This window comes from Vitreimonas flagellata, from assembly GCF_004634425.1.
Taxonomy (GTDB): domain Bacteria; phylum Pseudomonadota; class Alphaproteobacteria; order Caulobacterales; family Aquidulcibacteraceae; genus Vitreimonas; species Vitreimonas flagellata.
In genome coordinates this window covers 491,734-585,979 of sequence record NZ_SBJL01000003.1, presented here as the reverse complement: position 1 = coordinate 585,979, position 94,246 = coordinate 491,734, and the positions used below count along the sequence as shown (strand labels likewise).

Sequence of the window (94,246 nt, the reverse complement as noted above, 5' to 3'; positions counted from 1 at the left end):
ACACGATTATCGAAGGCTTCAGCCAGTTCGTTACCTCCCTGTCTGCTCCGATCGCTTCCGGCTGGAGCATCTGCCGGGTGGGGCTTGCACCCACTGGAAAGCGCCGCCTTTGCACGGCGCACGCCGACAACGGTCGTTACTGGTCATTCTTTTGAATTGATACTCCTACGTCATGCGCCTTCGTGATGCTTTTCGTTAGACATTGCGCATCATGGCTCGAGCACAATCTCAGCATGAAACAATTTTCCCACACGCAGCGTCGCGGCCCCGCCGTCATGCTCAACTGACACCTTATCGAGAGCTTCGGATACCAGAGGATGAACGTCTTGGATGAAACCAGGAGTGACGGGCTCGGCCGCTAGTTCCTCCAGCGCCTGCACGCTGACGCCCTGCCTGATGTAGGCCCTCCTCGCTTCAAGGCTCTTCGCATTGACGGCGGCTGACAGATCAAGCCGGACCGACCTTCCCCTGAATTGTTCACCGGCGTGCGCGAACGCTTCGCGCGCGCCTCGGTTACGCAATTCGTCCTCCGCAAATCTCGTCTTCCGATCGATTGTTTCAACGCGCACTCTCTCTACCCTCGCGTTCGACGTGTAAGTTGAAAACGGATCTTTGCCGGTGGGTGCGGAGACCGCGTTGGCGGTTGCTTCAAATCCGGACAATCTAAGGGCCCGAGCGGTCATGGCACGGGTGGCCGCGTCTTTCGCTGCAGAGAGATTCTCAACACGCAATATTCCTGCCTGATTTGGCTCTGGATCAATCACCTTCAGATCAGAAGACGCAACGCCCTCCACACCAATCGATAGCCCCGCCACGAGATTTTGACTGGCGGGCGTATTAGCAAATTGGATGGTTCGCTTTTGTTGAAGGCCGGTCTCGAACTGGGTCTCCCGATACTTGGGCCCGCTTTGAGTGCCCTTGCATTCGAGAACGTGCCAAATTCCGTTGAGGTCCTGAAAGACAAAGTCCGGCGACTTACTCAATCCACGCTTGCCGGCGACGTTTATTGTGGCGCCGGTCGACGCAGCGTGGCGCTCGATGAAGTATCGACCATCACAGATCGCGCTAAACGGAATGACATCTAGCAGCCAGTGCAGAGGCGCACCCATACCGAAGTCGTCGCTTAGGATCGTCTTCTGATGACTGTCCAAATCTGCAAACGATGTCGTTATGCGAAGGTCCGGGTCGTCGGAAATCGCATGCAGGTATCTCACCCATGCCCAATAAGAGCTCAGCGAAATTCCGAAAGCGTGTGCGGGCGTCGTAATATACCCGATGATCAAGAGCATCGCCGGGATATTGACGCTGTGCATCTGCGGCGAGGTCGGAAACGTGGCGGGGAACGGCGCACCTCCGGCCGGCCAGGTTGCAGCATCTACGTTGACACTCAAGTCCCGGTTCACCAGCCTTCAAGCCCCCAGCAGCGCCAGGAACGGAATACGCAATTTCGTACCTGTCGCCAAGGTTGTGTGCGGGGCTCTTGCGAAAGAATCGCTGCGAGCGCGCGAGACCGCTAAATCTTGTATCAAGATCGTCGTCGGAGGAGCGCCGTCACAAGTGGAACGCTGATCGGCGCGCACGGTCTGAAGAACGACGCGAACATCGCGGGGCTACACCATACATCCCATTTGCGACCTGCAGCGTTTGCTTCACGTCGGTAGGCATTCCGCCAACGGCAAGAGCGAGACGCCATCTCAGAAGTTGCACAAGCGCCGATGCGTCGATGAATCCCAGAAGCGGAAGTCCGCCCTCGACCTTCTCATAACGGACACCAAAAGACTTCGATATCCAGCGCAGCCGAGCCCACTGAATGGCGCGGCATCACTTCTCCGATGGGTGCCAAAAATATGAGCGGTGGCGGCGGTCAAGTTGAGCGACTGCAGCGCCCGCGTGCTCTCCAGCAGCTTAAGCCACGCCGCGATGAACCAGTCGCGACTACCCTAACCGGGCTTCGCCATTTCCCGCACCCTTTCGCCAACGATGACTGAACGCGCGCGCCGTGGCGTCGAGCGCCGGAAATATCCAATGAATCCGTGCTCTCGCGTGACAGGATTCGCTTCGTCCGATCCAGCGGTCGCCGTTGGAGGGGGCCGACGCCGGGCGCTTCCGCATCCTTGAAACCGCGCTAAGATGAACGCGCGAAAGGAGGCCGGAGTAATGGCCGACGACCAGTTCGACGCTGGCGAAGACCGGATGAAGGTCTTCATCTCCTATTCGCGCGCCGATCGCGGCTTTGCTGAAGACTTGTACCGCGCGCTCGAGGCCGCCGGCTTCCATCCGCTGATCGACCGTAGTGACATTGTCGCCGCCGAAGTGTGGAAAGAACGGCTGGGCGAACTTATCCTGCAATCGGACACGGTGGTTTTCGTGCTGACGGCGTCGTCAGCAGCGTCCGAAATGTGCCAGTGGGAAGTCGACGAAGCTAACAGCCGCGGCAAGCGCATCATTCCGGTGGTGCCGCAAGACCTCGAAGGTGCTGCACCGCCCGCCGGCCTCTCTGTGCTAAACTACATCTACTTCTACTCCAATCCGGCCATTTCGGAATCCGGCTGGTTTGACGGCAATGAGCGGCTGAAGAAGGCGCTTCGGGTCGACGAGTTCTGGCTACGCTTTCAAACCGGTCTAGCCGAACAGGTTCACGATTGGGTGCGCCGTGGTAAACCCGATTATCTCTTGCTTCGCGGCGGGCTGTTGGAAGACGCGCAAAGCTGGATGTCGCGAACGCCGCCGGGGGCCAGCGTACAGCCAGCCGAGCAAGAATTCATCGACGCCTCCGAGGCTGCCGCGCAGAAGATCGTGGAAGATGATCAGGCGCGGCTCGCGCTCTCCGATCGCCTACGACGGGCCGAAGCTAAGATCAGATATCAGAACAAGGAGCTGAGGGAGAAAGAGCGGCGCACCAGCCAACGCGGCGGCGCGACGACAACAGAACGGCCGCGCCCGCCGTCACGCCCGCCGACGCCTCCAGCACCCACACCACCACCACAAAAGGCGGCGCCGACGCCGGCAAGCGAAGCGCGCGCACCACCGCGGCACGAATTCCGCCGCCAAGACGCCTTGCCACGAGAGGAACCGCCTCCACCTCCACCTTCATCGCCGCCGACACCGCCGCCGCCACGGCGCGATGACGGATTTGAGCGCCGCGCCCGCGACTATCGGGAAAGCTTGGCGCGTGAAGCCCGCGCTAAAGGGGCGACAAGCTGGCGTCGGCTGTTGGGGCGTATCGCCATCTTTGCGACTCTCATTGTCCTAGTGATGCTCGCGTTCACGCCGCCGGTCAGAGGCTTCGCCGGTTCTCTTTGGGGCCGCGGCACTGCGTTCATCGAAAGGCTGCAAAGCGACCAAGCGAAGGAAGATTCCCGCGCAGGAGCGCAGGCAGCCGTCGTTGAACCGTACCGGCCGCCCCAGCCGTTGGCCGCGGGCAGTCAAGGCGCAAACGTCCGCGCAGCCGCGAGCCTACAAGCCGAGGCGCTGATCCGTCTCGCCCCGAACACCAGTTTGAACGTGACAGGACGCATAGAGGGTGAGGATCATATTTGGTATCGCGTCGTCATCGACGACGACCGCGTCGGCTTCGTGCGCGACGATGTGACCGTGTTGCGTCAGCAGCGCCCCGTTCAGCGCCGCACACCATCGCCTTCGGCCGACCGCGCAGCACAAAGCACCGCGCCGGACTACGAGGTTGAACCCTACGCAGCGAGCACACCGATCGTCGCCGGCCCGGGCGGCGCAATCGTGCACGGAGAGCCGGACGCACGCTCAGATGTGATAGGCCAGGCGCGCCCGGGGCAGACACTGATCGTTATTGGCCGCGTGACGCTGCCGGGCGCGACCTGGTTTCAGGTGTCGTCCACTGAGGGGCGCCAAGGCTTCGTCCGCGACGACGGTCTAGTCGTGCAGCAAACGGAGTCGCCGACGAGCGTGGAGCTGGTCATCGAAACCTATGCGCCCTCGCCGCAGCTGCTCACCGGCGACGACGGCGCGAATGTGCGCGCGACGCCTGCTCGCGCTGGACAGCCGCTGGTGTGGCTGCCACCGGGCGTACGGCTCAACGTCACTGGCCGCACCACATCGTTTGGGCGAATTTGGTATCGTGTGGTGCTCCCAGATGGCCGCATCGGCTTTGTCCGCGACGATGTCGCGACGCCAGAGACGCCCGTCCAGGCGGCTGTAATCCAAGGCGACGCGATCAGCTGGGCACGCCGGCCAAGCAGCCAATCGTTGGCGCGCTATTATCCTCCGCGCGCGCAGCGCAGCCAACAAGGCGGACGGGTGACTTTGCGCTGTTTGGTCGGGGCCGATGGACGCTTGAGCGCCTGCAGTGTAGTCACGCCCGATCCGCGGTCGATAGAGTTTTCCCAAGCCGCGCTCAATCTCGTCCGCGAGTTTCAAATGCGGCCGGTGCTCGAGGACGGCACACCCTCGGCTGGCCGATGGGTTGTATTCCCCGTCTCGTTCAGGCCAGGTGATGGCGGTCGCTAAATGCGGCGTCGCCAATTTGGGCTCATGCAAAGCTAGAGGCGACGCGACTGCACCGCAGAAAGAAGCGAGGTGAATGTTTCATCAAGGGGCACTTCAAGGCGGACCTTTGGCAAGCCCTTCAAATCAACGTCTATCCAGCGCCTTGAAGTATTTCGTCTGTCCGTCACTCGGGTCGGTCCACGTGAAGCAAGCCGCTAGGTCATCCACGCTCTGCAAAACACCAAGTAGCGCATAGGCATTGAACGGCGTTCCTGCGCCAGATTCATAGTGGCTCACGTAGTTGGACATGATTGCCGTGGCATGGCGATTTTGAAGATCCGAAATCTGTTGCGGCGTCAGTACGCAACGCCCCGCCGCCTGATATAGCGCGACGGTATTGGTGATTGCGTCCATATAGGTCGACAGCGTCCGCTTGTCGCCGCGCGTGGCGTAGTCCGGCGGCACCAAGACGCCCAGCCGCGTGATGACCTGCCCCAGCTTGTATTCAAGATACTGGCGGACAAACGGCTCACCGATCTCGACCTGTCCGGCGTTCAAGTATTGCTGGGCTTGCGCCTTTAAGCGGTCAGCCTGTTGCGCAGACACCATGACGCGCCCGCGCGGCGGCATCCCCTGCAGCTTTTGGTGATGCCACTCGGTCGTATTGCCCAGCCTGTCGAAATATTTCTCAAGGCTCGTGTCGTGACTAAGGATGATGAATTGCAGGCCATCCGGTACGCCACCTGTCGCCCCGTGCCGCAAGTGACTGCGTATCGTGTCCATCAAGCTGAACTGGTGCCCAGCGTCGAAGCTGGAAGTTACGTCATCTAGCACCATAAAGCGCGGAACGCCGCTGTGGCGCGTGGCTGAAGCCAGAAAGATCGACGCGGCGACGGCGTTGCGATAGCTTTCCGATAGAAGCGCTCGGGCGCTCTGATCCTGAAGGCCGAAGAAATCGGCGAGCTTCAGGTCCACATTCTCGCTGTTCGCCGCACGACTCAACGTAGGTCGGACATCCGGGCCGCCGCGCACAAGACGGCCAAAGAGGTCTTGGCAGCTTGTCTGAATATCGGTGATGCGCGCATTTGCGATCGCTGTTTCGGCGGTGGCGAAAGTTTGCGCGGCATTCGTAATAAAGGTCTTCCAACGATTGAGCTTGTCGAGCTTGACCTTCTTTGCGGCAAGCGTTGGTAAGTCCGCCTCATATTCGCGCATGGCGTCGCGGAACAACTTTGCCTGACCAAGAGTGCGGGTCACCTGCACGAGCGAAGGCGGAAGAGCCGCTTGGATTTTTGCGACCTCTTCACTGGCCGTATTGAGCGCCTCGGCACGTTTGATTTCGAGGGCGGCGAGCTGCGCCTTACCGCGGTCTAAATCAGCCGTTGTGACGCCGGATTGGCGCGTCGCCAGTGTGAGTGTGGGCGAAACACGGTCAGCGACGGCAATCCCCATCACCGCGAACTCTTCAAGCCGTTGTAGCTTGGCAAGGCAGGCTGATGCCGCGGTCTTTCGCGCCAGCTCGGCGTCCATTCGCTCGGCTTCGTCATAGAGGCCGATCTTTGCTTCCAACCGGCCCTGTAGCGGCGTTTCCGATGTGGCTTCACACACGGGACATTGGCACGGGTCATGCCAGTCGCCACCATTGACGACTGCCAGAGCGTCTTTGAGAAGCGCGTGGATGGCTGTTGCGCCGACCTTGCGCATGGCCTCATCCCGCGCTAGCGCAAGCTCCAGTAGCGTGTCGAACTCTTCCGTCTCCGTTTGGCTGACGGCAAGCGCCATCAAAGACGCAATGCTTGTGTTTAGCGCGTCCAGATTCTTCCGCGCTTCGCCGCCTTCTTCCCGGTCGATGACCTCTTCGGCTGCATCAAAGTCCAAATCCATCACGCTCGCAGTGGCGAGCGTCGGAGCGAGAAGCGGGATGGCCGCAAGCGCTCCGGTCACGTCCGCCTTGCAACGGGGAATGTCGTCAAGGTTTGCGAGTGACGCTCCCGTCACCTCCTCAAATGCCGTCTTGATGCGTCCCTCCACCGCGATGAGTGCGCGGATGCCATTGGTTACTTCCGTATCGAGGCTGGAAAGGCCCAAATCGGTGTTGATGTTGCGTGTGTTGCGCGCGCCATCCAACGCCTGACGCAAACGCGAATAGCGGCTCAGGCCAATCAGAGACGAAAATGTGCGACCGCGATCGAGCGCGGAGCTATCGACGAACGATGCAAAGCGCGGATAATCGACCAGCACGAAGTCTTCGCGCAGTGCGGCCAAAAATTCCTCGGGGTTTGGGTGGCCGGAGGGCGAGGACACGGTGCGGTTGCCCGCACCTTGGCGCGTGACCGTGATCGCAACATCGGGCGTACCGTCATCAGTGGAAAAAACGAGCGCGACGGTTGCGGTCTGTTGCGGGTGGAATTTGTTGACGACGTAGGTCTGGCCACGCTCGGCGTCCTGCAATGCCTGAAGTCTTGGCACGGTGCCATGAATGGCAAAGTGCAAAGCCTCAAAGATGGATGTCTTTCCTACACCGTTGGGTGCGTGAACCGAATTGACCCTGTCCTTGCTGAATCGCAGGATCAAGGGATCGCCATCGTTGTTGATGCCCCTGAAGCCTTCAATCGTCACGGAGGCGAGAAAATAGCGCGTCATGGCAAGGCCGAGAGCGCGGTCAGAACCGCCTGATTGAATTCCTGCACCGCTTGGCGTGTGCGATCCGTGTCGCCCTCTGGCATGAGGGTCGCCAGATTGTCGAACAAGATTTTTGCGCACTCGGGGTCAAGGGCTTCGCACTCCGCCCTGAACCGCGCGAGATTATCGTCAAACGAGACGGCGGGGTCGAATTCCATCAGAGCCCTCCCTTGAACGCCTTGTCGAGAATCGCTGGGAGCATAGCATCAAACTGGGTCGTGCTTTGGGACTGGAAGACGTGCTACCGCGGAGGAAGCCTGTGCTGACCGGAGTGACAGGACCGTCCGTGATCGTACGCTGTTCGGCGCTGGAATGCGGTTCGCTATCCCATCCTGCCGCTGTGAGTTTGGGCACGACGCCGGCCGCGCTGGCAGCTAAAGATTCAGGTTCGGTGTTAGTAGCGGGAGTGATCCGAACCGATAAGCCTCTAGACCTCGGGCTGCCGGCCCACTCCGACCGTCGAGCCGCGAGGGTCGGCTTTGAACACCTCACGCAACTTTCCCACCGTCTCTTCATGCCCCGGAAGAGAACATCGATTGTGCTCTAAATTCCCGCTGAACTAGCCGGAACGGGTCATAGACATCTCACGCCGCCTTGGTGTGATGAGCATCAAATGATCGTTGCGCTCCCGCTCATCCTATTCGTCGCCTTTGCGATGGGATACGTCGCGTACAAATACGCGGTCTACACTGTTCCTTGCCTCATCGGGATCGTGGCGGGTCAATTCGCATTCGAGACCAATGCTGGATGGCTTGGCTCGATCATCATAACGCTGACAATTGCCGTCGCTTCATTCTACGGACTGCGACGGCTCTATGAGAATTGCTCAACGCCAGCACGTTGGCTGCTGGGATCGCTCTACGCCGGCTGCTCAACGATCGTCACGTATCTCCTACTCGACGACCTGAGCGTCGGGGAAATTCCCTCAGAAATCTGGCGGCAAGCGCTGTGTCTCGGAGGTGCCGCCGTTGCCGGCACTCTTGCCTTCAGCAAGCTCCGCGACGATTGCTGAGTTTAACGACAAAAATTCTTACTGCGCCCTTTTCAGAAGAACCCAGGTCTCGACCCCCAAGGCATGGGCCAGCCGCTCAATGTTATCGATCGAGACGTTCCGCGCCTGGCGCTCAAGATCGCCAATATAGGTCCGATGAATTCCGGCCTCGTGAGCCAGCACTTCCTGCGTCCAACCTAATTTCCCCCTCAACCTTATAAGATTGAGGGCCAAAGTCTCACGCGCGCTGGTCGAAGGCTTCGGCACGCCATGTGCCTATTTCCTAAGATGACTATAGGTCGACCGACTATGAGTGACAATCCATATCTAGTCTTCGGAAAGCAATTGCGCGCAAGACACCTCGAACGCGGCCGCAATCCTCTCAAGCGTGTCTAGCGTAATGTTGGACTCTCCGCCTTCTACCTTTGAAACAGAGCCGCGAGCCATCTGCGCCGCGTCGGCCAACTCATCCTGCTTCCAACCGCGCTCATTTCTGAGCCGGATCACCTGCCGAGATAGCAAGCGCTTGGGGTGCGGGCGTCTCTTGACCACACACGTCAGAGATATGCATGATGACTATCAGTCGACCTGATATAAGTGACATTCGTAGTGACGAGTGCTAGACGCCATACATCAAACGGCCCCGGCTCCCTACTTTCACTGTATTCGTCCGAGGCGTCGCGACTAAGAAATTTCCTTAGAAATTTCACCACCACGCAAATGGCGGAGGATCTCACACAGGAGACGTTCTTTCGCGCGGTAGAATTCAGACACTTGCCATTGATGCATCGCGGATACCTTTTCCGCATCGCGCGCAATCTCGCCATCGACGAGGCCCGCCGCCGCAAGCGCGCACCCTTCGCAATGTCTGCCGACGCCTATCGCATCGAGGTCGCCCTCGACGCCCCCTCTCCAGAGGAAGCGTTGATCGCCAAGGAGAACGCCGCCCGCGCTGCAGCCGCGATCGCTTCTCTCCCTGAGCACAAGCGCCGCGCCCTGCTCCTCTTCAAGATCGAGGGGCTATCCTATAGGGAGATCGGCAAGCTGATGGGCAAATCCCATCGCACCGTGCAGGAATATGTCTCCGACGCCATTGCGCAATGTCACCGCATGGTGATGGCCGAAGAAGACGATGTCTGATCTCTTTTCTGGGCCTTCGACATGCCGCGCCGCACCGCCAAGGAGAAAGCCGAGCGGGAAGCGGCCCGGTGGATCGCGCTGCTTGAGGGCGAAGACGTTACGCTCAAAGACCATCAACGCTTCCGAATCTGGCTTGCCAAATCCGAACTCAATCGACGCGCCCATGAATCGGTCAGTCGGACCTGGGACACGCTCGATCTTGCGCGCGGTAGAGTTCCGATCCCGGCAAACGATATCCCGCCCTCGCCCGACCGGCGCCGTCTCCTCGTTGGCCTGAGCGTCGGCGGCGCGGTGCTCGCGGCGGGCATCGCCGTGCCGCTCCTTCTGCCTGATGGCGAGGTCTATGCCAGCACAATCGCGGAGCATCGCGTGGTTGATCTGCCCGATGGCGGCAAGGTCACGCTCAGCGCCGACACCCGCGTGCGCATCACGTATTCAGACGAGCTGCGATTGGCGCACCTTGAACGCGGCGAGGCGCTGTTCGAGATCGCCCCCGACCCCGCGCGCCCCTTCGTGATGAAGACCAAGTTCGGTGAAGTCCGCACCCTCGGAACGTCCTTCGTCACGCGCCTGAGCCCCGACAATGCGCGCACCACAGTGCTGAGTGGCGTGATCGAAGCGAGTAACCGCGGCTCCAGCACTCCTCAGCGCGTGATCGCCAATGAGGAGATCATTCTCGGCCGCAATCAGGTGGAGCGCGTTGTGTTGGACGCCGACGCCGCTGCGCGCCGCATAGCTTGGCGCGATGGCATGCTGTCCTTTGATGGCGAGACGCTGGTTGAGGCTGCACGCGAGATCGAGCGGCAGACCGGGCAATCCTTTGTCATCGTGGGCGATGAGCTTCGAGACCTGCGGGTCGGCGGCTACATTCGCGCCGATGCGGATGCGTTCGTGGAGATGCTCACTGAGACCTTCCAAGTAGAGGCGCGCCCTAGCCAGAACCAAACGATCGAGCTGCGTCGAAATTAGTCCAACCCAATCGTGGGTCCTCCCGCCTGCCGCGGAGATAAGGCGCGCCATCATGGACGCGTTAGGTGGGCGGCCAGTTTAGCTGGCTGGTGTTGAACGACATTCGCTGAGCGCCCGCTTGATAGAAGTTTGCTTCGATGATGACGCGAGAGGATCGCCTGAGGTTGGCGACAAAGCGGGCGTCGTTCACGATGAAGATGGTTTCCGTGGAATTGTCTGCGGGTTGCCGCGCCGAATAAGCCGCGGCCTCGCCATCGTCGAAGCGAACGCGCACCGTGCAATCCCGATAAGAGGTGCAGAGAAACTGTCCGCGGCTCTCCAGACGCACGATCACATCTTGGCCCCAACGCGGATGCTGACGCACACAGAGGCTGACCCGTTGGGTTTCGTACGGCCAACCAAGATTGACGACATTCGTGGATCGCGTGCAGGCGTGCGATGTCCGCCCGTCGCTCATCTCATCGACGTCTGTTTGGTAAGCCCAAGGACTTGGAGGAGGCGGAGGTGGCGGCGGCGCTTCACCCGGCGTTGCGATGAGAGATGCTGACGCCTGGCCGATCGGCGGGCAAAGGCTCGCTGCGGCCGCGCTCACCGCAGCTTGGCCCTGCCGCATCTGATCAACGGGTAAATCCGAATTCAATATCGGCGCGATCTCCGGATAGGCGCCTGAAGCGCCCTCACCCAGGGCAAACTCCCGACCATCTTCTGTGGTCGCCGTCACCACGAAAGCGCCAGGCGATGTCGACGCGCGGCAATTGAGCGTGAGCGAAGCGACGGCGTAGGGCCATGGATAAAAGCGGCGATGCCGCGGGGCCGGTGGGCGTGCGCTTGCTGTTTGCGGCTGGTCGGTTTGCGCCCGATCGGGCGGCGTGCTGGCCGCAGGCTCCGCCCGCGGCGCCCAAAAGACCAAGGCAAGGCAGAGCGCGCCTATGCCTGAATAGATGAGTGCGCCGGCGCGCACCGGCCCGATCGGCGCCCATGATTGCGGCTTGCTGAGGAGCCATACTCCACCGATAGCGGCGCAAAGCGCGAACACCACAACAGAGCGCTGCCACGGCGCGCCAAGCACGAGCGCGATAGCCACCGCCGCCGTCAGCAACAGCAATGGCGAGGCGACCCACAACAGAATTTCCAAGACGCGCCGTTCGCGCGGCGTCATTTCGCGCCGCTCGGGCTCAGGCGCCCCCTCTTCTTCTGTCATTCCCCACCCCGTCCTTTGTGGTTTTGTCGCTCTCCCCATAATTGCAGTCAACGGCGACCGACCGAGGCGGCTCGCATAAGTTCGTCAAAAAAAGACAACGGCGGCGCTTCGTGCTCGTCAGCGAGTAGCTTGAGGGCATGAGTGGGGACATCCGCGCCGACTAGATGCTCACCGACACCTTCCAAGCAGAGGCGCGCTGGCCAAAACCAAACGATCGAGCTGCGCCAGTCTTAGTTCAGCGCGCGCCGTGGATGCCGTTGGGTTTCCATTTGCGCCGTCATCCTACGTTTTGAGAGCGCTGCGTCTCGTGCCATGCTCAACGTCGCAGGGACTGGGCGCCACTCGGGCCTTCATGCGTGGCGGCCATGGGTGCGAATTAGGAGTTATCTTCGTGGCGCAAGATCGCGATCAAAAGTCGGAGCTTGTCCCGGTGGTGCGCAGCATCACGCGCAAGCTCGAAGGTTTTCTCAATGTCGACGAAGCGGTCGTTACATATCCCGACTTTGAGGGCTCGCTTCGCACCATCACACGCATGAGTCTTGAACGCGGCGACAGCGTCGCTGTGTTAGCGGTCGACCCCACGCGGAAAATCGTCTGGCTCGTAGAGCAATTTCGCTATCCAACGCTGGCTGGCGGATCAGGCGTGATGACCGAACTGCCCGCAGGCGTCATCGACGCCTTGGAGACGCCTCAAGACGCAGCCCGGCGCGAGACTGAAGAAGAGATCGGCGCACGCCCAGATGCGCTTGAACACATTGCGACTTTTTACGTTTCACCAGGCGCCAGCTCAGAGCGCATCTACCTCTATTACGCAGCCCTTGTTGGTGTGTCGCCTGACGAGGCGGTGTCAAAGCGATTGCGCGACGCAGAAGAAGACATCCGCCTTGTCGAGCGGAGCGTGGAGGACTTCATCGCCGATGCCCAGGGCGGGCGCCTCGCCGACGCGAAAACCCTGATCGGCGCGCTTTGGCTGGACAAACACCGCGTTCGGTTGCAACTATAAAGTGCAAGCAAGGTTGGGGGACCCGGCGTGGCGCGCAAAAAGGGCCTGTGCTTTGTGGTCATGCCATTCGGCGTCAAGCCGGTCGGACGCGCGCGCGTCAACTTCGACGTGGTGTTCAAGAAGCTGATTGAGCCCGCCGCGATTGGCGCCGACTTCGACGTCGAGCGCGCTGACACGCGCGAGGCGCCGGGCTCGATCACGGGTGATTTTCTCAATCAGATCTTCAAGGCCGATGTGGTCGTGGCCGACATCACCTATCCAAACGCAAATGTGTTTTATGAATTGGGCGTGCGACACGGCCTCAGCCAATTTGGAACCGTGTTGGTGCGACTTGTCGGCGGCGATCTTGCCGTTGAGCGCAACGGACTCTTAAGACCAACACTCACGCCGCTTGCCGCGCCTTTCGATGTCAAAGACATTCCAATCCTTGACGTCACGCTCGCGAAGAAGACGGTGACGGACGCCGTGGACACGCTGAAGGGGCGCATCCTCGACGCGGCCAATCAATCCACCATCGACAGCCCGGTTCACTACCACGTCAAGGGCTTGCGGGTGGAGCGCGTGGTGAGCCCCGCGGCGGGACGCCAGGATCGCACGTTCGAATTGGTGAATGCGCCAGGGCGCTTCATTGGCTTTCGCTCTGGAGACATCTGCAATCTGAAAGGCGGCGAAGCGATCGATTATTGGGTCAATTCCGAGAACACCCAAATGCTGATGGCGCGCACGGTGGAGCGTTCGGTGTCATCGACCGTGCGCTATCACGGCGCGGCCGACCCAGATCCGCTAAGCCCCACCTTTGAAGACACGATCGCGATCGCGCTCAAGGCTGAGATGGGCAATAGGCATCATATCGACGAAGGCGATGTCTTGGTGACGACGAGCGGCCGCCTTCAGTCCACCCATGGCGTGAAGGCGCTGCTGCATGCGGCCTCCGTCCGGGGCGTGCACGGGCGCGGTTTTGAAAGCATTTCCGACCCACGTTTGTCAGAGTGCGTCGCCAAGATATTGCTGAAGGCGCGCGATCTCACGATGAACGGCCAAACGCACCCGCCCGGGCGTTCGGTGGCGATCCCGCTCCTGGGTGCAGGGCAAGCGCGCCGAGAGCCAACCCAGATCGCGGGCTTGTTGGTCAGTTCGGCCATCGACGCACTTGAGGATTTCGGCCCGCTGGTCGCGCCGAACGACATCGATTTGGTTGTGTTCTGCGCCTATTCCCAATCGGACGTGGATCTCATGCGCCGTATCTTCGCCAGCCTGGAAAAGAGCGGACGCGTTCGAGCGACGCCGAAGAGTTCACTTCCTGGGCGCGCGCCATGACGCCCCTTCGCTTTCCTGAAGCGGGGTGGACCGCATGAGCCTTGACCCCGTGATCGCGCAACGCAACCTCGACCTGCTCAAGGCCGATCCCCACGGGAGCGTGTTGTTGCGCAATCTGCATTGGTCATTGGATTCGCATTTCGCCGCCTCGGCGCCTGGCCTGCGACAGAACATATTGGATGCGCTCGCCTCCGCGCTTGCGATCGACGAGCCGAGTTGGAGCAAGGCGCAATTGGCGCAAGCGGCTGCGGCTCGCATCGCTGCGTACGCGGGATCGTGCTGTGGTCCCGATTGCTATCAAGTGGGCGCGCGGGAGAACGACGGCTTCGCTCACGCCATGCACTTGTCGGGCGCGCTGCAACAGCCCGCCTCCCTCATCGATGATCTCGATGGCGCGATTCCCATGGACGAGGATGCCGACCTGCCCAGCCCGCGCCTGCGCGCGGGCGCCATCTTGGGCCATCATCACGGCATGTGGTGGTTTACCCATTACAGCGAGATCTTGGACGCAAGCCACACCAAGCGCACTGGCGAGGATCTATTGGCCTTGCTTGGTTTCCCCGCCGATCGGCGCAGCGGTCATTTCATTTTGGTGAGCACGCCTGCTCGATGCGCGCAATTGACCACAAGCGCGCGACGCCCCACCGCGCTCGACGGTCCAGAACATTCGCGCCTGAAGGTGGGTCATCTGGACGCGACACGGCCTCCGCACTTTGGCGCCACGGCCGATCTCACCAGCTTGCCGCCGGCGATCACGGACGGCGTCATGGAAGCGGTCGCACCTCCACTGGCGCTAGACGGCATCATCACCGACCTGGACGTCTTCTGCGCGCGCAGCGCGAGCGTTGTCCACGACGAGGATCTGCACTTTCAAAGCGCGCTTGAGAGCTTCCGCACGATCGACGTGGTCGTGGCCGATCTCAAGAGACACTTGGGGCTGCCATGAAGGATTGGAACGCCCAAGTTTGGGGCCAATGGCTCTTGATCGGCGCGTCACGAGCGAGTGACGAAGCCTCGGCGATCCGACGCACGGCGTTCTCGCCCATTCTACTTAGTCCGCGCGAATCGATCGCGCGTTCCGTGGCTAGGTATGTGAACGCCCAATTGGGCGTCGAGTTCGCCGCCCGCGACGCCGGCATCGTTCTCGCTCTCAACCATTGGACACCTGAGCGTGGCGGATTGCCCATCCTGCTTGAGCTAACCCGACGTTGGCGTCCGATCGGCGCGGCGGACGCGATCGTTCATGTCGTGCGCTCAGGCGCGTTGGACTTTTTATCAGCAGGCCAGCTCGACACGATCGTGGCCTCGGGATTTCACACCCTCGCCAAACTCAATGACGCCAGCGCGGTCGCGGCTTTCGAGGCCCAATTGCGTGTTCATGAGGTATGGGCGCGTGATCGTCATACGGCCGCCTGTCTGGTGGCCAGCGCCCAGACTTCTCCTGCGACATGGGCGTTTCACGTCAACCGCTTCGCCCGCGAACTCGCCCGCCTAAGCCCGTTGGCACGCGCCGAGATCGCGCGTGCACTCGCAGCGCTCATTGGCTTGGAGACGTTCATCGCAGCAATCGAGTATAGCGGGACGCTCTCGGACGATGTCCGCGCTCTTTTCTCGGATAGCTTGCGCCGCGAGTTCAACCATGCGCTTTATTTCAAAATAAGGTTAGACCCATCGCGCGCCACAAGGTCCGAACGCGCCAATCGCCACAGCAGCGATCTGCAGCAACTCATCCGCGTGAACTCGATTAATCGCTCCCACCCTTGGGTTCAGGTCCCTGTCGGAGGCCTGCTCCAGGACGTCTTCCAATTGTGGAATGAAGAGCAGCTCGCGGCGGGAGGCAACGGTGAGTGAAACATCCCGCGTGCTTGATACCTCAGTCTATGTGCGCCACACGGTGCTGATGCGCCGGTTGGTGCGCGCAAATGAATTCGACGGCCGCCGCAAGAAGAAGGCCGAAATATTCTATTTCTGCGACGCGAACGTGCTCATCGAACTCGGCACGATCATGAATCTGGCCCACGCTACGAATTTGTTCGGTGTTGCGCGCCCTGAGACACTGGACGATTTCTTCGACTACAAACTTGAAAACGAATTGGGTCCAGAGGCGACGGGCGTGATTGTCGGCGCCTTCGAGACGGCGAGCTACATTGCGAGCGGTCGTCTGCCGGGGCAAGCGCGCAATTTTCTCTTCGTTACGCAGGAACACTACGATGAATTCACCACTTTCCGCAATTATCTGCAGAGCCAAATCAAAGAGAGCACCCGCGAAACGCAGGTCGCTTATGGATCCGAGAACGCTGAGATAAACTTCTCTCCGAGCGGGAGCCCCATTCAGATCGTCAAGGAATTGCTGACGCAGATCGATGACAAGGCCCTCCTGGGGCTCATGCGCGACACGAGCGTGCTCCACCGTCTAACCAAGATCGTTCGCTCTGGTCGTATCATGACAGAGAATGTCGTGACCGGTGCAGCGCTCGACTACGACGAAGATCTCGCGACCACGTTATATCGAGCCATCGCCGAAACGCGCACAAAGAGCGACACCAACGCCAAACGCGATGGCGTCAGTTTGGCGAAATTGACGGCTCTCAACGAAAAATGGCGCGTGGAAGGATCGCAGAGACGATGCGTGCTGCTGACACGAGATGCGGCGATGCATAGCGTCTATCGCAGCCAGTATTTTTCCAGCCCGCTCGGACAGACCGGCGACGCCGACGATTGGTATTTGCTGCGCGAACCGGCGCAGTACGCTCCAGTGCTTAATATTCGCGACTTGCGCGGCGCCGAGCGCGCCGGCCCCTCCCCCGGGGCCACCGCGAGGCAAAGCTTCGAGAATCTGGGCGCCGCGGCGCTGGGTGTGCTGAGCGCCCTGCGGGTGTTGACGTATGACAGTGGCGCCAACAATCAGGTCGTGGAGGAATATCACGAGGAGGGCGCCTTCCTCGATAACGTGCGTAGCACCGAAATGCTGATGGTGTCGCGCACGCCGGAGAACCAAGCCAATATCGAAGCGCTGACATCTCAATGGCGCGAAGCCACCTTGGCCTCGGTGGCCATGAAAGCGAACATCGCAGACATTCCCGAGATCGTGCGGGACCTAACCTCTTGGCTGAAGCAGCCGAGGAATTTGCAGAACCTGCTCCGCGACGTCGAGTCCGTGACAGACCAGGCCGCGCACGATCACGCGGCCTTCGCGCTTCACACAGTGCGCGAGGCCAACAGTACGCGCCACGCTGTCCACCAAAGATCTTCGATCATACTGTTTCGCGAGGAAGAGCGGCAGATTGAGTTGGCCTGGGACTTCAAAGGCGCTTTCGAAGATTACAGGCGCGCCGCGATTGAGTGCCTGGAGCGCGATGCGTGGATGGCGGCCGTTTTTTTTGCGCGCCGCGGCCGACGCCTCTGCGTCGACGCGGAGGGCCGAACTTCCTTAGTCGACAAGCTTGAGTCAGAATACTTGGTCAGCGTTTCGTGCCGACTCGCGCTTCGGCGTATGGCCGATTTGGACGAGGCGCTGACAGCATGCAAGAAGGCGCTATCGGGCGCAACACGGCACGCCTTGGCTGATCACGCACTACGCGCGCGCTCCGAGATGATCTCGGTTCAAATGACCCAGTGGATCTACGCGCACACCTTTGGCGCGCCTTGGGCCATTTCGATCCGTCCTCCGCATTTGGACCGAGCCCGATTCTTTCTCGAGCATAAGAAAGAGAATGAGGTAGGCGACCTCAAAAAGCTTGTTGGCGTCCTTGAGCGCGAATTAGTGGGCGCAAGACAACACCCAAATGTCTTTCTCCGCACGCAAGTTGAGCGTCAGTTGAGCTTCAATCTCTTCATCGCGCGCTGGCTTTTGTGCGCAGTCGAGGCCGACGGGCGGCCCATCAGTCACGAGCAGATAGAGAATGCCTATGTCGCCCTGACGGCGCATCTTTCGCGCGTCGCCAATGGCAATCTGCCGCTTCTCATCTTGGCGCTTCGCGATCTGGCGCTCTTCCTGATCGAGGACGACGACGATCGCCTCATGCTCTTCAGGGGGCATCTCGCGGAGCTGCGTCGTCCCCCAGACAGCAAACTTCCTTCCGTAGCGACCGACCGTTTGGCGGTAGAATATTTGCTTCGCGCATCTGGGCTTGATCCTTGAAGCCCGCCACTCGACGCCGCACGGCGGGCCTGAACGACACATTCCCACAATTACGACGCCTTACCGGCATTGAAGCGCTTGCGCGCGGTGGGCAATGCTAGCGTCGGCATGGGGTCGCTTTGGGGAAGCGACCATTGGGCGTGAAGACTTGGACGCCAGAACCGGCGCCAAAGCGGTTTGGACAAATCCCGCCGATGCGCGGGATCGTCTTCATATGTGAGCATTGCACCCGCGCGACGGCGACAAGTCGAGACGCAGTGTTGCGCGCGTGGGGAGAGCGGGGCGTGATCGCCGAGGCGGCGCGCAGATTGCGCTGCAAATGGTGTGGCAAGCGCGGCATGCGCGCGGCCCTCACCCCACTCTGGGTCAAGGATTATGGCTCCAAATCCGCTCTGGAAAAATTCGTCGAAGATCTCCGCAAACTAAACCCAAGCGGATCGGTAGAATAGCATGGCCGATCAATGCTAAGTTGCGGCTCTGACGCCTTCTGCTTATGCTCGTTTTAATTGACGCTCGGATTAGCGCATTGGCGCCCAAATCAAATCCAAGCGGCGGTCGACCGGGGCGTTTGACGATTAGACATGCCAGATCGCCTGGTTTTTCTCTCCTATCACAAGCCCAACAGAGTGTTGGCTGCAGAACTCGCGCGTCGCTTCGCAGAGCGCCGGGCGCGATCTGGCCTAGATGTCGAATTCTGGTTCGACGAGCGACTGGAGGGCGGCGACCACTGGGACGAAGTGGTCCAGAACAAGCTGCACGAAGCCGACATCATATTGTTCTTAGTGACGACCGCGTCGCTCAATGCCCGTTACATGTGGGGCAGCGAACTCATGGTGGCGATCGATCGGGCTGCGGAGGGCGCCCGTCTCATCCCGTTGCGACACGCCAACGTGCATTCGCAAATCTACGAGAATATTAAAACGAAAACGCTGCATCGCCTGCCACACAAACCCGCCGATGAGCTTGGCGAGAACGCGTGGTTCGAGGCTGTGCTCGATGGTTTGTTCAAAACATTGGACGCTAGCCTGCAGCAGCGCCCGAGTGTTGCTCGCACTTTTTCTCTCGCCCTTACCGAAGCCAGGCGCCTCACTATCGCCCTGGCCGCCAAGCTCAAGGGCATGGAGAACGCCACATTTGGCCCCGTTGAGGGTCTTGAGATCATCTCGTGCCTCACCGGATGTCGTCTTGCGCTCGCGGGCGCAGATCCGCTTCAGATTGCAGTGGATCTTGAGGGGTGGCGTAGGCGGTTAGCGCCCGCGCGCGTGAAGATCCTCCCATCAATCCATGCACTAGGACACGAATTGGGCGAACTCGTCCAAGCGATCGAGGCTGTGCAAACGTGGGCGAGCGAGGAGCAGCCAGCGCCTGCCCTGGACTCGCTTGCGCCGCGGCAATTGCTCGATTCGAAAATCCACGCCGATATGGTGTCCAAGACACGCGCCAGCGTGGATGACGCGGGCGCCGCCTTGGATGAAGTCTATGCGAGCAACACCTCTCTAACGCGCCAGCTCTCCGATCAGGCCAAACCGTTGCTTGAACAAGCGCGCCTGCATTTGGATCTAGAGCATGTTGATGTAACAGCGCTGCAAGTGAATGTGGACGGCTTTCGCCGCGAGGAGCGCGCTTATAGCAATTCGGCCGCCGCTCAAGGCGTGCCCCCCTCCGACGCAGACCTTGCCTTGGCCTCCTCCGCCGATTTGCTCCGCCGCGACGCCATGGAGCTGGTGAAGCGCGCCAACAACGCCAACGACAATACGGTAATTGAGGCGCCGCCCCATGACCTCGGTGCAGAGGAAGCCCTTTTGGGCGCGCTTCTCTTCGACAACGAAATCCTCAATCGCATCACGTCACGGCTGCACGCACAGCACTTTTTCCTGCCATTACATGGACGCATTTTCGAGGAATGCGGGACCATGATCGCTTCTGGAATGCTCGCGGATGGGGTGACCTTGAAGGAGAGGTTTGCCGGCGACGAAGCTCTGCGCGCTGCCGGTGGCGCGGTATTTTTGATGCGCTTGATGGAACGTGCAGCCACAACCAGCGCGGACGCCGCATACTACGCTGAGTGGATCGTTGACCTTGCACTACGGCGACAGCTTCTCAACGCGGCGCGCGAGATGTTGGATCTCGCACAACAGCCGCCCGACTCGATGAACGCGACCGACATCATTGAGCAGACCGAAAGATCGCTCTTCGGCATAAGCGAACCCGTCTACTCCGATAGGGGTTTTTTTGGTTTTCGTCGGGCGCTCACATCATCGATAGAGACCGCCACGCTCGCACGTAACGACGTAGCGCCCGATCCTTGCTTGCGCACCCACTTTAGCCAAGTGGATGAAGTCTTGGGAGGACTGCACGCGTCGGATCTCTTGCTTCTGTGCAGCGAGAGCGAGACGGATTTAACCGCAATCGCGGCCCATCTTGCGCTCAATGTAGCCGGCGCTCGTATGGACGCCCAGACCCGCGACAATTGGCGCGATCTGGCCGACTCCGGCGGTGTGGTTGGCTATGTCTCCGTTCGCGCGTCAGCTGAACTCATCGCCACGCAAATCCTCTCCAGCGCGACCGGAATCAGCATCACTGATTTACGCGCGGGCCGCTTGAACGCTTCCACGTATGGGCGGATTACGGATAAAGCCCTCGAACTAGAGAATCTACCGCTTCACTTCGACGAAACGCCAACAATTACGCTGGCGCAAATTACTACACGGGCGCGGCGTCTCAAGCGCACGGCGGGCCTCGATCTTCTCATCGTCGACAACATCTCTGAAATTGTACCAATAGATCGCTTCGCCGACCGTGTTCGCGAGCTCGAGATCATCGCCCATACACTGAAGGTGCTCGCGAAAGATTTGGCGATTCCAGTCCTCGCCGCCTGGAACGGCGCGCAATCTAACGAGGGCGCCTTCGAGCGCGTCGCCCTATACGCGGATGTCATTTTGGATGTCGCGCGCAGTCAAGCGGGCGACACGGAATATAAGGCGACCATCGCTAAGAACCAGCACGGCGCCTTGGGCCAGACTTCCATTAAGCTCAACCAAGCTCGCCGCCTCAACTTCGCGCCCGATTGAGCGCAGGCGCGGGCGACCATGCAGGGCGGCCTATCACGCCCCCTAATCGCCAAGCTCCAGGAACTTTGGCCCTTTTGATGAAAACATCAATTGGATGCCGCCCGTTTTATGCTCGGGGTGCTTGACCGCGACCAACTCAGCTCGATTTGCGGCTTCCTCGAGTTTCTTCTGCCAGAAGTAGTGCTTTTCAGTCCCGGGTGCGGGTTCACGCCGCAGGTGATAATATTCTTCACGGTACAACATCAGGGCCATACCTGTGTGGCGCAAGATGCGCCCCGACAGGTCACGCAACACCGGTCTCTTGTCGCGGCGCCGTTCGACCGATGGCGACAAGGTTGCAATCGCAAGAACAGGCGTATCGAGTGCGCGCGCCATCTGCGCCAAAGCGGCCAAATTCTCGCTAACGTTTCCCTCGTTCAATCTGTCAACCGGGTCCACGACGATGAGATCAAGCCCTTCGGCTCCAGAGGCGATTGCTTGCGCGCGCTCCCACAACTGATCGAGCGACATGTCGGGGTCGGCCTCAAACTGCAACGGCAAGCCTTGGGAGGCTAGCGCCGCATCCCGCAAACCTGCGTATTCGTCTTCGCTGATCTCGCCACGGCGGATCCGATGGGGTTCAATTTCGACCTCCGCAGCGAGCGCTCTCGTCGCTATCTGCTCTGCATCTAGATCGAGCGTGACGTAGAGCACCGGGGCTTGCTTGGCGATCGCGCGCGCCCAGCCCAGAGCAAGCGACGTGGAGCCCATGGCGGGACGCGCCGCCAACAAGGTAACGGCCCCCCGCGGCAGTCCGCCGAAGCAAACGTCAAAGTCCGAACAGCCCGTCTCCACATAGCCCAGAGAGGCTTCACGCACATCCCCGCCAGGCGCCGCATTGCCGAGGACACGTGCGTAGAGTGCTGAAGCACTGCTTGCAGCGTCGCCTACGGCTTCGGCCAGATCACGCCTACGCTCGCGAGCGATATCGCTCGCATTCGCACCCAGCTCACTGACAACGGCGTCATAAGCCACGTGCTCGCGCGAGAGCGCGTCTACCTCCTCCAACACGGCGCCAGCATCGGGGGCTTTTTCTTCCAGAAGCAACTGGGCCAGTTCCACATGCTTGCCGCCTTGGATCACAAAATGCTGGCGGGCGTCGGCCTCCAATGGCGTCGGTGGTCGGGCCGCTAGGGCGAGCGTCTCCAGGCTGGTGTCTGCCGCCCGTAAGCGCGCGCGCGTGTCGCCAATCTCCTGGTTTACCCGCGACGCCTCGGCCACGGCTGATCGCCTGGCCTGTTCCGTATCGCGCGCATTCTCTTCGCCGGCCCAGGCTTGCACAGCCTCCACCGCATGGACGAGATCGGCCAAAGCGCGCGCGTGCTCTGGAAGCGTTAGACTAAGCTTCACCCGATAGACTGAGGCGCGCTCGCGCCAATATTCGATACTCCGCGCCAATTGCCGTGGGTCGGTGACGATGAACGCCCCCTCCAATCCTCCCAGGCAACGGTGGATGTCTGACGCAAGCACCGCGCCAAACTGAATCGTGGACGCGCCCTCGAAAAGGCCTTGCGTGTTTGTCAGCGCCTCGCGCGCCGCCTCAAGCGCCTTCGCCAATTCGCCGCTAGGAGCAGGCCGTTGCAACAGAGCATTCTGAACAGCAATCTTTACCGCGGCGACCACCTGGTTGATCCATTTGCGTTCGCCAATTCGATCGGCGCGTTCAGACGGCACTCGATGGCAACCCCGCGTGGCTGCATGGGTTAGTATCGGGGCGTCTACTCCGCCATGGTGCAGCGCAATGACGCGCGCGCCTTCCCGCTGTCTTTCAATCGCCGCCGGCAATTCCTCTGACCACATATAAGTGGCCCCCAAAGAACTCTCGGTCACCAGAAAGAGAATGATGTCAGCTTGCCCAATCTTGCGTTGGATCAACGGATCCCAGCGATCACCGCCTTCAACATGCGCGTCATACCAGACTTCAATAACGGGCTGAGGCGCGTCGTCGTGCATCAAGTGTTCTTTGTCGAGCGGGCTTTTAAGCGCGCGCTTGAGTGCACGCGCCAGCGCGTCCGCGACGGCGCGGTTGCGTTTATGATAGGACAAGAACACAAGCTTGTCGGGCTGGGGCTCAACCATTTGATTGCCCTAGGTTCGGTTCCAGCCGCGCCATGGGTTAGACAGCGGCGTCTGCGGGTGGCGCCTGAGGTTGCGCAATTCCCCAATCGTGCAGGAGCGCATGGACCAAGCGTTCTTGGCGCGTCTCGATCGCGTCCTCTGTCCACGCTTCGATCCCCTCAAGATCTCTTGTCAGGGCAAGCGCGGGCCAGCGTCGGTCAAAAAGAACTTTCAGTTTCTCTGCATAAGGCTTGGTCTCGGTTTGCTGCGCTTGCTGGGTGGAGACAAGCGTGAGATTTCCCAGAAGATCACACAATTCAGCGCGTTTCGCGGCGTCCGGAAACGATCTTGCCCAGACGAAGGAGGCGCTCTTGGGCAAAATGTGCTCCACCGAAATATCGTCCGCGAGGGATAAGAGCGCCCCGCCGGGGAGTGCTGCTTCCACGCGCAGCAACATGAGACGCCGTTGGCGATCACGCTTACGCGAGCGGTTCAATGTCGCCGCCAGTTTCATAATCTCTTCGGGTCGCAGGCGGATCTCGGCCAACGCTGCATCGGCATTAGCGACTGCCAATTGACGCAAGGCGCGACGATAGCGCTCAGCCAAAGTGCGGAAATCTATGGCCATGAGTTCTCCGGCAAATGCGAAGAGTTCCAGCGCGCAGAAGAAGTCTCGCACCTTCTGGGGGTCCGGGCGCTCAGCCAAAAATGCAACTGCGCTCGGAAACCAATCCCAAGTTTCCAATTGATGCATCAAAAACAGGCGGCGTCGGACTTCGTCTGTGTGTTCCTTCGCGTCCACGCCGAGAGACATGAGTTCACCTGCCGCCTCCGCGAACCGCGGCAATCGATCAAACAGAAACTCCCTTATTCCGCATGCCTGCTCAACGGCTCGTCGGAAGCCATGCGTGTCATGGGGCGTGGAAAGTGCGTTCGCTCCCATCAGCGTTGGGCTCAAGAACAACAACTTGGCGAAGTCTTCGCGGCTCAACCTTGTCTCAGCGATCGCCCATAGCTTCGCGGCGAGGTTGGCGTCGTCTTGGGAGAATTCAGAATTCTCAATGAGGTCGCTCTTGATAATGTCGGCTGCCGAGAGGCGCGCGCCCCGTTGGTTCAAATTCTCGAACACCGACAACATCAATTTGTTGTCGGTCGCATAGACCAAATTTACCTGACACCGCTGAGAGATGAAGTTTGCGAGTTCGGCGTACTCAGCTTGACTGAGAGGCGCCAAAGCATCGTCGATTGCACGTGCAGCCTCGATCATTGCGTCCAATGACGCCACACCTGTGGAGCGATGCGCGACGAGCGCATGAAAATGACCGGGCTCCAGGACAAATGCGCGAAAGAACGCGGCGTCTCCGTCGCGCAAGTGCAGCCGCGGCCTCCCCTCCTCTCCTATGAGAAAGCTCTGAACATGGTCACCCCCCTCCAGCATTCGGTCGCGGATAGCGGCAAAGAGCATGCTCAAAGTAACAAGCCGTTGCTGCCCGTCTGTAAGCTCCGGCGCGCCAGATGATTGTTCGACCAGCATCATCTGGCCCAGAAAATACAAGAGCCGGTCTTCACGCATCGTGCGCCGCATATCTTCTATAAGCTGCACGACCTCCCGTTCGCTCCAGGTGAAGGGGCGCTGGTAGCGGGGCACTTTGAGGCCCAAATTGCGTTTGAGCAGATCGGCGATGGTAACAATTTTGCTTTGTAACCCCGCCGGGTCTCCACTCTCGTCTCCTTGAGCAAGCTTGCGCAAACGCGCGATATCGCCACTCAGCGCACGCGTGTTTCGGTCAAGATCGTCATCGAGCGCAGCATTATCGTTCACGCCTGCGAGGCTTTTGGTGGCGGCGTAGCTCTGCTGGCTGACCTGAAAGCCCGCGATGTTCTCTTCGATCGCGGAGACATCGACACTGGGCATGGTGAGATGGAGGCTTGCCTCTTGCAGAAATGGTCGAGCGTGATCGGCAAGATCCTCGATCAGCGCGCGCACGGGCGTGTCCGCATTGGCGCGCAGCGCATTGAGGGTTTGGTCCGTGGAGGCGATCCGCGCCTGGGTCTGGGCCAGCAATAAGGGTTCGGCTTCGGCGGAGACAAAGGCGGGCGCCTGCACTCCCTGCAACGGCGATTGGGGCTGTTCTTCGCTAGCCCAAGTCTGCAACTCCTCTACGGCGTGTATGAAGTCGCGTACCTGATTGGAGAGCGCTGGAAGCGCCCGCGAGAGCTTGACCCGCGCTGGCGCCAAACGTCTGCGCCAAGCCTCAAGGTCTCGCGCCATGTGACGAGGATCGGAAAGGCGCAACGCCAAAGACGAGCCAGTCACGCAAGCCGCCAACTCCCCACCGCTCAAATTGCCAAAGGTCGCGTGCTCAACACCGCTAACGCTCAGCGCGAGTTCATCCGCGAGCTGGCGCGCATGTGCGATCGCTTCTACGAGCATGCCCGAGGGGGCGGGATGCTGGCGCAAGCTGGCGATGATCGAGTTGAAGACTCCATCTAGAACAGCTTCTATCCATGCCGCCTCACCCAATTCGCCTACGGTCTTATCGGGGAGCCGATGGAGGTGACGGGTCTCGGCATCCCGATAGATGGGGACGCTTACGTTGCTGAAGCGCAAGGGGATAACACGGACACCTTGGCGCATGCGCTCGCGCGCGATGGCAAGTTCGTCATGCCACATATAAGTGGCGTTAACGGAAGCGTCCGTGACCAAGAATAGAATGATGTCTGCGGCACGCAGCCTCGACTCAACGATCGATGGCCATCGATCGCCGCCCGCCAGGTCTGCGTCGAACCAGAGCGCGACATCGAGCCCCTCTTCCGCGCGACGACGATCGAACGCTTCGGCCAGTGCGGCCGCAATGGCGTGATTGGGCTTGTGATAGGAAAGAAAGACAAGGCGCTCGGCTTCTGTCGCGCCGCGCTCCCCTGAGGGGGCGCGTCCTGGAGATGGATTTAAGGATGACCCGCTCACGCAGCCATTATAACCTGCGGTAGTGGAGGCGGGAATGGGCAAGGAAGTCGACCGGCATCTTTTCTCGGAAGGACGCAAGCGCGTGCTGTGCCTCGACGGCGGGGGCATACGCGGGCTCTTGAGCGTGGCCGTGCTTGAGCGGGTCGAAGCGATCCTGCGCGCGCGTCAACCTGCCGAGAAACAGCCAACCTTCGTGCTCTCCGACTATTTCGACCTCATCGCGGGGACATCGACAGGTTCAATAATCGCCGCGCTGCTGGCGCTTGGGAAAACCATGAAAGAGGTGCGCGCAGCCTATGAGGAGCTGGGCCCCCTCATCTTCTCCAAGCCGCGGGCGGGCGCCCCTGTGCTCCAGGCCAAATATGAAGCGGGCCCATTCGACGCGGAATTGAAGGACGCCCTACACGAGACGACGCTCGGCGGTCACGGCCTGCGCACGGGCTTGTTGATCACGTGCCATCGCATGGACAATGGCTCGGCGTGGATCTTGTGCAACAATAAGGAGGGCAAATATTGGAGGCACGATTCCACCCGCCCCATCAGGCATTTGGTGCGGGCGAGTGCGGCCGCCCCCACCTATTTTGATCCGATCATTCTACCGATTGGCAACGCTCAGACCGGGCTCTTTCTCGACGGCGCAATGAGCGGGCTCAACAATCCGTCCTTAGCCACGCTCATCTACGTACTTGGCGCAGAATATAAGCTCGGTTGGAAAGCCGGCGTTGATGAGCTTTTCATGTTAAGCGTCGGCACCGGCTACAAACGCTATTTGAGGGATCAAGCGGACTTCGCGGGCAAGATCGTTGGGTTTCAGGCGAGCGATGCGCTAACGGGTTTGATCCACCAATCGTCCTTCCAAGCTTTGATGACGATGCAGGCGCTGTCTTATTCAACCGAGCCCTTCATCCTCAACGGCGAAGTGTCCGGTTTGGCCGACACCAATATTGCTGGGAAGCCGCTCTTGCATTTCGAGCGCGTGGACGCGCCGCTCGACGGCGAAACGCAACAAAAAGACCTTGGCCTCTTCCTCAACGAGGCGGAGCTTGAAGATCTTGAGCGTATGGACAATTGCAAGAAGCCAAATCTTGGCAATCTGCACCTCATCGGCCAGCGCTACGCTGCGCGATTGAAGGAAACGCGTTTGCCTTCGACGTTCGATATTGGCGCTGCGCCATAAAAGACATCTCTCGCGCACCGTACTTTGCACATTTGGTTCGTCTTACCTCTAGCGATCCCACTCAACGAAGATCGCTGGAGGGGAATCTATGCCATCTGCGCCATTACGCTCTTCGTTTCGCGCACGCCTCATCGCTGCACTTTTGACCTCAACGAGCGCGCTTCCCATGGCGGCGCATGCTGACGCCCAAACGTCGAATACATCCGAGCGGCCTGTCAGCTATAACATTCCCGCCCAACCGCTGCCGGCCGCCCTTCTGGCCTTCGCGCAACAATCCGGCGTCGAAGTCTTGTTTGCCTATGATGAAGTTTCAGGCGTACGCGCGCCGGCGCTTGTCGGCGCGCACACGCGCGCGGATGCGCTGCGCATTCTCCTCTCTGGCGCCGATATCAGCGCCAACGTGGGCGCCGACGGCGTCGTGCGCCTGGAATATCCTTCCCGCCCCCAGGGCGAGGCCCGGCTGATCCCAACCGACGCGCCGGCGTCGACGACGGCGCCGAACCGTCCCGCGCCCGCCGCATTGGATCCAATCGACGGCGATGACCTTGTCGTCACTGGCACTCGCATCCGCGGCGCCGGCCCCATTGGCTCCCATGTGGTGACGCTGGACCACGTCGCCATCGAAGAGAGCGGGCTTGCGACCAGCGAAGAGTTGATGCGCACGCTGCCGCAGAATTTCGGCGGCGGCTTTGCCCAACACGTCTCGTTTCAGAATGGCAATATCGGCGGCGGCTCTGGCGTCAATCTGCGCGGCTTGGGCGCTGACGCCACGCTCACGCTCGTCAACGGCCGGCGCCAGCCCGTGATGGGTTTACGCGGCAATTTCACCGACATCAGCTCCATTCCCGCGAGTGCGATTGAGCGCATTGAAGTGCTGCCGGACAGCGCCTCGGCCATTTATGGCAGCGAGCTGGATCGAAGCCACACATGGCGCAGATGCGCGCACCAATCAGAGTTTCACCGGGCTTTTCACCATCCGCTTTGACCAGCCACGTAATGCCGATGCGCTCATGCACAATCCGCTGGGTCTCTTCATCACGGAATTCTCGATCTCACCGGAGACGCCGGCGGCGACTTATCCGCGGGGCACGCCATGAGACGCTGCGCGCTCACGACCTCAGCTATTGCCTTTGTCCTCGCGTTTGTGTTCGCGCCCGGAACACGTGCGCAGACCAATCGGGCGACGTCGCCGCTAAACTCACTCGCCGAAGCCAATGCAGAAGCGCGACGCCGTCCAGATCCCGCCAACTTCATCGACGCCACGCAAATCTACGACTTCGCCGACGGCGCGCTCTATGAGATTTATGCCGCACCCGGCTTCATCTCGGCTGTGCTGCTAGAGCCCGGTGAAACCATCACTTCGATCGCCGCAGGCGATACGACGCGCTGGATGGTCGAAGAAGCCTCTAGCGGCCATGAGGGCGAGACCCGTCCGCTCATCCTGGTGAAGCCGCTTCGCGGGGGCGTGCGCACCAACATTCTCGTTGTGACAGACAGACGAGTCTATTCGCTGGAAGCGATCGCGGTCGCTGGCCAAACCTATTCGGCGCGCACCGCTTGGCGCTACGCTGCCGCTGATCCAGCGAGCCTTGCCGAGGGATATGCTGATCCCACTGCGATCAACACAGGCTATCGCATTCGCGTGGCGCGTGGACCAAGCCCGCGCTGGCTGCCGCGCAGCGTCTATGACGACGGACAGCGCACCTACATCGAGTTTCCGCCCGAACTGGCAACAACTGAAGCACCGCCTCTCTTCGTGCTCGATGGCGGCGAGCCTGCTTTGGTCAATTACCGGACGATCTCCAATCGCTACGTGATTGATCGCTTGTTCGATGCTGCTGAACTTCGGCTTGGCGGCGAGCGCCCCACCATCGTGCGCATCACCCGCAACGGCGCGTCAACACATCCGCCGACCACGCCCCGGAGACGTCGATGACCAATTCAACAACGGGCGCGTCGGACGACGAAGTCCCGATCCGTCCGAAGCCCCACATTCCGCCGACGATCTCAATCCGCGCTTCGGCGCCTAAGCCGCGCCGTCTCTCGCGCAAATTGCTGATGGGTGGCGCGCTTCTACTTGGAAGCGCCATAGCGTTGGCGCTGCTCCAAGGCCTCTCGCGCCCCGAACGCGAACGGCGCGCCGAGACTGAAAGCCAGCAAAGCCAAGCCAACATCTCGCCGCCTGAAGCCATACGCGAGGCGCCTGACACCTATGACGCCAACACTTTGGCGCCGCCGATTGATCCAGAGCGCGATTATTTCTGGGGCGATCAAGGACCGCCGGGCGGCGCTTCAGAAGCAAATGAAAATGCGCCGGCCCCAGGCGCTGGGAACGCCGCATCTGCGCCGGCCCAATCGCAGTCGCCAGACCTTGCCGACGCAGAAAGCGCGCGCATCTCCGGACTTCTCTTTTCGCGCACACGGTCAAACACACGCTCAGTTTCGACCGAAGATAGCGCCGTGCTGCAAAGCGGGTACAGGCCGCCGCAATCGAGGTTCACACTTCAAGCTGGCTCCACTATCTCGGCGGCCCTGCTCACGGCTTTGAATTCAGATCAACCCGGCCGCGTCATCGCGCAAGTGAGCGAGAACGTTTTCGACAGCGTCACCGGCAATCATTTGCTCATTCCGCAGGGCGCACGTCTGATCGGCGCCTATGATGCCGACACGCGCTATGGCGACCAACGTCTTCGCGTCACGTGGCGCAGGCTCATCATGCCCAACGGCTGGAGCATCTCGCTTGAAGACATGCCCGGCACGGATGCCGCCGGGACCGCAGGCTTAAGCGGCCAGGCCGACGCACATCTTGGTCGCATCGCCTTTGCCTCGATCTTATCTGGCGTCTTGAGCGTCGCCGCCAATGAGGCCGAAAGCGATGACGAGGATCGCGTCAGCGCAAGCGTCGGCGACGCGTCCGCACAAGAAGCTGCACGCGTGGGCGGGCGTCTAGTTGATCGCGAACTTGATGTGCGCCCCACTCTGCGCATTCGCGCTGGCGCACGCGTTCGTGTGCTCGTGAGCCAAGACATCATCTTGGGTCCTTATCGGCCGTGAATTCCAAGCCCGACCGTTCCTTGCCTCAATTGGAGCTGTTTGGTTCGAATCCAAACTCAGGCCGAAAGGCGAAAAGGAAAGCGCGATCGTCCAAGACGGTCGCCAAAGAGACCCCAGCAATTCCCGCTCTTTCGGCGCCCATTGCGCCACCGCCGAACGCACTTCTGGATGTACGGCGCGCTGCAGCGCGCCTTGGATTATCAAAATCGACGCTCGACAAGATGCGCATGAAGGGCAAGGGGCCGCCATTCGTGAAATCTACCGACCGTTCTGTGCGCTATGATCCGATTGACCTCGACAAGTGGATTGATGAGCGAAGGCGCCAATCATCGTAACCGCGCAACAGACACAAAGCCCAGGTGGGGTCGCTTAGATCATGTCGATCGTCACGCGCTCTACGGGTCGCAGCTCCACCGCTAAGGATAGCGTGTCGAATTCAGCGCACCGGTGCGTGTGAGCGCGCCCATCTCAGCGAGCGCCGCAAGATCGCGCGTCGCCGTGGCCGTCGCCGCGTCGGTGATGGTCATATAATTCTTCGCGCTTAGGCCGCCCACAAAGCCTTCAGGTCCGGCACCGAGCATGCGAAGGAGCGCACGTTCCTGTCGTGAATTGAACGCAGCGCGACGCGCGTCATAACAGCGGCCGCAAACCAGAGGGTCTGGTTTGAATATGCCGGACCGCTCGATGACAGCGATCCAGACGCCACCGCCAAGGCCGAGATCAGGTTTCAGGGATTCTTGGACATACTTGGCGACGGTGGGCCGAGCTAGGCTCTGCCATGGCTAAACTTTCGAACAATCCGGCCGATTAAGCTCATGTGGATTGGTCGCTGGCCTTGGGTTTTGTGTTGGGTTGGGTCGCCTGCTGGTGCTCACCGCGACGGCTGATCGCCTGGCACGACGCGCTCTATCGCGCCTGGTGGCGCATGATATCAGAGCGCCGCGGCGGACGCCCGCGGATCAGTCCTGAACTGATCGCCCTCATCCGCCGTATGGCGCGGGAGAACCCGCTCTGGGGCTCCCCGCGCATCCATGGCGAATTGCTGAAGCTTGGCTTCACGCTCGCCCAATCCACCGTGTCCAAATATATGCCGCCCCGGGCTAGGCACCCGTCGCAAAGCTGGCGCACGTTTCTCACAACCCACGCCAAGCACATTGTCGGCATCGATATGCTGACTGTGCGCACCCTCGGTTTCGATACGCTCTACGCCTTCGTCGTGCTTGGACACGAGCGCCGACGCATCTTGCACGTCGAAGTGACGCCCCGGGCGAACGCGTACTGGCTGGCTTGTGAGATCGCGTGCGCGCTAGGCAATGCCTCGATTGAAGCCCCGATCCTGGTGCGTGACAATGACCGCCTCTATGGCGCTGTCTTCCGCCGTCAGCTCCGCGCCATCGGCGTACGCGATCACCCAACCCAACCGCGTTCCCCCTGGCAGAACGGCCATGTCGAGCGGCTAATCGGCTCGATCCGGCGCGAGTGCCTCGATCACCACATCATCCTCAATGCGGCGCATCTGCGCCGCGTGCTGCGCGACTATGCCGATTATTACAATTTCGACCGCACCCACCTTACTTTAGGCAAGGATTCGCCGCTGACGCGGCCCGTCGAGCCCCGCGGAGGCATCGTTTCACGCCGCGTCCTGGGCGGTTTGCATCGGCGCTACAGCCGCGGCCCGCCGAAATGAGGTTTTCGGAAGGGACAGGTGCTAGTATTGCACCTGCGGGCGCGCTTTGAAGCCCAGGGAAAACTTGCTGCAAAGAGGTCGGGCCCATCGGGGGACCGCCGTTATGGCCAATCCCAGGTCGGCCGCCGGGACGATTTCCCCCGCCCTGGATCAGCAAGAGCGATGCATCGCCCGGCGCGCTCTCGCCATATATCCAGCCTTCGCCGTAGAGCGCGGTTATCGTGTCAGCTATAGGCCCGGGCACCGGCGCTTGTTGGCGGACGCCGAGCACATCCTCAAAGGCGTCGCCCAATCCCGCGAGCGAGAGGTTCCGTCCGTTTCCGTCCGGGCCGCCGACGCCGTCGTAACCGAAGTCGCCGTCGAAGCCGAGCCAACCACCAGCCGCTCGCAGCCCATCGCCGATCTTGCCGAAGATCGATCTTCCGCCGCCGTTCCCCGCGATCTGACCCGCAACAGCTTCCCCGATGGTTTGCCCGATTACATCAGCGCGAAATGAATCATTCCGCGATCAATCGACGACGCGGAATATTCTCAACCTATCGGCGACAGCACGCACCAACCTCTCAGCTTCCGGCAAGTCAAAATCTTCCCCCGCTTGTCGAAAGAACTCGAACGCCATCGCGTTTGCGCCATGCAGCGTATCAACAACATACTGCCGCGGATCGTTGCTTCCCGCCACTTCGGACGGAACAGCAATTCGCACGACAAGCCCTTTGCTCGTTGGGCTAAATTCTCCGAACTCCAGTCCTCGAAATCCGGTTGCTCCAAGCGAGCCTGGAACAACAAATACCGCGTTCAACCACGGAGCCTCAGCTTCCTGCAGAGGACCGCGAAGGCCCTTGATCGCTGCACTGACATCCATAAGCACCCTGTTGATCGGTGCTCCCTTTAGCTCGGGGCCACGGTAGACTGCTCCAATAGAGATCATTGCCGCCCTCTAGCGCCGGCCCAAGGCTCAAAGTTCAATGGACCAGGTTGCGTTTCGACCAAGCTTCGCTCCAGACGTAACATGTCGGCACGACTCCCAGACGCGTATTCGAAGATTTGCTTATCAGCCATGAAACCTGAACTGTATCGACTGCCGGGATTCTGACTAATACCCCACTTTAGAAACCCTCCCTCGTCGCTGTATAGTTGATAAAGATACGCGGGCCGATTGGACAGCGCGGAGTTTCCATGTGTCGACTCAAGACTTGTAATCCAGTCGGCGTATCCACTTCTGGCGCCTGTTCCCCAAGACACACCCTGAGTCTGCTTTACCCACCCTCGAAGGTCCAGTGAACCTCCTCGAGCTTGATAAGCTCGCCACGCCTCTAGCCTCTGCGTCAGGCGAGGATTGATTCCTCCCAACGCATTTGCTTCTGCAATTGCTAGCGCAGGGCCCGCATTTGGTGTGGTGATATCTACAAGTTCCTGCCGAACCGGCACTCCTCCACGGCCAGTGACCATTCCCTTCATGCCGAAGACGCCCGCAAGACCAAAGGCGCCCTCGACAACACCAAGTCCGGGATCTCCTGACGCAAAGGCCCTAGCGCTACGCCGGATACTGGGAAGGCCAGTCATCTCCAAAAGCCCCTGCCCCGCCGCTTCAATCTGACTGGGGCCGGTTGGATCCATCGGCCCGAGTTGCAGATCGATTGCCTCTTGCGCCATTTGTTGGCGGCGCATCTCCTGCTCGTAATTGGGTCGTTGAGTTGGAGGGCAGTAACCACCACTGGAAGCGTTCGCTAACTCTTCGTAGGTAGGCAAACGATCCGGTCTAGCGGTCTCCAAGTAGGTCCAAATCGCAGATCGCGGCGCTTGGTAAGTATAGAACTCAGACCCTCGCTTAATCGGCGCGGTTACAACGATCTCGGGCTCCTCCTTGATCGGATAGTCATCTGGAATTGGAGCGACGGTCTTCGACGCCTTAGCAAGGCCGTATGTCGCGACGGCTTTCACCTGCTCAGCTGTCTGAGGTGTTTTGTTTGTGTTGGGTGCGCCAGTCCTACTGGCGCCTCGTCCCGTCATACTGCCAGCTATCGCCTCGCCGATGGTTTGACCGATCACATCCGGCAACGCGGCCATGACGTTGTCGCCGAAATTAGACCCCTCGATCAGTGACCGCACCGCGCCTGAAGCTATCGCCGACGCCGTTCCAGATGCTGCGTTGTTGTACCAAGTCGCGCGATTTCCGCCGACCGCCGCGCCTGGCAGCGAACGTCCCACCGCGTGCCCGACGCCAGCCGCCACGCCGGCGGCGGCGACCCCGGCCCACGAGAACTCCTTCTGCAGACCGAGCGCCGTTCCGATGAGTTGGGTGCTGACGTTCGTGGAGACCGCCTTTGCCGCGGCTTGCACCCAATTTTGAGACTGAGCGCCGCCAGCTCCAAAGCCGCCAGATAGAGCTGCAAGCGCCACTGCATTCCAAGAAAACTTTTCCTGAATGCCCGTGGCCACACCAATGCCCTGCGTAACGATAGAACCGCCCGCTCCACCAATGGCGCCGGCGATAAAAGTTCCGGTTGCGGTGAGTGTGGTCCCCGCCCCGCCGCCGGCTATAACCGCGGTACCGAGTCCGCCTGTAAACGCGGCTGCACCGCCATTCATGGCGCCCGCTAATATTGACGTGCCGTTAGCCGCCGCGCCCATGGCTCCCGCCGCCGCTCCGGCAGTCCAAATCGCCACGACCACCGCGATCGCAACAAGAATGATTTGCCCAACGCCCCCGCATTTTCCCTTTTTGGCGGGATGCGGCGTGGTCGGCGAAGTGTTGCCGCGAATGTCGGCGGGATCGTATGGCGTGAAGGTCTTTGCGTTATGCGTCGACTTCATCACCCCAGCTGGAATGACAAGCGTCTGCCCGTCCGTCAGCGCCGTTGAACCCGCCAGCCCATTGGCCTCGGCCAAATGATACCAGAGCGAAGAATCGCCCCAGACACTGGCGGCGATGCTTTCGAGCGTGTCGCCTTGGCGCACGGTGTAGACACTGGCGCCGCCCGCATAGAACGAGTTGATGGGCGCGAGCGACTGGTCGAAGTCTGAATGCACTGTGTGCGTGGTCGCGCCATTGCGGAACGCGCCCGACCCTTGCGTCGCCGTGCGATCAGCGATCGAGGCCGCATAATCCTTGTCGTTGGTGCCGTTATTACCGGTGTAGCCCATGAGCTTGCCGGCAAAGCGATGCCAATGCTCATGGGGATCGCCTTGATTGGAGAGCTGGTCGCTCTCGCGACGCCAGTTTACTTGACCATGCAAATCGTTGCGGAACGCCACGGTACGCGGCCGTCCATCTGCGATGGAGACGGATTCCAACCGCGCGGCTTGGCCGCCATAATTGGTATAGGTGTGGCTCGCCGTATTTGTCGTCGACCCTGTCGAGATGGGCTTGTAGCTCGACAGCTTGAGCACAGCCCCGTCCCAATATTCATAGGTGTTCGTCGTCGTGGACGTGTTTTGATAAGAACTATTTTGATAATTCGCCGTCGACACAGTCAGCGGCGAGCCCAAAGCGTAGGCCGTTCCCACGCCATAGGTGTAGGTCGTGACGGCGCCATAAACCGTTGAGCCGCGCTTTGTGTTTGTCGTGTCAGTGGTGACCTGGTTGCTGGCGTTGTAGGTGACGCTGCGACTATAGGCGACCGTCGTACCGTTGGCCTCATAATCGATCTGGCCGGTCACACGTCCCATCAAGTCGTAGCTGAAGACGCCGCGTCGCACGCCCCCGACATTGGTCTGCTCCAAACGCCCGCCGAGATCATAGGTATAAGTCTCGGTACCGGCGCTGTTGATCACCTGCACGCGCTGACCGGCATAGTCGTAAGAGAGATCGACGCCTCCGGTCCCGCGCACGATAGCGCCCCCGGACAATGTCCCCTTCTGAAGTACGACGCGATTGAGCGCGTCATAGCGATACCAATAATTCTGATTGGTCGTGCCGCTCGAGGCCACGCCATTCTGGTCGACGGTTTTGAAGGTCGCGTTGGAATTGCGGATATTGCTATTGGCGTCATAGAGATAAGAGATGGTGGCGTAAGGCTTGTACGGTGTGCCCGCCTCCGTCCAGCTCGTCATGCGACCCATCAAATCATAGCTCGCCGACGCGTTCATCCAATCGATGGTGACATCCGTGACGATGTGCTCGGGATCATGCCAGATCGGCTCCCAAGGATCGCTGTAATCGACCCAGGCCTCTGTCCAATAATCTTCCAGCACATGGTCATAGTGCTTCTCGGTCGTCACATTGCCGGAGACGTCGTAGGTATAGTCCTGCGCACGACGCGTCGATTGCTGGGCATTGCCATTGAACCAGAACAGCGAACGCATCCGCCCAGTGTTGTAATAGAGCGTTTCGATGTCCTGATAGATGCCCGTGACGCCCGAGGGATGCGTCGCATCCCGTTTCGTCACGCGCCCCGCCTTGTCGTAAATGAAATCAGTCTGGCGCAACGACATGTCGAACTTCTGGACATCGCGCCCGAACATATCGGACGTCTCCGTCACGGTCTTGCTGTTGGCGTAGGTTGTCGTGCGTGTCCAACCGCCGAACGCGCCCATACCTTGCGTGACCGCAGCGCTATTCCAACCATGGACGATGCTGGTGACATAGCCGCCAGCGTCTGTCGTTTGAATGACGCGCCCTTGTTGGTCGAAAACAAATGCCTCCGCATTGCCGACGCCCAATTGGTTATTCCAGCGCTTGATCCGCTGACCCAGGCCGTCATAAGCGAAGGATTCTGTCAGCCCCTCGGGCCGCGCGATCTGCAGGACGCGTCCCGCACGATCGAAAGTCTGCGTCGTCACGCGACTGATCTGATCGGTGATTATCCGCGCATCGCCATGGATGTCGTACTCGGTCGTGACGGTTGCGCCGTCAGCCGTCGTGGTGACGCGCACCAATGCTTGGGCGCCGCTATGGCCCGTACCTGCAAGCAAGGTCAGACGCGTGAGTTTGCCGTTGCCGTCGCGCGATGCGACCAAGCGCCCTGAGAGATCGTAATAGCGGTGCTCCTCGGGACGGAAAGTCGTGGCCGTTGCTGAAGTTGCAAGCGGCGCATAGGTGCTGGGATCATACCCCGTGATCCATTGTCCGTTTTCGCCGACACCGGCGACAAGCGGGCTCTGAATTTTGATGACGCGGCCCATCGTATTGTAAGTGTAGTCAACCCGCGCGCCCGCGGCGTTGATCTCATAGGCGGTTTCGCCGAACGCATTGAACGCACGTTGCGTGACGAGATCCGCCTTTGTCGTGGTGCTGAGTTCGCGCTGTGGCTCACGCACTTCAATCGCGTGATTGCGGGCATCGTACTTTGTAATCGTTGCGACAACACCGTCCACGTAATTGGTGGCGATGTTGGCGCGATTGGCGCCCCAAAGATCGAGCACTGCGTCGAGCGTCACCAGCGCTCCCTCGCCGATCGCTGTTCCTTCGCTGGCAATCATCAAAGTCTGATTGCCGGCCGCGTCGTACATGAAGTATTTCCAGACGCCATCGCCGGCATTGGTGCGCAGCAATCTGCCGGCGGCGTCATACTCAAATTTCTCGGCGTAAACGCCGTTGATGCCGCGCTCTGAGACTTCGCCATAGGCGTTGTAACGCGAGACCGAAGTATCGATGGTCTCAAGGCCCGATACCGTGATGCTGCGCGTGTAGACGCCGCTCACCTTGACCATAGCGCCTTGAGCAATGATGCGCCCGGCCAGGTCGTAATCGTAGCCGATGGCTTCGTCTGCGCTGCCGCTGGGCTTTACGCGTGTGTATTGCTCACGCACCACCCGGCTTGCCGCGTCATACACGTACGAACGCACGAAACCTTCAGCGTCGGTCTTTGATACAAGGACGCCGCCCGCGGCGTACGCATAGCTTGTCACCCGGCTCTGCGCCGTTGTGGTCGGCGTGCCGCTGATCACTTTGGTCGAGCCCGCGACCGTGACTGTGGCGAGATCATTCAGCGCGTTATAGGCATAATCTACAGTGGGCGTGACGTTCACGCCAAACGCGTCGGCGTAGAGATGGGTTTGACCGCTGAGCGTGCGCTTCTCGCGCACCAGACGGCCGATACGATCATATTCATAAATGATCTTTTCGCCGATCGCCTCAGTCTTAGAGGTGACCGCGCCCAGTCCATTATAAGTGTAAGTGACAACCGAAGAACTCGAGGTCTGACCGCCCGTGCCATTGTGCACGAGCACGGCCGCGCGCGTTTCTGACAGACGTTGGCCCAATTTGTCATAGGTGAAGCTCGTCACCCGGTCGTTGGCGGTGTCCGCGGTCGGCGCTAATGGGGGCGCGCCCCCGGGCGTGCTGGGCGCTGAAGATTGGGCATTGGCGTAGCGGTGCTCGGAGAGCACGTTGCCATTGGCGTCGTAGCTCCACTTCGTCCGATAGAGGCCAGCATCGATCTGATCTGTCTTGCGGCCAAGCTTGTCGTAGAACGAATAGGTTTTCGTCAAATCTGGCGCCGTCACCAAAATGACATTGCCGTTGGCGTCGTAATCATAGGTCGTGGTCAGATTGACATTGGACGCATCGACGCTCAGCGCCCCACCCACATAGACCGCATTGCGCACGCCGACGACGACGCTGGTCTTAACGCGATTCATATTGTCATAAGTGTAGGTGGTGGCGCGATAGGCGCCGGGTTCAGTGGGCTCGGTCCCCCCCGGACTGGCAGGCAGCGTCACAAGAGCGCCAAAGCGGCGTGTCTCGGTTACATTGCCATTGGCGTCGTAATAGTATCGTGTGAGCGCGCCCTTCTTGTTGGCGCCGTCGATCTCAGTGGCGGTGAGTTCATATTTCACCTGCCCCCGCGCATCGTGCCAATAAAGCGTGCGCGCGCCTGAGGTGTCGCCCTTCTCGATCAGATTGCCGGCAAGATCATAGACAAAGCTTTCCACCCGCGTCAGCGTCGATCCGGTCGAGGATTGCGCGGCGGCGAGCGCATCGTGGGTGATGGTCTTCACCCGATCAGCGTCGTCGTAGGTGTAGAGGGTCGTGCGCTTTTCGGCCGCGACCGCGCTGCCCGCATTTTCGACCTTCTGGGTGATATTGCCACGCTTGTCGTAAGTGTACGAGGTGACAACGCCCAAGGCATTGGTCTCGCTCGTCACGCGGCCTGCGCCGTCATAGGCATAGGTCGTTGTTGCATCGAGCGGGTCGGCGGTGACGATCGGTTCGACACTTTCGCTATAGGCATTGCTCGCTTTGAGCGCCCGGCGCGTCACAGTGTAGACAAGGCCTTGGGCGTTATAGGTCGTCTCGGTGACATAGCCTTCCGCGTCGACCGAGAGCCGCACCCGTCCCAACGCATCATAATAGACGTAAGACGCATAAGTCAGCGGATCAGTCGTCTTCACCAGCTGGCCGAACGCGTTCAAAGTAAACGTCTTCACGCCCGCCAAGGCGTCGGTCGCCGTCTGCGCGCGACCAAGTTTGTCGTAGGTGAAGATGGTGGTCGCATCCTCGGACGCATTGGCGGTGATGGTGGGCGGCGTCGTGGTCGAAGCGCCACTTGTCACATTGGCGCGCGCGATGATTTTCCATACTTCGCCAAAGCCATTGTATTGGGTCTCGACCGCGTAGCCCGCCGCATCGACGGCCAAGACGATCCGCCCCAATTTATCGAAATAGCTGAAGCTCTCCTTATCGCGCGCATCGATCGTCTTCACCGTGCGTCCGAGCGCGTCATAAACATAATCGGTTTCGGCCGATGATGGATCGGTAATCTTGATGACCCGACCGGCCTTGTCATAGGCGTAGGTCGTCACGTTGCCGCGCGGATCGGTGACGGTGGCCAGATTGCCGATCCCATCATAGGCATAGAGCGTGGTCGCCGCCTCCGCCTGGCCATAGGCGTCGACACGTTTGATCAACTTGCCGGCTTGATCGTACTCAAAATAGGTTTGGGCCTCATCGCCATGGCCATAAGCGCGGATCTCATGGGATTTGGCGCCGTTGTTGAAATAATTGGTGCGCGTTGTCGAAGTCGCGTCCGTCACTTCAGAGATGCGGCCCAGATTGTCATAGGCAAAGCTCGTGGTGAAAGCCGTTCCCTTCGCGTACGCATCGATACTCGACAAGGTGGCGCCCGAGGGCGAGAGCGTGTTGGTGTAACGCGTCTGCGTCAGCAACCGGCCTTCGGCATCATAGGTGAAGCCGTTGATGAAGTTCAGCGCATCGATCGTGTACCGCAGCTCGTTGCGCTCATTGTAATAGGAATGGGTGACCCGCATCCCCGCTTGGTTGCCTGTGATTGCAGCCCAGCTATTGAGATTGCCGAGCCAAGCGGAATCATTGCCGATCGAGGCTGTATTATAGGCGACAGCATAGGCATTGGTGCGGATGACCCGCCCACCCGCGTCATAGGTAAAGCCGGTGACCGCGCCCAAGGCGTTGATCGAATAGGCGAGCTGGCCACGCTCATTATAGACATTGAAGCTGACGCGATTGTCGGCGTCCGAGCGCAGCGACGTCACCGCCGCGTCAAGCGCGGCATAGGTGAAGCTCGAGAGCGACGGCGTGTCGTCAAACACAATGACCTTGCGCACGACGCCGTTGGCGTAATGATCGCTGCCAGAGCGATAGATATATTCCGTGACGCGCCCCAGCGGATCGACAGCAAAGCGCAACAGGCCCTGACCGTCATAGACAAAGCGCGTCGTCACGTCGGTCGCGGGATAATCGTCGACGCCGTTCAGCAGGGTTGCGAAAGTGCCGCTGGCGCGATCGGCGCCGTTGGTCAAAGTGGCGTACGCTGTCTCGGCGATCTTGCGGCCGGCATGATCGTAGATGATGCGGCTTAAGCCACCCTCGGCGTTGAGCACGCCGATCAAACGACCATCGCCATCATAGAAATTGCGGATCACAACATCACGGCCATTGGTGTCCGCAGTCACTGACGGCGCAGTGCTTGGCGGCGTCGTCATATAGGCGCTGACCGAGATCTTGTTGTAATAGCCCAGTGTCTTGATGAGACGCCCGGCCGCGTCATACTCATACTTAGTAACCGAGCCATCGCCTTGGATGGTGGCCGTCACTTGCCCCAACGCATTGTACGTGGTCCAGCTCCACATATCGGCGCCGCCGACAAGCGTGCTGTCTTGGCTTGGACGCGTGAGCCCCCTTCCAAACGACACATCCTTGGCATTGGTGAGATCAAGATCGACCAGCGAGCTCAGCGCCACATTGTAACGCGCCGTCTCAATGAGACGCCCCATCGCATCATATTTGTAAGCGACGACCTGGCCGTCCTGAGCGATGTCGGCGACGCGCTGCCCGCGATCATTGTAAATATAGAAGGTCTTGCGTCCCGTTGCGTCGACGGTGCGGCGCAGGAGCCCGTTCTTGTCATAATAATGATAGGCGGCGGCGCCAGTTGTGAAGGTCCCCGCTTCAGCTTGCGAGATCAACTCGCCAGCCTTGTTGTAGATTGAGGTCGTGACCAGACTGTCGCTGCTTGCCTGCCAACTCGATGTGCCGGCATTGTAGCTGGCGCGTGTGGTGACCACGGTCGTCGTGGAGGCGTCATTGAAGACGATGCTGGTCGTGCCGCCCGCAAGATCGGTCGAGAAAATGACCCGACCTAGCCCGTCATAGACAAAGGTCTGGGCATAGGCATCGGGCGCCAAGCGCGACGAGAGCAATCGCCCCGAGCGATCATAGCTGAGATATTGCTGCGAATAGCCGTCCGTCGTCGCACTCGTGGCGCTTGATGTGGCCACGCTATATTGCAGCTTGGCGGTCACATTGCCGCGCGCATCATAGGTGAAGCGTGTGATCGATGCGCTTTCGCGCCCACTCAACCCATTGCGCCAAGTATCCATGTCCGTGTCGCTCGGCATGGTCGGAGCGGACGTGGCCGTGTATTTATGCTCAGGGTAGGTGACGATTTCCTCGATCTCGCCAGGCGCCGTATAGCGATATTCGGTGACGCGACCTTCGCTACTGATCACATAGCGCAGATGATTTTCACTGGTATAGATGTAACGGGTATAAAGCGTCGTCGCAGACGAGCTTCCGGTGGACGCCGTATAGGCCTCAAGAGTGAGCGCATTTTCGCTATTGTAGGTGCGCGTGGTGACGTTGCCCAACGCATCTTCGATGGTCGCGACATTGCCGCGCGCATCATAAGTATAGTCAGTCTCCGCCCCCAACGCATCGGTGACCTTGGTGAGATTACCAAGACCGTCATAGGAATAGAGGATCTCGGAGGCCGAAGACGTTTCGGTCGCTGGCATCACCACTTTGGTGAGTTGGCCATTGGCATCGTGATAGAGACTGGTCGTCACCGTCCGCGGCGTGGGCGTGGGCGGCGATGAAGGATCGTACTGGCCCTGATAGACAATGATATTAGTGTAGCCGCTCTGATACTCGATCTTCGTCGTGCGAACGTCGGTCGTGCCGTCGACCTTGAGCAAAAGCCATTCGACCCGATTGCTCGCATCATAGCGGATCTCAAGCAACGACCCGTCGGTCTGACCAATCGTGGCGACGCGATTTGTGGCGCCAACATAGGTGTAGGTGGTCGTGTAGGTCGATGAATCGCCCGTGTTGTCCGGCGTCATATCGACGGTGACGCTGGTCAGACGATCATAGGCGTCATAGGCGTACGTCGTCAGCGTGCGAACAAGCTGGGCTGTGCCGGTATCGAGATCGTGGTCGTATTTGGTGACGATGGCCGAGATGCGATCATCCGCATCGCTCACCCCCCATTGATATTCGATGCTTTCAGAAACGCCATTCGTAGAGGTGACGATGCTTTTGGTTTTGTCAGAGCCCGAAACATAGGTGAACGTAACGCTGTTGAGATCGGGATCTGACTGACTGGCGATGCGCCAAGTGTCGGCGGCGACCGCGTCTTCATAGGTTTCCTTGATCTGGGTTGCGCCATCGGTCCAGGTCCAGACGTTGGAAGCATAGTGGAGCTTGTCATAAGCGCCTGAGCCGTCAGTGGCGCGATAATAGGAGCCGTCGCTCCACGCGCCGTAGGTGTAGAGGATGGCAGAGCCATCAGCCGAGATGCGCGTGACTTGGTGGCCGCCGACATTGAATGCGCCCGTCGCGATGACGCGACGATCAGAACTCTGTCGCCATTGATCGCCATTGTCGTCATGGGCGGTAGCGCCAAGGCTATTATAGGTGCGCGTGACGCCAATGTCGGGACCGCGGCCGGCCAGGAATTCGTCCTGACGTTGGAGCACAAGATTGCCGGTCGCGGCATTGAGGAAAGCGGTCTCGCCGCCCCGCCCTAGCGCCGCGCCGCCCAAAAGGCCGCCCGCGCCAAGCGTCGCCGCTGAGCCGCGCTCAAACCCTGCGCCTAACCCCGTGAAGATCGAAACCATAGCTCACCCCGCCTCACGACGGAGCAGCGCTCACACGCACCCCGTCTGAAGCTGAGTCAGGAGATTTTCGACAGAGTTTAGCGAAGTGGCGAAATTATTTTCGAGGTTCGTCTCGTGCTCTTCACCAAGACCGAAGCAATGCACGCCTCGGGTGCAGACTTCGCGTAATTAAAGAACGCTTCAATCTCCAAAGGGGCGTGTCGATATACCCAACAACCCCAGACACGAAGCAAATTGACCCAGCTTTTCTCCAGCGATCCACTTCGCGCCACGGTTGTCGGGGGATGCGAGGATGAGCGCCGATCAGGCTCTCTTTTTCCTGCATGAAATGGTGTGGACGGCGCTCATTGTGGGCGCGCCGCTCTTGGGCGCGACTATGATCGTTGGGCTCTTGATTAGCGTCGTGCAGGTGGCGACGCAGATTCAGGAAATCACGTTAAGCTACGTGCCGAAACTGCTGGCGGCCGCCCTCATTCTCCTGGTGTTGGGCGGCTGGATGCTGGGCAAGCTCAACCAATTCGCCATCTCGCTTTACAACACCATCCCCTCGCTCGGCGGATGACGATGCTCGAGGCGCTTCCAAACCAGCTGATCGCCGCACTGCTCGTCAGCCTGCGCATCATCCCGGTGCTGGCGTTCGCCCCGCCCTTCACCTTGTTGCGCACGCCGGCCACCATTCGCGTGCTTTTGGCGGTCAGCCTTGGCTGGCTTCTCGTCGCCACAGCATCGCCGATCCCATCCTTCGACATGTCGACACTCGCGGGGGCCGCGGCCGCGGAAGTGTTGCTGGGCATCACCATCGCGCTGCCGCTCCAGCTTGGGTTTGCGGCGCTGCAGACGGCTGGGCGCGCCATTGACGTGCAAGTGGGCTTTGGCTTGGCGCAAATCGCTGACCCCACGCTTCGCGCGCAGATGCCGCTCGTGGGGGCGCTCTTTTCCTACGCGGCGGCGGCGATCTTCTTCACCACTGGGGGGCCGACCGATCTCTTGGCGATCTGGGCCCGTTCGATCGATTCTGTGCCCATTGGCGGGTTCGTGCTGGGAGCAAGCCTCGATCCCCTGCTCACTTATCTTCGCGCGGTCTTCCTCTTGGCGATGGGGATTGGCGGGGCGGTGTTCATGACGCTCTTCATGCTCGATGTGGCGATCGCGCTCATGTCGCGCACCCTGCCGCAAATGAACGTTTTGGTGCTGGGCTTCCAGGTCAAGACCTTGGCGCTTCTTATGACCCTGCCCATGGTCTTTTCGCTCTCAGGCGCGCTCTTCCTGCGCATTGTGCGCATGGCGCTCGACGCATCCTTGGGATTTGCCTGATGCAGGACGGCGGTTCTGAGCAAAACAAGACCGAAGAAGCGACGCCCTTCAAATTGAAGCGCGCGCGCCAGAAGGGTGCGGTGGCGCGCGGCATTGATCTTGGCTTCTTCTCAAGTCTTGGCGCCTTCATCGCCTTCGCCGCCTTCTGCGGGGTCTCTTTTCTACGCCAAACCACACTCGATGCGCACCGTCTCTATGGCGACATCGCCGACATCGCGACAGCGCCCCAGGCTCTGGCGATGGCCGCCTCTCCCTTCTGGAATGCGTTCCAGAATGTGGCGCTGATGGGCGCCGTCATCATGGCGGTGGTGGCCACCTTTGAGATCGTGCAGGTGGGCGGCATCGTCGTCTCGACCCAGCCGCTGAAGCCAGATTTCAACCGCCTCAATCCAGCCAAGGGGCTCAAACGCATCTTCTCGATGCGCATGCTGAAGGAGACCGGCAAGAATGTCCTAAAGCTTGTCTTCTATGGCGCGGCGGCCTTCCTCATCATCCGCGAGGCGTTGGCGTTGCGCGCAGCTTCCATCGTCGACACGGCCAGTCTGATCGATGCGCTTCATGAACGCGCAGGACAGCTTGGCTTTGCCTTCCTCATGATCGCGCTCATCTTCGCCGCACTCGACCAAGTGGTGTCGCGCGGCGAGTTCTCCAAGCAGATGCGCATGAGCCGCTCCGAGCTTACCCGCGAACATAAGGAGCGCGAAGGCGAACCGCGTCTGAAACAAAAGCGGCGTCAATTGCACGCCGAGTTCGCCAAACAGACCAAAGGCTTTGGCGCCTTAGGCGGGGCCGACATGGTGATCGTCAACCCAGAGCATTACGCCGTGGCGCTCGCCTATGACGCAAAGACGATGTCAGCGCCCATCGTGCTGGCCAAGGGCCGCAATCATTTTGCCCTGGAGCTGAAGCGGCGCGCTAATCTGTTGGCTGTGCCCATCATCTCAGCGCCGCCTCTGGCGCGCGCGCTCTTCAAGGCGTGCGCCCCGGGCGAAGAGGCGCCTAGCGCACTCTACCGCGAGATCGCCCACCTCTATCTGGCGCTCGCGCGCGCCAAGACGCCGGAGGCCGCGCATGGACGCGCTTAAATCCATGCTGCGCGACGGCCGTGAATTGAGCCTCATCGCAGGCGTCGTGCTTATTCTTTTCGTGCTCTTCTCGCCGATCCCGCCGGTGGCGCTGGATCTGGCCCTGCTGATCAATTTTGCACTGTCGCTCACTATCCTTCTCTTGACGCTGCATGTGCAAAAGCCCGTCGAGTTCTCGACCTTCCCGTCCCTCTTGCTGATCTCCACACTCTTTCGTCTGGCGCTCAATATCGCCGCAACGCGTCTTATCCTCAGCAACGCCGAGGCGGGCGAGGTCATCGGCTCCATCGGCGCTTACGCCGTCGGGGGCAATTTCGTCGTTGGTCTCGTCGTCTTCTTCATTCTCGTCGTCGTTCAATATGTGGTCGTGACCGCGGGCGCCCAGCGCGTCTCGGAGGTCGCGGCGCGCTTTACGCTAGACAGCATGCCCGGTCAGCAGATGAGCATCGACGCTGACCTCAATATGGGACTCATCGATCAGAAGGAAGCCATCCGACGCCGCGCAGCGCTTGAGAAAGAGGCCTCTTTTTATGGGGCGATGGACGGCGCCAGCAAATTCGTCAAGGGCGACGCGATCGCGGGCGTCATCATCTTGCTCATCGATATCATCGCCGGTTGGATCATTGGCGTGGCCCAAATGGGCATGAGCTGGGACGACGCGCTCGCCCACTTTACACTGCTGACCATCGGCGACGGCATCGCCACCCAATTGCCCGCGCTCATCATATCCACAGCGACGGGCATCATCGTTACCCGTTCCTCGGCGGACCGGCGCTTGAGCACCGAAGTCTTCCAGCAATTGTCCTCGGCGCCGCGCGTGCCGCTCATTGTCGGCGGCCTTCTCATCTTGCTCATGCTACTGCCCGGCATGCCGAAATGGCCAATCCTTCTGGTGCTCGCAGGACTCTATTTCGCTTGGCGACGCATCGCGCGCGACGCACGCGAGAAGCCCGACACGGATGTGAAAGACGAGACAGCGACAAGCACCAACGATACGGCCCAAACGCCCGCGCTTTCCATCGCGATCGGCAAAGCGCTCGCCGAGAGCTGGCGGCCCATCGAGCCGCTCGTTCTGGATCGCATCGCCGCTCTTCGTGACAGCCAAATGCGCGCGCTGGGTTTTGGCTTTCCGCCTCTCTCGTTCGTAGATGACGCAAGACTGGCGCCCGACGAATACGAGATCCGTCTTTTCGGCTCACGGCATGCGCAGGGTGAGATCCGCCGCGATTGCGTGCTGGCCATTCGCGGCGAAGGCGAGCGCGCCCGGCTTTCAGGTGTAGAAACCGTCGATCCAGCGTTCGGGCTGCCGGCGATCTGGATCGAGACCGCGCGCAGCGAAGAGGCGCGCGCGGAAAACTACACGATCGTCGATCCGTTGACAGTGTTCATTACCCATTTGGGCGAGGTGCTTGGCGCTGAGGCGCCGACGCTTCTCAATCGCTCCGCTGTCGTCAAGCTTATCGAAGATGTCCGCGCCCGCGAACCGGGTCTCGTGGAAGAACTCATTCCGCAATTACTGTCTTTGTCTGATCTACAGAAGATTTTGCAGAACCTGCTCTCGGAATCGATCTCGATCGGCGCAACTGATCTTATCATCGAACATCTGGTCGATCTGGCCCGCAGCGAACGTGACCCGGGCGCCCTGACCGAAGCTTTACGCCAAAGATTGGGGCACGCCATTTGCAGTCGTTTGCGTGATCGCCACCGAGATCTTGCCGTGATGAGCTTTGATCCGCGCCTCGAAAACCAGATCAGCGGCGCCATCAACACGAGCGCGCGCCGCGACGCGTTGGCCATCGATCCGCGTTTGGCGGAAAAAGTGCTCCGTAAACTGGGCGCCGGCGTCAATGACATGATGCGCCAGGGGCGAGCACCCGTACTCCTTTGCGGCGGCGACATTCGCCGTCAGCTGCGCGCGCTGACCAAAAGGTCGCTGCCCAAGCTTTCGGTGATATCCGTTAATGAGATTCCGGCGAGCATCGATCTAAGATCGCATCTGATCGTGCGCCTGGATGAAGATGAGGCCAAGCGCGAGCCCGCACCCGCGCGCCGGCCCATGGTTGAGACAAGGATGAGTGATGGCGTCCAGCTCCAATGAGGCCGAGGCGCGCCTCGCGCGCCTTCTGACCTACCTCGATCACGATCCAAAGAATGCGAGCCTGCTGCGTGACGCGGCGCAAGCCGCTATGAGCGCGCGCGCTCTCGATCAGGCCGAGGCGCTGCTTGCGCGCCTCTGCGAATTGGGGAGCCTTGCCCCTTCCGATCAGGATCTCGCTGCGCGCCTTGCCATCGCCCAGGGGAATTCGGGCAAGGCCATCTCTATTCTCTCACCGCTCATGGAGACGCACGGGCAAGATCCATCGCTGCGCTTCAATCTAGCTTGGGCGTTCGGCATGGAAGAGCGCTTCGATGAAGCGCTGGCGCTCTTGGACGAGGCCACGATCGCTGCATCCGCGCCAGCGGCGATGCTCGAAGTCCAATTGTTGCACGCGAGTGGGCGATATGAGGACGCGCTCAAAGCCGCCAAAGCCAATGTGGAGCGATACCCCGAGCATCCTGGATTGCTGGCCGCGGCCTCCACCATCGCCATCGACGCCGAGGATATGAATTTCGCGCGCGCGTGCGCGTCGGGCGCAGCGGGTCACCCTGATGCAGAGACGAGCTTGGGGACGCTGGCGCTCGCCGACGATTCACCAGATGCCGCGCGCGCCCATTTCGAAGCAGCGCTCGCGCGCGCCCCGAATTCCCCGCGCGCGCTGGTCGGCCGGGGTCTCACTGCCCTGCTCACCGGAGATCATAAAGGCGCCTCACGCGACATCGAGCGCGGCGCAGAACTCTTTAAGGATCACATCGGCAGTTGGATCGCGGCGGGTTGGGCGCGTCTCATTGCGGGCGAGCCCCAAGCGGCGCGCCAGCATTTCGAACACGCGCTCGCCATCGATCCAAGCTTCTCGGAAAGCCAAGGGTCGCTTGCGGTGATCGCTGCAATGGAAGGCAATGTATTAGAGGCGCGAAAGCTTGGCGCGATCGCACTTCGACTGGACCGAAACTCATTCTCCGGCGCGTTCGCTAACGCGCTCATCATCGCGAGTGAAGGCGACAGCCAACGAGCACAATCGATAATTGATCGTGCGCTCCACACGCCTATCGAACCAGGCGGAAAAACCATCGCACACTCGCTTGCGCGGTACGGACTCTTCGCATGAGAAAAGAAACTTACGCTTCACGCCGAAAGAGAAAACCTTAGCGTGTGCAATTAAGTTCCCTTTTAGTGTTAACAACAAGGGGACAAACGATGACGCAAGGTTTGTTGGAGCTCGGTGAAGTTCTTCTGGCGTCATCACGACGACGATTGGAAACCGTCTCGCGCAATGTCGCGAACGCGACAACGACCGGATACAAATCCGAAATCGATTTTGAACAATTGCAGAGCGCCGAAGCGTCAACAGACGCGCGCAGCAATCTCGACATCGGCCCCTTGCGCCAGACAGATGGGCGTTTTGACTTCGCCATCGCCGGCGACGGCTTCTTTCAAGTGCGTGCGGGCGAACAATTGCTCTACACGCGCGCCGGCGCTTTTCATCGCGACACAGAGGGCCGTCTTGCCGACGCCGCCGGCGCCCTTCTCCAAGCCATTGATGGCGGCGATCTCTTCGTGGCCGCCGACGCGGAGGTCTCCGCAGACGGCGTGGTGAGCGAACGCGGGGTCCCAATCGCCCGTATTGGCGTCTTCACGCCGCACGAGGATGCAACGCTCGCGCGCGTCAGCGGAATCTATTTCCAAACCGACGCCGCACTACCCGTGGAGAACGCGCAAATCCGCCCAGGCATGTTGGAAGGCGCCAATGTGGCGCTCGCCAGCGAGATGCTGGACATGATGACCGCGATCCGCGGCGCCGAGATCGGCGCGCGCGTGGTGCAAACCTACGACACTTTGATCGGACAGACGATTTCGACCTTCACGCGGAGACAAGGATGAACGGCGCCCTCGAAATCTCCGGTGTCGGCCTCGTCACCCAGCAGCAGGCGCTTGACGCCATCGCCGGCAACATCGCCAACATCAACACGCCGGGCTTCAAGCGCGCCGAAGTGAGCTTTTCAGATGTGATGGCGCGCCAAGCCGATCCCATGAACCCGCGCACGGATCTGGCGCGCGCGCCGCTCTTCTCGAGTGTCAACGCGCATGTTTCGATCGCGCTCGACGACCAGGGCATCATTGAATCCACCGGTCATCAATTGGACCTCGCCATTGAGGGACGCGGCTTCATCGAATTGCTGGGGCCGCGCGGTGAGATCCTGCTCTGGCGCGGTGGGCGGCTCTCCATCCAAGAGGACGGCACGCTGGCCAGCGCCGACGGCATGGCGTTGCGCGCAATGATCAATGTGCCGACCGACGCGCGCGAAATCGCCGTCGGCGCCGACGGCAGTGTGCGCGCCATCCGCGCGGACGCCGATGCGCCTGTCGATCTTGGGCGCATCGGGCTCGTCGCCATTGGCTCGGCCGATGATGTGGAGCGTCTGGACGGTGGGCTTTATCGCGTGCGCGAGGACGCGCGGGTTCAAGACTTGACGCCCGATCAGGACGGCGCAGGCGCCTTTGTGCATGGCGCGATCGAGCGCTCCAATGTCGATCTGAACGCCGAGATGGTGCGGCTCATGATCGTGCAGCGGGCTTATTCCGCCAACGCGCAGATTGTGCAAGCCGCTGATCAATTGATGGCGATTGCCAACGGATTGCGCCGGTGACGCCCTCGCCCATCCTCGCGGCCCTGCTCGGGGCGGTCCCGATGTGCACGGTGACGCCGCATGACGACATCGCCTTGGATACTCCTGCGGTGCGGCTTTCCGATGTGGTCGCTCTCGAATGCGTCGAAGAAAGCGCGCGTGATGATATGGGCGCCCACGCCTTGCTCGACCTTTCCGAGCGATCCGAGATCCGTCTGTCGCGCGGCGCGATCGCCGCTCTAGCACGCCGGCGCGTGCCTCTGCTGCGCTTTGACCAACATCAGCAAGGCGATGTGCGCCTGCGCTTTAACGATCAACGGCTGGCAGATGCCGCGCCGGCTTCATGCCTACGCGTGCTCAGCCCCCTCGACGCCGACACCATCCTTGCCTCCCACATGGTGGCGCCCGCTGCGTGCGACGATGTCATGGCGGAGGCGCCAATCGTACGCGATGCGGCAAGCGGGTTCGCGCGTACGAGAGAAGCACTCCAAAGCGGCGCCATCATCCCTCACACTTTGGTCGCGCCAACGGCACGGACGCGCAAGGGCGATCGCCTGACGCTCGTGATCGGCGCCGGCCCCGTGACCATCACCCGCCCGGTCGAAGCGTTGCAGGACGCGAGTCCAGGCGAGAGCCTTTTTGTGCGCGACGCCGATGGCGAGATCTTTTCCATGCCGCTTGGGGAGAGCGCGCCATGATGCGCCCGGCGCTCATCTCGTTGGTCGCGCTCTGTCTGGCCACACCGGCCGGCGCCGACGATCTCTACGACGAACAAGCCTTCGCTGCGATCGCGGGCGATCAACGCGCGCGCGCGGTGGGCGATGTTTTGACCATCGTCGTCTATCAGAGCGCAGAAGCACGCAACGCCGCCCAGAATGCATCGCGCACGCGGCGCGATTTCGAGGGATCGATCAGAAGCGGCAATATCGACGAGAGCGGGTCGCTTTCGCTCAATGGCGGTTATACCGGCCAAGGCGAAGTCAGACGCTCGGAGAGCTTCGTCACCCAGATCAGCGTCAGTGTGCGAGAGGTTCTGGACAATGGCGATCTGCTTGTCGCGGGCGAGCAGAGCATGCGCATCAATGGTGAGACCACCTTGGTCCAGATCCAAGGCCGCGTGCGTCCAAGCGACATCATGCATGGCAACCAGGTCTTATCGCCGCGTCTGGCTGACGCGCGCATCTCCTATGATGGCCGAGGTTTTGTCTCGCGCAATGCGCGCCCCAACATCGTCCACCGCATCTTCTCTCTTCTGGGGCTCGGCGGATGATGCACGCGCTTTTTCGTTTCATCTTCTGCTGGGCGCTGGCAATCGCTGCGATCACACCCGCGCACGCTCAGGAAACTCAGATCAAAGGCCTTGGCCGCTTCGAGGGTTGGCGTGAGAACGCGCTCATTGGCTACGGCATTGTCGTTGGTCTCGCGGGCTCTGGCGATTCTCCGCGCAGCGTCGTCACACGTCAGGCGCTTTCCAACGTCTATGCGCGCTTGGGCGCGGTGATCAGCGAAGCCGATGTCGCCAGCCGCAACGTCGCCGTCGTCGTTGTTATCGCCTCGCTGCCCGCCTCCGCCAATGTCGGCGACCGCATTTCGGTGACGGTGAGTTCGACAGCGGATGCGCGCAGTCTTGCTGGCGGGACGCTGTTGATGACCCCGCTCGTCGGCCCTGATGGGCGCCCCTATGCGTTGGCGCAGGGCGCCATCATCACCGGCGGCGACAGTTTCGAAAGCCAGCTCAATCTGTCTCAGCGCAATTATCCAACGACGGGCCGCGTCGATGGGGGCGCGACGGTTGAACGCGAAGTCAACGCCAACCTCATCGGCGCAGATGGGCGCTTAGGCTTTTTACTCAACGACCCCAATTTCACCACCGCATCGCGTATCGCTGCGGCCATCAATGATCGTCATGGTCGGATCGCCGAAGTGATCGGCGCCGACGAGATCCGCATTGCTTTCCAACCCGGCGATCAAGACCTCGCGTATTTTGTCTCTTCGCTTGAAAACCTCGCCATCGCGCCTGATCGCACGCCGCGCGTGGTCATCAATGAGCGCACCGGCACGATCGTCGCGGGCGGCGATGTGATGATCTCAAGCGTGGTCGTCTCCCAAGGCGACATTCGCGTGACGGTAACGGCCGAAACCCAGGCCTCTCAGCCCTCCTTCATTGACGGCTTTGCCGGCGGCATCCGCTCTCTCGTCATCACCAACACCGATCTTGATGTTGAACGCGGCGGCAATGACGTGGTTGCGCGTTTTCCCAACACCAGCGTCGCCGATCTTGTGCAAGGCCTATCGCGGGCGCGTGTCGACACACGACGTATCATTTCCATCCTCCAGGCTGTGCGCGCCGCTGGCGCGCTCCATGCCGAAATTATCGTCCAATAGGAGCGCGCGTATGGATCCGATATCGGCCGCATTGATCGACAAGGCGCTTGAGGGGCTCAATCAGCGTTATCTCTTCATCGCTCAGAACATCGCCAACGCGAACACGCCAGATTATCGCCCGGTACGCGTCGAATTCGAAGGCGCGCTGCGGGCCGCGGCGGCGCGCGGCGTCGACGCCATCGATGCGGTTGAACCGCGTGTCGTCGCCGAAGCCGAGGATGCGGGCCCCATGCGTCTGGATCTCGAGCTCGCGGCCGCCGCCCAGACCGCGTCACGCTATCGAACGCTTGTTGATTTGATGGGCCGTCAGATGGCGCTTCATCGCTCCGTTGTCAGTGGAGGCCGCTCATGAACGCCGTTGAAATCAGCCGCAGTGCGCTCGACGTCGAATGGCGGCGTTTGGAAGTGAGCGCTCAGAACCTCGCCAACATCAACACGACTCGCACCGCCGATGGCGGGACTTATCGGCCGATGCGGCTCTTGACCGGCCCTGGCGTCAGCTTTGACGCCATGCTTGGAACGCGCGAATTCGGCATCACCCCGCAAGGCGTGACCGTGCTGGGCGTCGAGCCGATCGCGGACGCGGCGCGGCGCGCCTACGAGCCCACTCATCCTCACGCTGACGCGGACGGCTTCGTGACCTACCCCAATGTCGATCATGCAGCCGAGATGACGCTCATGATCCGCGCCTCGCGCGCTTACGAAGCCAATCTCGCCGCTCTCTCCATGGCGCAGGACATGTACGCCCGCGCGCTCGACATCGGACGTCAATCATGAACGATCTTGATCCCATCGCAGCGATCGGCGCCTCCGCCGCCTCAGGCGCGGCGGCCCCAGACATCGCCGCGCCGCCAGCGGCTTCGCATGCCGCAGCTTCAGCCACGCAAATCGACTTCTCGCGCATCTTGTCGGACGCGACCCAAGCACTCGAGGCGCGTGTTGAACACGCCGACGCCATGGTGCGCCGCTTCGTGGTCGACGACACAACGCCTCTCCACGAAGTCACCATAGCCATCGAGGAAGCGCGAATCGCGGTCGAATTGGCGCTCCAGGTGCGCACGCGCGTGGTCGAGACCTATCGCGACATCGCCAACATGCAGCTTTGATCCATGGACCACGAAACCACCGCCTCGAACCAAGCTCCATCTGCGCGCCGCGCGCAGATCATGATCGGCGTCTTCGTCTTGATCGTGGGCGCGCTGATCGCTTGGTATTGGTTCGTGCTGCGCCAGGATTACGCGCCGCTCTATAGCGATCTGCGTCCCACGCAGGCCGCCTCAATCGTGGCCGCACTCGAGGCCGAGGGGGTGGACTATCGCGTCGCCGGCGGCGGCAGCGAGATTCTAGCGCCCGCTGAAAGCATCGATCAATTGCGCGTCGAATTGGCGGGCGCTGGTGCGCCCATGGCCGGGGTCGACGGGTTTGAACTCTTCAATGAATCGGACATGGGGCTCACCGATTTTGCCCAAAAGATCCGCTATCAGCGCGCGATTCAGGGTGAACTTGCGCGCACCATCATGATGATGCAGGGCGTGGCCGAGGCGCGCGTGCACGTCTCTATCCCCGAACGCACCCTCTTTCGCGGCGAACGCCGCTCGGCCGAGGCCGCCGTCAGTCTCTTGATGCGCCCGGGCGAGGACGCCACGCCTGAACGGATCGAAGGCATTCAGCGCCTGGTCGCAGCGTCTGTCCAAGACCTCGCCGCAAGCGATGTCGTCGTCTTGAACGCACGCGGTGAAGTCATCTCCTCGCGCGTCGCGCACACGATGACGAGTGGCGACAATTATGCTGCGGCGTCTGCGGGCCCCTCGCTCGATTTCATCGCCGAGATCATGCGCCTTGCCATTCCCAATCGGCGCTTTGACGTGCGGGTCGAAGACAGCCCGGCGCCTCTCGCCGGCGCAGACGTTGAAGATGGCGAGACGCCGACGCGCCGTCTCATCGTCGTTTCGACCGAGACGTCGCTTACGCCAGATGAGCGCGCGCGCGTGCGCGAGCGCTTGGAGGCGGCCGAATTGCTCAACGGCTCATCGCTCCAATTGCTATCATTCCGCGTCGAACCCTTGACGCCTGGCGCTTTCGCGCCGGACACGGGCGCATCTCGCCTGGAAGATCCGGCACCCGATATCGCGAGCGACCGCGAAACGAACACGTCCGATCTCCTCCAAACGATCCTTGCGCTTCTCGCAGCTTTGGCGCTGGCGCTGGGAGGCTTTTTCGCGTGGCGTAAATGGCGCACGCCAAACCTCTCGTTCGAGGAGCAACGTCTCTTGGCCGAGCGTCTCGACCAGCGCCTGGGCGCGCACGTCGGAGCGGGTGATGCCTGATCCGATCGCTGAATATCTGACGCTTGCGCCAGCCGACCAGCGCGCCATCGAAAAACGCTTGGCCCCGGCCGCGCGGCAAGCGCTGCGCGAGGCTCTGCGCGAACGCCAGATCGTGGCGCGGCCCGCCAAAGCCACGCCGCCAGATCTCACACCCTATTCGCCATGGCTGCGCACACGTCTCGCCGAAGCGCTCGGCGGCAAGCACGTCACGGCGACCACGCGTGACGCGCTCAAAAGCTTGCTGGAGCGCGCCCCATGAGTTCGCTCATCCGGAACGAATTGGGCTCGACAAACTTCGCACGATGGAGCCCCAGCCCCGCATCCGTCCCTGCACCCCAGCCCATCGATCCAGAGATCGCTGCGCGCGATCACGCAATTAAGACGCTTGAGCGGCGCATAAGCGACATGGAGCGCGCGCATGCCGAGGCGATAAAGCGCGCGCGTACCGAAGCGCGAGACGCAGCATTAAAGGAGGCCGCGCGCGACGAAGCCCAAGCCCTGGCTTTGCTTGAGGCCAATGCGAAAGCGGCGAATGCACTTTTTTCCAAGTCCCTGGCCGATCTGGAGCGTCTGGCGCCGCTCTTGTGTGAAACCGCACTGGCGTCTGTGTTCGAGGCTCCCGACCAATATCGCGCCCTCGTTGAGGCCGCGCTCGAGTTGCAATTCAAGCGGCTGACGCGCGAGAGCGTGGTGAAGGTTACTGTCAGCGCCGTCGACTTCAGCGACGAAGCGCATTTAAAGGCGCTCGCCGATCGCCATCCTCAGGTCGCGATCGGCGCTGACCCAGCACTTGGCTCAGGCGTCTGTCACATCACGCTGAATATGGGCGGCGTCGAACTGGACATCCCCGCGCATTGGGCAGCCTTGAAAGAAACCCTTCACGCCATGGCGGACGCGCCATGAGCGATCACGCCTTTGTGGCCACGCTCGCGCAGGTGTCGCCCGCGCGCCGGGTCGGGCAAGTGCGGGCGGTCGCCTCAAGTCATGTCGAATCGCGTGGTCCGATGGTGAGTGTCGGCGACATGTGCGAGATCGAAACCGCCAACGGGGCGGTGCTCGCCGAAGTGGCGGCAGTGGGCGAAGCGCGCGTCGTCCTCGTGCCTCTCGATCAGAACGCCATCATCGCCCCGCACGCACGCGTGATCGCCCGAGGCGCGCGCGCGCGCGCCGCAGTGGGCGATGGCTTCGCTGGTCGCGCGGTCAACGCATTGGGCGAGCCCATTGATGATGGCGGCGCCATCCTCGCCAACGCCTATCTGCCGCTGCAGGGCCGTGTGTTGGCGCCGCTTGAGCGCCGCGGCGCCGCGCGCGTGGTCGAGACCGGCATTCGCGCCATCGACGGTTTGCTGACCTTGGGCGAAGGCCAGCGCATTGGTCTTTTCGCGGCGGCTGGCGTCGGCAAGACGACGCTTGTGTCCGAACTCGCCCAAGGGGTCGCCGCCGACCGATGCGTCATGTGCTTGGTCGGCGAGCGCGGGCGTGAAGTTGAGGCGCTTTGGCGTGCGATCGCGGCGCGGCCCGATCTGAGGCGCTTCACGTGCGTCGCCGCCACCTCCGATCAGAGCGCACCGATGCGCGCGCGCGCTGTTTTTCAGGCGCTGGCGCTCGCCGAACATTGGCGCGGTCAGGGCGAACACGTGTTGCTCATCGTCGATTCCGTCACGCGCTTTGCCATGGCCCAGCGCGAGATCGGTCTGGCCGCGGGCGCGCCGCCCACCTTGCGCGCCTATACGCCCAACGTCTTTTCGGCCCTGCCCCGCATCGTCGAACGCTGCGGCGCCGCGCGCGACGGTGGCGCCATCACGGCGGTGATGACCGTGCTCGCTGAAACCGACGATGTCGACGATCCGATCGCGGAGACCATGAAATCGCTGCTTGATGGCCATATCCTGCTCTCGCGCCAATTGGCTGAGCAGGCGCATTATCCGGCCATTGATGTTCTGCGATCTGTTTCGCGCGTCGCCCGTGACGTCGTGGCCCGCGACCACGCGGACGCCGCCGCGCGCGCCACCGAGCTTCTGGCCATACATGAAGACGCGCGTGTGATGATCGAGAGCGGCCTGCATAAGCCGGGGGCCAATCCGCGCATTGATCGCGCCATCGCCGCGCGCGACGGCCTCACCCGCTTCCTGCGCCAAGCAAGCGGCGAGCGCATGCGCCTCGCTGAAACCATCGCCGCACTCTCCAGAGCGGCGCCCGCGGAGCGCGCCCATGCATGAGCGCTTAAAACTCGCCCATGCGCGCCGCGCCGCAGCTCTCCAGGCCGCGCGCGAGACCGCTGCACGCGCCGACCTCGCCGACGCCCAAGAAGCGACGCAGCGACAGAAACGCCAGTTGAACGAGGCTGAGGCCGCGCGAGATGCGCGCGCCGCCGACTGGCTCCGCGCTATGGAGAGCCCAAGATTGGATCTGGGCGTCGTCGCCGCCCACGCGCGCCATCTCGATGAAGCACAGACCAGCGTCTCGCATGCTGGAATCGCGCACGACGAGGCGCGCGACGCGGAGAGCGAGCGCGCCGCGCTCCTAAAAATCGCCGACGCCCGCCGGCGCATCAGCGAGACCCGCGCGCGTCGCTTGACGCGCCGCATCGCCAGACGCGACGAGGAGCGCGCGCTCACAGCACTTGAGGCAATGACGCTCTTGCGCTGGAGCCGACCATGAGCGCGATCGTCCATGATCCGCGCGCGGCCAGACCCGCGCCGCCGATGCCAACTCCCCCTGCCCCCGCAATCGCCACGCGGTTTGAGGACGTGCTCGCCGCCATCGCAGGCGACCAGACCTTGGGCTTTTCGGCGACGGGCCCTGCGGGCCTTAGCCATAGCGTGAAGATGGAGACCACCCATGGGCGCGCGCAACGGTTTGATCGGGATGTGGCAAGTTCGATAGAGTTCTCGTCAGACGCTTGCGCAACGCGCGACAACGACGCCGCAATCTCGCCTCGTAACCCAGAAGCCCTAGCCGACGCGACCGACAATCTGGCAGGCGTTCAAAGGCCCGACTCCAATTCACCCAGAGCAACACAGGCTGGCTTAACGCCGATCGAACCGCTGCCCCAAGCGCGCGCCAACACGGTCGCCGCGCCGAAATCGTCTGTCGCGTCGCCCGCGCCGATCACGCGACGCGGCGCGGGCGCGGCCTCTCCATTCTCGGTCCATATGTCCACGGGCGCCGACGGCGTCCATGTCCATGTCGCCGCGCCCGTGGATCCAAACGAAGTCCAAACCATGCGCCGCCAAATCGAGAGTTTTTTCGCCGAGCGCGGGCTTCGCGTTCATCTGCACATCAATGGCGCCCGCGTGGATGGCCTGGAGGAACGACATGGCTGAAGTGGATGCGATTGGGGCTGCAAGCGGCGCCACGAGCGCAAGCACGGGGCAGACCGCCACCGACGCCTTCGGCATGGGCTTTGAAGATCTGCTGCGGATCGTGCTGACGCAGCTCACGTATCAAGATCCTTTGAAGCCCATGGAGAATTTCGAGTTTGTCTCGCAGCTCGCGCAATTCTCACAGATCCAGCAAACCCAGACCATGAGCGAACGCATCTTGGGCATCCTGCAAGCCCAAGGCGCCAATCAGGCGACCAGCGTGCTCGGACGCACCGTGGATGTGCCCGCCGGCCAAGCGACAATTTCAGGTCTTGTTGAATCGATCTCGTTTCAGACCGGCGAACCGCGCCTGACGATCAAGACGTCCGACGGACGCACCATCAGCAACATCGCGCTTTCGAGCGTCTCGCGCATCGCACTGGAGGACTAACATGCTGGGATCCATCTTTGTCGGCTTGAGCGGCATGGCGGCCTTCTCGAAGGGCCTGCGTCAGATCAGCAACAACATCACCAACATCAATTCCACTGGCTTCAAGGCAAGTGATCTGAGTTTCGCCAATCTCTTCGGTCAGGGCGGCAATGGCCAAGGCGTCAGCCTGCGCGAGGGCCGGATCGATTTCACGCAAGGCGAGCTACGCCAAACCGATCGCGATCTTGATCTCGCCATCGATGGCGACGGCTTTCTTGTCCTCTTGAAGGACGGTCAGCACGCTTTCGCGCGCACGGGCGCCTTCGAAGTTAATGAAGACGGCGACATTGTTTTGGCTGGCACTGATTACAAGCTGACCGTCATCGACGGCGGCGCCCCGACCGCGCTTTCGGTCGCAGCGCATCGCCTCTCACACCCAGAAGCCACAACTAAGATTAGCTTTGCCGACAATCTTTCGACAACCGCGACCACGTTCTCGCTCTCCAACATAAAAGTCTATGACGCCTCCGGGGAAGCAAAGACCTGGCTCGTCAAATTCGATCGCGCCGCGACCGACCCCGCGGGCGAATGGCAAGTGACGGTGACGGATGGGACCGGGGAAATCGGCAAGCAAACGCTCAAATTTCTGGGCAGCGTGCCAGATCCCGCAAATTCCAAACTGCTCTTCGGCGCCGCCGGCGCCCAGGTCGAATTGGATTTCTCTGGGGCGAGTTCGTTCTCGTCGGGCGAGGTTTCCACGATGCGCGTCTCCAAATCGGACGGCTATGGCGCAGGCGAAATCACGACCATGCGCGTCAATGACGATGGAATCTTCGAAATCTCTTATTCCAATGAGCAGAAGAAGACCCTGGGCGCTGTCACATTGGCGAAGTTCGCCGATCCCCAGAGCCTTGACCCGCAAAGCAACGGTCTCTTCGAATACGACGGCGCGAACGGGCGCCAATTCTTGACGACGGTCAGCGCGAGCGTGGGCAAAGTTGTGTCGGGCCGATTGGAGGCGTCGAACGTCGACCTCTCGCGCGAGTTCGGCGAGCTGATCCTGGTGCAGCGCGGTTATCAAGCGTCGTCACAAGTCATCTCCGCCTCCAACGACATGATCCAGCAATTGTTCGGCATTCGAGGTCAGGGATGAGTCTCGCCCGCACCTGGTTGCCGGCTAATGCGCTCGTCGATGGTGCGCTCAATGCCCATCTGCGTGCGATCGTGGAGGCTTGGGTGGAAGACTGGATGCCCTCCCCCCGCCGCGTCGAGCTTCGCCAATATCGCGGTGAACACTTTCCAGGTATGAGCTCGCAGGCCCATTCATGGGAAGCCGATGAAATGGCGCTCATTCTCGATCCGCGCGCGCCGATCGGGGTTTGGCTGCTTGGCTTCAACACCTCGCCGCAACGCCCCAACGAAGCCGATTCCAAATTGATGGCGGCGCTCTCAACCTCGGCGGCGCTCGACCTTTTCGCGCGTCTTCACGCAGCGTTCGGCCTTGAAGGCGCGCCGCGCACGAATCAATTCAAACGTCCCGACGACGACGCGCTCGTCTTCAGTGTAGGGCTAGGGACCGCAACCAATCTTCTCTATCTTTGCCTCTCACGCCAACGCGCGTTGGCGGCGCGCAAACGCCTCGCCGGTCCAGCGACACCGCCGGCGCGCGGAACGCATCCCATCACTCAAGCGCTGATGCGTCAGGATATTCGCGTGGGCGCGATGTTGGGGTGCGCGCATCTTGCCATCTCTGACGTCCGCTCTCTTGGCCTCGGCGACGTCGTCGTGCTCGATCGCGGCGACGCCGATGATCTCGATCTCACCATCAACGGCGCCATTGTCGCCGCCAGCTGCGACTTGGCCGCCGAGGGCGATCAGACCGTACTGCGCCTGCGCCTACCTCTTCAGACATCGGAGGATGTTCATTCATGAGAACCGACATTGAATTGAAGGCGCCCTCGCGCGGCGCTCTACGCCTCCCCGAAAGCGTCGTCGACAATGTTGACGTGGCGTTGGAGACTTATCTCGGCGGCGCAGTCATGCGCGTCGCTGAATTAAAGGCGCTCGAAACTGGCGGCGTTGTCACGCTCGACGCCAATCTCAATGCGCTTGTCGAATTGCGTCTGAATGGCCTCACGGTGGCGCACGGCGAACTTGTCGCCGTCGGCGATCGCTTTGGCGTGCGGATCACCGCCCTCGCGCCATGAGACCAAGCGTCGCCATATTCGGGGGGGCCCTCCTCGTGGCGCCGACACAGGCGATCGCTGCACCGCTGGCGACCGGCGGCGGCTTTGAGCTGCCGCTGCTTCGTCTTGTGCTCGGTTTTCTCTTCTGTGTGATGGTGGCCGTGCTTGCAGCAATCGCGCTGAAGCGCGGCATGATCAATCTGCCCGCCAACGTGAAGACATTAGCATGGTTCGGCCCTCGTCCGCGCGAGATCCAGGTGCGCGAAGCGCGCCGCGTCAGCACGCACGCGGAGGTCTGCGCCATCACTTGGCGCGGCCGCGACTATCTCTTCGTCGTCGGCCCAAGCGGCGCGGTCACGGTGCTCGAGACGCGCGAGAGCGCATCGGAGCCCTCGCCATGAAGCGGCTCTTGCTTTTCGCGACATTGGTCATCTCATCGTCGCTGGCCGCACCCGCCTTTGCCGCCGCACCCGAAGCTGCAAGCCCGGAAGTCGTGCGCACAGGGCTCATGCTTACGCTGCTGGCCTTTGTGCCGGCGATCATCGTCTCGATGACGAGCTTCATCCGCATCGCCATTGTGCTCGCTATGGTGCGTCACGCCTTTGGCATGCCGGAAACACCGCCCAACATGGTGCTGGTCAGCCTCGCCCTCCTGCTCACCAGTTTCGTCATGGCGCCCACGTTCGCCAGCGTGAACGAAGGCGCACTCAAACCCTTTCTCGCTGGCGAGATCAGCGTCGACGCCGCCATGGAGGCGGGCGCTGCTCCCTTGCGCGATTTTATGCTCGCGCAGACCCGCGACGAGGATTTGGCCTCGATCTACGCGATGTCGGGCGCCGAACCGCCTGCAACGCCGGCCGAGGTCGATCTCTTCAAGCTGGCGCCCGCGTTCATTCTCAACGAATTGAGAGTCTCGTTCACGATTGGCTTTGTGATCCTACTGCCGTTTCTGTTGATCGAACTCGTGGTCGCGAGCATTTTGCTTTCGCTCGGCATGATGATGGTGCCGCCCGCCACCATCTCGCTTCCCATTAAGCTCCTCATGTTCGTCGTCATCGATGGCTGGGCGCTGGTCATCGAGGGCGTCGTCGGCAGTTTCAGATGAGCGCGCGCGCTATGCGTCCGGGTTTGCGCCTGGTGACACGGCCAGCGGCTGTCGAGGCGTCACTTTGGCGACGTTGGCGTATCGAGCGACAGCGCGCCTGTCGGCCGCAATTGTTCGATCATTATCTGGGTTTCGCCAAACGCGTCGCGCGCGGCGAGGCCGGGCGACGGCCCGCCTATGGTTTGGATCGCGGCGATCTTGAGCAGCTTGCTTTCCAGGCGCTCTTGGAAGCGATTGACCGCTACGATCCCTTACGCGGCGCGCCGTTCGAGGCTTATGCACGGCCGCGTATTCGCGGCGCCATCAGCGACGGCCTTTCGCAATCGAGCGAGGCCGCCTCACAATACTCGCATCGACGTCGGGTGGAGGCCGAGCGGCTGCGCTCGCTTACGAGCGGCCTCAGCGAAACCGATCCGATCGCTGCACTCGCGGAGCTTGCGAATGGTCTCGCACTCGGCCTCGTCGTGGAGGATGCCGCGCGCCTGCTTGAGGAGCAGCCCTCTGAGGAGCCCAACGCCTATGAGAGCATGGCGTGGCGCGAATTGCAGCGCGATATGTTGGATGCTGTGGCGGCCCTTCCCGAAACCCAACGCATCATCTTGCAACAGCATTACATCAACGGGGTCGATTTCGCGCGCGTGGCTGAACTCCTGCAATTGAGCCGCGGCCGTGTTTCCCAATTGCATCGCACAGCGCTCCTGGCCGTGCGCGCACGCTTAAGATACAAGGATTAGGGGGCGAATATGTCACGATACGCCGACGACGCAACGATGGCTGAACTGAGCGCAGGCGTGGCGACCATGCCCGCCGACCAGATCGCACGCATCGATGCGCTTCTGCTTGCCTATCCCGACGATGGCCGCCTGCACTTTCTGCGCGGCTCAATCCTGATCGGCGAGAAGCGGCTCATCGAAGCGCATGAATCGCTCTCCCGCGCGGTGGTGCTCGAACCTGATTTCTCCATCGCACGTTTTCAGCTGGGTTTCTTTCAGCTCACCTCAGGCGAGGCGGACGCGGCACTTGAAACCTGGGGCCGCCTCGACCGATTGCCGGACGAACACTATCTACGTAAATTCGTCGATGGCTTGCGTTGTCTCATCCGCGATGATTTCGCAGGCGCCATCACCACACTCGGGGCAGGCATCGCACTCAATCAAGAGAACCCGCCGCTCAGTCGCGACATGCATCTCATCATCGAGAAGTGCCGCGAACTCCTCATCCAATCGGGCGACGGGGACGACGAGGCAATCTCCGCCACCGCACTCATGCTGCGGCAATTCCCGCCGCGCGAGCACTAAGACATGACGCGGATCAATCCCGCCGATCAGATCCTCATCATGCTGCGCGCTCAATTGGAGCACGCGGCAAAAACCAAACGCGCAAGCCCACAAGCGCCGCGAACGTCGAGCAGATCCAAGCGCGCTTTCCTGGAGCGCATTCGCGACACACTCGCCACAGGAGAGGCTCCACCTCAAGAATTGCGACGCGCCCTTGTGTCGGCGCTGCTCGTTGAGGAATTTGGCGAGACCACGTTGAACGACCCGCAGTTTCAAAACCTCGTTGACCGGGTAATGAGTACGATCCAGCGCGACCAAGAGGCCAATATAGTGTTGGAGAATGCCTTCAACTCCATGAAGTCGAGCGGCTAGGTTCTCCGCGCAGGGCCGCCCGCCCACGCTTCTCAGCACGGTCACGGAACAATCGAGACACTTGGGCTTGGAGTGGCGCCTTCGAGTCTTGGGCGCCCGACTAGACTCGGCCGCGATCGACCGAGCACATCTAACCGGATGGGTCTCTCGCTTTTGGCATCGTATTGGGTTGGGTCGCCCGCTTTGCGACAAGAGCCCGTGAACCTAAGCGACCAAAGACGTTCGGCTGACCAACACTCACGCTCGCTTCAAACGCATCTCGCCGACTGAGCGAATTCGCACCTTGGTGCGTGCACCTGCTCGCACCGTGGATTTGCCCGTTGCGCAGTAACGGTTTCGCGCACCTGCAAGGTGCGCCTTTATCTAGCTGTACGAGGTGTGTCCTTCGTCAGAGAGACTGCGTGCGAATTTTTTGACGGTGAGGCGAGCTGATCAGCTACGGGCGCGACCGGCGATCATGTCGATGAATTCGGAGAAGCTGTCGGCCACGTGATGGTAGAGCGCTTCTTCATCCGGCTCCACGAAGAGTGACGCCGGCAAGAATGGCTTCGGATTTGGTGGCACATTGATAGCACGGATGTAGACCCGGCCAAGCGTTTCCGGTCGAAGGTCTAAGACGAAGACGTCGGCTCCTCCCAAGTCCTCGCCGATAGGCAGCAGCTGCGGCGGGACATAGTCCATGTTCGCCTGCTTTTTCCCGATGTCTCGCTTGGACGAGGGGTTGAAGCCAAGAAGGCACCGAGCCGCCGTTACGTGGCCCTCCCCGAATTGAAAGTCGGCCGAATCCCTCAGCCATCCGCCATTGATCTCCCTGAGGTACTGCTTGAAGTCCTCCGGAAACGAGCTTCCTTGCTCACGTTCGGACTCGTCGATTCTTGCATCCGCGAGGCCGCGCTCAGCGTCAGCAAACAGTTCCTTCATTGCCCAGCACGCCTCCTCACAATCGCAGCGCCGCCAATGTGCGGAAACTTGTCATTTATGTTGGTGGGGATCAATTGCATTGTCCGACCATCCTGATGGTGATGCCAGGTCCAATCTTCTGGCGCCGCTCGTCCCCACTCGGGCCTGCCAGCCGCAGCATTGGCGGCTCGGAAATCGGCCGGCGTGCCCGTCATGTTCTCAATCGTCACTGACCTGACACCGCTAGGATGCCTCATGAAGGGAGAGAAATCCGGGAAGCCGTCCCGATAGGTCACGGAAACACCTCTGCCATCAATTATCCGACCGTAGCGGATGGCACCGCCGGGCAGAATCTCGATGCCACGGTCGCTGTAGGAAAGCCAATTCTTAAACGTCGGCGTGTGCGGTCCCGCATTATGTACGCCGAGGAAGCGCCCGCGGTTGTCGAGCATATCCAATGTCAGTCGCAGGCCGCTGCGAACATTGCGGCTCAGAGCACCGAACACTGCGCCGCCAGCGGCCATCGATAACAGGCCGGTGTAGGTCGCTCGGCCCGCTGCCTCGTGAAGACCCGCCTGGAAAGAAGTAAGATCGGCGCGATCAAGCCCATTGTCGGCGGAACGGAGGAAACCGGCCTCCAATCCCGCGAACGGCGAGCGCGCCAGCATCGCAGGCGCTGCGGCGCCATAGAGGATGCCCTCGATTTCCCGCTTGAACGCTCCTCGTCCAGCGCCGAGGCTGCGCACGATATTCGAGCGAGAGCGCGCATCGATGACGCTTCCCGGAATTTCGTCCAGCGAGGCAAGCGTGATGGTGTTGTCTAGGTAGCGTCCGAAGGCTTCGCCAGCGGCACCGTCCCGGAAACCTGCCAACACCTGGCCAATGTCCGCGCCCGCGAAGAAATCGTCAGCCAGCATGTCGGCCGCGAGGTCGTCCGCGCCCCTCCGGTAGGCTTCAGCTATGACAAGCTCATTGCCGTCCGGAACCAGACCGCTGGCTCGCAGCGACCCGGCACCCCCGGCGAGTTCGTAGTGAGACATGGCGCCAATGAGCGCCGAATGGAGAAGAAGAGCGTCCTCGCCTGTTGCTTGCGACAGCGCATCCTTGAGAAGTTCGATCTCCGCAGCTGCGTTGGCCTGCACCTGAGCCGGGTCGGCGTCGCCGAAGCGCAGAGCGAACCCATCGAAGTATTCGCCATCACCCTCCGCTACGACCGGTTCGGGTTCGTTCGCTCTCGCAATTTCCCCCGCAATCGCTTCCCCGATAGTTTGACCGACTACATCCGGCAACGCCGCCAACACGTTGTCGCCAAAATCGCCCCCCTCAAACAGTGTGCGGGTAGCTCCATTGACAATCGTCCGAGCTGCGACCGTCCCAATCGGCCCGATGTTGCCTGGAATGAAGGTACTTAACCCTGCTGCCGCTACTCCAGCCCAGGAAAAACTGTCCTGTAGGCCCGTGGCGACACCTATCCCCTGAGTGACCACACTCCCCGCGGCCTGTCGCAGCGCCGCGCTCCCGATCCCCCAACCGCCGCTCGCACCAACCCCTCCGCCGACGGCCGCAAGCGCCACGGCGTTCCAAGAGAATTTCTCCTGAATGCCTGTCACGACGCCAACGCCTTGGCTGACGACAGAACCCGCGGCGCCAGCGATCGCCCCACCTGCCATCACGGTCGCCGCACCGAACTTGCTGATCGCAAGACCCGCAGCCATCGTCTTCGACACCATGGCGGCTGTGATGCCTTGAACCCCTGGTGCGAGGTTTGCGATCGCGGCAATCGCATATGGCGCGACTATCGCCGCCACGACGACCGCAACTATTGCAACAATTACGGCGCCGAACCCGCCACACTTGTTCTTCTTCGGCTTCGGAGCCTTTGGCGTTGTCGGCGCGGTCTCGCCAATCGCCTCATTCGGATCATAGGGCTGGAAAGTCGATGCATTGTGCGTGTTCTTCAGCACGCCTGCAGGCACGTTGAGGACCTGGCCTTCTGCGAGCGAGGCGTCGCCCGAAAGACCATTCGCCTCGGCGAGTTTCCACCAAAGCGAACTGTCGCCCCAGAGATTGGAAGCGATTGAGGAAAGCGTTTCACCCGCGCGCACTGTGTAGCCAGAGCCGGCTGAACCCTGCTCGTAGGAATTGATGCGATTGAGCGATTGATCAAAATCCGCGTAGGAGGAGTACGCGGAAGATCCGTTTCTAAAGGCGCCCGTCCCTTGCGCTGCGGTGCGATTGGCAACCGAACTCACATAATCGGTGTTGAGCGTGCCGTTATTGCCGACATAGCCCATCTCGCGACCGCCGAAGCGGTACCATATTTCATGCGGGTCGCCGTTGCTGGCGTTGTTGTCCGCCTCGTCGCGTCGCATAACTTGTCCGCTTAGATCGGACTTATACGTGATCGAGCGCGCACGTCCGTCGGCCACGCTTACTTGGCGCACTTGCGCCGCGCCGCCGAGGTAATCGTAATAGTAGGTGGAGGTGTTGGTGGTGGATTGGCTTGTGTTCGGCTTGAACTGGATCGTGTTCTGAACAGCGCCGTCCCACCATTGATAGGTGTTGGTGGTAAGGGAGTTATTTTTGAATGAATTGTTTTCGTAATTGGCCGTCGTGATGGAGAGCGCTGCGCCGAGCGCGTAGTTAAGACCCGTCCCGTAATCGTAGGTGGAAACGCCCTTATAGACGACGTTGCCGCGCTTGGTGTTGGTGGTGTCGGTCGTGATCTGGCTTTTGGCATTGTACGTCGCGACCCGGCTATAGAGCACGGTCGTGCCGTTCTGGTCGTAGTCCGTTTGCGACGTCAAACGTCCCATTGCGTCATACGCGTAAGCCGCCCGCAATACGCCAGCCGTAGTGGGATTTGGATCCCAATACGTACCGTTGACACTCCGCACCTGTGTGAGGCGGCTCAGCGCGTCGTAGGTGTAATCCTCGCGCTGTGTGTTTGTGAACGGATAATCAATCGGAACGAAGACAAGCTCGCCATTTTCCCAGGCTTCCTCGTATTCCGTATACTGGTCGGCAAACGAACGCAGAGTATAAGCGCGATTGCCGGCAAGATCGTAGAAGATGTCCGTGCCCTGGCCGCCGCGCACAATAGCGCCGCCCGTGAGCTGGCCCATCTGCGTCACCACGCGGTTCATGGAATCGAAGCGATACCAATAATCCTGTGTAGTGTTCGTCGAGAGCGCGACACCTTGGGCGTTGAGTTGCTTGAAGACACTCGTCGTGCGGCGAATGTTGCTGTTCGCGTCATAGAAAATTGCGCGACTGGCTGCCGGCGCATAGGTCGTTCCTGCTTCGCTCCAATTCGTAATCCGCCCAAGCGCATCATAACTGGCGGTGGCGTTTTTCAGAACATCCGACCAAGTATTATGGTTCGTGTACCATTCCCAAGCCTGATCATAGGCGTTCCAGAACTGACCTTCCTCATAGAGTTCGCCGCTCTCAGTGTATTTCTCGGAGGTCTGGTTGCCGACTGCGTCATATCCGAAGAGCGTCTCACGCCTCGTCCAATTCATACTCACGACAGTGCCCGTCATCGTGAATTGGCTCTGTAAGCGACCCGTATTGTAATAGGTCAGATTGAGGGCCTCGCCGCCGGTGCGCTGCACCAATCGGCCGGCTTTATCGTAAGACGAATCCGACACGCGGGCGCCCATGTCCGTCTTCTGGATCGTTCGGCCGAAAACATCCGTCTTCTCGATAATGGTTTTGGAGTTCGCGTAAGTGGTGGTCTCGGTCCAACCACCGAAACTTCCCATGCCCGCAGTCACATGCGCGCCGTTCCAGGCATAGGCGTAACTTGTCGTGTCGCCACCCATCGCGACATGCTGGGTCAGCCTGCCTTGGTGATCATAGGCAAAGGTTTCAACAAGACCGGCGGCATTTTCATTGTTGGTCGGATTGAGCAGCGTATTCCAGCGCTTGGTGCGCTGGCCCAGACCATCATAGCGATAATGTTCGATGAGGATTCCGGACTGATCCAGTTTAATGAGCCGGCCAAGTTTGTCGTAATCCTGCTTGGTCGCATTGAGGACTGTCGAGGTCGAGGCGTTGTAGAGCTGATCCTCGATCCGTCTTGCATCGCCGTGAATGTCATATTTGACGCGAATGACCCCGCCGTCGGCGTAGATTGTCTCACTGGCAAGTGCACCCGACCCGCCATAGCCAGTGCCGGCGAGCAGAACCATGCGCGTGAGATTTCCATTGCCATCACGACTTGCGACCAAGCGCCCTGAAGCGTCGTAATAACGGTGCTCCTCGGGTCGGAATGTGGTCGCCGTCGCTGAATTGGCGATCGGCGCATAGGTGGTTGCGTTATAGCCGGTGATATATTGGCCATTCTCACCGACGCCCTGCACGGACGGGCTCTGCACCTTGGTGAGCCTACCCATCGTGTTGTAGCTATAATCGAAGCGTGCACCCGCTGCATTGATCTCATAAGCCACTTCGCCAAATGCGTTGTAAGCCCGCGTGGTGATGAGATCCGATTTGCTGGTCACGCCTGCGACCGTGCTCAGTTCGCGCTGTGGCTCACGCACTTCGATGGCTTGATTGCGCGCGTCATACTTGGTGATCGTGGCGACAACGCCATCCACATAAGTTGTGCCAATGTTAGCGCGATTGGCGCCCCAGAGGTCGAGCACTGCGCTGAGCGAGGTGAGACTCCCCTCGCCAATGGCCGTCCCCTCGCTTGCGATAACGAGAGTCTGATTGCCGGCGCCGTCATAGAGGAAATATCTCCAGACGCCGTCGCCGGTGTTCGAACGCCAGAGGCGACCGGCGCCATCATAATGGAATGCCTCGGCATAGAGGCCGTTCATGCCGCGTGCAGAGACTTCGCCATAAGCGTTGTACTGCGTCACGACCGTGTCGATGTTCGCGCCAGTGCGGGTCCAGGCGCCGCTCTGATAGAGCATGACGCCCTGCTGAACGACACGCCCCTCTAGATCATAATCATACCCAACGGCTTCGTTAGCGGCGGCGGTGAAGTTGAGGCGATTGTATTCTTCACGGATGATGCGCCCAGTCACATCATAGACGTAAGCGCGCTTGAAGCCCTCGGCGTCGGTCACGCTAGCGAGGCGGCCGGCGCCATCATAAGCGTATGTGCTGGTGCGCTCAGCCGCGGCGATTGCGCCACCCGCGCCTAAAGCGCGCGTGAGCGTCAGATTGTTGAGGCCGTTGTATTCGTACTCGACCGTCGGCGTGACGCTTGCGCCATTGACGTCGGTGAAGGCCGAGCGCTGCTCGCGCGTCATGCGCCCGCCGAGGTCGTAGGTGTAGTTGATCGCGTCGCCAGTCGCCTCGGTCTTACTCAGGACCTGACTCAGCGCGTTGTAGGTGTAGGTGATGGTGGACGTGACGCTGCTGGTTCCGCCCGTGCCGTTGTGCACGGCGACGTTGGCGCGCGCTTCCGTGAGACGCCGGCCCATCTTGTCGTACGTGAAGTCGGTCACGCGATCGGCTGCATTGGTGGCAGGCGCTGTGGGCGCGCTTGTCGTGCTCGACGGCGCGCTCGCTTGGGCCGTGGCGTAACGACGTTCGCTGGTTACATTGCCGTTCGCATCATAGCTCCAATCGGTGCGATAGAGCGCAGCATCCACTTGGACCGTCTTGCGCCCGAGCTTGTCGTAATAGGACCAGGTGCTGGAGCCGCGTGGGTCTGTCACCAGCACGACATTGTTCATCGCGTCGTACGTGTAGGTGGTCTCCAGATTGCCGGAGGTCACCGCAAGCGCGCTGGTATAAGCCGCCGTTGTGATGTTGGGCACGATCGTCTTGGTCAGACGATTGAGCGCATCATACTGGTATTGCGTGACGCGATAGGCGCTGGCGCCGCCGCTCGGCGGCAGGCCCTTGGCGTCGGTCGGCAAGCTCTGCAGCGTTTCATAGGTACGGGTTTCGACCAGATTGCCGTTCTTGTCGTACCAATGACGCGTGAGCGCCCCGCTCGCGCTCAAGCTATGTGTGACCCGGTCAAGCTTGTCGTACCAAAAGAGCGTACGTGCGCCCGCCGCATCCCTCTTCTCGATCAGATTGCCGCGGCGATCGTAGTAGAAATATTCCGTCGGCGTAACGCTGCTAAGGGCGCCCGTCGCCGAGGTCGCCACACTCACCGCCTCGCCGCTCTTGCTAATCAGGCGATCGCCCGCATCGTAGGCGTAAGTGGTGACCCGCTCTTCGCTGAGCCCTAGCGCCTCAGTCTTGGTGACGAGATTGCCGCGACTATCATAAGCAAAAGCGTTGGTGACGCGCTTGGACGTCGGACCATTATAGGTCTCAAACCAGATCGTCTCGGACGTGACCCGTCCAAGCTTGTCGTAGACGTAATCGGTCCAGCCGCCGATCTTGTTGCGTACGGCTGTGCGCTGACCGAAGGCGTTGAGATTGTACTGCTCATAGGCGCCCAAAGCGTCCGTCGTCTTGGTGACGCGACCAAGGTTGTCGTACTCGAAGCTCGTCGTCGCATCGGCCGCATTAGCGGTGATCGTGGGCGGCGCGCCGACAGCCGCACCACTCGTGGCGTTCATGCGCCGGATGACGCTGCCGACTTCACCAAAAGCTGTGTAGGTGGTCTCAGTCGCATAGCCCATCGCGTCGATTGCGAGCGTGACCCGGCCCAGGCGATCGAAATAGGCATAAGCCGCATTGTTCGCCGCATCGGTCGTCTTCACGCCGCGGCCGAACGTGTCGTACTCAAACGTCGTCGTGCGCGCGAGCGCTGTCCCACTGGCATCGACCCGCGTCAGCACACGACCGGCGCGGTCGTAGGTGAACGCCGTCGTTACCCCGTTGAAATCTGTCGTCGAGACAAGATTGCCTAGACCGTCATAGGCATAAGTTTGGCGAATATAATCATTGGCGTACGGGCCGGCCGTCGCACCCTGCGTATTGGTCGCCCAGATCACACCGCCGCTTGTTGGCGCGGTACCTTTGTTGAAGACCAGATTGCCGTCGTCTTGCATCTGCAAGAACGTTGCGCCGGAATGCGCGCCTGCCGTGCCTGAGTTCCAAATTGCAACGGAGCTTTGCCCGGTCACATCGCGATAAATGACAAGGTTGCCATCTGTTTGCGCGACCAAGCGATAGGTCGCGCCGCTAACGATTTCGCGACTGCCACTCGACCAGAGAACCTCGCCCTTATGGTAGACGCGAAGCTCGCCTTCGCGCGTCAGGATAGCGTTGTACTGACCGTTGGGTGACTGAATTCTATAGCCCAGATTAAGCTGGGTGACCGTGGAGCCCGCCGAACTCGTGTTCCACGCCTCAGTCTGATAATGGTCGGCGATAATGACGCGGCCCGCCTGATCATAAGTGTAGATCGTGCGGCGTTCGTCCACGCCTTGGCCGTAGGATGAAATTTCCCAGCCCTTCAACCCATTAGCGTGATAGCTGGTATACGTGGTCACGCCATTGGCGTCGATGTAGTGCGTCAGCCGTCCCAAGCCGTCATAGCGATAGCCATAAGTGAAATAGGCGCCCTTGTCGGCGCTCACGACATCGGCGATTGCCCAGCTGTCGACTGGCGCGACCTTGTTGACAAAACGATAGCGCGTATAAACGCGCCCTTCTTTGTCATAATCGAATTTGGTGACATAACCCTCAGCATCAATGCTGAAGATGACGTCGCCGCCACGTGCGGCGTAATAGTTTCGCGTGATCCGCGCGCCAGTCCCATTGCTCGCAGCCCATGCATTGAGATTGGCTTCCCATTGATCGCCAGCGCCCATAGCGCTCATGTCCGCCGACACGGCAAACTGCGCGCTCTTTATGACTCGCCCCAGCGCATCGTAGGTGAGCTGCGTCACCGCCCCTTGCGCGTCCACGGCATAAACCAGCTGTCCCTTGGAATTATAGACGGCGTGGGCGTGGCGGTCGGCAGTGTTCGTGGTGATCGCGGCTTTGACCGTCGCGTACGTGTACTGCCCGAGGGTCCCGAGCGGTGTTGCATATGCGATTGTTTTGCGCGCTGGTCCGATCGCGTGCCAAGTCACGCCGCCCCAATAAATGTATTCAGTGACACGCCCAATCGCATCGATCGTAAAGCGCAGAAGACCCTGCCCATCATAAACATAACGCGAGGTCGCGTCGCGCGTAGCATCTGCAGCTATGGACGCACGCAACTGCGCGAATGTCCCTGTAGCGCGCAGATCAGCGTTGTTGGCGTCGGAGAGCGCGGTGGCGTTTGCAAAGGTGGTTTCCGCCACCTTGCGACCGGCGCCATCATAGGTGATCTCGGACAACACACCTGTGCCATCGAGCGCACCGATCAGTCGGCCATCGCCGTCATAGAAGCTGCGAACGATGACGTCTTTGGCGTGGGTTGCGACGCTTGCCGGCGTTGCCGGCGGGCTGGTCAGGTAGCCGCTGACAACGCCTGACGCCAGCTTGTTGTAATAGCCTCTGGTCGCTACCAGTCGCCCTGCGGCGTCGTAGGCATAATTGGTGATCGAGCCGTCACCTTGAATTGTCTGCGCGACCCGACCATTCGCGTCGTAAATAGTCCAGCTGAGCAGATCCCGCACGGTCGCAGCGGGACGCAGCGATGCAATCTCAATCTCGCTGTTGGGATCATCCAATTGGGCGAGCTGAGCACTTGTGATGAGTGTATTGTACTTAACGGTGGCGATAAGCTCACCGCCGGCTCCGTATTTGTACTCTAAGATCTGACCGCCGTGTCCGACGTCGGCGATTTTTCGACCGGCGCGATCGTAGAGCACATAAGCCTTGTAGCCTGTCGCATCGACGACACGGCGGACCTGTCCATTTTTATCGTAAAGATAGGAACGCGTGCCGCCATTCACGTTGGCGCCAGATTCAACGCGCGAGATCAACTCGCCCGCCTTGTTAAAGGTTGAAACAACGCTCAATCCGGCGGCGTCAGTGATCGTCGTTGTGGTGGCGCCGTCATTGAAGACAAGGTTCGTCCAGCCAACACTGAGATCGAAAGACGCAATGAGGCGCCCCATTCCATCATAGACGAACTGCTCCGCCACCTGCGGCGGCAGATGTCGCTTAAGGAGGCGGCCGGCTTCATCATAGGTGAGGTAGAGGTGCGCATAGCCTTCGCTTGTCGCTTCCACGCCTGCCGTGGTCGCTGCGCCATAGCTCAGGGTCTGGCTGAGATTGCCGCGCGCGTCGTAGACGTTCTTGACGATTTGCGTCGTGGAGCGATCGGCGAGCCCATCGCGCCAGGTGTTCATCGTCGCTTCGCTGACCGCGGTCGAGCCCGGCGTGTAGGCGTGCGCGGGATAGGTGATCGTGTATTGCAGCTCGCCTTGGCTGGTGTAGCGATACTCCGTTACGCGCCCTTCAGCGCTGATCGCATAGCGCAGATGGTTTTCGCTGTCATAGACATAGCGCGTGTGCAGCGCCGTCGACGCTGATGATCCTGTCGAGCCATTGCGGCTCTCGCGGATGAGATTGTTGTTTGAATCGTAGAAGCGCTCAGTCACATTGCCGAGCGGATCCTCGATCGTGCTTACATTGCCGGCGCTGTCGTACGTATATTCGGTGATGCCCCCGCCCGCGTCGGTCACCTTGGTGACGTTGCCGGACGTGTCGTATTCGTAGAGCACTTCTTGGGGTGTCGCCCCGCTCTGTGCGGCCGGCGCCACGACCTTGGTCAGCTGCTTGTTGGCATCGTAATAGAGCTTCGTCACCGAGCCGCGCGGGTCGGTCACTTCGGTGCGGTCGCTGTAGTAAGCGAGCGTGGTGACCCGCGTGTCGCCGCTCGCCACGGTTTGCGTCAGCGTCGCCACACGTCCAGAGCCGTCATACGTGATCGCAAGCGAGGAGCCGTCGGTCTGCGTGATCGAGGCGATGCGATTGGTCGATCCGTCATACGTATAGGCCGTCGTGTAGGTCGCAGCATCGGCCAGATTGTCGGGGGTGAGATCGACCGTGACCGAGGTCAAACGGTTTGAGCCGTCATAGCCATAGGTGGTGCGCGTGATCGTCTTGGCGGTTGAGGTCGCGAGATCGGTGTAGCCCGTCACGATGCTCGTGATGTTAGACCCGCTCCAGGTATATTCGAGATAGGAGCCGTCCTGGGTGGTGACCCGGCTCAATTTGGTTGGCGAGCCGGACACATAAGTGAAGCTCAGCGCATTGCCGTCGCTATCGACGACGCTGGCGATGCGCCAGACATCGGTTTCAGCGGACGCGTATGTCTCCTTGGTTTGTGTGGAGCCGTCGGTCCAGGTCCACACGCCGGCGCTATGCGTGAGCTTATCGTGCGCGCCCGCGCCGTCGGTCGTGGTGTAGGCGGAGCCGTTCCAGGCATAGGTGATCTCTGAGCCGTCGGCCGAGACGTGCTTCACCGTCGAGCCCGTCGTATTGACCGTCCCAGTCAGGCCAAAGATGCGCCGGTCGGTCGATTGGCGCCAATAATCGCCATTGTCGTCGAGCGCGCCCAAAGAATTGTAGGTGCGGGCAACGCCAATGTCGGGGCCGCGGCCGACGAGAAACTCGTCTTGGCGCTGCAGGATGAGATTGCCGGTCGCCGCGTTGAGGAAAACGCCTTCGCCGCCGCGCCCAAGCCCTGCCCCGCCCAGCAAGCCGCCTGCGCCAAGTGCTGCACCCGAGCCACGCTCAAAACCTGCGCCCAACCCTGTGAAGATCGAAACCATGACCTACCCCGCACAACACGGGGTCGACCGCTGGTAAGCACCCCGTCTCAAGGGGAGTCAGGCGATTTTCGACAGAGTTTAGCGAAGAGGCAGAATTATTTTTGATCCGGCGCCCCGCGCGGTGACGCTTGTGAAGAATGCCCTCTTGGGCCGGTCGGGCAGGATTCAGCGAGTGATCACGCCGCGCAAATAGCTCCGCGCAATGCCGAATGCAGCCTAGCCTACCTTGCGAACCGGATTGTACGCGCGGTCCGAAAGCTCGAGCGGCTGCCCATCTAATTCGACCACCAACCGATCGCCTTCAGCACGCAAGGTGACCGATTGGATGACGTCGCCCTCCAGCACCAGCGACACCCCATATTGGCCCGCACGCTCGACCCGGCGAACACTGGCTCCCGAAAGCACATTCGAAAGTCCAATGGCCAAAGGGCCAGCCTCTTGGTCCGCCAACGCCTCGGCGGCTTCCCTGCGTGCTACAAACGCCTTCAACCAATCGCGCTGATCTGACGTGAGATCGTCGAGATCAAGCAGATCGTATTCTCCGAAATTGGGAAGCCCCTGCTCAGCGGACCAAGCGTCCAGTTCCGCGGTAAGAGCGTCGGGCGCTTGCATTTTCCATCCTCGTTGCAGCGGCTAAATTGCCGGCTCACGATGCGGTCAAGTTGCCAGAGGCCATACGAACAAGAGCGGACCCTTGTGGGGTCCGCTCGAAGGCAGGGTTTGGTGGTTGGTCAGCGCTTCATCAGCGCCGCGCGGGGGACATGCCAGCGTCATCGTTAATGAGGCGTCACCACGCTTTTCGGGCAGGCAAAATTCAGCTTGCGGCCGCGATCGGGGTATCGCCTGCCAATGCCTGAGAAACCCGGAGCACCTGCTCTGCGTCCAACCAAATTGGCGGTCTGCCATCGCGTGCGGGTCTATGCAGCGTCACCCCGGGCCGAGCTGAGGCCCAAATCGCCGCCTCGCGCAATGACCAAACATCCTTGGGCGCAGGCCTGCTCGCCACCCAGATCGTGACGCGGTCCGCGTCGCCTAAAAGCTCGTCATCCGGAATCATTTTCGCAGCCATATGACCAGGGTTCGCCCCTACCATTGCGGAGATGTAAACGGGCGCCTCGCTGACCCCGGCGAAATGCGTATGCGACAGCAGGAAACCCAGGAACACGCCGGGAACCCCGGGACGACACAAACCATCGCCTCGAACCAAGTCCAAGTATTCAGGCGTCGTCCTCACCGCGGGTCACCGGGAGTTCAATCGGCTTTACTCCAATGCGTTCAAGGCTGAAGCCCCACTCGTAGAAGATCCGGAGGAGTCGTTTTGAAGTCGCGTCATCCAGGTGCGCCATATTTTCCAAGGCCTTCGGGCGTCTTCCTAAATCCACAAAATAGTCCGCGCCCCAGCGGCGCCCCGCTTTGCCGGGGCAAAGTTGCGGCCCCCAGCTCAGCACCCACGCGTGGATTGCCGATCCACGACCTCTCGCGCGGCCAGCGTGCTCGTGCAGCGCGCTTGCTCAGCGAAGGCCACAACATCCGCGTAGCGATGGCGAACACAGCTGCCGAACTTCGAGAATACGAGATCAACAGAGCCGTCCTCGCGCCAATTGGCGAGCGTTGCAGGCTTAAGCCCCAGAGTGTCGCCGCCTCAGCTGTGGTGAGCATCTGATTGGGATCTGGGCCGGTCATGCGCGCGGCCCCTTCCCCTGAGGCCGCACGGCGTCGCGCAAGCGCATGCAAGATCAACTTCTGCTTCATCCAAGCCAGCCACAGCAGATTTGATTCGCAACCAAAGTGGGCGCTGCCGCGCCTCCGCGAGCTGGATCACCTTACCTGTATTATACTATAATTTTGCGGATCGCAGCGGCATCGAATGAGCTGTTTGTATAGCATTATGCGCAATCGGCATTACCGATTATGCTATAATCTATTTACGGACGCCACGTCGCCCCATAGGGTCCCCGCCAACCCCGAAAAACGGGGATCGGGAGGAAGTCATGCGGATTGGGTTTGGACGCGGGATCTTGCTCGCGGGCGCGTCATTTGGGGTGCTGAGCGGCGTGGCGTTGGCGCAGCCGGTCACGGACGCGGAGGATGAGATCATTATCACGGCGCAGCGCCGCGATCAGAATTTGCAGGACGTGCCGGTCACCGTCACCACATTCACCGCCCAGGAAATCCAAGAAGCGCGCATTCAAGAAGTGCAGGACGTCGTGACCCGCACGCCCGGTCTAAACTTCGACGCTTTTCCGTCCGGCCAACCGCGCCTGCACGTGCGCGGTATCGGCTCATCCGACCGCGGCGCCGCCGGCGATCCGAGCTCGGCGGTGTTCGTAGACGACATCTATCTCGGCCGCCCAGCCATGGTGGCGTTCGATGCGTTCGACGTTCAACGCATCGAAGTGCTGAAGGGCCCACAAGGCACGCTCTATGGCCGCAACGTCGTCGGCGGCGCGATCAACGTCATTTCCAATGCGCCCGATCTCAACGCCTTCAGCGGTTCGCTTGAAGGCACAGCTGGCAATTACGAACGCGGCGATGTCGCGGGCTTTATCAATGCGCCGTTGGACGAAGGCGTCGCGGCTGTTCGCGCGAGCGCCAGCGTGCGCACGCATGCGGGTTACGTCGACAATGACGAGACCGGCGGCGAACTCGCCGATCAGAATACCCGTAGCGGCCGCATCCAATTCTTGCTGGAGCCTTCGAGTACGCTGCGCTTCAGCGTCGCCGCGGATTCAACGACGGATCGCGCCAACGGTCCCGGCCAGCATGTGGTGGCGCTCGATTCCGGCGACCCGCTCTCCGGCTTTTGGAGCCTCGACACGGATCGCGATAGCTCGGACCAGGAATTCGACGGTCGCCAGGATCGCGACACCTGGGGCGTCCGGGCGCAAGCCGCATGGGATCTGCCGTTCGGCACGATCAATTATCTCGTCGGCCATCGCGAGGTCGCCTACGACGTGAACTACGATTTCGACGGCGGCCCGCGCGATGCGGCCAGCCGCATCAGCATCGCCGGCGGCAATGTCGAAGAAAGCGAAATGACCAGCCACGAGCTGCGCCTGCTTTCACTTGCTGACAGCCGCATCTCCTGGGTGCTCGGTCTTTACGCGTACAATTCCGATACGCGTCGCGACGACATCCTCAATCTGGCGATCCCGGACTTCGACGGCAATTTCGATTTCACCGACGGCGGCACCGAAGGCTTGCTGCTCACGGAAATCTATCATCAATCTGCCGACGTCGAGAGCCGCGCCATTTACGCGGACGCGACGATCCCGCTGGGCGAACGCCTCAATCTCACACTCGGCGCGCGCTACACCGAAGACGACAAAACCTATCACGTCGACAATCTCGACAGCGACGCCACCTTCCGGGCCGAAGAAGATATCGACGCTACCAATTCCGCCAGCTGGGACGCGCTGACCTGGCGCATCGGCGCTGATTATCATCTGAGCGACGATAACATGATCTACGCGATGGTCTCGCGCGGCTTCAAAAGCGGCGGCTTCCAGGACACGCCGGAGAACCAATTGGACGCGTCGACCGCGTTCGATCCGGAATTTGCCACCCAATACGAAGTCGGCGTCCGCAGCGAATTCTTCGACGGCCGCGTGGTCTGGAACAATACGCTCTATACGATGGAATACGAAGACTTGCAGGTGCGCGAAACCAGCGGGCTCAACATCTTCACCGCAAATGCAGACGCCACGATCAATGGCTACGAGACGCAATTGCGTTGGGATATCGGCGCCGGCCTCGCGCTCAACGCCGCCTATGCTTACACGGACGCGACTTTCGACAGCTACGTGCTGCCGTCGTCGGACTACACCGGCAATCGCCTAACACGGACGCCGGAGAACAAGGTCATTCTCTCGCCATCCTATACGTTGGGTCTGGGCGCCAGCGGCGATGTCGAGTTCGCGGTCGACTATCAATACGAAAGCGACATTTGGGATGACGCCAGCAATGCCGGGGCGGAAAATCGCGAACCGACGCATTTCGTCGATGCCCGCGCTGTTTACACCAGCGGCAATAGCGATTGGTCGCTCTCGCTCTGGGGCAAGAATTTGACCGACGAAGTGACGCGTACGCACCAAGCGACCTTCATCGGCGCCACGTTCGCCTCGTTCAACGCACCGCCCACCTATGGCGTCACGCTACGGTGGAACTATTGAGGGCGACCTCCCCCCTCCAAGATAAGCGCCAGCGATCGACGAGATCGCTGGCGCGCCTTTTCTCGACGGGAGTGCTTTGATGCTGGCGACACTCGGCTTCGCCATGATCGCGACCTTTATGGTTCTGATCATGACGCGCACGATCAGCGCGATCGCCGCACTCATTCTCGTGCCGATCGTGTTTGGCTTGCTCGCGGGCCACGGCGCGGACATGACGGGTATGGCGCTGGAAGGCATCATCGCGCTCGCACCAACGGCGGCCGCGCTCGTCTTCGCCGTGCTCTATTTCTGCATCATGATGGATGCGGGGCTTTTTGACCCGCTCGTGCGCAGCGCCGTGAAGTTCGCACATGGCGACCCATTGCGTGTGAGCTTGGCCACGGCTGCGGTGGCGACGCTGGTTTCGCTCGATGGCGACGGCGCCACCACGGCGATCATCACGATCGGCGCCTTCCTGCCGATCTATCGCCGACTCGGCATGAATCCGTTGATGCTGGCGGTGCTGCTGGGTTCAGCGAATTCCACGATCAATCTAACGCCCTGGGGCGGGCCAACGGCGCGCGTGGCCTCCGCGCTCAATGTCGACATCATGGATGTCTTCCTGCCGCTTCTGCCCACCATGATCGCGGCGATCATTGGCGTCTTCGTCCTGGCGCTCGTGTTTGGCTTGTGGGAGCGCAAGCGCCTCGGCATCGTGCAGCTTGAGACCGATCTTTCGCAATCCTTGTTCGATCGCGAACCTGGCGTGGAACGGCCAAAGCTGTTCTGGGTCAATCTCGCGCTGACCCTGGCTCTGCTGGGTTGCGTGGTTGGCCAAGTGCTACCGCTGCCGATCGCGTTCATGATTGGCCTCACGCTCGCGTGCATCATCAACTACCCGAAACTCTCGGACCAGCGCGAGCGCGTCGCCGCACACGCAAGCAACGTCGTACCAATCGTGTTGCTGATCTTCTCGGCCGGCGTATTTACGGGCATATTGGAAGGCACCGGCATGATCGCTGCGATGGGCGAGACGCTGCTCGCGCTTGTGCCAGCCGAGTACGGCCCGCACTTCGGCCCGATCATCGCGCTCGCCAGCGCGCCCTTCACCTTCGTGCTCTCGAACGAGGCCTATTATTTCGGCATCGTGCCGGTGCTAGCGGAAACCGCTCAGCACTTTGGCGTCGAGCCGGTCGAGGTTGCACGCGCATCGCTGCTGGGCGTCAATGTGCACGCACTGAGCCCGCTGGTGGCGCCGATTTATCTCGTCGCGACTTTGCTCAAGGTTGAGGTCGGAGACTTGCAGCGTTTCGGCCTGCCCTTCGCGATCCTGTTTTTTCTCCTGATGGTTGCCGTCTCGCTTGCAACCGGCGCCGTTCCATTCGTTGTCCATTGAGGTTCAGATGCCGCCGCGCACCCCGCCATCGAAAAATGCCCCCGCTGAAACGCTCGTCGAGCACGTGATCGATTCGCTACGTGAAGCGATCCGTCAGGGCCATCTGGCGCAGGGCGAACGCCTGGTCGTCGCCGATGTGGCGAAGACCTATGGCGTCAGTGTCGGCCCCGTGCGTGAAGCGATCCGCCGCTTGACCGGCGAGGGCGTGCTCGAATTCACGCCACACCGCGGCGCCTCGGTGCGCGCCTACAGCGAACGGGGCGTGCGCGAGATTTTCCAGGCGCGCGAGGCGATCGAAGGCTACGTGGCGCGCCTCGCGGCCGAGAACATTCACCGCGCGGATTATGCGCAGCGCATGCGCGATTGCCGAAAACTGTTGCAGGATACGCTTCACGCCGACGTCAAGAAACTCAGCGACGCGCGCCAGGTCTTCCACGATGTGCTCTACGACATCGCCGGCAATGAGGTGCTGAGGGAAGCGGGCCTGCGCCTGACCTTTCCAGTCAATCGCTTGCTGTTCACCGAGTTGATGGGGCGGCCGCGCATCGAGGCGTCACAGCGTGAGCACGAAGACATAATCGACGCGATACTCGCCGGCGACGGCGCCCGCGCCGAACGCGCCATGCGCGCCCACCTCCACGCCGGCGCGATCGCCGTGTGCGACGTGCTCGAACAATCCAAGACCGTCCAACGCCGCCACAGCAAGAAAGCCTGACGCCTATGGGTGACACCATCAAGATCATCGTGCCGTGCGGTTCGCTCGGCGCCGGCGTGCGGCCGGAGGAAGTCGAATACGGCATCGCGCAAGGCGCACACGCGATCGCCAGCGACGCCGGCTCCACCGATAGCGGCGCCGCCTATCTCGCGCTCGGCATCTCCAAGAACAATCGCGAGGCGGTGAAGCGCGATCTGACCATCCTTATGCTTGCGCAGGCCAAGGCGAGAATTCCGATCATGATCGGCTCCTGCGGCCAAGCGGGCGGCGATGCCGGCTTGAACTGGACGCGCGACATCGCGCTGGAGATCGCGCGCGAACACAATCTGACGCCGAAGATCGCACTGCTCTATTCCGAGCAGGACAAGGCCACGCTCAGGGCCAAGAACGCTGAAGGCAAGATCAAGCCGCTGCCACCGCTCGGCGCGCTCGATGACGCAACGATCGACTCATGCGCCCACATCGTCGCCGCGATGGGGCCAGAGCCCTACATCGCCGCACTGCAAGCCGGCGCCGACATCGTGCTCGGCGGCCGCACCACCGATACCGCCGTGCTCTCTTGTTATGCGCTGATGAAAGGCGCGCATACGGCCGCGTCCTGGCATGCGGCGAAAGTCGCTGAATGCGGCGCGCAATGCAGCGTCTATCCGACGCGCGGTTCGGGCGTGTTGATTTCCATCGATTCCGAAGGCTTCAATGTCGAACCTTTGAACCCGGACAACCGCTGCGATCCACACAGCGTGTCCGCGCACATGCTCTATGAGAACGCCAATCCGTTCTTGCTGACGGAGCCGGGGGGCGTCTTGGATGTCACGAACTCCGTCTATACTGCGCTCGACAGCCGCACTGTGCGCGTGACCGGCTCGGTGTGGGACAAGAAGCCCTACACGATGAAGCTGGAAGGCGCCGCGGCGGGACGGTTCCAAACCATCATGCTTGTCGGCATTCAAGATCCAGCGATCTTGAGCCGCATCGATGAGTTTCACGACAATATGCTCGCGGCGTTGAACCAACGCGTACGTTCGGCCATCGGCGACGCCGCCGGCGACTTCCACATCTCGTTGCGTCTCTACGGCTGGAACGCCGTTTCCGGCGATAAACCCGCGCCCGGCACACCGCCGCCGCGCGAGGTCGGCATCCTTTTTGTCGCCACAGCCGCCACGCAAGCGATGGCCACACAGATCGCCAAGGCCTGCAATCCGTATTTCTTCCACTTCCCGATCAATCTGGAGAAGGAAATCCCGAGCCACGGCTTTGCGTTTTCGCCCGCCGACATTGAGCGCGGCCCGGTTTACGAATTCAAGCTCAACCACGTCGTCGAGGTATCGGACCCGATGGAATTGGTGCGACTCGATTGGATCGATCTGAAGCTTTCGGAGGCCGCGTAATGGCGCAGGTGAAAGACGTCGTCCATCACATCCGCTCAAAGAACGCGGGCCCCTATTGGGTCACGTTCGATCTCTTTTTCGATGGCGAAGCGAGTTTCGAGAAATACGCTACGAGCCCAAAGCTGGGCCCCGACACGTTTGCGCGCCTCTACGGCGCCGACCCGGCGTTCGTGAAAAGCTACCCGGTGCCCAACCTGCACATGGTGAAAATTTCCTACGCGCGCACAAGCCCGCAGGGTGGCGAGGTCGAACGCGACATGCATTGCGGCCAGCAATATGTGCGCCTGCTCGACGTGGAACTGGATTAGGAGCTGCACATGCCCGACGCCGCCGCCTGTCTCACACCCATCGAAGACGCTGCTGCCGCCGAGCGCGCCTTGCGCGTCGATCTCGCCGCCGCCTATCGACTAATCGCGCTGTTCGGTTGGGATGATCTGGTGTTCACGCACATCTCCGCGCGCGTGCCAGGGCCGGAGCATCATTTCTTGATCAACCCGTATGGCCTGATGTTCGATGAGATCACGGCCTCCTCGCTGGTGAAGGTCGATCTCGACGGCAATAAAGTCGAGCCATCAGACTTTCCGGTGAACCCGGCCGGTTTCACGATCCATTCCGCCGTTCACGGCGCGCGCGAGGATGCGCAATGCGTCATGCATTTGCACACGATCGCGGGCACGGGCGTTTCCTGCCAGGATGAAGGGCTGCTGCCGCTCAATCAAACCGCGATGCTGCTCAACGGCCAAATCGCCTATCACGACTTTGAAGGCGTCGCGCTCAATCACGACGAACGTCCGCGCTTGGTCGCCGATCTCGGCGACAAGAACGCGATGGTCTTGCGCAATCATGGCACCTTGACGGCTGGACGCAGTGTCGCCGAGGCCTTCACGTTCATGTATTTTCTTGAACGCGCCTGCGCGATGCAGATCGCGGCGCAAGCCGGCGCCAAGCTGCGCATTCCGCATGACCACGTCCAGGAGGTCGTTGAGCAACAATCGCGGGGACTCGGCCAAGCGGCTGATCTTTTGGTCTGGCCTGCGCTGCTACGCCGCCTCGACCGGCTCTCGCCAGGCTATGCCGACTAATGGAACTGGACTGGCTCGAAGATTTTCTGACGCTGGTCGAGACGCGGAATTTCTCGCGCGCCGCCGAACTACGCCACATCACTCAACCCGCCTTTAGCCGACGCATCCGCGCGCTTGAGCATTGGCTCGGCGCCCAATTGTTCGATCGTGACGCACCGCGCTTGGCGCTCACACATGCAGGTGAAGCGGTGCGACCGACCATCTCTGAGATCGTCCGCCGCGCTTACAGCGCGCGCGAGCAAGCGCGTGAGGTTGGCGGCGCGAGCGAAGCGACTTTGCGGTTCCTCTCGACCAATTCGCTCTCCACCACGTTCTTTCCAGATTGGGTGCGGCGCATCGAGCGGAGCTTCGTTCTCGAGACCCCGATCAGCCTCGTCGCCGACAACATGGCGGCATGTGAGCGCTTGATGTTGCGCGGCGATGCGCACTTTTTGTTGTGCCATCACCACCCTGCCGCCGCACATGCGCTGGACGAAGCGCACTTTCGCTCCATTGCCGTGGGTGTGGATACATTGATCGCCGTCTGCGCTCCACGAAGCGCTGATGATCCAACGCCGCGCCATGGCCTGGCCGATGGCGGCGCGCTGCTCGCCTTCAGCGAAGGCTCCGGCATGGGCCGCATTTTGTCTGCAGCGCTCGGGCCGATCAGCGCAACGACTGCGTTCGCCTCGCCGCTGGCCAGTGTGCTCTACGCAATGGCGCGGGACGGCCGCGGCCTGGCCTGGTTGCCGCACAGTCTCATCGACGATTCACTGCGCCAGGGCGAACTCGTACGGGCGGCCGGTCCGGAGACGGATGTCGCCGTCGAGATCCGCGCCGTGCGGCCGCTGGCGCCACAGCACGCTATCGCAGAACGCTTCTGGCGCGCGGCGATGAAAGCCGCGAATATCGCTTAACGGCCGTCGACGACGACGCACGCGTCCGCCGGCTTCTTGCCATCCAGAACCGCGACCACGCACTCAGCCGCAATCATATTGGTGCGATCCAGTCCTTCGCGAGTTGAGGCGCCCGCATGCGGCGCCGCCACGACATTTGGCAGAGCGAGCAGCGCATCCGTGACTGACTTCATCGAAGGATCGCTCTCGCTCTCGAACACATCGAGCCCCGCGCCGCCGAGATGCCCCGCGCTTAGTGCCGCCAGGAGGTCGGCATCGCTCACGAGGCCGCCGCGTGCGGTGTTGATGATGATCGCGCCTGGCTTCATCTTGGCGATCGTGTCGGTGTTGATCATGTGCCGTGTCGCCGGCGTCAGCGGCGCGTGCACACTGATATAATCGCTCTCGCGCCAGATCGTTTCCAGATCGACAAAGCGAACGCCCGTCTGCGCCGCGTAGTCGCCATCCGGATTGGGTGTGGCGACGAGGATGTCCGCTTCGAACCCGCGCAGACGTTGCACCAGTGATCGGCCAATACGGCCCAGCCCAATGATGCCGACGGTCCTGCGATAAAGATCAGTCCCGAGAAGAATCTTCCAAGGTCCGGCCTGCATCTGCGCGTGCGCTTCGCGGAAGCGCCGACCGACGGCGATCATCATGCCAATGACCTGGTCCGCAACCGTTGCGTCATTGCCGCCGGCGGCGATGGTGACGACACGTCCAAGATCGCGCGCGGCTTCAATATCCACCCGCTCATAACCTACACCGCGGCGCGACACGACTTGGAGCTGCGGCAAGGCCTCCAGGACCTCGCGTGTGATCCGCGCATGCCCCACGATCCAGCCAGCTGCGTCGCCGACGACATCTTTGATAGCGGCGACATCGAGCGTCGCTTCGGTTTGCCCAGCGGATAGTTTGACGATCTCCGCGGCGCAACCATTGGCGCGTAGAAAGTCCAGCGACACCTCGTCGAAGAAATTCTGCGTGATGACGACGCGCCTGTTGGCGGACATGACAACTCCATCGCCCGATTAGGGCTTGATCCAGGGGTGTTGAGCGAAATGCTGGGCTTCAAAAGCAGCGATAGCGTCGCAATGCTCGAGCGTTACGCCGACAGCATCCAAGCCGCTCATCAGGGCCTGTTTCCGACTAGGTTCAATGTCGAAATGCGCGCGCACATCGCGCGTGACGATCGTCTGCGCCTGCAGATCGATGGTCATGCTGATCGGGCCGTCCGCCGCGCACGCCAAGATCGCCTTAACTTGCTCGGGCGCTGCACAGATCGCGAGCAGACCATTGCGCGCGCAATTATCGAAGAAGATGCCGGCAAAGCTCGTGCCGATGAGTGCTGAGACGCCCGCTTGCATCAAGCCCCACACAGCGTGTTCGCGACTGGAGCCGCAGCCGAAATTCGGGCCGACAACCAGGAAGCGCGGCGCACGCCAGCGCGGGTCGTTGAAAACGAAATCAGAGACCGACGCGCCGGCGCTATCGTAGCGCAAACCATGAAACAAGCCGCGATCGAGACCGACGCGATCGATGCCTTTCAGAAATTGCTTCGGCATGATCACGTCGGTGTCGACGTTCGCCGCAGGCAAAGCCGCCGCCAACCCCTTGCGCACGATGAATGGCTCGAAGCTCATACGCCCTCGCTGAATTTGCGTACGTCGGTGAGGCGCCCCATCACAGCGGCCGCGGCGACCATGGCGGGGCTCATCAGATGCGTGCGGCCGCCCGCGCCTTGGCGCCCTTCGAAATTGCGGTTGGTGCTCGAGGCGCAGCGTTCGCCCGGCGCCAAGACGTCGTCATTCATGGCCAAGCACATCGAGCAGCCGGATTGGCGCCACTCGAAGCCAGCAGTGATGAACACCTGATCTAAGCCTTCCGCTTCAGCTTGTCGGCGCACCGCGCTCGAACCTGGCGCGACCATGGCGCGCACGCCAACGGCGACGCGACGGCCACGCAGTACAGCAGCAGCTTGGCGCAAATCTTCGATGCGCGCATTGGTGCACGAGCCAATGAAGGCGCGCTGGATGGCGATGTCGGTGAGTGCCGCGCCGGATTTCAGATCCATGTACGCGAGCGCACGCGCAGTATCGGCCTGCCCCGCGCTTGAAGGAATCGTTGCAGAGATTGGTGCGGCTTGATCGGGGCTGGTGCCCCAGGTGACCATTGGCTCGATCTCGGATGCGTCGAGGACAACCTCGCGATCAAAGTGCGCGCCCTCATCGCTGCGCAGCGTGCGCCAATACGCGATCGCCTGATCCCAGAGCACACCGTACGGCGCGCGCGGTTTGCCTTCGATGGCGGCGAAAACCTTGTCGTCCGGCGCGATCAGCGCACCACGCGCGCCACACTCGACCGCCATGTTGCAGATCGTCATCCGCGCTTCGACACTCAGCGCAGAAATCGCCTCACCTGCGAACTCGATCGCGTAGCCGGTGGCGCCTGACGCGCCGATCTCGCGGATCAGCGCCATGATGATGTCCTTCGACACCACGCCGAAGCCCAATCGGCCGTCGACTCGTACGCGCATGTTCTTCAGACGGCGATACACAAGCGTTTGCGTCGCCAGATAATGTTCGATGTCGGATGTGCCTATGCCGAAACCAAGCGCGCCGAAGGCGCCGTAGGTAGTGGTGTGACTGTCGCCCGCGGCGATCACCATGCCCGGCTGGACCAAGCCCATCTCGGGCATGACGACATGCTCGATCCCTTGCATAGGATGGAGTACGTCGAACATCTCGATGCCGAAATCGGCGCTATTGCGCGCGAAATAATCGGTCTGCGTCTGCCCCGCATCGTCGGGCATAAGCGCACCGCGATCGGCTGCGGTCGAGTTCACATGGTCGACGACGCCAAGGGTTGCGCGAGGACGCCAGACAGAGCGATTGGCCGCGCGAAGCCGCGTGAAGGCCTGGGGACTGGTGTATTCGTTGAGAACGCTTCTATCGACGTAAAGGAGGACTTCCTCACACAATCCATCCAGATCACGGACGACGTGCGCGTCGACGAGCTTGTCGTATAGCGTCCGCCCCGTGCCTCTGCCTGAGTCCATGAGCGTCGCTTAGCAAAATCGATCCCTTGGACGAAATGCCCAGGCGGCATTAGCACATGCGCGCGCTGCATGGCGCGTCCGCTTCGTGCATGCTGCGCTAATCATCACTGTTCGAGGAGCCCTGACGCCCTGAGCGGCCGGACGTTCGCCATCCGAGTGATCCCAACTCCGGAAGTCCGCGCCACGCGGCACGACACTCCCGATGTTCGGACATTCGTCCGCGCCACGGCCTCCGTTCTACGCCAGCCGATTGCCCCCGCTCAACCACACGCATGTCTATGGGGGCGCGCTTAGTCTCCGCAGCCCTGTTCGGCCTTCATCTCGGCGTTCAGCGTGCAGTGCAGATCGGCGATCTCGTGGGCGAGCTTTTGGCCGGCGTGGCGCACGAGCTGAACAATTCGCTGGTGCGAGCGTTGGCGGCCACCGAGAGAGCGCTCAGCGCCGGATAAGACTCCCCGACGAGGCTTGGGTGCGTCAGCGCAACAAATCGAACGCAGCGATAGTGGCGGCCGGCCAAGCCAAGCGTACGCTCGACCGAGATCAGATGCGCATCGCCTTCCAAGATGTCGAGACCAGTCTTTGCCTGGCCGCGAACGCGCTCGATCAAATCGAGCCAATGGAGCTCTTTTGGCCGTCGCACAGTCTCGTAAACGAGCGCAACACCCTTCTCAGCGAGATTTGTGGGCCGCGGCTACGCCCTGCAACTCCTGCATAGGCGCTGCGCCACCAGCGGGCATCAGGCGCTCGCCGGACGGAAAGCAAGCATCAATCCCCAATTTACTCGTTATTTTTCCTATGGTTATGTTGTTGCATCGCCCAATAGCTTTTCACGTGTAGGATGCATGAAATTGGCTACGAATCTGGGGGGCAGGCGTTCGAATCTCTTCTGGCGCGCCACTCCTTAATTTGAACCATCAGAAACGTGAACGCTTGACGGCGCGCGGCGGCGAACCTTGATCGCTCGCATGGCCTCGACCGGACGCGTTTCCCAAGATCCCGCCCTGCTACGCCGACTGCTCCGCGCCAAGGATCGAATGGATGCGGCCTCGCACGAAGAATGGCCGGTCAAGCGGCTCGCCGATGTCAGCGGCGTCTCGGAGGCGCACTTTGCGCGTTCCTTCAAAGACGCTTTTGGCGTGCCCCCGCATCGCTATCTGCTGACCCGCCGCATTGAGCGCGCCAAGGCGATGCTGCGCGACACGGACATGCCGATCATCGACATCGCGCTCGACACCGGCTGGAACAGTCTGGGCACCTTTGGCCGCGTCTTTAAGGATGTCACCGGCGATAGCCCCACGGAATTGCGCGCCCGCGAACAGGCCGGCGTGCATAGCCTCGAACAGGTTCCGCACTGCTTTGTCAGCGCCGCCTATCGCCCAGACCTCAAAACCGCAGTTTCGGAGAAGCGCCGCCAAGAGACCGCCGATACTGATGACCCCGACAAGGAGGAATAGTCATGAGTAAGGGCATCGGAGTTATCGGCCTCTATGTGCACGACCAAGACGAGGCGCTGGATTTCTACGTCAACAAATTGGGCTTCAACGTCCACGCCGATCATCGCAACGGCAATTATCGCTGGCTGACGATCAAGCATCCGAACCAAACATCGTTCGAGCTCGGCCTCTTCCTGCCGCAAGAACCAGTGTTAGATGCCGCGACCGCGCAGACGATGCGCGAAATGGTGGCCAAGGGTGCGATGCCGCCGCTTGTGCTCATCGTCGAGGATTGCCGCGCCGCCTACGATAAGCTCCGCGCCAAGGGCGTTGAGTTCACGCAAGAGCCGATCGCGCGCTTCGGCGGCGTGGACGCCAATTTCCGCGATCCCTCCGGCAATGCCTGGAAGATGATCGAGGGCTAACGATGTACGCACACCATTATGCAGCGACCCGGGAGGTCCGCGTGGGCAAGTTCATTCGCCAATTTCACCGCTGGGTGTCGGCGTTCTTCGTGTTGAGCGTGATCGCGACCACGATCGCATTGACGCAGGCCGAACCGATCATGTGGATGTCGTACGTCCCGCTTTTTCCGCTCGCTTTACTGGCGTTGAGCGGCATCTATCTCTTCGTGCAACCCTATCTGCCGAAGCGGCGCACTGGAGCGTGATGATGGCGAAGAGTGTGAAGAAGGCCGCGCCCAAGAAGAAAGCCGCCGGAAAGAAGGCTTCTGCGCGTAAGAGCGCAGCTAAGAAGAGCGGCGCGCCAAAACTACTGTCCGGTGGCAATCCGCAGATTGCCAAAGGCTATGGCGACGAGCCGGTGCAGAGGTACATCGCGGCGATGCCGGGTTGGAAAAGCGCGGTTGGCGCGCGTCTCGATGCGCTGATCACGAAGGCCGTGCCGAAAGTGTTGAAGGCGGTAAAGTGGAATTCGCCCTTCTATGGCGTCGAGGAAGGCCGCTACTTCCTGAGCTTCCACGTCTTCGCCAAATACATCAAAGTCGCGTTCTTCGATGGCGTGTCATTGAAGCCCGTGCCGCCCGGCGCCTCCAAGCAGAAGAACGTGCGCTACCTCGACATCCACGAAGGCGCGTTCGACGAAAAGCAATTCAGCGCGTGGGTGAAACAAGCCAGCAAGCTGCCGGGAGAGAAGCTGTGAGCGGCGCGAAGAAGAAAGTTTCGCCGAAGAAGGCCACCACAACAAGGAGCGCCGCCGCCAACGACTGGCGCGCCGCCGCGCTGGAGAACGTGCGCGAGCTCATCAAAGACGCTGCGCCCGAAGCGATAGAGACGCGCAAATGGGATGTGCCGGCCTGGGAGCACGATGGCATTCTCTGCACCGGCGAGACCTACAAGGACAAAGTGAAACTCACTTTCGCCAAGGGCGCGGCGCTGAAAGATCCAGCCAAGCTTTTCAATTCAAGCCTCGACGGCAATGTGCGCCGTGCGCTCGACATCTTCGAAGGCGACAAGCTGAACGCCAAAGCTTTCAAAGCGCTGATCAAAGAAGCCGCGGCGCTCAATGCGTCGAAAAAGAAGCCCGCCGTCAAGCGCGCCAAGAACGCCTAGAGATCGCGCCAGGCTTTATGCGCCCCGACGCTCATCGCCTCATACACGCCACGCGCCACAGCACGCGCCAAGCAATCGGCGGCCAGCGCGCCAAAACGCGCAATCGTAAACGCACGCGGTTCGGCGACTGGCCTGGCTGCCGTCGCTAAAGCGAACACCACATCTCCATCGAACGGCGCAAACACGGGGCGGATCGCGCGCGCGAGGCCGGCGCCGGCCATTTGCGCGATGCGCTTGCACTCGGAGGGTGTGAGCTCCGCATCGACCGCGACGCAGGCGATTGTAGTGTTCTCGCGCGGCGATGGATTGGCCTTGGCGCCTTCCCAATCTTCGAGGTCGAACGATTGTGCGCCATCGGAGCGCACGCCGCCGAATTCGCCATCGATCTCGAACGGATGCGCCCAGAACGCGCGAGAGCCTGGCATCGTCGTTGAACCAAAAGAATTCACGCACGCCAGCGCCGCGATCGTGAACCCGTCAGCGGTGACAACGCTCGCGCTGCCTTGCCCGCCTTTGAGCGCACCCGCTTTCGCGCCAAGCCCCGCCCCTACATTGCCGAGCGGCACGCTTTTGGCGCGCGCGGCATACGCGGCGCGGCCGAGTGCATTGTATGGCGGCGCTTCACCCCACGCTTTGTCGCCGCCATTGGCGAGATCGTAGAGGATGGCCGCCGGGATCACCGGCGATTTCGGCACGCCAGGCAAATCGACCAAGCCGTAGCCGCGCCCCTCGGCGCCCATCAGCGCAGCCACGCCATCGGCGGCTGCAAGCCCATACACAGAGCCGCCAGCCAGGACGACCGCATCAATCGCATCGACCAAATTCTCTGCCGCCAGCGCATCCGTCTCGCGCGTGCCCGGCCCGCCGCCGCGCACATCGACGGCGCATACCGCTCGGCCATCAGGCACAATCACCGTCACGCCCGTCAGCGCCGCCCGATCCTCGGCGCAGCCCACGCTCAGGCCTGCAACATCAACGAGCGAATTGGTGGCGCCAATATGAGACATGAGGCCCAGGAACCTCGGCATGCGTCAAAGCGCAAGCCCTTTAGGGCTTTTCTCAAATCGATTCCGCATTGTACGAAACAGATGATGCTTCATACCCTGCCCAAGCGCTTCAGCGCTCTTGTGTTCGCTCTGGCGCTCGCGGCGTGCGCGACGACGTCGTCACCCACTGGCGCTGGCGGCACGCGCAGCGAGCCCGCTCCACGCGGCGAAGCGATGGCGGTGGCGGCGAACCCGCATGCGGTCGAAGCAGCCCTCGAAATCTTGCGCGCCGGCGGTTCGGCCGTGGACGCGGCGATCGCGGCGGAAATGGTGTTGGGCCTAGTGGAACCGCAGAGCTCCGGCCTCGGCGGCGGCGGCTTCTTGCTCTTCTATGACGGCCGCACCGAGCAGATGACCGGCTATGACGGCCGCGAATGGGCGCCTGCGGGGGCGACGCCCGAGATGTTCCTCGACGCGCGCGGCCGGCCGATGTCGTTTCTCGACGCACAAGCGAGCGGCCGCTCCACCGGCGTGCCGCTGCTGATCCCGATGCTGAAACTCGCGCACGAAGATCACGGCCGCTTGCCGTGGGCGCGTCTGTTCGAGCCGGCGATCCGTTTGGCCGACAATGGGTTCGAGATTTCGCCGCGCATGGCGCGCATGATCGCCGGCGCCGGCGAGCGCGGCCGTTTGCGTGCCGATTTTCAAGCGCGCGCCTATCTGTTCGATCGCGAAGGTGCGCCGCTGCCGGCTGGCACGCTGCTGCGCAACGTGGCTTACGCCAACACGTTGCGCGCGATCGCCGAACAAGGCCCCGCTGCGATGACGCAAGGCCCGATCGCCGATTCGATCGTCGCTGCGGCGCGTCGCAATCCCCGTGGCGGCACGCTGACACTCGCTGATCTGCAAGCGGCGCAACCTCGTCGTCTCGAACCAATCTGCGGCGCTTATCGCGTCTATCGCGTCTGCACTCTGGGTTCGCCGACTTCGGGCAACGCCGTGCTTTCGATCCTCGGCCTTTACGAGCGCGCGCGTCCGCAACCGGGCGGCGCGAATAATCCGGACGACTGGGCCGCGTTCCTGTGGGCGAGCCGTCTCGCGTATGCGGATCGCGACCATTACATGGCCGACGATCAATTCGTGCCGGTGCCGACACAAGAATTGTACGCGCCCACTTACCTCGATAGCCGCGCAGCGGAGATCAATCTGGCGCGCGCGCCCGGCAATGTTGGCGCGGGCCAACCGGCGGGTTTCGAGCTCTACGAACGCTGGGGCCGCGATGACAGCGACGACAACGGCACCACGCACCTCTCCATCATCGACGCCTGGGGCAACGCAGCCTCGATGACGGCGACCATTGAGAGCGCTTTCGGCTCACAACGCATGGCCTCCGGTTTCTTCCTCAACAATGAGCTCACAGACTTTGCATTCGAGCCCACGCTAAACGGCCGCCCGCTCGCAAACGCCGCCGCGCCGAACAAGCGTCCGCGCTCATCGATGTCGCCGGTGATTATCACAGATCGCGACGGCGAATTGCAGATGGTGATCGGTTCGCCCGGCGGTTCTTCGATCATTGGCTATGTCGCGCGCACGACGATCGGCATTCTGGACTGGAATATGCCGGTGCAGGACGCGATCAATCTCTCAAACATCACCGCGCGCTTCTCGCCCGCAAACCTTGAACCAGCACGTTTGCCCGCTGGCGTCGGCGAAGAATTGACACGCCGCGGCTGGGAATTCCGCGATGTGACGGGGCTTGAGGAGAGTGGCATTCACGCCATCCGCGTACGCCCCAACGGCTTTGAAGGCGGCGCCGATCCACGCCGCGAAGGCATCGTCGGCCGCATACCTTCAACCGCGCAAGCGGCCGCGACTACGCCGCCGGCAAGGTAATTTTGAACGTCGAGCCTTCGGCGCCGGTGCGCGTCAGCTCCAGTTCGCCGCCCATCGCGCGGGTGAGTTCGCGGGCGATCGCAAGGCCAAGCCCGGTGCCGCCCGCTTCGGGCGCGGCTGACACGAACGGCTCAAACAGCCGTGCGCGCAAATTTTCGCGCACGCCGGGGCCGCGATCGATCACCTCGATCTCGCAACGTCCCTCCATGCGCATGCCGCGAACGAGCACGCTGCGATCCTTGTCGCGCCGCGTGTGCTCCTTCATCGCCTGGCCGGCGTTGCGGATGAGGTTCACGAGAATACGGTGCAAATGATCGGGGTCGGCAACGCAAGCCAAGCCCTTCTCGATGTCGTGCTTATACTCGGTGC

The 94,246-nt window shown here is 61.2% G+C and carries 80 protein-coding genes and 2 pseudogenes (1 of these 82 cut by a window edge); 61 read left to right on the top strand and 21 right to left on the bottom strand.

The window, feature by feature from the left end; translation table 11 throughout:
- Positions 1 to 209: 209 nt before the first annotated feature.
- Complete coding sequence (locus EPJ54_RS15745) at positions 210 to 1,391, bottom strand: hypothetical protein (protein WP_135212681.1); 1,182 nt, start codon at positions 1,389 to 1,391, stop codon at positions 210 to 212.
- 766 nt (positions 1,392 to 2,157) lie between these two features.
- On the opposite strand from EPJ54_RS15745, the gene EPJ54_RS15740 reads away from it, so the two are divergent.
- On the top strand, positions 2,158 to 4,482 hold the full coding sequence (locus EPJ54_RS15740) for a TonB family protein (RefSeq protein WP_167755773.1): 2,325 nt from the start codon (positions 2,158 to 2,160) through the stop codon (positions 4,480 to 4,482).
- 123 nt (positions 4,483 to 4,605) lie between these two features.
- Here EPJ54_RS15740 and EPJ54_RS15735 read toward each other — a convergent pair whose 3' ends face one another.
- Both EPJ54_RS15735 and EPJ54_RS15730 read right to left on the bottom strand, forming a co-directional pair.
- Positions 4,606 to 7,104 carry an AAA family ATPase gene (locus EPJ54_RS15735; protein ID WP_135212679.1) on the bottom strand — a complete coding sequence of 833 codons (2,499 nt, stop codon included), beginning with the start codon at positions 7,102 to 7,104 and terminating at the stop codon, positions 4,606 to 4,608.
- Positions 7,101 to 7,301 (bottom strand): hypothetical protein, encoded by a 201-nt coding sequence (locus tag EPJ54_RS15730; RefSeq protein WP_135212678.1) that lies wholly within the window; start codon positions 7,299 to 7,301, stop codon positions 7,101 to 7,103. The genes EPJ54_RS15735 and EPJ54_RS15730 overlap by 4 nt, the downstream gene beginning before the upstream one ends.
- Positions 7,302 to 7,756: 455 nt before the next feature.
- Here EPJ54_RS15730 and EPJ54_RS15725 point away from each other — a divergent pair, with 455 nt between their 5' ends.
- Complete coding sequence (locus EPJ54_RS15725) at positions 7,757 to 8,155, top strand: hypothetical protein (RefSeq protein ID WP_135212677.1); 399 nt, start codon at positions 7,757 to 7,759, stop codon at positions 8,153 to 8,155.
- An 18-nt stretch (positions 8,156 to 8,173) separates the two neighbouring features.
- On the opposite strand, the gene EPJ54_RS20265 is transcribed toward EPJ54_RS15725, so the two are convergent.
- Both EPJ54_RS20265 and EPJ54_RS20460 read right to left on the bottom strand, forming a co-directional pair.
- Positions 8,174 to 8,401 carry a helix-turn-helix domain-containing protein gene (locus EPJ54_RS20265; RefSeq protein WP_135212676.1) on the bottom strand — a complete coding sequence of 76 codons (228 nt, stop codon included), beginning with the start codon at positions 8,399 to 8,401 and terminating at the stop codon, positions 8,174 to 8,176.
- A 60-nt stretch (positions 8,402 to 8,461) separates the two neighbouring features.
- Positions 8,462 to 8,641: a helix-turn-helix domain-containing protein gene (locus tag EPJ54_RS20460; RefSeq protein WP_167755772.1), complete on the bottom strand. Its 180-nt coding sequence runs from the start codon at positions 8,639 to 8,641 to the stop codon at positions 8,462 to 8,464.
- Between the two features lie 90 nt (positions 8,642 to 8,731).
- On the opposite strand from EPJ54_RS20460, the gene EPJ54_RS15710 reads away from it, so the two are divergent.
- The gene (locus EPJ54_RS15710; protein WP_135212675.1) at positions 8,732 to 9,274 is read left to right on the top strand and encodes a sigma-70 family RNA polymerase sigma factor; all 543 of its coding nucleotides are present in this window, start codon (positions 8,732 to 8,734) and stop codon (positions 9,272 to 9,274) included.
- 21 nt (positions 9,275 to 9,295) lie between these two features.
- Entirely contained in the window at positions 9,296 to 10,243 is a 948-nt protein-coding gene (locus EPJ54_RS15705; RefSeq protein WP_135212674.1) for a FecR family protein, read from the top strand.
- A gap of 61 nt (positions 10,244 to 10,304) precedes the next feature.
- Here EPJ54_RS15705 and EPJ54_RS15700 read toward each other — a convergent pair whose 3' ends face one another.
- On the bottom strand, positions 10,305 to 11,444 hold the full coding sequence (locus tag EPJ54_RS15700) for a hypothetical protein (RefSeq protein WP_135212673.1): 1,140 nt from the start codon (positions 11,442 to 11,444) through the stop codon (positions 10,305 to 10,307).
- A gap of 391 nt (positions 11,445 to 11,835) precedes the next feature.
- Between EPJ54_RS15700 and EPJ54_RS15695 the strand changes: the two genes are divergently transcribed.
- The 7 genes from EPJ54_RS15695 to EPJ54_RS15670 all read left to right on the top strand — a co-directional run bounded on the left by EPJ54_RS15695 (position 11,836) and on the right by EPJ54_RS15670 (position 20,976).
- The gene (locus EPJ54_RS15695) at positions 11,836 to 12,447 is read left to right on the top strand and encodes an NUDIX domain-containing protein (protein WP_167755770.1); all 612 of its coding nucleotides are present in this window, start codon (positions 11,836 to 11,838) and stop codon (positions 12,445 to 12,447) included.
- Positions 12,448 to 12,474: 27 nt separating this feature from the next.
- Positions 12,475 to 13,764 (top strand): macro domain-containing protein, encoded by a 1,290-nt coding sequence (locus EPJ54_RS15690; protein ID WP_135212671.1) that lies wholly within the window; start codon positions 12,475 to 12,477, stop codon positions 13,762 to 13,764.
- A gap of 34 nt (positions 13,765 to 13,798) precedes the next feature.
- Entirely contained in the window at positions 13,799 to 14,710 is a 912-nt protein-coding gene (locus EPJ54_RS15685; RefSeq protein WP_135212670.1) for a hypothetical protein, read from the top strand.
- Entirely contained in the window at positions 14,707 to 15,615 is a 909-nt protein-coding gene (locus EPJ54_RS15680; RefSeq protein ID WP_135212669.1) for a hypothetical protein, read from the top strand. The genes EPJ54_RS15685 and EPJ54_RS15680 overlap by 4 nt, the downstream gene beginning before the upstream one ends.
- Positions 15,608 to 17,905: a hypothetical protein gene (locus EPJ54_RS15675; RefSeq protein ID WP_135212668.1), complete on the top strand. Its 2,298-nt coding sequence runs from the start codon at positions 15,608 to 15,610 to the stop codon at positions 17,903 to 17,905. Before EPJ54_RS15680 ends, EPJ54_RS15675 begins: the two co-directional genes overlap by 8 nt.
- Before the next feature lie 284 nt (positions 17,906 to 18,189).
- Positions 18,190 to 18,354 carry a hypothetical protein gene (locus EPJ54_RS19910; protein WP_167755769.1) on the top strand — a complete coding sequence of 55 codons (165 nt, stop codon included), beginning with the start codon at positions 18,190 to 18,192 and terminating at the stop codon, positions 18,352 to 18,354.
- A 132-nt stretch (positions 18,355 to 18,486) separates the two neighbouring features.
- Positions 18,487 to 20,976, top strand: a complete 2,490-nt coding sequence (locus EPJ54_RS15670; RefSeq protein ID WP_135212667.1) for a DnaB-like helicase C-terminal domain-containing protein — start codon at positions 18,487 to 18,489, stop codon at positions 20,974 to 20,976.
- A 42-nt stretch (positions 20,977 to 21,018) separates the two neighbouring features.
- Here EPJ54_RS15670 and EPJ54_RS20130 read toward each other — a convergent pair whose 3' ends face one another.
- The 3 genes and pseudogenes from EPJ54_RS20130 to EPJ54_RS20125 form a co-directional block, all read right to left on the bottom strand.
- A complete protein-coding gene (locus EPJ54_RS20130) occupies positions 21,019 to 22,326 on the bottom strand; it encodes a DnaB-like helicase C-terminal domain-containing protein (RefSeq protein WP_239590966.1) in 1,308 nt (435 codons plus the stop codon).
- Between the two features lie 429 nt (positions 22,327 to 22,755).
- Positions 22,756 to 23,094, bottom strand: a pseudogene (locus EPJ54_RS20510) (toll/interleukin-1 receptor domain-containing protein); the annotation flags it as partial.
- A gap of 37 nt (positions 23,095 to 23,131) precedes the next feature.
- Positions 23,132 to 24,823 (bottom strand): DUF262 domain-containing protein, encoded by a 1,692-nt coding sequence (locus EPJ54_RS20125; protein ID WP_239590965.1) that lies wholly within the window; start codon positions 24,821 to 24,823, stop codon positions 23,132 to 23,134.
- On the opposite strand from EPJ54_RS20125, the gene EPJ54_RS20120 reads away from it, so the two are divergent.
- Positions 24,806 to 25,141, top strand: coding sequence for a hypothetical protein (locus EPJ54_RS20120; protein ID WP_239590964.1), 336 nt, complete (start codon positions 24,806 to 24,808; stop codon positions 25,139 to 25,141). The two genes, EPJ54_RS20125 and EPJ54_RS20120, sit on opposite strands and share 18 nt — an antisense overlap.
- Positions 25,142 to 25,669: 528 nt before the next feature.
- Here the strand turns inward: EPJ54_RS20120 and EPJ54_RS20455 are convergent.
- Positions 25,670 to 26,149, bottom strand: a pseudogene (locus tag EPJ54_RS20455) (toll/interleukin-1 receptor domain-containing protein); the annotation flags it as partial.
- Here EPJ54_RS20455 and EPJ54_RS15655 point away from each other — a divergent pair.
- The 8 genes from EPJ54_RS15655 to EPJ54_RS19905 all read left to right on the top strand — a co-directional run bounded on the left by EPJ54_RS15655 (position 26,076) and on the right by EPJ54_RS19905 (position 32,455).
- A complete protein-coding gene (locus tag EPJ54_RS15655) occupies positions 26,076 to 27,218 on the top strand; it encodes a patatin-like phospholipase family protein (RefSeq protein WP_135212664.1) in 1,143 nt (380 codons plus the stop codon). The pseudogene EPJ54_RS20455 and the gene EPJ54_RS15655 sit on opposite strands and share 74 nt — an antisense overlap.
- A gap of 166 nt (positions 27,219 to 27,384) precedes the next feature.
- On the top strand, positions 27,385 to 28,203 hold the full coding sequence (locus EPJ54_RS15650; RefSeq protein WP_167755767.1) for a TonB-dependent receptor plug domain-containing protein: 819 nt from the start codon (positions 27,385 to 27,387) through the stop codon (positions 28,201 to 28,203).
- Positions 28,118 to 28,315 (top strand): VirB8/TrbF family protein, encoded by a 198-nt coding sequence (locus EPJ54_RS20450; protein ID WP_135212662.1) that lies wholly within the window; start codon positions 28,118 to 28,120, stop codon positions 28,313 to 28,315. Before EPJ54_RS15650 ends, EPJ54_RS20450 begins: the two co-directional genes overlap by 86 nt.
- Positions 28,312 to 29,154 (top strand): TrbG/VirB9 family P-type conjugative transfer protein, encoded by an 843-nt coding sequence (locus EPJ54_RS15640; RefSeq protein ID WP_135212661.1) that lies wholly within the window; start codon positions 28,312 to 28,314, stop codon positions 29,152 to 29,154. The genes EPJ54_RS20450 and EPJ54_RS15640 overlap by 4 nt, the downstream gene beginning before the upstream one ends.
- Positions 29,151 to 30,272 (top strand): TraB/TrbI/VirB10 family type IV secretion system protein, encoded by a 1,122-nt coding sequence (locus EPJ54_RS15635; protein ID WP_135212660.1) that lies wholly within the window; start codon positions 29,151 to 29,153, stop codon positions 30,270 to 30,272. Before EPJ54_RS15640 ends, EPJ54_RS15635 begins: the two co-directional genes overlap by 4 nt.
- Positions 30,269 to 30,607, top strand: a complete 339-nt coding sequence (locus EPJ54_RS15630; RefSeq protein WP_135212659.1) for a helix-turn-helix transcriptional regulator — start codon at positions 30,269 to 30,271, stop codon at positions 30,605 to 30,607. Before EPJ54_RS15635 ends, EPJ54_RS15630 begins: the two co-directional genes overlap by 4 nt.
- Before the next feature lie 482 nt (positions 30,608 to 31,089).
- Positions 31,090 to 31,959: an integrase core domain-containing protein gene (locus tag EPJ54_RS15620; RefSeq protein ID WP_135212658.1), complete on the top strand. Its 870-nt coding sequence runs from the start codon at positions 31,090 to 31,092 to the stop codon at positions 31,957 to 31,959.
- A gap of 103 nt (positions 31,960 to 32,062) precedes the next feature.
- The gene (locus tag EPJ54_RS19905; protein ID WP_167755766.1) at positions 32,063 to 32,455 is read left to right on the top strand and encodes a hypothetical protein; all 393 of its coding nucleotides are present in this window, start codon (positions 32,063 to 32,065) and stop codon (positions 32,453 to 32,455) included.
- A 12-nt stretch (positions 32,456 to 32,467) separates the two neighbouring features.
- On the opposite strand, the gene EPJ54_RS15610 is transcribed toward EPJ54_RS19905, so the two are convergent.
- On the bottom strand, positions 32,468 to 32,887 hold the full coding sequence (locus EPJ54_RS15610; protein ID WP_135212656.1) for a hypothetical protein: 420 nt from the start codon (positions 32,885 to 32,887) through the stop codon (positions 32,468 to 32,470).
- Positions 32,884 to 43,278 carry a LysM peptidoglycan-binding domain-containing protein gene (locus EPJ54_RS15605; protein ID WP_135212655.1) on the bottom strand — a complete coding sequence of 3,465 codons (10,395 nt, stop codon included), beginning with the start codon at positions 43,276 to 43,278 and terminating at the stop codon, positions 32,884 to 32,886. Before EPJ54_RS15605 ends, EPJ54_RS15610 begins: the two co-directional genes overlap by 4 nt.
- Positions 43,279 to 43,570: 292 nt before the next feature.
- Here EPJ54_RS15605 and EPJ54_RS15600 point away from each other — a divergent pair, with 292 nt between their 5' ends.
- The 28 genes from EPJ54_RS15600 to EPJ54_RS15465 all read left to right on the top strand — a co-directional run bounded on the left by EPJ54_RS15600 (position 43,571) and on the right by EPJ54_RS15465 (position 63,789).
- On the top strand, positions 43,571 to 43,840 hold the full coding sequence (locus EPJ54_RS15600) for a flagellar biosynthetic protein FliQ (RefSeq protein WP_135212654.1): 270 nt from the start codon (positions 43,571 to 43,573) through the stop codon (positions 43,838 to 43,840).
- A 2-nt stretch (positions 43,841 to 43,842) separates the two neighbouring features.
- Positions 43,843 to 44,592, top strand: a complete 750-nt coding sequence (locus EPJ54_RS15595; protein WP_167755765.1) for a flagellar biosynthetic protein FliR — start codon at positions 43,843 to 43,845, stop codon at positions 44,590 to 44,592.
- The gene (locus EPJ54_RS15590; RefSeq protein ID WP_135212652.1) at positions 44,592 to 45,677 is read left to right on the top strand and encodes an EscU/YscU/HrcU family type III secretion system export apparatus switch protein; all 1,086 of its coding nucleotides are present in this window, start codon (positions 44,592 to 44,594) and stop codon (positions 45,675 to 45,677) included. The genes EPJ54_RS15595 and EPJ54_RS15590 overlap by 1 nt, the downstream gene beginning before the upstream one ends.
- Entirely contained in the window at positions 45,664 to 47,775 is a 2,112-nt protein-coding gene (locus EPJ54_RS15585) for a flagellar biosynthesis protein FlhA (RefSeq protein WP_135212651.1), read from the top strand. Before EPJ54_RS15590 ends, EPJ54_RS15585 begins: the two co-directional genes overlap by 14 nt.
- Positions 47,756 to 48,883: a tetratricopeptide repeat protein gene (locus tag EPJ54_RS15580; RefSeq protein WP_135212650.1), complete on the top strand. Its 1,128-nt coding sequence runs from the start codon at positions 47,756 to 47,758 to the stop codon at positions 48,881 to 48,883. The genes EPJ54_RS15585 and EPJ54_RS15580 overlap by 20 nt, the downstream gene beginning before the upstream one ends.
- Before the next feature lie 89 nt (positions 48,884 to 48,972).
- Entirely contained in the window at positions 48,973 to 49,656 is a 684-nt protein-coding gene (locus tag EPJ54_RS15575) for a flagellar hook-basal body complex protein (RefSeq protein WP_135212649.1), read from the top strand.
- Positions 49,653 to 50,423 carry a flagellar hook-basal body protein gene (locus tag EPJ54_RS15570; protein ID WP_135212648.1) on the top strand — a complete coding sequence of 257 codons (771 nt, stop codon included), beginning with the start codon at positions 49,653 to 49,655 and terminating at the stop codon, positions 50,421 to 50,423. The genes EPJ54_RS15575 and EPJ54_RS15570 overlap by 4 nt, the downstream gene beginning before the upstream one ends.
- Positions 50,420 to 51,100: a flagella basal body P-ring formation protein FlgA gene (locus tag EPJ54_RS15565; RefSeq protein WP_135212647.1), complete on the top strand. Its 681-nt coding sequence runs from the start codon at positions 50,420 to 50,422 to the stop codon at positions 51,098 to 51,100. The genes EPJ54_RS15570 and EPJ54_RS15565 overlap by 4 nt, the downstream gene beginning before the upstream one ends.
- On the top strand, positions 51,097 to 51,672 hold the full coding sequence (locus tag EPJ54_RS15560) for a flagellar basal body L-ring protein FlgH (RefSeq protein WP_135212646.1): 576 nt from the start codon (positions 51,097 to 51,099) through the stop codon (positions 51,670 to 51,672). The genes EPJ54_RS15565 and EPJ54_RS15560 overlap by 4 nt, the downstream gene beginning before the upstream one ends.
- A complete protein-coding gene (gene flgI / locus EPJ54_RS15555) occupies positions 51,669 to 52,787 on the top strand; it encodes a flagellar basal body P-ring protein FlgI (protein ID WP_135212645.1) in 1,119 nt (372 codons plus the stop codon). Before EPJ54_RS15560 ends, flgI begins: the two co-directional genes overlap by 4 nt.
- A 10-nt stretch (positions 52,788 to 52,797) precedes the next feature.
- Positions 52,798 to 53,139, top strand: a complete 342-nt coding sequence (locus EPJ54_RS15550) for a flagellar basal body rod protein FlgB (RefSeq protein ID WP_135212644.1) — start codon at positions 52,798 to 52,800, stop codon at positions 53,137 to 53,139.
- Complete coding sequence (flgC, locus tag EPJ54_RS15545; RefSeq protein WP_135212643.1) at positions 53,136 to 53,564, top strand: flagellar basal body rod protein FlgC; 429 nt, start codon at positions 53,136 to 53,138, stop codon at positions 53,562 to 53,564. Before EPJ54_RS15550 ends, flgC begins: the two co-directional genes overlap by 4 nt.
- Positions 53,561 to 53,893, top strand: a complete 333-nt coding sequence (fliE, locus tag EPJ54_RS15540; RefSeq protein ID WP_135212642.1) for a flagellar hook-basal body complex protein FliE — start codon at positions 53,561 to 53,563, stop codon at positions 53,891 to 53,893. Before flgC ends, fliE begins: the two co-directional genes overlap by 4 nt.
- A gap of 3 nt (positions 53,894 to 53,896) precedes the next feature.
- Complete coding sequence (gene fliF / locus EPJ54_RS15535) at positions 53,897 to 55,114, top strand: flagellar basal-body MS-ring/collar protein FliF (RefSeq protein ID WP_135212641.1); 1,218 nt, start codon at positions 53,897 to 53,899, stop codon at positions 55,112 to 55,114.
- On the top strand, positions 55,107 to 55,373 hold the full coding sequence (locus tag EPJ54_RS15530) for a hypothetical protein (RefSeq protein WP_135212640.1): 267 nt from the start codon (positions 55,107 to 55,109) through the stop codon (positions 55,371 to 55,373). The genes fliF and EPJ54_RS15530 overlap by 8 nt, the downstream gene beginning before the upstream one ends.
- Complete coding sequence (locus EPJ54_RS15525; protein ID WP_135212639.1) at positions 55,370 to 56,017, top strand: FliH/SctL family protein; 648 nt, start codon at positions 55,370 to 55,372, stop codon at positions 56,015 to 56,017. Before EPJ54_RS15530 ends, EPJ54_RS15525 begins: the two co-directional genes overlap by 4 nt.
- Complete coding sequence (locus EPJ54_RS15520) at positions 56,014 to 57,333, top strand: FliI/YscN family ATPase (protein WP_135212638.1); 1,320 nt, start codon at positions 56,014 to 56,016, stop codon at positions 57,331 to 57,333. The genes EPJ54_RS15525 and EPJ54_RS15520 overlap by 4 nt, the downstream gene beginning before the upstream one ends.
- The gene (locus EPJ54_RS15515; RefSeq protein ID WP_135212637.1) at positions 57,326 to 57,775 is read left to right on the top strand and encodes a hypothetical protein; all 450 of its coding nucleotides are present in this window, start codon (positions 57,326 to 57,328) and stop codon (positions 57,773 to 57,775) included. Before EPJ54_RS15520 ends, EPJ54_RS15515 begins: the two co-directional genes overlap by 8 nt.
- Positions 57,772 to 58,440, top strand: a complete 669-nt coding sequence (locus tag EPJ54_RS15510; RefSeq protein WP_135212636.1) for a hypothetical protein — start codon at positions 57,772 to 57,774, stop codon at positions 58,438 to 58,440. The genes EPJ54_RS15515 and EPJ54_RS15510 overlap by 4 nt, the downstream gene beginning before the upstream one ends.
- A complete protein-coding gene (locus EPJ54_RS15505; protein ID WP_135212635.1) occupies positions 58,433 to 58,870 on the top strand; it encodes a flagellar hook assembly protein FlgD in 438 nt (145 codons plus the stop codon). Before EPJ54_RS15510 ends, EPJ54_RS15505 begins: the two co-directional genes overlap by 8 nt.
- Before the next feature lies 1 nt (position 58,871).
- Positions 58,872 to 60,002: a flagellar hook-basal body complex protein gene (locus tag EPJ54_RS15500; protein WP_135212634.1), complete on the top strand. Its 1,131-nt coding sequence runs from the start codon at positions 58,872 to 58,874 to the stop codon at positions 60,000 to 60,002.
- On the top strand, positions 59,999 to 60,781 hold the full coding sequence (locus EPJ54_RS15495) for a FliM/FliN family flagellar motor switch protein (protein WP_135212633.1): 783 nt from the start codon (positions 59,999 to 60,001) through the stop codon (positions 60,779 to 60,781). Before EPJ54_RS15500 ends, EPJ54_RS15495 begins: the two co-directional genes overlap by 4 nt.
- Positions 60,778 to 61,056 carry a FliM/FliN family flagellar motor switch protein gene (locus EPJ54_RS15490; protein WP_135212632.1) on the top strand — a complete coding sequence of 93 codons (279 nt, stop codon included), beginning with the start codon at positions 60,778 to 60,780 and terminating at the stop codon, positions 61,054 to 61,056. Before EPJ54_RS15495 ends, EPJ54_RS15490 begins: the two co-directional genes overlap by 4 nt.
- Positions 61,057 to 61,091: 35 nt before the next feature.
- Entirely contained in the window at positions 61,092 to 61,436 is a 345-nt protein-coding gene (locus EPJ54_RS15485) for a hypothetical protein (protein ID WP_135212631.1), read from the top strand.
- Positions 61,433 to 62,140: a flagellar type III secretion system pore protein FliP gene (gene fliP, locus EPJ54_RS15480; RefSeq protein WP_135212630.1), complete on the top strand. Its 708-nt coding sequence runs from the start codon at positions 61,433 to 61,435 to the stop codon at positions 62,138 to 62,140. The genes EPJ54_RS15485 and fliP overlap by 4 nt, the downstream gene beginning before the upstream one ends.
- Positions 62,137 to 62,874 carry a sigma-70 family RNA polymerase sigma factor gene (locus EPJ54_RS15475; protein WP_135212629.1) on the top strand — a complete coding sequence of 246 codons (738 nt, stop codon included), beginning with the start codon at positions 62,137 to 62,139 and terminating at the stop codon, positions 62,872 to 62,874. Before fliP ends, EPJ54_RS15475 begins: the two co-directional genes overlap by 4 nt.
- Positions 62,875 to 62,883: 9 nt before the next feature.
- On the top strand, positions 62,884 to 63,438 hold the full coding sequence (locus EPJ54_RS15470) for a hypothetical protein (RefSeq protein ID WP_135212628.1): 555 nt from the start codon (positions 62,884 to 62,886) through the stop codon (positions 63,436 to 63,438).
- A 3-nt stretch (positions 63,439 to 63,441) separates the two neighbouring features.
- On the top strand, positions 63,442 to 63,789 hold the full coding sequence (locus EPJ54_RS15465) for a hypothetical protein (protein WP_135212627.1): 348 nt from the start codon (positions 63,442 to 63,444) through the stop codon (positions 63,787 to 63,789).
- Between the two features lie 432 nt (positions 63,790 to 64,221).
- Here the strand turns inward: EPJ54_RS15465 and EPJ54_RS15460 are convergent, their stop codons facing one another.
- The 3 genes from EPJ54_RS15460 to EPJ54_RS15450 all read right to left on the bottom strand — a co-directional run bounded on the left by EPJ54_RS15460 (position 64,222) and on the right by EPJ54_RS15450 (position 75,941).
- On the bottom strand, positions 64,222 to 64,710 hold the full coding sequence (locus EPJ54_RS15460) for an SMI1/KNR4 family protein (protein WP_135212626.1): 489 nt from the start codon (positions 64,708 to 64,710) through the stop codon (positions 64,222 to 64,224).
- A complete protein-coding gene (locus tag EPJ54_RS15455) occupies positions 64,707 to 75,329 on the bottom strand; it encodes an HNH endonuclease (RefSeq protein WP_135212625.1) in 10,623 nt (3,540 codons plus the stop codon). Before EPJ54_RS15455 ends, EPJ54_RS15460 begins: the two co-directional genes overlap by 4 nt.
- Positions 75,330 to 75,545: 216 nt before the next feature.
- Positions 75,546 to 75,941, bottom strand: a complete 396-nt coding sequence (locus tag EPJ54_RS15450) for a hypothetical protein (RefSeq protein ID WP_135212624.1) — start codon at positions 75,939 to 75,941, stop codon at positions 75,546 to 75,548.
- Between the two features lie 1,379 nt (positions 75,942 to 77,320).
- Between EPJ54_RS15450 and EPJ54_RS15445 the strand changes: the two genes are divergently transcribed.
- The 7 genes from EPJ54_RS15445 (at position 77,321) to EPJ54_RS15415 (ending at position 84,957) form a co-directional block, all read left to right on the top strand.
- Positions 77,321 to 79,501, top strand: coding sequence for a TonB-dependent receptor (locus EPJ54_RS15445; RefSeq protein WP_135212623.1), 2,181 nt, complete (start codon positions 77,321 to 77,323; stop codon positions 79,499 to 79,501).
- Positions 79,502 to 79,580: 79 nt separating this feature from the next.
- Positions 79,581 to 80,876 carry a CitMHS family transporter gene (locus tag EPJ54_RS15440; protein ID WP_135212622.1) on the top strand — a complete coding sequence of 432 codons (1,296 nt, stop codon included), beginning with the start codon at positions 79,581 to 79,583 and terminating at the stop codon, positions 80,874 to 80,876.
- Positions 80,877 to 80,883: 7 nt separating this feature from the next.
- Complete coding sequence (locus tag EPJ54_RS15435; protein ID WP_135212621.1) at positions 80,884 to 81,591, top strand: GntR family transcriptional regulator; 708 nt, start codon at positions 80,884 to 80,886, stop codon at positions 81,589 to 81,591.
- Positions 81,592 to 81,596: 5 nt separating this feature from the next.
- Positions 81,597 to 82,979 (top strand): acyclic terpene utilization AtuA family protein, encoded by a 1,383-nt coding sequence (locus EPJ54_RS15430; RefSeq protein ID WP_135212620.1) that lies wholly within the window; start codon positions 81,597 to 81,599, stop codon positions 82,977 to 82,979.
- Positions 82,979 to 83,287, top strand: coding sequence for a DUF4387 domain-containing protein (locus EPJ54_RS15425; RefSeq protein WP_135212619.1), 309 nt, complete (start codon positions 82,979 to 82,981; stop codon positions 83,285 to 83,287). The genes EPJ54_RS15430 and EPJ54_RS15425 overlap by 1 nt, the downstream gene beginning before the upstream one ends.
- A 9-nt stretch (positions 83,288 to 83,296) precedes the next feature.
- Positions 83,297 to 84,061: a class II aldolase/adducin family protein gene (locus EPJ54_RS15420; RefSeq protein ID WP_135212618.1), complete on the top strand. Its 765-nt coding sequence runs from the start codon at positions 83,297 to 83,299 to the stop codon at positions 84,059 to 84,061.
- Positions 84,061 to 84,957 (top strand): LysR family transcriptional regulator, encoded by an 897-nt coding sequence (locus tag EPJ54_RS15415; protein WP_135212617.1) that lies wholly within the window; start codon positions 84,061 to 84,063, stop codon positions 84,955 to 84,957. Before EPJ54_RS15420 ends, EPJ54_RS15415 begins: the two co-directional genes overlap by 1 nt.
- Here EPJ54_RS15415 and EPJ54_RS15410 read toward each other — a convergent pair.
- The 4 genes from EPJ54_RS15410 to EPJ54_RS15395 all read right to left on the bottom strand — a co-directional run bounded on the left by EPJ54_RS15410 (position 84,954) and on the right by EPJ54_RS15395 (position 88,634).
- A complete protein-coding gene (locus EPJ54_RS15410; RefSeq protein WP_135212616.1) occupies positions 84,954 to 85,949 on the bottom strand; it encodes a phosphoglycerate dehydrogenase in 996 nt (331 codons plus the stop codon). The genes EPJ54_RS15415 and EPJ54_RS15410 overlap by 4 nt on opposite strands.
- Before the next feature lie 18 nt (positions 85,950 to 85,967).
- Positions 85,968 to 86,579, bottom strand: coding sequence for a 3-isopropylmalate dehydratase small subunit (gene leuD / locus EPJ54_RS15405; protein ID WP_135212615.1), 612 nt, complete (start codon positions 86,577 to 86,579; stop codon positions 85,968 to 85,970).
- Positions 86,576 to 87,994, bottom strand: a complete 1,419-nt coding sequence (gene leuC, locus EPJ54_RS15400) for a 3-isopropylmalate dehydratase large subunit (RefSeq protein WP_135212614.1) — start codon at positions 87,992 to 87,994, stop codon at positions 86,576 to 86,578. The genes leuD and leuC overlap by 4 nt, the downstream gene beginning before the upstream one ends.
- Positions 87,995 to 88,322: 328 nt before the next feature.
- Positions 88,323 to 88,634 carry a glutathione S-transferase family protein gene (locus EPJ54_RS15395; RefSeq protein ID WP_135212613.1) on the bottom strand — a complete coding sequence of 104 codons (312 nt, stop codon included), beginning with the start codon at positions 88,632 to 88,634 and terminating at the stop codon, positions 88,323 to 88,325.
- A 325-nt stretch (positions 88,635 to 88,959) separates the two neighbouring features.
- Here EPJ54_RS15395 and EPJ54_RS15390 point away from each other — a divergent pair, with 325 nt between their 5' ends.
- Genes EPJ54_RS15390 through EPJ54_RS15370 form a run of 5 tightly spaced genes read left to right on the top strand, consistent with a single transcriptional unit; the run spans position 88,960 to position 90,998 of the window.
- Positions 88,960 to 89,448, top strand: coding sequence for a helix-turn-helix transcriptional regulator (locus EPJ54_RS15390; protein WP_135212612.1), 489 nt, complete (start codon positions 88,960 to 88,962; stop codon positions 89,446 to 89,448).
- Positions 89,449 to 89,450: 2 nt separating this feature from the next.
- Positions 89,451 to 89,852 (top strand): VOC family protein, encoded by a 402-nt coding sequence (locus EPJ54_RS15385; protein WP_135212611.1) that lies wholly within the window; start codon positions 89,451 to 89,453, stop codon positions 89,850 to 89,852.
- Between the two features lie 41 nt (positions 89,853 to 89,893).
- Positions 89,894 to 90,097 (top strand): hypothetical protein, encoded by a 204-nt coding sequence (locus tag EPJ54_RS15380; protein WP_135212610.1) that lies wholly within the window; start codon positions 89,894 to 89,896, stop codon positions 90,095 to 90,097.
- Between the two features lie 2 nt (positions 90,098 to 90,099).
- Positions 90,100 to 90,588, top strand: coding sequence for a DUF1801 domain-containing protein (locus EPJ54_RS15375; RefSeq protein ID WP_135212717.1), 489 nt, complete (start codon positions 90,100 to 90,102; stop codon positions 90,586 to 90,588).
- Positions 90,585 to 90,998 carry a DUF1801 domain-containing protein gene (locus EPJ54_RS15370; protein ID WP_135212609.1) on the top strand — a complete coding sequence of 138 codons (414 nt, stop codon included), beginning with the start codon at positions 90,585 to 90,587 and terminating at the stop codon, positions 90,996 to 90,998. Before EPJ54_RS15375 ends, EPJ54_RS15370 begins: the two co-directional genes overlap by 4 nt.
- Here EPJ54_RS15370 and EPJ54_RS15365 read toward each other — a convergent pair.
- The gene (locus EPJ54_RS15365; RefSeq protein WP_239590963.1) at positions 90,995 to 92,026 is read right to left on the bottom strand and encodes a P1 family peptidase; all 1,032 of its coding nucleotides are present in this window, start codon (positions 92,024 to 92,026) and stop codon (positions 90,995 to 90,997) included. The genes EPJ54_RS15370 and EPJ54_RS15365 overlap by 4 nt on opposite strands.
- A gap of 60 nt (positions 92,027 to 92,086) precedes the next feature.
- Here EPJ54_RS15365 and EPJ54_RS15360 point away from each other — a divergent pair, with 60 nt between their 5' ends.
- Positions 92,087 to 93,877: a gamma-glutamyltransferase family protein gene (locus tag EPJ54_RS15360; protein ID WP_167755763.1), complete on the top strand. Its 1,791-nt coding sequence runs from the start codon at positions 92,087 to 92,089 to the stop codon at positions 93,875 to 93,877.
- Here the strand turns inward: EPJ54_RS15360 and EPJ54_RS15355 are convergent.
- Positions 93,858 to 94,246, bottom strand: the end of a protein-coding gene (locus tag EPJ54_RS15355; RefSeq protein WP_135212606.1) for a sensor histidine kinase. 1,060 nt of this gene lie beyond the right edge of the window; the window shows 389 of its 1,449 coding nt (coding positions 1,061-1,449); its start codon lies beyond the right edge, outside the window; it ends in the stop codon at positions 93,858 to 93,860. The genes EPJ54_RS15360 and EPJ54_RS15355 overlap by 20 nt on opposite strands.

What these genes read in the sequence shown, in the direction of transcription:
- EPJ54_RS15560 (WP_135212646.1), top strand. Translation starts at nt 51,097, where the DNA reads ATGATGCGCCCGGCGCTCATCTCGTTGGTCGCGCTCTGTCTGGCCACA.
- EPJ54_RS15455 (WP_135212625.1), bottom strand. Translation starts at nt 75,329, where the DNA reads ATGGTTTCGATCTTCACAGGGTTGGGCGCAGGTTTTGAGCGTGGCTCG.
- EPJ54_RS15725 (WP_135212677.1), top strand. Translation starts at nt 7,757, where the DNA reads ATGATCGTTGCGCTCCCGCTCATCCTATTCGTCGCCTTTGCGATGGGA.
- EPJ54_RS15390 (WP_135212612.1), top strand. Translation starts at nt 88,960, where the DNA reads ATGGCCTCGACCGGACGCGTTTCCCAAGATCCCGCCCTGCTACGCCGA.
- EPJ54_RS15450 (WP_135212624.1), bottom strand. Translation starts at nt 75,941, where the DNA reads ATGCAAGCGCCCGACGCTCTTACCGCGGAACTGGACGCTTGGTCCGCT.
- flgI (WP_135212645.1), top strand. Translation starts at nt 51,669, where the DNA reads ATGATGCACGCGCTTTTTCGTTTCATCTTCTGCTGGGCGCTGGCAATC.
- fliE (WP_135212642.1), top strand. Translation starts at nt 53,561, where the DNA reads ATGAACGATCTTGATCCCATCGCAGCGATCGGCGCCTCCGCCGCCTCA.
- EPJ54_RS15650 (WP_167755767.1), top strand. Translation starts at nt 27,385, where the DNA reads ATGGCGGCGCATGCTGACGCCCAAACGTCGAATACATCCGAGCGGCCT.
- EPJ54_RS15590 (WP_135212652.1), top strand. Translation starts at nt 44,592, where the DNA reads ATGCAGGACGGCGGTTCTGAGCAAAACAAGACCGAAGAAGCGACGCCC.
- EPJ54_RS15495 (WP_135212633.1), top strand. Translation starts at nt 59,999, where the DNA reads ATGAGTCTCGCCCGCACCTGGTTGCCGGCTAATGCGCTCGTCGATGGT.
- EPJ54_RS15585 (WP_135212651.1), top strand. Translation starts at nt 45,664, where the DNA reads ATGGACGCGCTTAAATCCATGCTGCGCGACGGCCGTGAATTGAGCCTC.
- fliF (WP_135212641.1), top strand. Translation starts at nt 53,897, where the DNA reads ATGGACCACGAAACCACCGCCTCGAACCAAGCTCCATCTGCGCGCCGC.
- EPJ54_RS15740 (WP_167755773.1), top strand. Translation starts at nt 2,158, where the DNA reads ATGGCCGACGACCAGTTCGACGCTGGCGAAGACCGGATGAAGGTCTTC.
- EPJ54_RS15360 (WP_167755763.1), top strand. Translation starts at nt 92,087, where the DNA reads ATGATGCTTCATACCCTGCCCAAGCGCTTCAGCGCTCTTGTGTTCGCT.
- EPJ54_RS15375 (WP_135212717.1), top strand. Translation starts at nt 90,100, where the DNA reads ATGGCGAAGAGTGTGAAGAAGGCCGCGCCCAAGAAGAAAGCCGCCGGA.
- EPJ54_RS15435 (WP_135212621.1), top strand. Translation starts at nt 80,884, where the DNA reads ATGCCGCCGCGCACCCCGCCATCGAAAAATGCCCCCGCTGAAACGCTC.
- EPJ54_RS15655 (WP_135212664.1), top strand. Translation starts at nt 26,076, where the DNA reads ATGGGCAAGGAAGTCGACCGGCATCTTTTCTCGGAAGGACGCAAGCGC.
- EPJ54_RS15570 (WP_135212648.1), top strand. Translation starts at nt 49,653, where the DNA reads ATGAACGGCGCCCTCGAAATCTCCGGTGTCGGCCTCGTCACCCAGCAG.
- EPJ54_RS15640 (WP_135212661.1), top strand. Translation starts at nt 28,312, where the DNA reads ATGAGACGCTGCGCGCTCACGACCTCAGCTATTGCCTTTGTCCTCGCG.
- EPJ54_RS15425 (WP_135212619.1), top strand. Translation starts at nt 82,979, where the DNA reads ATGGCGCAGGTGAAAGACGTCGTCCATCACATCCGCTCAAAGAACGCG.
- EPJ54_RS15420 (WP_135212618.1), top strand. Translation starts at nt 83,297, where the DNA reads ATGCCCGACGCCGCCGCCTGTCTCACACCCATCGAAGACGCTGCTGCC.
- EPJ54_RS15505 (WP_135212635.1), top strand. Translation starts at nt 58,433, where the DNA reads ATGGCTGAAGTGGATGCGATTGGGGCTGCAAGCGGCGCCACGAGCGCA.
- EPJ54_RS15730 (WP_135212678.1), bottom strand. Translation starts at nt 7,301, where the DNA reads ATGGAATTCGACCCCGCCGTCTCGTTTGACGATAATCTCGCGCGGTTC.
- EPJ54_RS15515 (WP_135212637.1), top strand. Translation starts at nt 57,326, where the DNA reads ATGCATGAGCGCTTAAAACTCGCCCATGCGCGCCGCGCCGCAGCTCTC.
- EPJ54_RS15700 (WP_135212673.1), bottom strand. Translation starts at nt 11,444, where the DNA reads ATGACAGAAGAAGAGGGGGCGCCTGAGCCCGAGCGGCGCGAAATGACG.
- EPJ54_RS15600 (WP_135212654.1), top strand. Translation starts at nt 43,571, where the DNA reads ATGAGCGCCGATCAGGCTCTCTTTTTCCTGCATGAAATGGTGTGGACG.
- EPJ54_RS15610 (WP_135212656.1), bottom strand. Translation starts at nt 32,887, where the DNA reads ATGATCTCTATTGGAGCAGTCTACCGTGGCCCCGAGCTAAAGGGAGCA.
- flgC (WP_135212643.1), top strand. Translation starts at nt 53,136, where the DNA reads ATGAACGCCGTTGAAATCAGCCGCAGTGCGCTCGACGTCGAATGGCGG.
- EPJ54_RS15510 (WP_135212636.1), top strand. Translation starts at nt 57,772, where the DNA reads ATGAGCGCGATCGTCCATGATCCGCGCGCGGCCAGACCCGCGCCGCCG.
- EPJ54_RS15595 (WP_167755765.1), top strand. Translation starts at nt 43,843, where the DNA reads ATGCTCGAGGCGCTTCCAAACCAGCTGATCGCCGCACTGCTCGTCAGC.
- EPJ54_RS15525 (WP_135212639.1), top strand. Translation starts at nt 55,370, where the DNA reads ATGAGTTCGCTCATCCGGAACGAATTGGGCTCGACAAACTTCGCACGA.
- EPJ54_RS15385 (WP_135212611.1), top strand. Translation starts at nt 89,451, where the DNA reads ATGAGTAAGGGCATCGGAGTTATCGGCCTCTATGTGCACGACCAAGAC.
- EPJ54_RS15575 (WP_135212649.1), top strand. Translation starts at nt 48,973, where the DNA reads ATGACGCAAGGTTTGTTGGAGCTCGGTGAAGTTCTTCTGGCGTCATCA.
- EPJ54_RS15365 (WP_239590963.1), bottom strand. Translation starts at nt 92,026, where the DNA reads ATGCCGAGGTTCCTGGGCCTCATGTCTCATATTGGCGCCACCAATTCG.
- leuD (WP_135212615.1), bottom strand. Translation starts at nt 86,579, where the DNA reads ATGAGCTTCGAGCCATTCATCGTGCGCAAGGGGTTGGCGGCGGCTTTG.
- EPJ54_RS15410 (WP_135212616.1), bottom strand. Translation starts at nt 85,949, where the DNA reads ATGTCCGCCAACAGGCGCGTCGTCATCACGCAGAATTTCTTCGACGAG.
- EPJ54_RS15460 (WP_135212626.1), bottom strand. Translation starts at nt 64,710, where the DNA reads ATGAAGGAACTGTTTGCTGACGCTGAGCGCGGCCTCGCGGATGCAAGA.
- EPJ54_RS15705 (WP_135212674.1), top strand. Translation starts at nt 9,296, where the DNA reads ATGCCGCGCCGCACCGCCAAGGAGAAAGCCGAGCGGGAAGCGGCCCGG.
- EPJ54_RS15520 (WP_135212638.1), top strand. Translation starts at nt 56,014, where the DNA reads ATGAGCGATCACGCCTTTGTGGCCACGCTCGCGCAGGTGTCGCCCGCG.
- EPJ54_RS15470 (WP_135212628.1), top strand. Translation starts at nt 62,884, where the DNA reads ATGTCACGATACGCCGACGACGCAACGATGGCTGAACTGAGCGCAGGC.
- EPJ54_RS19905 (WP_167755766.1), top strand. Translation starts at nt 32,063, where the DNA reads ATGGCCAATCCCAGGTCGGCCGCCGGGACGATTTCCCCCGCCCTGGAT.
- EPJ54_RS15685 (WP_135212670.1), top strand. Translation starts at nt 13,799, where the DNA reads ATGAGCCTTGACCCCGTGATCGCGCAACGCAACCTCGACCTGCTCAAG.
- EPJ54_RS15635 (WP_135212660.1), top strand. Translation starts at nt 29,151, where the DNA reads ATGACCAATTCAACAACGGGCGCGTCGGACGACGAAGTCCCGATCCGT.
- leuC (WP_135212614.1), bottom strand. Translation starts at nt 87,994, where the DNA reads ATGGACTCAGGCAGAGGCACGGGGCGGACGCTATACGACAAGCTCGTC.
- fliP (WP_135212630.1), top strand. Translation starts at nt 61,433, where the DNA reads ATGAAGCGGCTCTTGCTTTTCGCGACATTGGTCATCTCATCGTCGCTG.
- EPJ54_RS15440 (WP_135212622.1), top strand. Translation starts at nt 79,581, where the DNA reads ATGCTGGCGACACTCGGCTTCGCCATGATCGCGACCTTTATGGTTCTG.
- EPJ54_RS15670 (WP_135212667.1), top strand. Translation starts at nt 18,487, where the DNA reads ATGCCAGATCGCCTGGTTTTTCTCTCCTATCACAAGCCCAACAGAGTG.
- EPJ54_RS15475 (WP_135212629.1), top strand. Translation starts at nt 62,137, where the DNA reads ATGAGCGCGCGCGCTATGCGTCCGGGTTTGCGCCTGGTGACACGGCCA.
- EPJ54_RS15680 (WP_135212669.1), top strand. Translation starts at nt 14,707, where the DNA reads ATGAAGGATTGGAACGCCCAAGTTTGGGGCCAATGGCTCTTGATCGGC.
- EPJ54_RS20450 (WP_135212662.1), top strand. Translation starts at nt 28,118, where the DNA reads ATGGCAGCGAGCTGGATCGAAGCCACACATGGCGCAGATGCGCGCACC.
- EPJ54_RS15465 (WP_135212627.1), top strand. Translation starts at nt 63,442, where the DNA reads ATGACGCGGATCAATCCCGCCGATCAGATCCTCATCATGCTGCGCGCT.
- EPJ54_RS15530 (WP_135212640.1), top strand. Translation starts at nt 55,107, where the DNA reads ATGCCTGATCCGATCGCTGAATATCTGACGCTTGCGCCAGCCGACCAG.
- EPJ54_RS15550 (WP_135212644.1), top strand. Translation starts at nt 52,798, where the DNA reads ATGGATCCGATATCGGCCGCATTGATCGACAAGGCGCTTGAGGGGCTC.
- EPJ54_RS15490 (WP_135212632.1), top strand. Translation starts at nt 60,778, where the DNA reads ATGAGAACCGACATTGAATTGAAGGCGCCCTCGCGCGGCGCTCTACGC.
- EPJ54_RS15735 (WP_135212679.1), bottom strand. Translation starts at nt 7,104, where the DNA reads ATGACGCGCTATTTTCTCGCCTCCGTGACGATTGAAGGCTTCAGGGGC.
- EPJ54_RS15415 (WP_135212617.1), top strand. Translation starts at nt 84,061, where the DNA reads ATGGAACTGGACTGGCTCGAAGATTTTCTGACGCTGGTCGAGACGCGG.
- EPJ54_RS15445 (WP_135212623.1), top strand. Translation starts at nt 77,321, where the DNA reads ATGCGGATTGGGTTTGGACGCGGGATCTTGCTCGCGGGCGCGTCATTT.
- EPJ54_RS15580 (WP_135212650.1), top strand. Translation starts at nt 47,756, where the DNA reads ATGGCGTCCAGCTCCAATGAGGCCGAGGCGCGCCTCGCGCGCCTTCTG.
- EPJ54_RS15500 (WP_135212634.1), top strand. Translation starts at nt 58,872, where the DNA reads ATGCTGGGATCCATCTTTGTCGGCTTGAGCGGCATGGCGGCCTTCTCG.
- EPJ54_RS15430 (WP_135212620.1), top strand. Translation starts at nt 81,597, where the DNA reads ATGGGTGACACCATCAAGATCATCGTGCCGTGCGGTTCGCTCGGCGCC.
- EPJ54_RS15605 (WP_135212655.1), bottom strand. Translation starts at nt 43,278, where the DNA reads ATGGTTTCGATCTTCACGGGGTTAGGCGCAGGGTTTGAGCGCGGCTCA.